Source organism: Enterobacter sp. 302C9 (assembly GCF_034106085.1).
Lineage (GTDB): Bacteria > Pseudomonadota > Gammaproteobacteria > Enterobacterales > Enterobacteriaceae > Enterobacter > Enterobacter asburiae_B.
Map to the genome: position 1 here is coordinate 230,687 of NZ_JAWNBW010000004.1, position 115,343 is coordinate 346,029.

At 56.9% G+C, this 115,343-nt stretch carries 104 protein-coding genes and 1 tRNA gene (2 of these 105 running past the window's edge); 75 read left to right on the plus strand and 30 right to left on the minus strand.

From position 1 onward, the window contains the following. On the plus strand, window positions 1-519 hold the end of the coding sequence (gene fadJ / locus UR289_RS10920) for a fatty acid oxidation complex subunit alpha FadJ (protein ID WP_320710086.1). The gene continues 1,629 nt to the left of window position 1, outside the view; 519 of the gene's 2,148 nt are visible here — the last part of the coding sequence; the start codon falls outside the window, past its left edge; its stop codon occupies window positions 517-519. 209 nt (window positions 520-728) lie between these two features. Then, window positions 729-1,214, plus strand: coding sequence for a phosphohistidine phosphatase SixA (gene sixA / locus UR289_RS10925; RefSeq protein ID WP_032659231.1), 486 nt, complete (start codon window positions 729-731; stop codon window positions 1,212-1,214). A 46-nt stretch (window positions 1,215-1,260) separates the two neighbouring features. On the opposite strand, the gene smrB is transcribed toward sixA, so the two are convergent. Beyond that, entirely contained in the window at window positions 1,261-1,812 is a 552-nt protein-coding gene (gene smrB / locus UR289_RS10930) for an endonuclease SmrB (protein ID WP_033146105.1), read from the minus strand. A gap of 145 nt (window positions 1,813-1,957) precedes the next feature. On the opposite strand from smrB, the gene prmB reads away from it, so the two are divergent. Genes prmB through UR289_RS10960 form a run of 6 tightly spaced genes read left to right on the plus strand, consistent with a single transcriptional unit; the run spans window position 1,958 to window position 6,509 of the window. Continuing rightward, window positions 1,958-2,890 (plus strand): 50S ribosomal protein L3 N(5)-glutamine methyltransferase, encoded by a 933-nt coding sequence (prmB, locus tag UR289_RS10935; RefSeq protein ID WP_008502612.1) that lies wholly within the window; start codon window positions 1,958-1,960, stop codon window positions 2,888-2,890. A gap of 60 nt (window positions 2,891-2,950) precedes the next feature. After that, window positions 2,951-4,036, plus strand: a complete 1,086-nt coding sequence (aroC, locus tag UR289_RS10940) for a chorismate synthase (protein WP_029742149.1) — start codon at window positions 2,951-2,953, stop codon at window positions 4,034-4,036. Between the two features lie 2 nt (window positions 4,037-4,038). Continuing rightward, window positions 4,039-4,863, plus strand: a complete 825-nt coding sequence (mepA, locus tag UR289_RS10945) for a penicillin-insensitive murein endopeptidase (protein WP_047647178.1) — start codon at window positions 4,039-4,041, stop codon at window positions 4,861-4,863. After that, window positions 4,863-5,672, plus strand: coding sequence for a sulfite exporter TauE/SafE family protein (locus UR289_RS10950; protein WP_045354340.1), 810 nt, complete (start codon window positions 4,863-4,865; stop codon window positions 5,670-5,672). The genes mepA and UR289_RS10950 overlap by 1 nt, the downstream gene beginning before the upstream one ends. Next, window positions 5,672-6,217, plus strand: a complete 546-nt coding sequence (locus tag UR289_RS10955; protein ID WP_033146101.1) for an elongation factor P hydroxylase — start codon at window positions 5,672-5,674, stop codon at window positions 6,215-6,217. Before UR289_RS10950 ends, UR289_RS10955 begins: the two co-directional genes overlap by 1 nt. A gap of 13 nt (window positions 6,218-6,230) precedes the next feature. Beyond that, window positions 6,231-6,509, plus strand: coding sequence for a YfcL family protein (locus UR289_RS10960; RefSeq protein WP_023312573.1), 279 nt, complete (start codon window positions 6,231-6,233; stop codon window positions 6,507-6,509). A 58-nt stretch (window positions 6,510-6,567) separates the two neighbouring features. Here the strand turns inward: UR289_RS10960 and mnmC are convergent, their stop codons facing one another. Next, on the minus strand, window positions 6,568-8,565 hold the full coding sequence (mnmC, locus tag UR289_RS10965) for a bifunctional tRNA (5-methylaminomethyl-2-thiouridine)(34)-methyltransferase MnmD/FAD-dependent 5-carboxymethylaminomethyl-2-thiouridine(34) oxidoreductase MnmC (protein ID WP_320710090.1): 1,998 nt from the start codon (window positions 8,563-8,565) through the stop codon (window positions 6,568-6,570). 158 nt (window positions 8,566-8,723) lie between these two features. Between mnmC and fabB the strand changes: the two genes are divergently transcribed. Together fabB and UR289_RS10975 are read left to right on the plus strand one after the other, a co-directional pair. Further along, complete coding sequence (fabB, locus tag UR289_RS10970) at window positions 8,724-9,941, plus strand: beta-ketoacyl-ACP synthase I (RefSeq protein WP_023312571.1); 1,218 nt, start codon at window positions 8,724-8,726, stop codon at window positions 9,939-9,941. A gap of 208 nt (window positions 9,942-10,149) precedes the next feature. Beyond that, entirely contained in the window at window positions 10,150-11,328 is a 1,179-nt protein-coding gene (locus UR289_RS10975) for an MFS transporter (protein WP_087823064.1), read from the plus strand. 90 nt (window positions 11,329-11,418) lie between these two features. Here the strand turns inward: UR289_RS10975 and flk are convergent, their stop codons facing one another. Continuing rightward, complete coding sequence (flk, locus tag UR289_RS10980) at window positions 11,419-12,423, minus strand: flagella biosynthesis regulator Flk (RefSeq protein ID WP_029740201.1); 1,005 nt, start codon at window positions 12,421-12,423, stop codon at window positions 11,419-11,421. Window positions 12,424-12,536: 113 nt separating this feature from the next. Here flk and pdxB point away from each other — a divergent pair, with 113 nt between their 5' ends. From pdxB to hisP, 15 genes are all read left to right on the plus strand, one after another. Continuing rightward, window positions 12,537-13,673 carry a 4-phosphoerythronate dehydrogenase PdxB gene (pdxB, locus tag UR289_RS10985; protein WP_032659211.1) on the plus strand — a complete coding sequence of 379 codons (1,137 nt, stop codon included), beginning with the start codon at window positions 12,537-12,539 and terminating at the stop codon, window positions 13,671-13,673. A gap of 67 nt (window positions 13,674-13,740) precedes the next feature. Continuing rightward, window positions 13,741-14,754: an aspartate-semialdehyde dehydrogenase gene (locus UR289_RS10990; protein WP_320710093.1), complete on the plus strand. Its 1,014-nt coding sequence runs from the start codon at window positions 13,741-13,743 to the stop codon at window positions 14,752-14,754. Then, window positions 14,754-15,566, plus strand: coding sequence for a tRNA pseudouridine(38-40) synthase TruA (truA, locus tag UR289_RS10995; protein ID WP_023312566.1), 813 nt, complete (start codon window positions 14,754-14,756; stop codon window positions 15,564-15,566). Before UR289_RS10990 ends, truA begins: the two co-directional genes overlap by 1 nt. A gap of 28 nt (window positions 15,567-15,594) precedes the next feature. After that, a complete protein-coding gene (locus UR289_RS11000; RefSeq protein ID WP_039263236.1) occupies window positions 15,595-16,254 on the plus strand; it encodes a DedA family protein in 660 nt (219 codons plus the stop codon). Between the two features lie 154 nt (window positions 16,255-16,408). After that, entirely contained in the window at window positions 16,409-17,314 is a 906-nt protein-coding gene (accD, locus tag UR289_RS11005) for an acetyl-CoA carboxylase, carboxyltransferase subunit beta (RefSeq protein ID WP_003861408.1), read from the plus strand. A gap of 70 nt (window positions 17,315-17,384) precedes the next feature. Next, window positions 17,385-18,653 carry a bifunctional tetrahydrofolate synthase/dihydrofolate synthase gene (gene folC / locus UR289_RS11010; RefSeq protein WP_320710095.1) on the plus strand — a complete coding sequence of 423 codons (1,269 nt, stop codon included), beginning with the start codon at window positions 17,385-17,387 and terminating at the stop codon, window positions 18,651-18,653. Then, a complete protein-coding gene (dedD, locus tag UR289_RS11015; protein WP_039263233.1) occupies window positions 18,643-19,329 on the plus strand; it encodes a cell division protein DedD in 687 nt (228 codons plus the stop codon). Before folC ends, dedD begins: the two co-directional genes overlap by 11 nt. Window positions 19,330-19,583: 254 nt before the next feature. Next, the gene (gene cvpA / locus UR289_RS11020) at window positions 19,584-20,072 is read left to right on the plus strand and encodes a colicin V production protein (RefSeq protein WP_000262116.1); all 489 of its coding nucleotides are present in this window, start codon (window positions 19,584-19,586) and stop codon (window positions 20,070-20,072) included. 33 nt (window positions 20,073-20,105) lie between these two features. Continuing rightward, the gene (gene purF / locus UR289_RS11025; protein WP_024908947.1) at window positions 20,106-21,623 is read left to right on the plus strand and encodes an amidophosphoribosyltransferase; all 1,518 of its coding nucleotides are present in this window, start codon (window positions 20,106-20,108) and stop codon (window positions 21,621-21,623) included. Between the two features lie 89 nt (window positions 21,624-21,712). Further along, window positions 21,713-22,282 carry a UbiX family flavin prenyltransferase gene (locus UR289_RS11030; protein WP_029740194.1) on the plus strand — a complete coding sequence of 190 codons (570 nt, stop codon included), beginning with the start codon at window positions 21,713-21,715 and terminating at the stop codon, window positions 22,280-22,282. A gap of 291 nt (window positions 22,283-22,573) precedes the next feature. After that, window positions 22,574-23,356, plus strand: coding sequence for a lysine/arginine/ornithine ABC transporter substrate-binding protein ArgT (gene argT, locus UR289_RS11035; RefSeq protein WP_023312560.1), 783 nt, complete (start codon window positions 22,574-22,576; stop codon window positions 23,354-23,356). Between the two features lie 226 nt (window positions 23,357-23,582). Continuing rightward, on the plus strand, window positions 23,583-24,365 hold the full coding sequence (hisJ, locus tag UR289_RS11040; RefSeq protein WP_023336423.1) for a histidine ABC transporter substrate-binding protein HisJ: 783 nt from the start codon (window positions 23,583-23,585) through the stop codon (window positions 24,363-24,365). 88 nt (window positions 24,366-24,453) lie between these two features. Beyond that, the gene (locus UR289_RS11045) at window positions 24,454-25,140 is read left to right on the plus strand and encodes a histidine ABC transporter permease HisQ (RefSeq protein WP_014832782.1); all 687 of its coding nucleotides are present in this window, start codon (window positions 24,454-24,456) and stop codon (window positions 25,138-25,140) included. Further along, entirely contained in the window at window positions 25,137-25,853 is a 717-nt protein-coding gene (locus tag UR289_RS11050; RefSeq protein ID WP_008502590.1) for an ABC transporter permease, read from the plus strand. The genes UR289_RS11045 and UR289_RS11050 overlap by 4 nt, the downstream gene beginning before the upstream one ends. Before the next feature lie 8 nt (window positions 25,854-25,861). After that, window positions 25,862-26,635 (plus strand): histidine ABC transporter ATP-binding protein HisP, encoded by a 774-nt coding sequence (hisP, locus tag UR289_RS11055; protein ID WP_023312558.1) that lies wholly within the window; start codon window positions 25,862-25,864, stop codon window positions 26,633-26,635. A gap of 161 nt (window positions 26,636-26,796) precedes the next feature. Here hisP and UR289_RS11060 read toward each other — a convergent pair whose 3' ends face one another. The 4 genes from UR289_RS11060 to yfcG form a co-directional block, all read right to left on the minus strand. Further along, entirely contained in the window at window positions 26,797-27,315 is a 519-nt protein-coding gene (locus UR289_RS11060) for a GNAT family N-acetyltransferase (protein WP_320710098.1), read from the minus strand. A gap of 44 nt (window positions 27,316-27,359) precedes the next feature. Beyond that, window positions 27,360-28,253 carry a TIGR01777 family oxidoreductase gene (locus tag UR289_RS11065; RefSeq protein WP_033146089.1) on the minus strand — a complete coding sequence of 298 codons (894 nt, stop codon included), beginning with the start codon at window positions 28,251-28,253 and terminating at the stop codon, window positions 27,360-27,362. A gap of 13 nt (window positions 28,254-28,266) precedes the next feature. Further along, the gene (gene folX / locus UR289_RS11070) at window positions 28,267-28,635 is read right to left on the minus strand and encodes a dihydroneopterin triphosphate 2'-epimerase (protein ID WP_023312555.1); all 369 of its coding nucleotides are present in this window, start codon (window positions 28,633-28,635) and stop codon (window positions 28,267-28,269) included. 75 nt (window positions 28,636-28,710) lie between these two features. After that, on the minus strand, window positions 28,711-29,340 hold the full coding sequence (yfcG, locus tag UR289_RS11075) for a GSH-dependent disulfide bond oxidoreductase (RefSeq protein WP_320710099.1): 630 nt from the start codon (window positions 29,338-29,340) through the stop codon (window positions 28,711-28,713). A gap of 140 nt (window positions 29,341-29,480) precedes the next feature. Here yfcG and yfcF point away from each other — a divergent pair, with 140 nt between their 5' ends. From yfcF to yfcD, 3 genes are read left to right on the plus strand one after another with little or no spacing between them, the layout of a single operon-like run. Beyond that, the gene (gene yfcF / locus UR289_RS11080; protein WP_320710100.1) at window positions 29,481-30,125 is read left to right on the plus strand and encodes a glutathione transferase; all 645 of its coding nucleotides are present in this window, start codon (window positions 29,481-29,483) and stop codon (window positions 30,123-30,125) included. A gap of 56 nt (window positions 30,126-30,181) precedes the next feature. Then, window positions 30,182-30,733, plus strand: a complete 552-nt coding sequence (gene yfcE / locus UR289_RS11085) for a phosphodiesterase (RefSeq protein WP_032659187.1) — start codon at window positions 30,182-30,184, stop codon at window positions 30,731-30,733. A 55-nt stretch (window positions 30,734-30,788) separates the two neighbouring features. Beyond that, complete coding sequence (yfcD, locus tag UR289_RS11090; RefSeq protein ID WP_023312551.1) at window positions 30,789-31,343, plus strand: NUDIX hydrolase YfcD; 555 nt, start codon at window positions 30,789-30,791, stop codon at window positions 31,341-31,343. Between the two features lie 3 nt (window positions 31,344-31,346). On the opposite strand, the gene UR289_RS11095 is transcribed toward yfcD, so the two are convergent. Beyond that, entirely contained in the window at window positions 31,347-32,366 is a 1,020-nt protein-coding gene (locus UR289_RS11095) for a LacI family DNA-binding transcriptional regulator (protein WP_029741925.1), read from the minus strand. A gap of 234 nt (window positions 32,367-32,600) precedes the next feature. On the opposite strand from UR289_RS11095, the gene UR289_RS11100 reads away from it, so the two are divergent. The 5 genes from UR289_RS11100 (at window position 32,601) to UR289_RS11120 (ending at window position 36,583) form a co-directional block, all read left to right on the plus strand. Next, entirely contained in the window at window positions 32,601-33,044 is a 444-nt protein-coding gene (locus UR289_RS11100) for a PTS sugar transporter subunit IIA (RefSeq protein ID WP_320710102.1), read from the plus strand. 80 nt (window positions 33,045-33,124) lie between these two features. Continuing rightward, entirely contained in the window at window positions 33,125-33,397 is a 273-nt protein-coding gene (locus UR289_RS11105) for a PTS sugar transporter subunit IIB (RefSeq protein ID WP_003861447.1), read from the plus strand. A 21-nt stretch (window positions 33,398-33,418) separates the two neighbouring features. Then, complete coding sequence (locus tag UR289_RS11110; RefSeq protein WP_023312548.1) at window positions 33,419-34,810, plus strand: PTS ascorbate transporter subunit IIC; 1,392 nt, start codon at window positions 33,419-33,421, stop codon at window positions 34,808-34,810. Further along, window positions 34,807-35,637: a transketolase gene (locus UR289_RS11115; protein WP_182931014.1), complete on the plus strand. Its 831-nt coding sequence runs from the start codon at window positions 34,807-34,809 to the stop codon at window positions 35,635-35,637. The genes UR289_RS11110 and UR289_RS11115 overlap by 4 nt, the downstream gene beginning before the upstream one ends. After that, the gene (locus UR289_RS11120; RefSeq protein WP_023312546.1) at window positions 35,630-36,583 is read left to right on the plus strand and encodes a transketolase family protein; all 954 of its coding nucleotides are present in this window, start codon (window positions 35,630-35,632) and stop codon (window positions 36,581-36,583) included. The genes UR289_RS11115 and UR289_RS11120 overlap by 8 nt, the downstream gene beginning before the upstream one ends. A 74-nt stretch (window positions 36,584-36,657) precedes the next feature. Here the strand turns inward: UR289_RS11120 and pta are convergent, their stop codons facing one another. Continuing rightward, window positions 36,658-38,799, minus strand: a complete 2,142-nt coding sequence (pta, locus tag UR289_RS11125) for a phosphate acetyltransferase (protein WP_023312545.1) — start codon at window positions 38,797-38,799, stop codon at window positions 36,658-36,660. A gap of 76 nt (window positions 38,800-38,875) precedes the next feature. Beyond that, window positions 38,876-40,078, minus strand: coding sequence for an acetate kinase (ackA, locus tag UR289_RS11130; RefSeq protein WP_033146081.1), 1,203 nt, complete (start codon window positions 40,076-40,078; stop codon window positions 38,876-38,878). 337 nt (window positions 40,079-40,415) lie between these two features. On the opposite strand from ackA, the gene yfbV reads away from it, so the two are divergent. The 4 genes from yfbV (at window position 40,416) to UR289_RS11150 (ending at window position 44,037) form a co-directional block, all read left to right on the plus strand. Then, window positions 40,416-40,871: a terminus macrodomain insulation protein YfbV gene (yfbV, locus tag UR289_RS11135; RefSeq protein WP_023312543.1), complete on the plus strand. Its 456-nt coding sequence runs from the start codon at window positions 40,416-40,418 to the stop codon at window positions 40,869-40,871. Window positions 40,872-40,963: 92 nt separating this feature from the next. Beyond that, window positions 40,964-41,458, plus strand: a complete 495-nt coding sequence (locus UR289_RS11140) for a YfbU family protein (RefSeq protein WP_008502874.1) — start codon at window positions 40,964-40,966, stop codon at window positions 41,456-41,458. An 11-nt stretch (window positions 41,459-41,469) separates the two neighbouring features. After that, window positions 41,470-42,129: a sugar phosphatase gene (locus UR289_RS11145; protein ID WP_320710105.1), complete on the plus strand. Its 660-nt coding sequence runs from the start codon at window positions 41,470-41,472 to the stop codon at window positions 42,127-42,129. 75 nt (window positions 42,130-42,204) lie between these two features. After that, a complete protein-coding gene (locus tag UR289_RS11150) occupies window positions 42,205-44,037 on the plus strand; it encodes an SLC13 family permease (protein WP_033146079.1) in 1,833 nt (610 codons plus the stop codon). Between the two features lie 80 nt (window positions 44,038-44,117). Here the strand turns inward: UR289_RS11150 and yfbR are convergent, their stop codons facing one another. Both yfbR and alaA read right to left on the minus strand, forming a co-directional pair. Continuing rightward, window positions 44,118-44,717 carry a 5'-deoxynucleotidase gene (gene yfbR, locus UR289_RS11155; RefSeq protein WP_023312539.1) on the minus strand — a complete coding sequence of 200 codons (600 nt, stop codon included), beginning with the start codon at window positions 44,715-44,717 and terminating at the stop codon, window positions 44,118-44,120. A 94-nt stretch (window positions 44,718-44,811) separates the two neighbouring features. Further along, window positions 44,812-46,026 (minus strand): alanine transaminase AlaA, encoded by a 1,215-nt coding sequence (gene alaA / locus UR289_RS11160; protein ID WP_008500204.1) that lies wholly within the window; start codon window positions 46,024-46,026, stop codon window positions 44,812-44,814. Window positions 46,027-46,963: 937 nt separating this feature from the next. Between alaA and lrhA the strand changes: the two genes are divergently transcribed. The 14 genes from lrhA to nuoN all read left to right on the plus strand — a co-directional run bounded on the left by lrhA (window position 46,964) and on the right by nuoN (window position 63,474). Then, window positions 46,964-47,902, plus strand: coding sequence for a transcriptional regulator LrhA (lrhA, locus tag UR289_RS11165; RefSeq protein WP_029741933.1), 939 nt, complete (start codon window positions 46,964-46,966; stop codon window positions 47,900-47,902). Window positions 47,903-48,533: 631 nt separating this feature from the next. Next, entirely contained in the window at window positions 48,534-48,974 is a 441-nt protein-coding gene (nuoA, locus tag UR289_RS11170) for an NADH-quinone oxidoreductase subunit NuoA (protein WP_014171000.1), read from the plus strand. A gap of 15 nt (window positions 48,975-48,989) precedes the next feature. Continuing rightward, the gene (gene nuoB, locus UR289_RS11175; RefSeq protein ID WP_003861482.1) at window positions 48,990-49,664 is read left to right on the plus strand and encodes an NADH-quinone oxidoreductase subunit NuoB; all 675 of its coding nucleotides are present in this window, start codon (window positions 48,990-48,992) and stop codon (window positions 49,662-49,664) included. 89 nt (window positions 49,665-49,753) lie between these two features. Beyond that, complete coding sequence (nuoC, locus tag UR289_RS11180; RefSeq protein ID WP_023312537.1) at window positions 49,754-51,556, plus strand: NADH-quinone oxidoreductase subunit C/D; 1,803 nt, start codon at window positions 49,754-49,756, stop codon at window positions 51,554-51,556. A 2-nt stretch (window positions 51,557-51,558) separates the two neighbouring features. Then, window positions 51,559-52,059, plus strand: a complete 501-nt coding sequence (gene nuoE, locus UR289_RS11185; protein ID WP_006176513.1) for an NADH-quinone oxidoreductase subunit NuoE — start codon at window positions 51,559-51,561, stop codon at window positions 52,057-52,059. Continuing rightward, window positions 52,056-53,393, plus strand: a complete 1,338-nt coding sequence (gene nuoF / locus UR289_RS11190; protein WP_023312536.1) for an NADH-quinone oxidoreductase subunit NuoF — start codon at window positions 52,056-52,058, stop codon at window positions 53,391-53,393. Before nuoE ends, nuoF begins: the two co-directional genes overlap by 4 nt. Window positions 53,394-53,448: 55 nt before the next feature. Next, a complete protein-coding gene (nuoG, locus tag UR289_RS11195) occupies window positions 53,449-56,172 on the plus strand; it encodes an NADH-quinone oxidoreductase subunit NuoG (protein WP_320710109.1) in 2,724 nt (907 codons plus the stop codon). After that, the gene (gene nuoH / locus UR289_RS11200) at window positions 56,169-57,146 is read left to right on the plus strand and encodes an NADH-quinone oxidoreductase subunit NuoH (RefSeq protein ID WP_008500211.1); all 978 of its coding nucleotides are present in this window, start codon (window positions 56,169-56,171) and stop codon (window positions 57,144-57,146) included. The genes nuoG and nuoH overlap by 4 nt, the downstream gene beginning before the upstream one ends. Before the next feature lie 13 nt (window positions 57,147-57,159). Continuing rightward, window positions 57,160-57,702 (plus strand): NADH-quinone oxidoreductase subunit NuoI, encoded by a 543-nt coding sequence (nuoI, locus tag UR289_RS11205; protein WP_003861491.1) that lies wholly within the window; start codon window positions 57,160-57,162, stop codon window positions 57,700-57,702. A gap of 10 nt (window positions 57,703-57,712) precedes the next feature. Next, entirely contained in the window at window positions 57,713-58,267 is a 555-nt protein-coding gene (gene nuoJ, locus UR289_RS11210; protein WP_008500212.1) for an NADH-quinone oxidoreductase subunit J, read from the plus strand. Continuing rightward, window positions 58,264-58,566, plus strand: a complete 303-nt coding sequence (gene nuoK, locus UR289_RS11215) for an NADH-quinone oxidoreductase subunit NuoK (protein WP_003861496.1) — start codon at window positions 58,264-58,266, stop codon at window positions 58,564-58,566. Before nuoJ ends, nuoK begins: the two co-directional genes overlap by 4 nt. Beyond that, on the plus strand, window positions 58,563-60,404 hold the full coding sequence (gene nuoL, locus UR289_RS11220) for an NADH-quinone oxidoreductase subunit L (RefSeq protein ID WP_014884634.1): 1,842 nt from the start codon (window positions 58,563-58,565) through the stop codon (window positions 60,402-60,404). The genes nuoK and nuoL overlap by 4 nt, the downstream gene beginning before the upstream one ends. Window positions 60,405-60,480: 76 nt before the next feature. After that, window positions 60,481-62,010: an NADH-quinone oxidoreductase subunit M gene (gene nuoM / locus UR289_RS11225; RefSeq protein ID WP_210867448.1), complete on the plus strand. Its 1,530-nt coding sequence runs from the start codon at window positions 60,481-60,483 to the stop codon at window positions 62,008-62,010. 6 nt (window positions 62,011-62,016) lie between these two features. Further along, window positions 62,017-63,474: an NADH-quinone oxidoreductase subunit NuoN gene (gene nuoN / locus UR289_RS11230; protein WP_029740937.1), complete on the plus strand. Its 1,458-nt coding sequence runs from the start codon at window positions 62,017-62,019 to the stop codon at window positions 63,472-63,474. A gap of 198 nt (window positions 63,475-63,672) precedes the next feature. Here the strand turns inward: nuoN and UR289_RS11235 are convergent, their stop codons facing one another. Both UR289_RS11235 and rbn read right to left on the minus strand, forming a co-directional pair. Then, window positions 63,673-64,677, minus strand: a complete 1,005-nt coding sequence (locus UR289_RS11235) for a chemotaxis protein (RefSeq protein WP_033146077.1) — start codon at window positions 64,675-64,677, stop codon at window positions 63,673-63,675. A gap of 64 nt (window positions 64,678-64,741) precedes the next feature. Continuing rightward, window positions 64,742-65,659, minus strand: coding sequence for a ribonuclease BN (rbn, locus tag UR289_RS11240; protein WP_069303115.1), 918 nt, complete (start codon window positions 65,657-65,659; stop codon window positions 64,742-64,744). 71 nt (window positions 65,660-65,730) lie between these two features. On the opposite strand from rbn, the gene UR289_RS11245 reads away from it, so the two are divergent. The 10 genes from UR289_RS11245 to UR289_RS11290 all read left to right on the plus strand — a co-directional run bounded on the left by UR289_RS11245 (window position 65,731) and on the right by UR289_RS11290 (window position 75,599). Further along, window positions 65,731-66,192 carry a GNAT family N-acetyltransferase gene (locus UR289_RS11245; protein ID WP_033146075.1) on the plus strand — a complete coding sequence of 154 codons (462 nt, stop codon included), beginning with the start codon at window positions 65,731-65,733 and terminating at the stop codon, window positions 66,190-66,192. Window positions 66,193-66,245: 53 nt separating this feature from the next. Next, the gene (gene elaB, locus UR289_RS11250) at window positions 66,246-66,551 is read left to right on the plus strand and encodes a stress response protein ElaB (protein ID WP_008500219.1); all 306 of its coding nucleotides are present in this window, start codon (window positions 66,246-66,248) and stop codon (window positions 66,549-66,551) included. Between the two features lie 86 nt (window positions 66,552-66,637). After that, window positions 66,638-67,933, plus strand: a complete 1,296-nt coding sequence (gene menF, locus UR289_RS11255; RefSeq protein ID WP_167818402.1) for an isochorismate synthase MenF — start codon at window positions 66,638-66,640, stop codon at window positions 67,931-67,933. An 88-nt stretch (window positions 67,934-68,021) separates the two neighbouring features. Beyond that, complete coding sequence (gene menD / locus UR289_RS11260; protein ID WP_048975386.1) at window positions 68,022-69,692, plus strand: 2-succinyl-5-enolpyruvyl-6-hydroxy-3-cyclohexene-1-carboxylic-acid synthase; 1,671 nt, start codon at window positions 68,022-68,024, stop codon at window positions 69,690-69,692. Beyond that, window positions 69,689-70,465, plus strand: coding sequence for a 2-succinyl-6-hydroxy-2,4-cyclohexadiene-1-carboxylate synthase (menH, locus tag UR289_RS11265; protein WP_320710117.1), 777 nt, complete (start codon window positions 69,689-69,691; stop codon window positions 70,463-70,465). The genes menD and menH overlap by 4 nt, the downstream gene beginning before the upstream one ends. After that, window positions 70,462-71,319, plus strand: a complete 858-nt coding sequence (menB, locus tag UR289_RS11270) for a 1,4-dihydroxy-2-naphthoyl-CoA synthase (protein ID WP_023312524.1) — start codon at window positions 70,462-70,464, stop codon at window positions 71,317-71,319. Before menH ends, menB begins: the two co-directional genes overlap by 4 nt. Then, window positions 71,319-72,284 carry an o-succinylbenzoate synthase gene (gene menC / locus UR289_RS11275; protein WP_320710120.1) on the plus strand — a complete coding sequence of 322 codons (966 nt, stop codon included), beginning with the start codon at window positions 71,319-71,321 and terminating at the stop codon, window positions 72,282-72,284. Before menB ends, menC begins: the two co-directional genes overlap by 1 nt. After that, a complete protein-coding gene (gene menE, locus UR289_RS11280; RefSeq protein WP_320710122.1) occupies window positions 72,281-73,642 on the plus strand; it encodes an o-succinylbenzoate--CoA ligase in 1,362 nt (453 codons plus the stop codon). The genes menC and menE overlap by 4 nt, the downstream gene beginning before the upstream one ends. A 124-nt stretch (window positions 73,643-73,766) precedes the next feature. Next, window positions 73,767-74,306: a YfaZ family outer membrane protein gene (locus UR289_RS11285; RefSeq protein WP_167818405.1), complete on the plus strand. Its 540-nt coding sequence runs from the start codon at window positions 73,767-73,769 to the stop codon at window positions 74,304-74,306. A 93-nt stretch (window positions 74,307-74,399) separates the two neighbouring features. Next, a complete protein-coding gene (locus UR289_RS11290; RefSeq protein ID WP_320710124.1) occupies window positions 74,400-75,599 on the plus strand; it encodes a nicotinamide mononucleotide deamidase-related protein YfaY in 1,200 nt (399 codons plus the stop codon). A gap of 33 nt (window positions 75,600-75,632) precedes the next feature. Here UR289_RS11290 and glpC read toward each other — a convergent pair whose 3' ends face one another. Genes glpC through glpA form a run of 3 tightly spaced genes read right to left on the minus strand, consistent with a single transcriptional unit; the run spans window position 75,633 to window position 79,655 of the window. Beyond that, complete coding sequence (gene glpC / locus UR289_RS11295) at window positions 75,633-76,823, minus strand: anaerobic glycerol-3-phosphate dehydrogenase subunit GlpC (protein ID WP_096150800.1); 1,191 nt, start codon at window positions 76,821-76,823, stop codon at window positions 75,633-75,635. Continuing rightward, a complete protein-coding gene (gene glpB / locus UR289_RS11300; protein WP_143346673.1) occupies window positions 76,820-78,037 on the minus strand; it encodes a glycerol-3-phosphate dehydrogenase subunit GlpB in 1,218 nt (405 codons plus the stop codon). Before glpB ends, glpC begins: the two co-directional genes overlap by 4 nt. Further along, a complete protein-coding gene (gene glpA, locus UR289_RS11305; protein WP_167818407.1) occupies window positions 78,027-79,655 on the minus strand; it encodes an anaerobic glycerol-3-phosphate dehydrogenase subunit A in 1,629 nt (542 codons plus the stop codon). The genes glpB and glpA overlap by 11 nt, the downstream gene beginning before the upstream one ends. A 252-nt stretch (window positions 79,656-79,907) precedes the next feature. Here glpA and glpT point away from each other — a divergent pair, with 252 nt between their 5' ends. Further along, window positions 79,908-81,260 carry a glycerol-3-phosphate transporter gene (gene glpT, locus UR289_RS11310; RefSeq protein WP_045888627.1) on the plus strand — a complete coding sequence of 451 codons (1,353 nt, stop codon included), beginning with the start codon at window positions 79,908-79,910 and terminating at the stop codon, window positions 81,258-81,260. Window positions 81,261-81,271: 11 nt separating this feature from the next. After that, the gene (glpQ, locus tag UR289_RS11315) at window positions 81,272-82,330 is read left to right on the plus strand and encodes a glycerophosphodiester phosphodiesterase (RefSeq protein WP_033146064.1); all 1,059 of its coding nucleotides are present in this window, start codon (window positions 81,272-81,274) and stop codon (window positions 82,328-82,330) included. Window positions 82,331-82,435: 105 nt separating this feature from the next. Here glpQ and yfaE read toward each other — a convergent pair whose 3' ends face one another. From yfaE to ubiG, 4 genes are all read right to left on the minus strand, one after another. Next, on the minus strand, window positions 82,436-82,690 hold the full coding sequence (yfaE, locus tag UR289_RS11320; protein ID WP_023294104.1) for a class I ribonucleotide reductase maintenance protein YfaE: 255 nt from the start codon (window positions 82,688-82,690) through the stop codon (window positions 82,436-82,438). Continuing rightward, on the minus strand, window positions 82,690-83,820 hold the full coding sequence (gene nrdB / locus UR289_RS11325) for a class Ia ribonucleoside-diphosphate reductase subunit beta (protein WP_023312514.1): 1,131 nt from the start codon (window positions 83,818-83,820) through the stop codon (window positions 82,690-82,692). Before nrdB ends, yfaE begins: the two co-directional genes overlap by 1 nt. Window positions 83,821-83,869: 49 nt before the next feature. Continuing rightward, window positions 83,870-86,155, minus strand: a complete 2,286-nt coding sequence (gene nrdA / locus UR289_RS11330) for a class 1a ribonucleoside-diphosphate reductase subunit alpha (protein ID WP_023312513.1) — start codon at window positions 86,153-86,155, stop codon at window positions 83,870-83,872. A gap of 347 nt (window positions 86,156-86,502) precedes the next feature. Then, complete coding sequence (gene ubiG, locus UR289_RS11335; protein ID WP_048980024.1) at window positions 86,503-87,231, minus strand: bifunctional 2-polyprenyl-6-hydroxyphenol methylase/3-demethylubiquinol 3-O-methyltransferase UbiG; 729 nt, start codon at window positions 87,229-87,231, stop codon at window positions 86,503-86,505. A gap of 146 nt (window positions 87,232-87,377) precedes the next feature. Between ubiG and gyrA the strand changes: the two genes are divergently transcribed. Then, window positions 87,378-90,014 (plus strand): DNA topoisomerase (ATP-hydrolyzing) subunit A, encoded by a 2,637-nt coding sequence (gene gyrA / locus UR289_RS11340; RefSeq protein WP_039263204.1) that lies wholly within the window; start codon window positions 87,378-87,380, stop codon window positions 90,012-90,014. A gap of 135 nt (window positions 90,015-90,149) precedes the next feature. Continuing rightward, window positions 90,150-92,996, plus strand: a complete 2,847-nt coding sequence (rcsC, locus tag UR289_RS11345; protein ID WP_039263203.1) for a two-component system sensor histidine kinase RcsC — start codon at window positions 90,150-90,152, stop codon at window positions 92,994-92,996. 90 nt (window positions 92,997-93,086) lie between these two features. Here rcsC and rcsB read toward each other — a convergent pair whose 3' ends face one another. Beyond that, window positions 93,087-93,737: a response regulator transcription factor RcsB gene (rcsB, locus tag UR289_RS11350; RefSeq protein ID WP_003859405.1), complete on the minus strand. Its 651-nt coding sequence runs from the start codon at window positions 93,735-93,737 to the stop codon at window positions 93,087-93,089. A 16-nt stretch (window positions 93,738-93,753) separates the two neighbouring features. Then, complete coding sequence (gene rcsD, locus UR289_RS11355) at window positions 93,754-96,426, minus strand: phosphotransferase RcsD (protein ID WP_058841535.1); 2,673 nt, start codon at window positions 96,424-96,426, stop codon at window positions 93,754-93,756. Window positions 96,427-97,169: 743 nt separating this feature from the next. Here rcsD and UR289_RS11360 point away from each other — a divergent pair. The 6 genes from UR289_RS11360 to mgtE all read left to right on the plus strand — a co-directional run bounded on the left by UR289_RS11360 (window position 97,170) and on the right by mgtE (window position 104,537). After that, a complete protein-coding gene (locus UR289_RS11360) occupies window positions 97,170-98,282 on the plus strand; it encodes a porin OmpC (protein ID WP_047060579.1) in 1,113 nt (370 codons plus the stop codon). Window positions 98,283-98,396: 114 nt separating this feature from the next. Further along, window positions 98,397-99,452: an FAD:protein FMN transferase ApbE gene (apbE, locus tag UR289_RS11365; protein ID WP_033146056.1), complete on the plus strand. Its 1,056-nt coding sequence runs from the start codon at window positions 98,397-98,399 to the stop codon at window positions 99,450-99,452. A gap of 72 nt (window positions 99,453-99,524) precedes the next feature. Then, window positions 99,525-100,583: a bifunctional DNA-binding transcriptional regulator/O6-methylguanine-DNA methyltransferase Ada gene (gene ada / locus UR289_RS11370; RefSeq protein ID WP_087823045.1), complete on the plus strand. Its 1,059-nt coding sequence runs from the start codon at window positions 99,525-99,527 to the stop codon at window positions 100,581-100,583. Continuing rightward, on the plus strand, window positions 100,583-101,239 hold the full coding sequence (gene alkB / locus UR289_RS11375; protein ID WP_213729947.1) for a DNA oxidative demethylase AlkB: 657 nt from the start codon (window positions 100,583-100,585) through the stop codon (window positions 101,237-101,239). Before ada ends, alkB begins: the two co-directional genes overlap by 1 nt. Before the next feature lie 69 nt (window positions 101,240-101,308). Then, the gene (locus UR289_RS11380; protein WP_320710131.1) at window positions 101,309-102,952 is read left to right on the plus strand and encodes a multidrug ABC transporter permease/ATP-binding protein; all 1,644 of its coding nucleotides are present in this window, start codon (window positions 101,309-101,311) and stop codon (window positions 102,950-102,952) included. A gap of 148 nt (window positions 102,953-103,100) precedes the next feature. After that, complete coding sequence (gene mgtE, locus UR289_RS11385) at window positions 103,101-104,537, plus strand: magnesium transporter (RefSeq protein ID WP_021241530.1); 1,437 nt, start codon at window positions 103,101-103,103, stop codon at window positions 104,535-104,537. Here mgtE and UR289_RS11390 read toward each other — a convergent pair. Continuing rightward, on the minus strand, window positions 104,500-105,789 hold the full coding sequence (locus tag UR289_RS11390) for a SulP family inorganic anion transporter (RefSeq protein WP_320710133.1): 1,290 nt from the start codon (window positions 105,787-105,789) through the stop codon (window positions 104,500-104,502). The two genes, mgtE and UR289_RS11390, sit on opposite strands and share 38 nt — an antisense overlap. Before the next feature lie 187 nt (window positions 105,790-105,976). Between UR289_RS11390 and mqo the strand changes: the two genes are divergently transcribed. Continuing rightward, window positions 105,977-107,626, plus strand: coding sequence for a malate dehydrogenase (quinone) (mqo, locus tag UR289_RS11395; protein WP_032646585.1), 1,650 nt, complete (start codon window positions 105,977-105,979; stop codon window positions 107,624-107,626). 135 nt (window positions 107,627-107,761) lie between these two features. Here mqo and eco read toward each other — a convergent pair whose 3' ends face one another. Next, entirely contained in the window at window positions 107,762-108,265 is a 504-nt protein-coding gene (gene eco, locus UR289_RS11400; RefSeq protein WP_320710135.1) for a serine protease inhibitor ecotin, read from the minus strand. A gap of 209 nt (window positions 108,266-108,474) precedes the next feature. On the opposite strand from eco, the gene UR289_RS11405 reads away from it, so the two are divergent. Both UR289_RS11405 and UR289_RS11410 read left to right on the plus strand, forming a co-directional pair. Beyond that, window positions 108,475-108,735 carry a DUF2534 family protein gene (locus UR289_RS11405; protein WP_008500962.1) on the plus strand — a complete coding sequence of 87 codons (261 nt, stop codon included), beginning with the start codon at window positions 108,475-108,477 and terminating at the stop codon, window positions 108,733-108,735. A 138-nt stretch (window positions 108,736-108,873) separates the two neighbouring features. After that, window positions 108,874-110,061 (plus strand): MFS transporter, encoded by a 1,188-nt coding sequence (locus tag UR289_RS11410; protein WP_320710136.1) that lies wholly within the window; start codon window positions 108,874-108,876, stop codon window positions 110,059-110,061. 36 nt (window positions 110,062-110,097) lie between these two features. Here UR289_RS11410 and UR289_RS11415 read toward each other — a convergent pair. The 3 genes from UR289_RS11415 to UR289_RS11425 form a co-directional block, all read right to left on the minus strand. Further along, window positions 110,098-110,174: transfer RNA gene (locus tag UR289_RS11415), tRNA-Pro, on the minus strand. 72 nt (window positions 110,175-110,246) lie between these two features. Then, window positions 110,247-112,007 carry an LPS biosynthesis-modulating metalloenzyme YejM gene (yejM, locus tag UR289_RS11420; RefSeq protein ID WP_047060568.1) on the minus strand — a complete coding sequence of 587 codons (1,761 nt, stop codon included), beginning with the start codon at window positions 112,005-112,007 and terminating at the stop codon, window positions 110,247-110,249. Between the two features lie 19 nt (window positions 112,008-112,026). Next, window positions 112,027-112,254: a YejL family protein gene (locus UR289_RS11425; protein ID WP_008500958.1), complete on the minus strand. Its 228-nt coding sequence runs from the start codon at window positions 112,252-112,254 to the stop codon at window positions 112,027-112,029. 134 nt (window positions 112,255-112,388) lie between these two features. On the opposite strand from UR289_RS11425, the gene yejK reads away from it, so the two are divergent. Further along, window positions 112,389-113,396, plus strand: a complete 1,008-nt coding sequence (gene yejK / locus UR289_RS11430; protein WP_008500957.1) for a nucleoid-associated protein YejK — start codon at window positions 112,389-112,391, stop codon at window positions 113,394-113,396. 52 nt (window positions 113,397-113,448) lie between these two features. Here the strand turns inward: yejK and rplY are convergent, their stop codons facing one another. Together rplY and UR289_RS11440 are read right to left on the minus strand one after the other, a co-directional pair. Beyond that, on the minus strand, window positions 113,449-113,733 hold the full coding sequence (gene rplY / locus UR289_RS11435; RefSeq protein WP_029740955.1) for a 50S ribosomal protein L25: 285 nt from the start codon (window positions 113,731-113,733) through the stop codon (window positions 113,449-113,451). Window positions 113,734-113,858: 125 nt separating this feature from the next. After that, a protein-coding gene (locus tag UR289_RS11440) for a DEAD/DEAH box helicase (protein ID WP_320710137.1) crosses the window boundary here: on the minus strand, window positions 113,859-115,343 show its 3' portion. 276 nt of this gene lie beyond the right edge of the window; 1,485 of the gene's 1,761 nt are visible here — the last part of the coding sequence; the start codon falls outside the window, past its right edge; it ends in the stop codon at window positions 113,859-113,861.

Below are 115,343 nucleotides of genomic sequence, written 5' to 3' on the forward strand. Positions count from 1 at the left end.
GGCACTAAAATTATACCAGTGCTGGAAGCTGCATATGGCGATCGTTTTAGCCCACCTGCAAATATTGTTTCTGCGATTTTGAAGGACGATCGCAAAGGCAGAAAAAATGAACGCGGTTTCTATCTTTACGGCGCGAAAGGGCGTAAAAGCAGGAAACAGGTCGACCCTTCGGTATATGGACTCATTTTGACCACAGGTCAGGGAAAACTGTCCGCCGTTCAGTGCGCTGAGCGGTGCGTGATGATGATGCTCAATGAAGCGGCGCGCTGTTTTGATGAGCAGGTGATCAAGAGTGCACGCGATGGTGACATCGGCGCGGTATTTGGCATTGGTTTCCCGCCGTTCCTTGGCGGCCCGTTCCGTTACATGGATACGCTCGGCGCGGGTGAAGTGGTTGCTATCCTGCAACGTCTGGCTTCGCAATATGGTCCACGGTTTACACCGTGTGACCAATTATTGCAGATGGCGGAACGCGGCCAGACATTTTGGCCTGCAAGGGAAACTGTCCTCGTAAGCTGAGGTCAAAGAAGGGTAAATCCTGAAGTGAATGGACCTGTTCTGGCGATTTTGTAAACAGAGATTGACTATACTTACGCCATTGAGGTAAAAAACAGCGTTTCATTCACCGAATGGATCAGGCACAATGCCCGGCCATCGGGTTTTCTACCTCATAGTATTTATCGCGGGTAGTTAACGCCGGTGATTCTGGTTAACAAAAGCGGTGCAATATGCAAGTTTTTATCATGCGTCACGGCGACGCGGCACTCGATGCCGCCAGTGACTCAGTACGTCCTTTGACCGTCTGTGGCTGCGACGAATCTCGTCTGATGGCGACCTGGCTTAACGGTCAAAAAGTGGACATCGAACGCGTTCTGGTGAGTCCGTTCCTGCGTGCAGAACAGACGCTGGATGTGGTAGGGGAGTGTATGAACCTGCCGACCAGTGTGGATGTTCTGCCTGAACTCACCCCGTGTGGCGATGTAGGCCTTGTCAGCGCTTATCTTCAGGCGCTGTGCAATGAAGGTGTCGCTTCCGCGCTGGTCATTTCCCACCTGCCACTGGTTGGCTATCTGGTATCTGAGCTGTGCCCGGGCGAGACCCCGCCGATGTTTACGACATCCGCCATTGCCAATGTTTCTCTCGACGAAACGGGCAAAGGTGTCTTCAACTGGCAAATGAGTCCGTGCAACCTGAAGATGGCAAAAGCTATCTGACGTGACGTGCGATATGGCGGGGTGCAATGTGCTTCCCGCCATTCTGTCAGGGCAACTCTGGCGGCTGCCACTCTTCCACTTCAATCAACACCAGCAACGCGGCATCTCCGCCGTACTCTTTCGGTGCCTGATGAAAAGCCATTACGTGTGGGTGTTGAGCCAGCCACAGCGGCGTTTGTTGCTTGAGGATATGTTTACCGTGGCCGTGCATCACGCAGGCGCAAAAAACATGTTCACGGCGACAGGCGGCGATCAACGCCCCCAGCTCTTGTTTCGCCTGCATCTGCGTTAAACCGTGCAGATCGAGAAACAGCTCCGGCGAATAATCCCCGCGGCGTAATTTTTTCAGCTCAAAATGGCTGACGTCTTCGCGTACGTACTTCACAGCCCCCTGCGTATTGAGCAGCGGCTGAAATTCATCTGAAAAATAGTGGCTGTTATCGGCCTGCTCCTGCAGAAGACGCTTGACCGGTACTTCGCTGATTTTTTTACGCAGCGGGCGATGGACGATGGTGTCCTGCGTGATTTTACGCGTCCCGGTCATCAGCTGACGGAAGAGCGCCTGATCCTCCTCGCTGAGCGATGTTTTCTTTTTCATTCGTCATTCTCATCTCGTATTTCCGACAGTGTACCCGACTAAACGCATTTTTTAACCTCAAGCGAGACGCGTCATTGCTGATTTATCGCCGTCTTCATGGCAAACTAGCCGCCGAAAATTATGCGAGCATGCCCTGGAGGAAAGAGTGGATAAAATTTTTGTCGATGAAGCAGTAAACGAGCTGCATACCATACAGGACATGTTGCGCTGGTCGGTTAGCCGCTTCAGCGCCGCCAATATCTGGTACGGTCACGGTACCGATAACCCGTGGGATGAAGCCGTACAGCTGGTGCTGCCGTCTCTCTACCTGCCGCTGGACATTCCGGAAGACATGCGCACCGCGCGCCTGACTTCCAGCGAAAAACACCGCATCGTTGAGCGCGTGATCCGCCGCGTGAACGAGCGCATTCCGGTCGCCTATCTGACCAACAAAGCCTGGTTCTGCGGCCACGAGTTCTATGTCGATGAACGCGTGCTGGTGCCGCGCTCGCCGATTGGCGAGCTGATCAACAACCACTTTGAAGGCCTGATCGGCCATCAGCCGCAGCACATTCTCGATATGTGTACCGGCAGCGGCTGCATCGCGATTGCCTGCGCGTACGCCTTCCCGGAAGCGGAAGTAGACGCCGTCGATATCTCCACCGACGCGCTGGCCGTGACCGAGCACAACATCGAAGAGCATGGGCTCATCCATCACGTTACGCCAATTCGCTCTGACCTGTTCCGCGATCTGCCGACGCTGCAGTACGATCTGATCGTTACCAACCCGCCGTACGTCGATGCGGAAGACATGTCCGATCTGCCGAACGAATACCGTCACGAGCCGGAGCTGGGTCTGGCGTCAGGCTCTGACGGCCTGAAGCTGACCCGCCGCATTCTGGCCTGCGCGCCGGATTATCTGACCGACGACGGCGTTCTGATTTGTGAAGTGGGCAACAGCATGGTACATCTGATAGAGCAGTACCCGGATGTGCCGTTCACCTGGCTTGAGTTCGACAACGGCGGTGACGGCGTCTTTATGCTGACCAAAGCGCAGCTGCTCGACGCGCGCGAACACTTCAGCATCTATAAAGATTAATCCAGCGGGCTTCGGCCCGTTTCACAACGCTCAAACACAAACAACAACATCGGAGCCGTGATGGCAGGAAACAGTATTGGACAGTTATTCCGCGTGACCACCTTTGGCGAGTCACACGGGCTGGCGCTGGGCTGTATCGTTGATGGCGTACCGCCAGGCATCGAACTGACCGAAGCCGATTTACAGCACGACCTCGACCGTCGTCGCCCGGGCACCTCTCGCTACACCACGCAGCGTCGCGAGCCGGACCAGGTCAAAATTCTCTCCGGCGTCTTTGAAGGCCGCACCACCGGGACCAGCATCGGTTTGCTGATCGAAAACACCGATCAGCGCTCCCAGGACTACGGCGCCATCAAAGACGTCTTCCGTCCGGGCCACGCCGACTACACCTACGAACAAAAGTATGGCTTCCGCGACTATCGCGGCGGCGGACGTTCTTCCGCGCGTGAAACCGCGATGCGCGTGGCGGCAGGGGCGATTGCTAAGAAATACCTGCAGCAGAAATTTGGCATCGTTATCCGCGGCTGTCTGACCCAGATGGGCGACATTCCGCTGGCGATCAAAGACTGGGATCAGGTTGAACAAAACCCGTTCTTCTGCGCCGATGCCGACAAGCTTGAGGCGCTGGACGAACTGATGCGTGGCCTGAAAAAAGAGGGCGACTCCATTGGCGCGAAAGTGACCGTGGTGGCCGACGGCGTCCCGGCTGGCTGGGGCGAGCCGGTATTTGACCGTCTCGACGCCGACATTGCCCACGCGCTGATGAGCATCAACGCGGTGAAGGGCGTAGAGATTGGCGACGGCTTTGACGTGGTTCAGCTTCGCGGCAGCCAAAACCGCGATGAGATTACGAAAGCGGGCTTCCAGAGCAACCATGCGGGCGGCATCCTGGGCGGTATCAGCAGCGGGCAGCAGATTGTTGCCAACATCGCGCTGAAGCCAACTTCCAGCATCACCGTGCCGGGCCACACGATTAACCGCGATGGCGAAGAAGTTGAGATGATCACCAAAGGACGTCACGATCCGTGCGTGGGGATCCGCGCGGTGCCGATCGCAGAAGCGATGCTGGCGATCGTGCTGATGGATCACTTCCTGCGCCAGCGCGCGCAGAATGCGGATGTGACGACCACCATTCCACGCTGGTAAACATGAAAAAAACCGCAATTGCTCTGCTGGCGCTGCTTGCCAGTGGAGCCAGTCTGGCCGCGACGCCATGGCAAAAAATCACCCACCCGGTGGCGGGGAGCGCGCAGTCCATTGGCGCCTTTTCCAACGGCTGTATCGTCGGTGCCCAGGAGCTTCCTCTCCAGTCTGATACCTATCAGGTGATGCGCACCGATCAGCGTCGTTATTTCGGCCACCCGGACCTGGTGCTGTTCATCCAGCGTCTGGGCAATCAGGTGCATAACCTGGGGCTGGGCACGATGCTGATTGGCGATATGGGGATGCCTGCCGGCGGGCGTTTTAACGGTGGACACGCCAGCCACCAGACCGGACTGGATGTTGATATCTTCCTGCAGTTGCCGAAAGCGCGCTGGTCGTCTGCCCAGCTGCTGAAACCGCAGGCGCTCGATCTGGTGGCGAGCGACGGTAAGCGCGTTGTGCCATCACTCTGGACGCGGGATGTTTCCAGCATGATCAAGCTGGCGGCTGAAGATAACGACGTCACGCGGATTTTCGTTAACCCGGCCATCAAGCAGCAGCTCTGCCTGGATGCCGGAACCGATCGTGACTGGCTGCGCAAAGTGCGCCCGTGGTTCCAGCATCGTGCGCACATGCACGTTCGTCTGCGCTGCCCGGCGAATAGCCTGGAATGTGAAGATCAGCCGCTACCTCCGCCAGGCGATGGCTGCGGTGCGGAACTGCAAAGCTGGTTTGAGCCGGCAAAACCTGGAACCTCTAAGCCTGAGAAGAAGACACCGCCTCCGTTGCCGCCTTCCTGCCAGGCGCTACTGGATGAGCATGTACTTTAATGGATAATTTCGTCGATCTGTTTATGGTGTCACCGCTGCTGCTGGTGGTGCTGTTCTTTGTGGCCATGCTGGCCGGTTTTATCGACGCGCTCGCGGGCGGCGGCGGGTTGTTAACCGTGCCCGCTCTGCTGGCGGCGGGCATGAGCCCGGCGCAGGCGCTTGCCACCAATAAGCTTCAGGCCTGCGGCGGCTCGCTCTCGGCGTCGCTCTATTTTATCCGCCGTAAGGTGGTGAGCCTGGCCGATCAGAAGCTCAATATCCTGATGACCTTTATCGGCTCCACGTCGGGCGCGCTGCTGGTTCAGCACGTGCAGTCCGATATTTTGCGCCAGATCCTGCCGATTCTGGTCATCTGCATCGGGCTTTACTTCCTGCTGATGCCAAAGCTCGGTGAAGAAGACCGCCAGCGTCGCCTGTACGGCCTGCCGTTTGCCCTGGTTGCCGGGGGCAGCGTGGGTTTTTACGACGGTTTCTTCGGGCCGGGGGCGGGTTCATTTTATGCGCTGGCGTTCGTGACGCTGGCCGGGTTTAACCTCGCCAAATCCACCGCCCATGCCAAAGTGCTCAACGCGACCTCAAACGTCGGCGGCCTGCTGCTGTTTATCATCGGCGGTAAGGTTATCTGGGCAACCGGATTTGTGATGATGGCAGGGCAGTTCCTGGGCGCGCGCGCGGGCTCGCGTCTGGTATTAAGCAAAGGGCAAAAACTTATTCGCCCGATGATCGTCATCGTCTCGGCCGTAATGAGCGCCAAACTTCTTTATGACAGCCATGGACAGGAGATCCTCACCTGGTTGGGGATGCACTAATGAACAGTACGCATAAATACGAACAGCTGATTGAGATTTTCGACGGCTGTTTTGCCGACGATTTTAATACCCGTCTGATTAAAGGCGACGACGAACCGATCTATCTTCCTGCTGATGCGGAGGTTCCGTATAACCGCATTGTCTTTGCCCACGGCTTTTATGCCAGCGGCTTGCACGAGATTTCGCACTGGTGCATTGCGGGTAAAGCGCGGCGCGAGCTGGTGGACTTCGGTTACTGGTACTGCCCGGACGGACGTGATGCCGCCACTCAGGGCCAGTTTGAAGATGTGGAAGTGAAGCCGCAGGCGCTGGAATGGCTATTCTGCGTCGCGGCGGGTTTCCCGTTCAACGTCAGCTGTGACAACCTCGAAGGCGACTTCGAGCCAGACCGTATCGTCTTCCAGCGCCGCGTTCACGCGCAGGTGATGGAATATCTTGAGAAAGGCATCCCGGAACGTCCGGCACGCCTGATCGAGGCCTTACAGAATTATTACCACACGCCGGTTATCACGGCGGAATGCTTCCCTTGGCCGGAAGATCTTTAACAGAGGAAAGAAGATGATCGCAGAATTTGAATCACGCATTCTGGCGTTAATTGATGACATGGTGGAACACGCCAGTGATGATGAGCTGTTCGCCAGCGGTTATCTGCGTGGTCACCTGACGCTCGCGGTAGCCGAGCTGGAAGCGGGGGACGATCACTCTGCCGACGCCGTTCACGCCGAAGTGGCCCGCAGTCTGGAGAAAGCCATTCAGGCCGGAGAGCTCTCGCCGCGCGATCAGTCTCTGGTGTTAGGCATGTGGGACACTTTGTTCCAGCAGGCGAAAGCGAAGTAAGTGTTTCACCTCCCTCTCCCTGTGGGAGAGGGACGGGGTGAGGGCACCAGACCGCACCCTACTTAACCTTCTTCCCCTTCAGCAGTTTCCGTACCCACAATCGATTCGGATTCAGCCCCGCAAGCGTAACCCTGTCCAGCGGAATCGGCTCGCCGCTCATTTGCGCGGCTAACACTTCCGCCAGCAGCGGCGCGGAACAGAGCCCGCGAGACCCTAATCCACCCAGCATAAACAGCTCCGGATACACCGGCGAGGTCACCGCCGTTTCCTTGCGTTCAGCAAGATCCTGATAGGCCTCAAGCGTCGCGTCGTAGTCCGCCACATTTCCCGCCATCGGCAAATGGTCGCGAGTGGCGCAGCGCACGCCGCAGCGCGCGTCACCCTCGCTGACGTCAACCTCTCTCGCCCACGCCGCATCCGGGAAACAGTCAATCAGGCGCTGGCGGTTCTGGGCCTGATCCGCTTCGCTGTAGCGCATATCCGCTTCGCCACGATGGTAGCTGGCCCCGATGCAGTGGTGGCCGTTAGACGGATTTTGCGGCGTCAGATAGCCGTCATAGCACAGCACCTGACGCAGTTTGCTCAGTTCGGGCGCGGAAGGAATATGGCTTACCTGGCCGCCGACCGGATAAACCGGCAATGATTCTGTCTGGATAAACTGGCTGATGTGATGCCCGTTTGCCAGCACAACGCTGGCATGACTCGCCTCTTTGCCATCGGCAAAACGCAGATTCCAGCGTTCTGTCCGGCTCAACGATTCAACCTTGTGAGCATAATGCGCCGTCAGCCCGCGCGACTGCACCAGGGCAATGACCGCCGCGGTCAGTTCAGCCGGGCACAGCCAGCCGCCGAGTGGATACTGAATGCCCCCACACCCGGTTTCCACGCCAGCGGTCTCTGCCACCTCTTGCGCACTTACCGCACGGGCAATCTCGTCAGGCAGACCCAGCGACAGCATCTGCGTGATTTTTTGCTGGCTCTTTTCATCCCAGCCGAGCTGCGTCACGCCGCACCAGTCATGGTCAAACGCCACCGGCAGGATATCGTACAGGCGACGAGCGAAGGTAAATGCCGCCGGGAAAAACCGGAACAGGGCCGGGTCGTGCGCGCTTAAAAGCGGATAGAGCGCCCCCTGGCGGTTGCCGGACGCACCGCTTGCTGGCGCGTCGTCAGCACAGTAGAGCGTGACCTGCCAGCCGCGGTGGAGAAGCGCGAGAGACAGCAGAGCGCTGGCGATCCCCCCGCCGACTATCGCCACCTCACGGGATGCGCTGGCGCCGCGTGCAAACCAGGGGGCACTTGCGGGGATGTCCAGCGTCTGCTCCATTCTGCCGACCAGCATGTCGCGCTTGCGGCCAAAACCTTTGGTTTTCTGCATGGTAAAGCCCGCCTCCTGCAGTCCGCGGCGGACAAAGCCTGCCGAGGTGAAGGTGGCAAGCGTTGCGTCCGGGCGCGCCAGCCGCGCCATCGCGCTAAACAGATGCTGGCTCCACATGTCCGGGTTTTTGGCGGGGGCAAAGCCGTCAAGGAACCAGGCGTCCACCGTCTGATTCATCGAATCATCGAGCGTATCGGTCAGGTCATTGATGTCGCCAAGCCATAAATCCAGCGTCACGCGTCCGCCGTCCAGAATCAGACGGTGACAGCCGCCAATGTGGGGTGGCCACTGCGCCTGAAGCTGCTCCGCCCAGGCTGCAAGCTCTGGCCAGCGCTGATGAGCGAGCCGCAGATCGTGCGCGGTGAGCGGGAATTTTTCGAAACTGATGAAATGTAATCTTTGTAGCGTAGCCTCAGGGTGGGCAGCGTGAAACTGGTCAAACGCCTGCCAAAGGGTCAGAAAATTGAGCCCGGTACCGAATCCGCTTTCCGCGACCACAAACAGGCTCCGCGGATGCTCCGGGAAGCGGGTGCTGAGCTGGTTTCCGTCGAGGAAAACATAGCGAGTTTCTTCGAGTCCGTTATCATTAGAAAAATAGACGTCATCAAAATCTCGGGAAACAGGTGTACCCTCAGCGTTGAATTCGAGGTTGGCGGGTTGTATAGCGTTTTGTTTCACGTAAGTTACTCGTCTGACAGGCAGTGGCACGATCTTAACGATGTGAGTCCATCGGTGCAAATTTCCGCAGAAAATGTCTGATCGGACTTGTTCGGCGTACAAGTGTACGCTATTGTGCGACTCGAAACTTACTATAGTGCGACTTACAGAGGTATTGAATGAAACGTGCAGTGATTACTGGCCTGGGCATTGTTTCCAGCATCGGTAATAACCAGCAGGAAGTCCTGGCATCTCTGCGTGAAGGACGCTCCGGGATCACTTTCTCTGAAGAGTTTAAAGATTCAGGTATGCGTAGCCACGTATGGGGTAACGTCAAACTGGACACCACCGGTTTGATTGACCGCAAAGTGGTTCGTTTCATGAACGATGCCTCTATTTATGCTTATCTCTCCATGCAGGAAGCGATCAAAGATTCCGGCCTGAGCGAAGAGGTTTATCAGAACAACCCGCGCGTGGGTCTGATCGCCGGTTCTGGCGGCTCATCAAAAGCGCAGGTATTCGGCGCTGACGCAATGCGTAGCCCGCGTGGTCTGAAAGCTGTAGGTCCGTACGTGGTCACCAAAGCCATGGGTTCTGCGGTTTCCGCGTGCCTGGCGACCCCATTCAAAATCCACGGTGTGAACTACTCCATCAGCTCCGCGTGTGCGACTTCCGCACACTGTATCGGTAATGCTGTTGAGCAGATCCAGCTGGGTAAACAGGACATCGTATTTGCTGGCGGCGGCGAAGAGCTGGGCTGGGAAATGGCCTGTGAATTCGACGCGATGGGCGCACTGTCCACCAAGTACAATGAAACCCCGGATAAAGCCTCCCGTACCTATGATGCGCACCGTGACGGTTTCGTTATCGCGGGCGGCGGCGGTATGGTTGTGGTTGAAGAGCTGGAGCATGCCCTGGCACGTGGCGCGCACATCTACGCTGAAATCGTGGGCTACGGTGCAACGTCTGACGGCGCCGACATGGTTGCGCCATCCGGCGAAGGCGCGGTGCGCTGCATGAAGATGGCGATGCACGGCGTTGACACCCCAATCGACTACCTGAACTCCCACGGTACCTCTACTCCGGTAGGCGACGTGAAAGAGCTGGGTGCGATCCGTGAAGTCTTCGGCGACAACAGCCCGGCAATCTCTGCGACCAAAGCCATGACCGGTCACTCTCTGGGTGCGGCTGGCGTGCAGGAAGCGATCTACTCTCTGCTGATGCTGGAAAACGGCTTTATCGCGCCGAGCATCAACATCGATGAGATGGACGAGCAGGCTGCTGGCCTGAACATCGTGACCAAACCAATGGACGCGACGCTGACCACCGTCATGTCAAACAGCTTCGGCTTCGGTGGCACCAACGCCACGCTGGTTATGCGTAAGCTGAAAGCATAAGTTTTACGTTTGATTCCGGAAGGGAGCCATAAGGCTCCCTTTTTTTATGCATTGACAAGCGGCTGATCTCACAGGCAAACTTCACCCCTCAACATTATCCTCACGATAATGCGTAAGCGTTTAACGTCAACCAACGCACCTTAATCCTGATAATCAGGTAGAGGGGGCGTGGCATTTCCCCGCCTTACTCTTCATTTCGGAGTAAAGCATGACTGCAGTAACTCAAACAGAAACAACCCCTTCAGCGAACGTCTCGCTGTTCCGTATCGCTTTCGCGGTATTTCTGACCTATATGACCGTCGGCCTGCCGCTGCCGGTGATCCCGCTGTTCGTTCATCAGGAGCTGGGCTATGGCAACACCATGGTCGGCATTGCCGTGGGCATTCAGTTTTTAGCCACGGTATTGACCCGCGGTTACGCCGGACGGCTGGCGGATCAGCACGGTGCAAAACGCTCGGCGCTACAGGGGATGTTTGCCTGTGGGCTGGCGGGCGGCGCATGGCTGCTGGCTTCTCTCCTGCCGGTAGACGCCGCGTATAAGTTTGCGCTGCTGGTGCTGGGCCGCTTAATCCTGGGCTTTGGTGAAAGCCAGCTGCTGACCGGCACCCTGACCTGGGGAATGGGTCTGGTGGGGCCGGCACGCTCCGGCAAGGTGATGTCCTGGAACGGCATGGCCATCTATGGCGCGCTGGCCGCAGGCGCACCGCTTGGGCTGCTGATCAATAGCCAGTTTGGGTTTGCGGCGCTGGCTGCCACCACCATGGCTTTACCCCTGCTGGCGTGGGCGTTTAACGGCTCGGTGCGTAAGGTGCCTGCGCACAAAGGCGAGCGTCCTTCCCTGTGGAGCGTGGTCGGCCAGATCTGGCAGCCGGGTCTTGGCCTGGCGCTGCAGGGCGTGGGTTTTGCGGTGATCGGTACCTTCGTCTCGCTCTATTTTATGAGCCGCGGCTGGGCGATGGCCGGTTTTACGCTCACCGCGTTTGGCGGCGCGTTTGTGCTGATGCGCGTTTTCTTCGGCTGGATGCCGGATCGCTTTGGCGGCGTGAAGGTAGCGGTGGCGTCGCTGGTGATTGAAACCATCGGTCTGCTGCTGCTGTGGAATGCACCCGTTGCATCCGTTGCGCTGCTTGGTGCGGCGCTGACTGGGTGCGGCTGTTCACTGATCTTCCCGGCGCTGGGCGTTGAAGTGGTGAAGCGCGTGGCCCCGCAGGTGCGCGGTACGGCGCTGGGCGGCTATGCGGCCTTTCAGGATATCTCATACGGGGTAACCGGACCGCTGGCCGGGGTGTTAGCCACCTCGTTTGGTTATCCGTCCGTCTTTCTGGCCGGTGCGGTTTCCGCAGTGGTGGGGATCGTGGTGACGCTGGTGGCGTTTCGCAGGACTTGAGCCGTTATTGCCGGGTGGCGGCTGTGCCTTACCCGGCCTACGGTTCGAGCCGCTTTAGGCCCGGTAAGCGCAGCGCCACCGGGCAAAATATCAGGCAACCAGCCAGAAAATCGCCAGCGCAATCAGTAGCGCAATAAACATCAACCCCGGACGCGCAGAGAGCGTTCTGAACGTCTCGACGACCGGCGCAAACAGCGGGCTGTAGATCGGCTGAATGTTTCTCACCTCCGGCACGCCGCCTTCGCGCTCGGCGCGGCGAACGAAGATTTGATTGAGCAGATCCTGCACCTGCGCGGTGGTCAGAACCGTTTGCGGCGTGGCCTGCCAGTTTTGCTGGGCGTAATCCCGGATGACTTCAAACTCGTGCGGCTCAAGCGGCTGCTTCAGTGCCGCCTGGACGGTATGCAGGGTAGGGGCATTCTGGGTGCTGAGCGTCTGGCGCGCCTGGAGCCAGGTCACCAGATGCGTAAACTGTTTGGCCGGGATCAGCTCACCCGCCTTCACGCCGGACAGCTCCAGCATGGATTGCCAGATAAGCTTCGTCGGTTCGCCGGTGGCCGCAGCCAGCTTCGTCACCATCTGCTTGAGCGTGTTGTGCTCGGCAGGCAGCAGCGGACGCTCGGTCGCCGGGCGCACCTGAGGCTGCGGGATAGACAGCTCGTTGTTCTGCAGCAGGGTCAGCACGGTTTTGAGCTGGTCGGGCGTCAGCTGGCCCAGCGCGGTCTGACCATACTGCTGGCGAATAAAATCGCTCACCGCCTGCCGGTTATTACCCTGGCCCAGCAGCTCTGTCAGCTGAGCGACAATCTGGCGCGTGGTGTGGTTCTGCTGCGCGGTATTAATACGCTGGTTCAGGTTTTGCTCGGCCGCAGGGAAATGGCGCGACTGCAGCGGTGCGTCGTTCCTCACGCCTAAATCATGCTTTACCCCGGCCCAGACTTCCGCGTTTTGCTGTGAAGTCAGCGCAATCAGGCGCGTGATCAGTCGCTCCAGCACGGTGCGCTGTTGCGTGGATAGCGGTTGTTCACCGGCAACGTTTGGCGTGACGGGGCCTTCACCCGGAGGGCGTGGCGGCGTACCTGAAATGGGCTGCATCGTCAAAAATCCTTAAAGTCAAAACTCAGCGTAAACCAGGCATACATATATGCCTGGCGGCGAGATTATGGCACACTTGGCAGGTTTTCTTCCTCTCAAACAGGTACTCAGACGTGAAAATCCTCGTTGATGAAAATATGCCTTACGCCCGTGAGCTGTTTAGCCGCCTGGGTAACGTTAAGGCTGTCCCTGGTCGCCCGATCCCGGTCAACGAACTGGATGACGCAGACGCGCTGATGGTGCGCTCGGTGACTAAAGTAAATGAGGCGTTGCTTGCCGGTAAAGCGATTAAGTTTGTCGGAACCGCAACGGCAGGGACCGATCATGTGGATGATAAATGGCTGAAGCAGGCCGGAATCGGTTTTTCCGCCGCGCCGGGCTGTAACGCCATTGCCGTTGTGGAATACGTTTTCTCCTCCCTGCTGATGCTGGCCGAGCGCGACGGGTTTGCGCTGAAGGACCGCACCGTGGGGATTGTCGGCGTGGGTAACGTCGGCGGGCGCCTGCAAAAGCGCCTTGAAGCGTTAGGGATCCGCACGCTGCTGTGCGATCCGCCGCGTAAAGATAACGGCGATGACGGGGATTTCCGCTCGCTGGATGAGCTGGTTGAACAGTGTGACGTGCTGACGTTCCACACGCCGCTGTTTAAAGAGGGGCCGTATAAGTCGCTGCATCTTGCTGACGAGGCGCTGATCCGTCGTCTGAAGGCTGGCACTATTCTGATAAATGCCTGCCGTGGTCCGGTGGTAGATAACGCCGCGCTGCTGACATGCCTGAACGAAGGACAAGACCTCAGCGTGGTGCTGGACGTCTGGGAGCCGGAGCCGGATCTCAACGTTGAGCTGCTTAACAAGGTGGATGTGGGCACGGCGCATATCGCCGGTTATACCCTGGAAGGCAAAGCCCGCGGTACCACGCAGGTCTTCGAAGCCTACAGCGCCTTTATCGGCCATCCGCAGCAGGTGGCGCTGGATACCTTACTCCCCGCGCCTGAATTTGGCCGCATTACCCTGCATGGTCCGCTCGATCAGGCAACGCTGAAAAGGCTGGTGCATTTGGTGTATGATGTGCGCCGCGATGATGCGCTGCTGCGTAAAGTGGCGGGGATCCCGGGTGAGTTTGATAAGCTGCGCAAGAACTACGTTGAGCGCCGCGAGTGGTCTTCCCTGTATGTAATATGCGACGACGCCCCGGCGGCGACGCTGCTGCATAAGCTGGGATTTAACGCCGTTCATCACCCGGCGCATTAATGTCTTCTTAATGCTCCCTGTCGGATACTCCGGCAGGGACGCTTTTTTATTTCTGGAGTAAACCACCATGTCTGAAGGCTGGAACATTGCCATTTTAGGTGCCACGGGTGCCGTGGGCGAAGCCCTGCTCGAAACCCTTGCTGAGCGTCAGTTCCCGGTGGGCGATATCTATGCGCTGGCCCGTACCGACAGCGCAGGTGAGCATCTGCGTTTTAACGGTAAATCCGTCATGGTTCAGGACGCGGCCGCGTTCGACTGGACGCAGGCGCAGCTGGCGTTTTTCGCCGCGGGCGCTGAAGCGACGGCTGCGTACGTTGAAGAGGCGACTAACGCTGGCTGCCTGGTGATCGACCTGAGCGGTCTGTTCTCAATGGAGCCGGATGTGCCGCTGGTGGTGCCGGACGTGAACCCGTTTGTGCTGGCTGACTACCGCAACCGTAACGTCATTTCGGTCCCGAACGGCCTCACCAGCCAGCTGCTGACCGCCCTGAAACCGCTGATCGACGACGGCGGCCTGTCGCGCATTACCGTCACCAGCCTGCTGTCCGCGTCCGCGAACGGCAAAAAGGCCGTTGACGCGCTGGCCGGGCAGAGCGCGAAACTGCTGAACGGTATCCCGATTGACGAAGACGATTTCTTTGGCCGCCAGCTGGCGTTCAATATGCTGCCGCTGCTGCCGGACCGCGAGGGCTCCGTGCGCGAAGAGCGCCGTATCGTCGATGAAGTGCGTAAAATTCTGCAGGACGATGGCCTGATGATTTCCGCGAACGTCGTGCAGTCCCCGGTCTTCTACGGTCACGCGCAGATGGTCGGTTTTGAAGCGCTGCGTCCGCTGGCGGCAGAAGAGGCGCGCGACGCGTTTGGCCGCGGTGAAGACATCGTGCTCTCTGAAGAGAGCGAGTTCCCGACCCAGGTTGGCGATGCCACCGGCAGCGCGCATCTTTCCGTTGGCTGCGTGCGTAACGATTACGGCATGCCGGAGCAGGTTCAGTTCTGGTCCGTTGCCGACAACGTTCGCTTTGGCGGCGCGCTGATGGCGGTCAAAATCGCTGAAAAACTGGTGCAGGAGTACCTGTACTGATGTCAGACGTGGAACAAAAGCCGGTCCATAGAATTGCCCTCGGAATTGAGTACGACGGCAGTAAATATTATGGCTGGCAGCGTCAGAACGAGGTGCGCAGCGTCCAGGAGAAGCTGGAGAAAGCGCTCTCTCAGGTGGCAAACGAGCCGATTAACGTCCTGTGCGCGGGACGTACGGACGCGGGAGTTCACGGCACGGGGCAGGTGGTGCACTTTGAAACCACCGCCGTGCGTAAGGATGCCGCCTGGACGCTGGGTGTAAATGCGAATTTGCCTGGTGACATTGCGGTGCGTTGGGTAAAAGCTGTGCCGGATGATTTTCACGCGCGCTTCAGCGCCACGGCGCGTCGCTACCGTTATGTCATCTACAACCAGCGCCTGCGTCCGGCGGTGTTAAGCCAGGGCGTGACGCATTTTTATGAACCGCTTGATGCGGAACGTATGCATCGCGCGGCGCAGTGTCTGATTGGTGAAAATGACTTTACGTCGTTTCGTGCGGTGCAGTGTCAGTCCCGCACGCCGTGGCGCAACGTCATGCACATAAACGTCAGCCGTTTTGGCGCGTATGTGGTGGTGGATATTAAAGCCAATGCCTTTGTACATCATATGGTTAGGAATATTGTGGGCAGCCTGATGGAAGTGGGTGCCGGACACCAGCCGGAGAGCTGGATTGCAGACCTGCTGGCAGCGAAGGACAGAACGCTTGCGGCAGCCACGGCGAAAGCGGAAGGATTGTATCTGGTCTCAGTAGACTATCCGGATCGATTTGACCTGCCGAAACCGCCAATGGGCCCGCTGTTTTTAGCGGACTAAACAAAGGTGCAATTAGGGCTTAGACAATATGGATGTAATACGTTTTCTGATTGATTTCATTCTGCATATTGATGTTCACCTGGCAGAGCTGGTCGCGCAGTATGGCGTCTGGGTTTACGCCATTCTGTTCCTCATTCTGTTTTGTGAAACCGGTCTGGTCGTTACCCCATTCCTGCCAGGGGATTCACTGCTGTTCGTTGCCGGGGCGCTATCGGCGTTACCCACTAACGATCTGAACGTGCATCTTATGGTTGTGCTGATGGTGATTGCCGCCATTGTCGGTGATGCGGTCAACTATACGATTGGACGGGTGTTCGGTGAGCGGCTTTTCAGCAATCCTGATTCGAAAATTTTCCGTCGCAGCTATTTAGACAAAACCCATGCGTTTTATGAACGCCATGGCGGGAAAACCATTATCCTTGCGCGTTTTGTGCCTATTGTGCGCACATTTGCACCGTTTGTGGCGGGAATGGGGCATATGTCCTATCGTCATTTTGCTGCATACAACGTGGTTGGCGCGCTGCTGTGGGTACTGCTGTTTACCTACGCAGGCTATCTTTTTGGCGATCTCCCGGTGGTGCAGGAAAACCTTAAGTTACTGATTGTAGCGATTATTGTGCTTTCCGTACTGCCTGGCGTTATCGAAATCATTCGTCACAAACGTGCGGCGGCAAAACAAGCGAAGTAAATGCACGCTGGCGGTTCGACCACTTTTTTATCCAAAGTTTCGGGCTGTTATGTTTTAATGTGCAACATTCATGGTCTGTTGGAGGCAAAAATGGCATTATTCGCCTCTTATAGCAAAACTGGCATACGACCAGGTTCAGGCAGAAAGGTTATCAATGAGCTGGATTGAACGAATTAAAAGCAACATTACCCCAACGCGCAAAGCGAGCATTCCTGAAGGGGTATGGACGAAGTGTGATAGCTGCGGTCAGGTTCTGTATCGCGCAGAGCTGGAGCGCAACCTTGAGGTGTGTCCGAAGTGTGACCACCATATGCGTATGTCGGCGCGCAACCGCCTGCATAGCCTGCTGGACGAAGGCTCTCTGGTAGAGCTGGGTAGCGAACTTGAGCCAAAAGACGTGCTGAAGTTCCGCGATTCCAAAAAATACAAAGATCGTCTGGCCTCTGCACAGAAAGAGACCGGCGAGAAAGACGCGCTGATCGTCATGAAAGGCACCCTGCATGAGATGCCGGTTGTCGCCGCTGCCTTTGAGTTCTCCTTTATGGGCGGCTCAATGGGCTCCGTGGTCGGTGCGCGCTTCGTGCGTGCCGTTGAGCAGGCGCTGGAAGACAACTGTCCGCTGATTTGCTTCTCTGCCTCCGGCGGTGCGCGTATGCAGGAAGCGCTGATGTCGCTGATGCAGATGGCGAAAACCTCTGCTGCGCTGGCGAAAATGCAGGAGCGCGGTCTACCGTACATCTCTGTGCTGACCGACCCAACCATGGGCGGCGTCTCCGCGAGCTTCGCGATGCTGGGCGACCTGAACATCGCTGAGCCAAAAGCGCTGATCGGCTTTGCGGGTCCTCGCGTTATCGAGCAAACCGTTCGTGAAAAACTGCCGCCGGGCTTCCAGCGCAGTGAGTTCCTCATTGAGAAAGGCGCTATCGATATGATCGTCCGCCGTCCGGAAATGCGCCTGAAGCTGGCGAGCATTCTGGCGAAGCTGATGAATCTGCCAGCGCCGAACCCGGATGAGCCGCGCGAAGGCGTGGTGGTACCGGATCAGGAACCCGAGGCCTGATAACTGAAAAGGGCAGGGCCGGTTGGCGCTGCCCTTTTGCTTTCTAATCTGTTAATGACAACCGGGCATTATGGAAAATAAAAGCATTCCTCAAGCCACGTCGCCCCTGGCCGCGTGGCTTTCTTATCTGGAAAACCTGCACAGTAAAACCATCGATATGGGGCTTGAGCGCGTAAGCCAGGCCGCCGCGCGTCTTGATGTGCTCAAACCGGCACCTTTTGTGTTCACCGTCGCGGGTACCAACGGTAAAGGCACCACCTGCCGCACGCTGGAATCTGTCCTGATGGCCGCGGGTTACAGGGTAGGCGTTTACAGCTCTCCACACCTGGTCCGCTACACCGAGCGGGTTCGCGTGCAGAACAGCGAGCTGCCGGAGTCGGCGCATACGGCGTCGTTCGCGGAAATTGAAGCCGCGCGCGGTGAGATCTCATTAACCTATTTTGAATACGGCACCCTGTCGGCTCTGTGGCTGTTCAAACAGGCGCAGCTGGATGTGGTGATTCTTGAGGTTGGCCTCGGCGGACGTCTTGATGCGACCAATATGGTGGATGCGGACGTGGCGGTGGTCACCAGCATCGCGCTGGACCATATCGACTGGCTGGGACCGGATCGTGAAAGCATTGGCCGCGAGAAGGCCGGTATTTTCCGGGCGAATAAACCCGCCGTGGTCGGCGAGCTGGACATGCCGCACACCATTGCTGACGTGGCAAATGAGAAGGGCGCGCGTCTGCTGCGCCGCGGCGTTGACTGGCAGTATGAGGTTCAGGATAACGGCTGGCGCTTTAGCGATGCCCAGGGCGCGCTGGACAACCTGCCGCTGCCGCAGGTGCCGCAGCCGAACGCGGCCACCGCGCTGGCGGCACTGCGCGCCAGCGGATTAGCGGTCAGCGAGCAGGCAATTCGCGACGGCATTCAGAGCGCAATTCTGCCCGGGCGCTTCCAGATTGTCAGCGAGTCACCGCGCCTGATTCTGGACGTGGCGCATAACCCGCATGCGGCGGCGTATCTCGCGGGACGTCTCAAATCGTTACCAAAAACCGGGCGCGTGCTGGCGGTTATCGGTATGCTTCATGATAAAGATATCGGCGGGACGCTGGCCTGCATGGAGACTGTGGTCGATAGCTGGTATTGTGCTCCTCTGGAGGGGCCGCGCGGCGCGACGGCTGAGCAGTTGATGGAACATCTCGGCAAAGGCGCAATCTATAGTAGCGTGGCTCAGGCCTGGCATGCCGCGATGGCGGATGCTAAACCAGAAGATACCGTGCTGGTGTGTGGTTCATTCCACACGGTGGCACATGTCATGGAAGTGATGGACGCGGGGAGAACCGGTGGCGAGTAAGTTTCAGAACCGTTTAACAGGAACCATTGTGCTGGTCGCGCTCGGGGTGATTATTCTCCCGGGTCTGCTCGACGGGCAGAAAAAGCATTATCAGGACGAGTTTGCCGCTATTCCGCTGGTGCCGAAACCGGGTGACCGCGATGAGCCGGATATGCTGCCAGCGGCGACGCAGGCGCTGCCTGCTCAGCCGCCGGAAGGCGCGGCGGAAGAGGTGCGTGCAGGCGATGCCGCCGCACCGTCGCTCGATCCGTCTCGTCTGGCGGCAGCGAGCAGCAGCGATATCGATCCGGTGCCGGTAGAGCAGCCTAAACCCGTTGAAAAACCGAAGCCGGTTGAGAAGCCGCAGCCGAAACCGCAGCGGGATAAAGCCGCAGAGCAGCTGGCTGCCGCATCAGAAACCCCACCGCCGGCAAAACAAGACGCGGCACCGACCGGAAAAGCGTACGTTGTGCAGCTCGGCGCGCTGAAAAACGCCGATAAGGTCAACGAGGTCGTGAGCAAACTGCGCAGTGCGGGATATCGTGTTTACACTTCACCTTCCACGCCGGTGCAGGGTAAAATTACCCGTATCCTCGTGGGGCCAGAAGCGTCCAAAGATAAGCTTAAGGGTTCGCTGGGCGAGCTGAAGCAGATCTCCGGCCTGAGCGGCGTGGTGATGGGCTACAGCGCGAACTGATAAGATCTACCCCTCACCCTAACCCTCTCCCCAGAGGGGCGAGGGGATGGTTTGCTCCCTCTCCCTTGAGGGAGAGGGCTGGGGTGAGGGGGAATGGCAGACGTCCAAAGAGACGTAATGAGCCAACGGCGTTGAACATTTTTTCAGCGCCTTTTTTATTTACGCGCGGGAAGGAAATCCCTACGCAAACGTTTTCTTTTTCTGTTAGAATTCGCCCCGAACTGGATGACAGGGCGTTAAATCGTGGGACACATATGGTCTGGATTGATTACGCCATCATTGCGGTGATTGGTTTTTCCTGTCTGGTTAGCCTGATCCGTGGCTTTGTTCGTGAAGCGTTATCGCTGGTAACCTGGGGTTGTGCTTTCTTTGTTGCCAGTCATTACTACACTTACCTGTCTGTCTGGTTCACGGGCTTTGAAGATGAACTGGTCCGAAACGGAATTGCCATCGCGGTGCTGTTTATCGCAACGCTGATTGTCGGCGCTATCGTGAATTACGTGATAGGTCAGCTGGTCGAGAAAACCGGTCTGTCAGGAACGGACAGGGTGCTCGGGATCTGTTTCGGGGCGTTACGAGGCGTGCTGATTGTGGCCGCGATCCTGTTCTTCCTGGATACCTTCACCGGGTTCTCCAAAAGCGAAGACTGGCAGAAATCGCAGCTCATTCCAGAGTTCAGCTTCATCATCAGATGGTTCTTTGACTATCTGCAAAGCTCGTCGAGTTTTTTGCCCAGGGCATAAACCCTGAGATGTGGCTTAACGAGGAAAAGACGAATGTGCGGTATTGTCGGTATCGCCGGTTTCATGCCGGTAAACCAGTCGATTTATGACGCGTTAACGGTGCTTCAGCACCGTGGGCAGGATGCTGCGGGTATCATCACCATTGATGCAAACAACTGCTTCCGTTTACGCAAGGCGAATGGCCTGGTAAACGATGTGTTTGAAGCCCGCCATATGCAGCGTCTGCAAGGTAATATGGGGATCGGTCACGTTCGTTATCCTACTGCTGGCAGTTCCAGCGCCTCCGAGGCACAGCCTTTCTACGTCAACTCACCGTATGGCATCACCCTTGCTCATAACGGCAACCTGACCAACGCGCATGAGCTGCGTAAAAAGCTGTTCGAAGAGAAACGTCGCCACATTAACACCACCTCTGATTCTGAAATCCTGCTCAATGTGTTCGCCAGCGAGCTGGATAACTTCCGTCACTACCCGCTGGAAGCAGACAACATCTTTGCTGCGATTGCCGCGACCAACCGCCAGATCCGCGGCGCGTACGCCTGCGTAGCGATGATTATCGGTCACGGCATGGTGGCCTTCCGCGATCCAAACGGCATTCGTCCCCTGGTGCTCGGCAAGCGCGACCTTGGCGATGGCCGTACCGAATATATGGTTGCCTCTGAGAGCGTGGCGCTGGATACCCTGGGCTTTGAGTTCCTGCGTGACGTTGCGCCGGGCGAAGCGGTCTATATCACCGAGAAGGGCCAGCTGTTTACCCGCCAGTGTGCCGATAACCCGGTCAGCAACCCGTGCCTGTTTGAATACGTTTACTTTGCCCGCCCGGATTCCTTCATCGACAAGATTTCCGTCTACAGCGCGCGCGTCAACATGGGCACCAAGCTGGGCGAGAAGATTGCCCGCGAGTGGGACGATCTCGACATCGACGTGGTTATTCCTATCCCGGAAACCTCCTGCGATATCGCGCTGGAGATCGCCCGCATCCTGGACAAGCCATACCGTCAGGGCTTCGTGAAGAACCGCTACGTTGGCCGCACCTTTATCATGCCGGGCCAGCACCTGCGCCGTAAGTCCGTGCGCCGCAAGCTGAACGCCAACCGCGCGGAATTCCGCGACAAGAACGTTCTGCTGGTGGATGACTCCATCGTTCGCGGCACCACCTCTGAGCAGATTATCGAGATGGCGCGCGAAGCGGGTGCGAAGAAAGTTTACCTGGCCTCTGCAGCGCCGGAGATTCGCTTCCCGAACGTGTACGGCATCGATATGCCAACCGCCAACGAGCTGATCGCTCACGGCCGTGAAGTGGATGAAATTCGCCAGATCATCGGTGCCGACGGCCTGATTTTCCAGGATCTAAACGATCTCATCGACGCGGTGCGTGCCGAGAACCCGGAAATCCAGCAGTTTGAATGTTCCGTGTTCAACGGTATTTACGTGACCAAAGACGTTGACCAGCAGTACCTCGACTATCTTGATTCTCTGCGCAACGACGATGCGAAAGCCGTTCAGATGCAGAACGATCTTGAAAGCTTAGAGATGCACAACGAAGGTTGATGCTCCGGCAGGTGAGGGCGAATGCCCTCACTTGCAACTCCCCGCAAAATCCTGCACAGTCTGCCCTGAAATCAGTAAGGGCGAAAATCATGAAACGACTCATTGTTGGGCTCAGCGGCGCCAGCGGCGCGATTTACGGCGTACGTCTGTTACAGGTTCTGCGTAACGTGGCGGAAGTCGAGACCCATCTGGTGATGAGCCAGGCGGCGCGGCAGACCCTCTCTCTGGAAACCGATCTCTCCCTGCGCGATGTTCAGGCACTGGCGGACGTGGTTCACGATGCCCGTGATATTGCCGCCAGCATCTCCTCAGGCTCGTTTAAAACGGCCGGCATGGTTATCCTGCCCTGTTCGATTAAAACGCTCTCCGGCATTGTGAACAGCTATACCGACACCCTGGTGACGCGCGCGGCGGATGTGGTGCTGAAGGAGCGTCGTCCTCTGGTGCTCTGCGTGCGGGAAACGCCGCTGCATCTCGGCCATCTGCGTTTAATGACCCAGGCCGCCGAGCTTGGGGCCATCATCATGCCGCCGGTTCCGGCGTTTTATCATCGCCCGACCTCGCTGGACGACGTGATTAATCAGACCGTTAACCGCGTGCTGGATCAGTTTGACATCGACCTGCCTGAAGATCTCTTCACCCGCTGGCAAGGGGCCTGATTCTGTGCACAAACAGAGTGCATGAAAAGAGACGTTGCCCTGTTTCAGGGCAATTATGCAACGGCGATCATATCCTCGACATTTAATTCGTTTTTTCCCTTTTTCTCTTTCCGGTTCGTTCGGCAGACCTGCTATCTTTCACCATTAAGGCAATATCGCAACGTTTTATTAACATATTTAACGTCGAAGTTTTGACCAGACGGCAATGTGGCATAAGACCTGCAAGATGAAGCCTGCAACACAACACACAACACAATACATAATAAAATCACGGTACTTGAGGGTAAATGTATGAAGAAGACGGTTCTGGCTCTGTCTTTGCTCGTGGGGTTAAGTGCGGCAGCAGGTAGCTACGCAGCGCTTCCACAGACGGTTCGTATCGGTACAGACGCAACCTATGCGCCATTCTCTTCCAAGGATGCGAAAGGCGATTTCGTGGGGTTTGATATCGATCTGGGAAATGAAATGTGCAAACGCATTGCGGTGAAATGCACATGGGTGGGCAGCGACTTTGACGCGTTAATCCCGTCGCTGAAAGCCAAGAAAATCGACGCCATTATCTCTTCTCTTTCCATCACCGAAAAACGCCAGCAGGAGATTGCCTTCTCTGACAAGCTCTACGCCGCGGATTCTCGCCTGATTGCGCCGAAAGGCTCCCCGATTAAGCCAACCATCGACTCGCTGAAAGGCAAGCATGTTGGCGTGCTTCAGGGGTCGACGCAGGAAGGTTATGCCAATGCGACCTGGCGTGAGAAGGGCGTAGACGTGGTGGCTTACCAGAACCAGGATCTGATTTACTCTGACCTGGCCGCAGGCCGTCTGGATGCGGCATTCCAGGATGAAGTCGCCGCGAGCGAAGGCTTCCTGAAACAGCCTGCGGGTAAAGACTATGCGTTTGCGGGCCCGTCGGTAAAAGACAAAAAATACTTTGGTGACGGCACCGGTATTGGCCTGCGTAAGGATGATACCGAGCTGAAAGCCGCCTTCGACAAAGCCTTTGCAGAGCTGCGTAAAGACGGTACTTACGACAAACTGGCGAAGAAATACTTCGACTTCAACGTATACGGTGAATAATGCCTGACGCTAACGCACCGCAAAGGTGCGTTGCGGGAGCGGTTGACCCAATGCGGTGCATTTGTTGCACCGTATTGGATCGCTTTGTGCATACTTACGCATTTATAATGCAAAAATTCCCGCCTGAAGGGCATTAGTCTTTGCCTGAAAGAGGGGATTAATGGCACATTAGCACCACCCCGTCGTCGTAAAAATCCCGTATGAAGACAGTTTGTTGAGGACAAATATGAAAAAACTCGTGTTGTCACTATCTCTGGTGCTGGCCTTTTCCAGCGCCACCGCGGCATTCGCAGCCATTCCGCAGAAAATTCGGATTGGTACCGATCCAACCTATGCGCCGTTCGAATCGAAGAATTCAAAGGGTGAACTGGTCGGTTTTGACATCGATCTGGCCAATGAGCTGTGCAAACGCATCAAAGCACAGTGTACCTACGTTGAGAACCCGCTGGATGCGCTGATCCCGTCCCTGAAAGCGAAAAAAATCGACGTAATCATGTCCTCGCTCTCCATCACCGAAAAACGCCAGCAGGAGATTGCCTTCACCGACAAACTCTACGCGGCCGATTCTCGTCTGGTGGTGGCTAAAGCTTCTGACATTCAGCCAACGCTGGAGTCCCTGAAAGGCAAACGCGTCGGCGTGCTGCAGGGCACCACGCAGGAAACCTACGGCAACGAACACTGGGCGCCGAAGGGGATTGAAATCGTCTCCTATCAGGGCCAGGAAAATATCTACGCTGACCTGACGGCAGGTCGAATTGATGCGGCATTCCAGGATGAAGTCGCGGCAAGCGAAGGCTTCCTGAAAACGCCGGTGGGTAAAGATTACAAGTTTGGCGGCCCGTCCATTAAGGACGTGAAGTTGTTTGGTGTGGGCACCGGCATGGGCCTGCGCAAAGAAGACAATGAGCTGCGTGAGGCGCTGAACAAAGCGTTTGCTGAAATGCGCGCTGACGGCACCTACGACAAGCTGGCGAAAAAGTATTTTGATTTTAATGTTTACGGCGGCTAATCGCCCCGTCAAATAACGTGCGGCCCCTCCCGGTGCGGGAGGGGAAAAGACACGGTTCCACCACTCACGATACGACAGGGCTCGCGGTATGCTGTACGGATTTTCTGGCGTTATTTTACAGGGCGCGCTTGTCACCCTTGAGCTGGCTATCAGCTCCGTGGTGCTGGCGGTGCTGATAGGTCTGGCGGGCGCAGGGGCGAAGCTTTCGGCTAATAAACCGCTGGCGCTCATATTTGAAGGCTACACCACGCTTATTCGCGGCGTTCCCGATCTGGTGCTGATGCTGCTTATCTTTTACGGTCTGCAGATTGCGCTTAACAGCGTAACGGACGCGATGGGCATGGGACAAATTGATATCGACCCGATGGTGGCCGGTATTATTACCCTCGGTTTTATCTACGGTGCCTACTTCACTGAAACCTTCCGCGGCGCTTACATGGCCGTGCCGAAAGGCCACATTGAGGCGGCAACCGCATTTGGTTTTACCTCTTCACAAACGTTTCGTCGGATTATGTTCCCGGCCATGATGCGCTATGCGCTGCCGGGCATCGGCAACAACTGGCAGGTTATCCTCAAAGCCACCGCGCTGGTCTCGCTGCTCGGTCTGGAAGACGTCGTGAAAGCGACTCAGCTGGCGGGCAAGAGCACCTGGGAGCCGTTCTACTTTGCGGTGGTCTGTGGCGTGATTTATCTGGTCTTTACGACCGTCTCCAATGGTGTGCTGCTTCTGCTCGAGCGTCGCTACTCCGTGGGTGTGAAGAGGGCTGACCTGTGATTGAGATTATTCAGGAATACTGGAAATCGCTGCTGTGGACGGATGGCTACCGCTTTACCGGCGTGGCGATTACGCTCTGGCTGCTGATCTCCTCCGTGGTGATGGGCGGCATTCTGGCGGTGTTTCTTGCTATTGGCCGCGTGTCGAACAATAAATTTATCCAGTTCCCGATCTGGTTGTTTACCTACGTGTTTCGCGGTACGCCGCTGTACGTGCAGCTGCTGGTGTTCTATTCGGGAATGTATACGCTTGAGATCGTAAAAGGCACTGAGATGCTGAATGCGTTCTTCCGCAGCGGCCTGAACTGTACGGTGCTGGCGTTGACGCTCAACACCTGCGCCTACACCACCGAGATTTTCGCCGGGGCAATTCGCTCTGTCCCTTACGGTGAGATTGAAGCGGCGCGCGCGTACGGCTTTTCCTCGGTGAAACTTTATCGCTGCATTATTCTGCCGTCGGCGCTGCGTATCGCGTTACCGGCGTACAGTAACGAAGTGATTTTGATGCTGCACTCCACCGCGCTCGCCTTTACCGCGACGGTGCCGGATCTGCTCAAAATCGCGCGCGATATTAACTCCGCGACCTATCAGCCGTTTACCGCGTTTGGCATTGCGGCGGTGCTCTATTTAATTATCTCTTATGTTCTGATTAGCCTGTTCCGTAAGGCTGAAAAACGCTGGTTGCAGCATATAAAACCTTCTTCGACGCACTGAGAAAGATGATGGCTGAGAACAAATTAAACGTTATTGATTTGCACAAACGCTACGGCGAACATGAAGTGCTGAAAGGGGTGTCGCTGCAGGCGAATGCGGGCGACGTGATCAGTATTATCGGCTCATCCGGCTCGGGTAAAAGTACCTTCCTGCGCTGCATTAACTTCCTCGAAAAACCGAGCGAAGGCTCGATTGTGGTGAGCGGGCAGAATATTAACCTGGTCCGTGACAAAGACGGCCAGCTGAAGGTCGCGGATAAGCACCAGCTGCGCCTGCTGCGTACGCGCCTGACGATGGTGTTCCAGCACTTCAACCTCTGGAGCCACATGACGGTGCTGGAGAACGTGATGGAAGCACCGATTCAGGTGCTGGGCCTGAGCAAGCAGGAAGCCCGCGAGCGCGCGGTGAAATACCTGGCGAAAGTGGGTATCGACGAGCGCCAGCAGATGAAATACCCGGTGCATCTCTCCGGCGGTCAGCAGCAGCGCGTCTCCATCGCCCGCGCGCTGGCGATGGAACCGGAGGTGCTGCTGTTCGACGAACCGACCTCCGCGCTGGACCCGGAACTCGTTGGCGAAGTGCTGCGCATCATGCAGAAGCTGGCCGAAGAGGGCAAAACGATGGTGGTGGTGACGCACGAGATGGGCTTCGCCCGTAACGTCTCGAACCACGTTATCTTCCTGCATCAGGGGAAAATTGAAGAGCAGGGCCACCCGGACGAGGTGCTGGCGAACCCGCAAAGCCCGCGTTTGCAGCAGTTCCTCAAAGGATCTCTGAAGTAAAGAGGGCATCAGACCGCAGTGCAGCCCAATCGCCCGGTGGCGCTTCGCTTACCGGGCCTACGGACTGGGTGTTCTCCCTCTCCCTGTGGGAGAGGGTTGGGGTGAGGGCATCAGCCCGCAGTGCAGCCAATCGCCCGGTGGCGCTTCGCTTACCGGGCCAACTAATTCCGATGCCGGCCGGCATACTCCAGCCGATACACCCAGTCGTCATAGCGCACGCCGTCAATTTCATACGCCTTTTCCAGCACCTGCGTACGCACAAACCCGGCTTTCTCCAGCACGCGCACCGAACCGCCGTTGTCCGCCAGCACATATGCGTTAATCGCTTTTACGCTGGTCTTGTTAAACGCGTAATCGCACACCGCGCGCAGCGCCTCGCTGGCAATCCCTTTTCCCTGCGCGGCAGGCACAACCGTGTAGCCGATATCGGCCTCTTCACGATTCTCAGGGCTGATTTGCAGGCCGATATCGCCCAGCGGCGTATCGTCCTCCAGAGAGCGGATCACAAAGACATGCTCCGCCATCAGGCGCGCGGCAAACACGCGGCGGGTCTCTTTTTCCGGCGCGATGGCGGCCATGTAGCGCATGATGCGGCGATCTTCACGCAGCGAGCGGAAGAAGGCCCAGTCAGTGGGTTCGAAAGGAGTGAGGTGAAGCCGGGGTGTGGTGATGGTTGCCATTGTTACGCCATTTCTTCGGAACATGGCCTGTCACTGTAACATATTCACCGCACCACATCCCCCAGCGCCTCTTCTAATTCATACCAGCGGAACGCAAAGCCGGCCGCTTCCAGCCGTTTTGGCAGCGCCCGCTGTCCGCCTAGTACAAGCACGGACGCTTCACCCATCATCAGGCGAATGACCGTGGCAGGCACGCGCAAAATCGCCGGGCGGTGCAGGGCATGACCCAGCGCGTGGGCGAACTGTTCGTTACGCACCGGATACGGCGCAACCATGTTAAACGGCCCGCGCAGATCGTTATCCAGCAGCCAGAGAATACCGTTGACCATATCGTCGATATGGATCCAGGCCAGATACTGACGGCCATTACCGATCGGCCCACCGAGTCCAAGCCGGAAAGGGGGAAGCATCTTCGCCAGAATGCCGCCCTTCGGCGCAAGCACGACGCCGGTCCGCAACAGGCAGACGCGGGTGCGATCGCTCTGCGCCGCGCAGGCGATACGCTCCCACTGGGCGCAGAGCTTATGGGTAAACTCGTTATGCGGCGGCTCTTCCTCGGTCACCACCACCTCGCCGAGATCGCCGTAATAGCCCACGGCTGAACCCGAAATCAGCACCGAAGGCGGCGTGTGGCTATTGCGGATCAGCTCGACCAGCTTTTCGGTGATGTTCCACCGACTGCTGCATAACAGCTGTTTTTGCTCTTCCGTCCAGCGCTTATCGGCGATGGGTTCCCCCGCGAGGTTAATGACGGCGTCGAAGCCGTCCAGATTTTGCTGCTCGGCCAGATTTTTCCAGATATCGATACCCGCCCCGAGCACCTGGCGCGCTTTCTCCGGGCTGCGCGTGACCACGGTAATGTCGTGATGCAAGGCCTGCAGACGTGCAATGAGGTGACGACCAATAAGGCCCGTGCCGCCGGTCAGCAAAATCTTCATACAACCTCCAGGGTTACGCCTGGCGTCGCCAGCTTAGCGTCATGGAGACGGAATCGGCGTAGCGCAGGGCGTGAAGTTTATCGATCTCAACTTCAGCATAAGTGACCCAGTGATGTTCGCGTGCGATATCGAGCACATCCTGAGTTAATTTTTCCAGCAGAGAGAAGCGGTTATTCTCCACGTACTGAATGATGTTTTTGGTTATTGTGCGGTAGTTCAGCGCGTCGTTGATGTCTTCGCTGGCCCGCGCTTTGTCTGCGGGATAGTGAATTACCACGTTAATGACAATATCCTGACGGTTGGCGATCTCTTCCTCTTTGATGCCGATGAAGGTGCGCAAGCGTAAATTTTTTATGCGAATAATAGCGTCTGGCTGTGACATTGCAGGTCTTCTCCGTGTCAGTATTTCCTGCTCATCATACATGAGAGGCTCGCGGGCACCCAGCCTCATAGAGGGTTAAATCTGCTGGATTTTTTGCATCGCTCGCTCGGTGGCCGGGCGGGTTCGGATGCGCTCAAACCAGTTGTTCACCGCCGGGTAAGCGGCAAGGTCAATTCGGTGTTTTTCATGCGTATTCACCCACGGCCAGCAGGCGATGTCGGCAATACTGTAATGATCGCCCCCGAGCCACGGCGTTTTCTCCAGCCGACGGTTCAGAACGTCATACAGCCGTTGAGTCTCAACCTGATAGCGTTCTATTGCATAAGGAATGGGCTGCGGGGCGTAAGCGGTAAAATGATGATTTTGCCCCAGCATGGGCCCCAGCCCGCTCGCCTGCCAGAAGAGCCATTGCAGGGTATGGTGACGCTCGCGCAGTTCGCCGCTCAGCAGTTTGCCGGTTTTCTCCGCCAGGTAGAGCAAAATCTCACCGGACTCAAACAGGCTCAGCGGCCTGCCTCCGTCCGCCGGGTGGTTATCAATAATGGCCGGGATTTTATTATTCGGCGAGATAGCCAGAAAGAGAGGGCTGAACTGATCGCCTTTGCTGATATCCACGCGAATGATCCTGTAATCCAGCTCGGTTTCTTCAAGAAAAAGGGTGATCTTATGGCCGTTTGGGGTAGGGGCGTAATAAAGGTCGATCATTCTCAACTCCTGTCCATGCGAATAGTCGTGCCATGAGAAATGAGTATAGGTGGTTGTTGTAAATCGTGAGTTTTCATCAAGTGACAGCGGGGCAAAGAGATTATATGTTGAGTAAAAACCGATCAGCCTATGAGGATGTTATGAACCAGTCCGTCATCACGTTGTGGTCCGATGCGAATTTCTTTTCTCCCTATGTTATGAGCGTATACGTTGCGCTGGCCGAAAAAGGGCTCACTTTTACGCTGAAGACCGTCGATCTTGACGGCGGTGAACATCTCAAGCCGCAGTGGCAGGGCTACGACCTGACCCGACGCGTGCCGGTGCTGGAGATCGACGGTTTTGCCCTGAGCGAATCGTCGGCGATTGATGAATATCTGGAAGATCGGTTCGCGCCGCCTGAGTGGGAGCGCATTTATCCTCACGATCTGCAAAAACGCGCGCGGGCGCGGCAGATCCAGGCGTGGCTGCGGAGCGATCTGGTGCCAATTCGCGTGGAACGCTCAACGGACGTCGTGTTTGCCGGGGTCAAAAAGCCAGCGCTCAGCGCAGAAGGCCGTGAAAGCGCGCAAAAACTGATTGAAACCGCCACCTCGCTCCTCGCACACGGCAACCCGAACCTGTTCGGCGAGTGGTGCATCGCCGACGCCGATCTGGCGTTGATGCTAAACCGCCTGATCCTCAACGGCGATGAGGTGCCGCAGCTGCTGGTGGATTATGCCGCGTTTCAGTGGCAACGCGCCTCCGTGCAGCGCTATGTGGCACTATCTGCCAGGCGCGCGGGCTGATAAGCCCTGACGCTTCAGGTATGATGGGGGCAGTCTGTTTTCCCGAGGAGTGACTGATGAAACTGATGTTTGCGTCGGATATCCATGGATCGCTGCCCGCTACCGAGCGTGTCCTTTCCCTGTTTGCACAAAGCGGCGCGCAGTGGCTGATTATTCTGGGGGATGTCCTCAACCACGGCCCGCGCAACGCGCTGCCGGAGGGCTACGCCCCGGCGCAGGTCGCGGAAAAGCTCAACCCGTACGCCTCGCGCATCATTGCCGTTCGCGGCAACTGCGACAGCGAGGTGGACCAGATGCTGCTGCATTTTCCCCTTACCGCGCCATGGCAACAGGTGCTGCTGGAACAAAGCCGCCTGTTCCTGACGCACGGGCATCTTTTTAGCCCTGATAATCTCCCGGCGCTCGCGGCTGGCGATGTCCTGGTTTACGGTCATACTCATATTCCGGTTGCTGAAAAACGCGGTGAGATTTATCACTTCAATCCGGGTTCGGTCAGCATACCGAAAGGCGGTTATCCTGCGAGCTATGGCATGCTGGATGGAAATACCCTGAGCGTTATCGCACTTAATGATCAGCAAGTTATTGCGCAGGTAGCGATTAATCCGTAAGTTACACCTCAACTGCAAACGCGCCGAAAGAGCGCTTAGAAGAGAAGGTTTCCCGATGGTGGAGCAGAGTCATTTGGCAAGTACAGAGTGGGTTGACATTGTCAGCGAAGAGAATGAAGTGATCGCGCAGGCCAGCCGCGAACAAATGCGTGCGGAGCGTCTGCGCCACCGCGCAACATACATCGTTGTGCACGACGGTATGGGCAAAATTCTGGTCCAGCGCCGCACGGACACCAAAGATTTTCTCCCGGGTATGCTGGATGCCACCGCTGGCGGTGTTGTTCAGGCAGATGAAGTGCTGCTGGATTCCGCACGTCGCGAAGCAGAAGAAGAGTTAGGCATCGCCGGTGTGCCGTTTGCCGAGCACGGTCAGTTCTATTTCGAAGACGAAAACTGCCGCGTCTGGGGCGGGCTGTTTAGCTGCGTCTCCCACGGCCCGTTCGCTCTGCAGGAAGAAGAGGTGAGTGAAGTCAGCTGGATGACGCCGGAAGAGATCACCGCGCGCTGCGACGAGTTCACGCCGGATTCGTTAAAAGCGCTGGCGCTGTGGATGACCCGCAACGCCAAAAACGAATCGACCAAATCAGAGAAAGAGGAAGAGGCTGAGTAAGCGTCAGCAACTCTCTCTCAGACACAGACTGGACGCGATGGGCTTTTGATCGCGCCAGTCCCCGTCATTCAGACGCTCCAGTAGCGCTTTCCCGGCTTCAATTCCAATCTTACGATGCGGCACCGCCATCGTCGTCAGCGGCGGCTGACAGACGCGGCTCACGTCGCTATCGCCAAAGCCGACCACCGCCAGATCGTCCGGCACCTTGATTCGCCTGCGCTGACACTCGTACAGCGCCCCGCAGGCCAGCTCGTCTGAGACGCATACCAGCGCATCCAGCTCCGGCCACGCCAGCAGGAATTCTGGCAGCTGTGCCGCGCCGGTCGAGAAGCTCGGCGGCATCGCCGCGTTAATCACCCGGTTCGGCGACATATGGTGGCGAAGCATGGCTTTGTACCAGCCCTGCAAATGCTGCTGGAAAATCCACTGCTCCTGGTTGGCGCAAAGCAGGCCAATATTTTGGTAGCCGCGCTTAATCACCATTTCCGTAAGTTCATACATGGCCGCTACGTTATCAATCCCGATATTCATATCAATCGGGTCGGCGCGCATGGCACCCATTTCCATCACCGGAATAGAGGCGTTTTTCAGCCAGTGGCGAACGGTATCGGTATGTTCAACGCTGAGCAGGATAGCGGCGGCAATATTCGACGCCAGCAGCGTCTCTAGCAATTTCTCCTCCTGCTCAAGACGATGCTGGGATTCAGCCAGCATGATCTGATACCCGGCAGGCTGTAGCACCTGCTGTAGTCCGGCGAACATCTCCGAGCATCCGGCTTCGGAGAGGTTAGGCACCACCATGGCTATCGTCCATGACGATGCCGAGGCCAGCGCGCTGGCGGCAAGATTAGGCATATAACCCAGCTCCTGCACGGCAGCTTCAATTTTTTCTCGTAGTTTATCGGAAACCTGTTCGGGCGTGCGGAGTGCACGGGACACGGTCATCGTGCCCACACCGGCAAGCTGTGCGACATCGGCGAGTGTCACTTTACCGGTACTGCGCCGTTTTCGGGTTAGAGACATACACCTTCCTGCTGACCAGACGCGTTCTTCATTTCCTTCGCTTCACGTGACAGGCAGTATACCCCTTAAATCCCTTTTTTTGCTGTGATTTAGCGCCGTGATTGCAATTTGATAGCGCTATCACATTTCTGCATGTAAACGATTGGTAGCGCTATCTTTGTGATCGCGATCGCAGTCATTCAGCGATGTGTTGAATAAAGTTTGCTCATCTTTAGCGTGTAGCGGGAGTGAAAAGTGCTCAAAAAATGGATATATGATACAACCATCACGCTGCAGGATAGCGTGGAAAACTGGCCGCAGGCGCTGGAGCTGTGCGCGACGCCGCTTCTGGATATGCAGGTGATTGAGCCTGAATACGTCACGGCCATCATCCAGCAGCACCACACGTTAGGACCCTATTATGTGCTGGCACCAGGGCTGGCGATGCCGCATGCGCGGCCGGAGGAAGGCGCCAAAGGACTGGGGTTGTCTTTATTAAAACTAAAACAGGGCGTCTCGTTTGGTGCCGGTGAGTTTGACCCTGTCGATGTCATTATTATGCTCGCGGCACCGGATAAACATAGCCATATCGAAATGATATCCGCACTCGCAGAATTATTTTCCAGCGACGAGGATATGGAGAAACTGCATCAGGCGAATACCCTGGAGGAAATTAAAACGGTTATTGACCGCTTCTGATTTAATTCTTTAATCCGATTATTCACAACATTACGCGACAGCGTGATGGGGCGTGCTCTACTCAAAATAAGGGGACAACAATGAAAATCATGGCTATTTGCGGCTCCGGCCTGGGCAGCAGTTTTATGGTCGAAATGAATATTAAAAAGGTGCTTAAAAAACTGGAGATTGAGGCTGAGGTTGAACATTCCGATCTCTCCTCGGCCACGCCGGGCGCAGCCGATCTGTTCGTGATGGCAAAAGACATTGCGGCCAGCGCCAGCGTGCCGGAAAGCCAGCTGGTGGTGATTAACAACATCATCGACATCAACGAACTTGAAGCGCAGCTGCGCGCCTGGTTCGAAAGACAATAACCCTGATAAGGCGAGGTGGATATGTTTATCCTTGAAACGCTGAATTTCGTTGTTGATATTTTAAAAGTCCCTTCGGTGCTGGTCGGTTTAATTGCGCTAATTGGTCTGGTTGCGCAGAAAAAAGCGTTTTCGGACGTGGTGAAAGGGACGATTAAAACCATTCTCGGCTTTATTGTGCTGGGCGGCGGCGCCACGGTGCTGGTGGGGTCATTAAATCCTTTGGGCGGTATGTTTGAGCACGCCTTTACGATTCAGGGCATTATTCCAAACAATGAAGCGATTGTGTCAATTGCGCTGGAAAAATACGGTGCAGCGACCGCGCTTATTATGGCCTTCGGCATGGTGGCGAATATTATCGTCGCGCGCTTTACCCGCCTGAAGTACATCTTCCTGACCGGACACCACACGTTTTACATGGCGTGCATGATTGGCGTGATCCTGACGGTGGCAGGCTTTGAGGGCGTGGGTCTGGTCTTTACCGGCTCGCTGATCCTCGGCCTGATCATGGCCTTCTTCCCGGCGATTGCGCAGCGCTACATGAAGCGCATTACCGGCAACGATGAGATTGCATTCGGCCACTTTGGCACGCTGGGCTACGTGCTGTCCGGCTGGATTGGCAGCAAGGTCGGTAAAGGCTCTCGCTCAACCGAAGAGATGAACCTGCCGAAGAACCTGAGCTTCCTGCGCGACAGCTCGATCTCCATCTCCCTGACCATGATGATTATCTACCTGATCATGGCGGTGAGCGCCGGACGTGAGTATGTCGAGGCCACCTTCAGCGGCGGTCAGAACTACCTGGTCTACGCCATCATCATGGCGATCACCTTCGCGGCGGGCGTGTTCATCATCCTGCAGGGCGTACGCCTGATTCTGGCGGAAATCGTTCCGGCCTTTACCGGCTTCTCGGAAAAGCTGGTGCCGAACGCGCGTCCTGCGCTGGACTGCCCGGTGGTGTATCCCTATGCGCCAAACGCGGTGCTGATTGGCTTCCTGTTCAGCTTCCTCGGCGGGATTGTGGGGTTGTTCATCTGCGGTCAGTTTAGCTGGGTGCTGATCCTCCCGGGCGTCGTGCCGCACTTCTTCACCGGCGCAACGGCGGGCGTGTTTGGTAACGCCACCGGCGGACGCCGCGGGGCAATGATTGGCGCCTTTGCTAACGGCCTGCTGATCACCTTCCTGCCGGTTCTGCTGCTGCCGGTGCTGGGCGCCATTGGCTTTGCCAACACTACCTTCTCGGACGCCGACTTCGGCGCGGTCGGGATTGTCCTCGGCAACCTGGCGCGCTTCCTGTCGCCGCTTGCCATCACCGGACTGGTTGTGGCGTTGTTCGCGCTGCTGGTGGCGTACAACGTCTTCGCGAAAAACAAACCTGCGGGCGGTAACGCGCAGGAAAACACCGGAGCCAAATCATGAATGAGAAAGAGATAACCGAACTCGCGCGTCAGATCCGCCTTGAGACGCTGAAATCCCTGACGCAGCTGGGCTTTGGACACTATGGCGGCAGTATGTCAGTGGTTGAAACCCTGTCCGTACTGTACGGCGCGGTGATGAAAATCGACCCGGCGGATCCGGACTGGCCGGAGCGAGACTATTTTGTCCTGTCGAAAGGCCATGCGGGCCCGGCGCTCTACAGCACGCTGGCGATCAAGGGCTACTTCCCGGTGGAAGAGCTGAGCACCCTGAACCAGAACGGCACGCGCCTGCCAAGCCACCCGGACCGTCTGAAAACGCGCGGCGTGGACGCCACCACCGGTTCGCTGGGGCAGGGGATCTCCATCGCTGGCGGTATGGCGCTCTCACACAGGCTGGCGGGGCGACCGAATCGGGTCTTCTGCATTGTCGGTGACGGCGAGCTGAACGAGGGGCAGTGCTGGGAAGCCTTCCAGTTTATCGCTCATCATCGCCTTAACAACCTGACGGTGTTCGTGGACTGGAACAAACAGCAGCTCGACGGCGAGCTGGACGAAATCATCAGCGCGTTTGACCTGGAGGGGAAATTCCGCGCCTTTGGCTTTGACGTGGCGACGGTGAAGGGCGACGACATCCCGGGACTGCTGGCGGTGACGTCGCGGGTCCCGGCTGCCGACGCGCGTCCGATAGTCGTCATCCTCGACAGCATCAAAGGGCAGGGGGTGCCGTACCTGGAACAGCTCAGCAACTCGCACCACCTGCGGTTGACCGCGGAGAGCAAAGCGGCCCTCAACGAGACGATTCGCCAACTGGAGGCTTCACATGATTAAGGTTGCACCGGCAGGAGAGAAAGACGCCGTTGAGATGCGTAAGGTCTACGCGGGCTTTGTGGCAAAGCAGATTGAGGCAGGAAGCGAGATTATCGCCCTGGAAGCGGATCTGATGAGCTCGATGGCGATGGACGGCGTGGCGCGCGATTATCCGCAGCACGTGATTAACTGCGGCATTATGGAGGCCAACGTCATCGGCACCGCGGCGGGGCTGTCGCTTACCGGGCGTAAACCGTTCGTTCATACCTTCACCGCGTTTGCCAGCCGTCGCTGCTTCGACCAGCTGTTTATGTCCCTGGACTATCAGCGCAACAACGTGAAGGTGATTGCCTCGGATGCGGGCGTGACGGCCTGCCACAACGGCGGAACGCATATGTCGTTTGAGGATATGGGCATCGTACGCGGTCTGGCGCATTCGGTGGTGCTGGAGGTGACCGACGCGGTGATGTTTGAGGACGTGCTGCGCCAGCTTATCGACCTCGAAGGCTTCTACTGGGTACGCACCATCCGTAAGCAGGCGCCGAGCGTGTATGCCCCGGGGTCAACCTTCACCATTGGTAAAGGCAACGTGCTGCGCGAAGGAACCGATATAACCCTGATTGCCAACGGCATCATGGTGGCGGAAGCGCTGGAAGCGGCGCGCCAGCTTGAGCAGGAGGGGGTCAGCGCGGCGGTCATCGACATGTTTACCCTGAAGCCCATCGACCGGATGCTGGTGAAAAACTACGCCGAGAAAACCGGTCGCATCGTCACCTGTGAAAACCACAGTATTCACAACGGCCTGGGATCGGCGGTGGCGGAGGTGCTGGTGGAAACCTGCCCGGTACCGATGCGGCGGGTGGGCGTCAAGGAGCGTTACGGCCAGGTGGGGACACAGGATTTCCTGCAGAAGGAGTATGGCCTGACGGCACATGACATTGTATCGGCGGCGCGAGAGCTGCTGTAAATAAAAAAGGCGACCCGTTAAGTGGTCGCCTTTTTGTTGCCCGGTAAGCGCTGGCGCCACCGGGCTTTTTAACATTACTGCTGCTGCGAAGACTGGATCGCGGTCAGCGCGATGGTGTAGACGATATCGTCAACCAGCGCGCCACGAGACAGGTCGTTCACAGGTTTGCGCATGCCCTGCAGCATTGGCCCGATGGAGATCAGGTCTGCTGAACGCTGCACCGCTTTATAGGTGGTGTTACCGGTGTTCAGATCCGGGAAGATGAACACGGTAGCGCGACCTGCAACCGGCGAGTTCGGCGCTTTGGATTTCGCAACGTCGGCCATCACGGCGGCGTCGTACTGCAGCGGGCCGTCGATCATCAGGTCAGGACGTTTTTCCTGCGCCAGACGGGTCGCTTCACGTACTTTCTCTACGTCGCTACCAGCACCAGAGGTACCGGTGGAGTAGGAGAGCATTGCTACGCGCGGTTCGATACCGAAGGCAATCGCGGAGTCCGCGGACTGGATAGCGATTTCTGCCAGCTGTTCTGCGGTTGGATCCGGGTTGATCGCGCAGTCGCCGTAAACGTAAACCTGTTCAGGCAGCAGCATGAAGAACACGGAAGAAACCAGAGAGCTGCCTGGCGCGGTTTTGATCAGCTGCAGCGGTGGACGGATGGTGTTCGCCGTGGTGTGAACCGCACCGGAAACCAGACCGTCAACTTCGTCCTGCTCAAGCATCAGCGTGCCCAGCACCACGTTGTCTTCCAGCTGTTCGCGCGCAACGGCTTCGGTCATGCCCTTGCTCTTACGCAGCTCAACCAGACGAGCAACGTAGCTCTCGCGAACCACTTCAGGGTCAACGATTTCGATGCCAGCGCCCAGCTCAACGCCCTGAGACGCCGCAACGCGGGTGATCTCATCCGGGTTACCCAGCAGCACACAGGTCGCGATGCCGCGCTCTGCACAGATAGCAGCCGCTTTAACGGTACGTGGTTCGTCGCCTTCTGGCAGAACAACGCGTTTGCCCGCTTTACGCGCCAGCTCGGTCAGCTGATAACGGAATGCTGGAGGAGACAGGCGGCGGCTGCGCTCGGAGGTTGCAGTCAGGGATTCGATCCAGTCTGCGTTGATGTAGCCCGCAACGTATTCCTGAACTTTCTCGATACGCTCGTGGTCATCAACCGGCACTTCCAGGTTAAAGCTCTGCAGGCTCAGGGAGGTCTGCCAGGTGTTGGTGTTCACCATGAAGACCGGCAGGCCGGTCGCAAACGCGCGTTCGCACAGCTTGCTGACGCGTGGGTCCATCTCGTAGGCACCGGTCAGCAGGATCGCACCGATTTCCACGCCGTTCATCGCGGCCAGGCAGGCGGCAACCAGCACGTCAGGACGGTCTGCGGAGGTTACCAGCAGGGAACCTGCGCGGAAGTGTTCCAGCATGTGCGGAATGCTGCGCGCACAGAAGGTTACGGACTTCACGCGGCGGGTGTTGATGTCGCCTTCGTTAACGATGGTAGCGTTCAGGTGACGCGCCATATCGATTGCACGGGTTGCAATCAGATCGAAGCTCCATGGCACCGCGCCCAGTACTGGCAGAGGGCTGGATTCCTGCAGCTTAGCCGGGTCAACTTTGATGACTTTCGCTTTGGAAGAGTCGTCGAAAATCTCGGACAGGTCAGGGCGAGTACGTCCCTGCTCATCCACCGGTGCGTTCAGCTTGTTCACGATCACGCCGGTGATGTTGGTATTTTTCGCGCCGCCGAAGCTGCTGCGCGTCAGTTCGATACGCTCGTTCAGCTGCTCTGGGGTGTCGGTGCCCTGAGACATCACGAAAACGATCTCTGCGTTCAGGGTTTTCGCGATTTCAAAGTTCAGAGACTGGGCAAACTGGTGTTTGCGCGTCGGGACCAGACCTTCAACCAGCACCACTTCCGCGTCTTGCGCGTTAGCATGGTAGTTGGCGATGATCTCTTCCATCAGCACGTCTTTCTGGTTGCTGGACAGCAGAGACTCAACGTGGCTCATCTTCAGCGGTTCAGCCGCTGGCAGATTGGAGTTCTTGCGAACGATGGTGGTGGTCTGGTCTGGCGCATCGCCACCGGCACGTGGCTGGGCGATTGGCTTAAAGACGCTCAGACGAACGCCTTTGCGTTCCATAGCACGGATAACGCCAAGGCTGACGCTGGTCAGGCCGACGCTGGTTCCGGTAGGGATCAGCATAATAGTACGGGACACGGTTTATCCTCTTTCGTTACCGCCGCAATTGGGCGGGTTACAAAACAGCACCGCCAGCATTGCTGGCGGTGTGGAATCAGGCAGTCAGGCGGTGCGCGTCTTGCGCAATGACCAGTTCTTCGTTAGTTGGGATAACGAGAGCAGGGCGGGTGCCTTCTTTGTTGATGAAGCCAGACTTGCCGAAGCGGGCAGCCAGGTTACGCTCGTGATCAACGTCGAAGCCCAGAACGCCCAGTTTGCCCAGGGACAGTTCACGAACCATTGCCGCGTTCTCACCGATACCACCGGTGAAGATAACCGCGTCCAGACGACCGTCCATCAGCGCAGTGTAAGAGCCGATGTACTTCGCCAGACGGTGGCAGTAAACGTCCATTGCACGTTTAGCGTCTTCTTTCTCTGCGTAGTTGTCTTCAACGTAACGGCAGTCGCTGGTGACTTCGGTCAGACCCAGCAGGCCAGACTCTTTGGTCAGCATTTTGTTGATCTGGTCAACGCTCATGCCCAGGGTGTCGTGCAGGTGGAAGATGATCGCCGGGTCGATGTCACCGGAACGGGTACCCATCACCAGACCTTCCAGCGGGGTCAGACCCATGGAAGTATCAACACATTTACCGTTGCGGATAGCAGAAACAGAACCACCGTTGCCCAGGTGGCAGGTGATGATGTTCAGTTCTTCAACCGGCTTGTTCAGAACTTTTGCGGCTTCCTGAGTTACATAGAAGTGGCTGGTGCCGTGCGCGCCGTAGCGACGTACGCCGTGTTCTTTGTACAGGCTGTATGGCAGGGCATAGAGGTAAGACTCTTCCGGCATGGTCTGATGGAACGCGGTGTCGAATACGGCCACGTTTTTGTCTTTCAGATTCGGGAAGGATTTCAGCGCTTCAGCGATACCGATCAGGTGAGCCGGGTTGTGCAGCGGTGCGAAGGACGCAGAGTCCTTGATGCCCTGGATCACAGATTCGTCGATCACGACGGAGCTGGTGTATTTTTCGCCGCCGTGGACGATACGGTGACCAATCGCAGTCAGCTGAGCAGACAGTTCTGGTTTTTGTGCCAGAATAGTGTTAACGATAAAGTTCAGCGCTTCACTGTGAGCGGCGCCTGCACCTAAAGCCGCTTCTTGTTTGCTGCCGTCCATCTTCCACTTGATACGTGCTTCAGGCAGATGGAAACATTCGGCCAAACCAGAGAGGTATTCGTCACCGTTGAGCGCATCGATGATGGCGAATTTCAGTGAGGAGCTACCGCAGTTCAGAACCAGTACTAACTTACTCGACATGGAAGTACCTATTATTGATACGTGGCTAAAAAAACGTCAGTGAGTCTAACAGCGTAACGCATGAGGACTCAGACATTTATGATTAACATCATGCCAAACGAACATTGTGGCATGATGGAAGAAATAACTATGATTTTATGCCATTTTGCACAATTTTCAGCCAATGGCATAATGTGCAATAATTTGACGAGTTAATGATTCTCGTCTAGGGCCCTATCAGGCTGGCACAGGATACCCGATACGGGGTAGAGATGACAAAATATTTTGAACGTTGTCATAGCTTGTTGTGGTTTTGCACGAAAATTTTAATTTTTATATGTGAAGTTGAGGTACAGCCATGTCGACACCAGAGAACCCGTCCGTAAATTTCTTTAGTCTGTTTCGTCGGGGACAGCATTACGCAAAGACGTGGCCGATGGAAAAGCGCCTTGCGCCAATGTTCATTGAGAATCGCACCATCCGCGCTACGCGCTATGCGATTCGCTTTATGCCGCCTGTCGCTGTCTTTACGCTGTGCTGGCAGATTGCGTTGGGCGGGCAGCTTGGTCCTGCAGTCGCGACGGCGCTCTTCGCCTTAAGCCTGCCGATGCAGGGCCTGTGGTGGTTAGGTAAACGGTCCATCACTCCGCTTCCCCCTTCTATTTTACACTGGTTTTATGAAGTGCGCGGAAAACTGGAGGAGGCCGGACAGGCGCTCGCCCCGGTCGAAGGCAAGCCGGACTACCAGGCGCTGGCGGACACGTTAAAGCGCGCTTTTAAGCAACTGGATAAAACATTCCTCGATGATTTGTGATTGATCATCGAAACGACGACGAAAAGAAGGCACAGTAACAATCAGTTACCGTGTCTTTTTTTTAAAGTGCAATGCGCTACAGGAGTCGAAAGATGGAAATGACCCATGCTCAACGTCTGATTTTGTCCAACCAGTACAAGATGATGACTATGCTTGATCCCGATAACGCTGCGCGCTACAGCCGCCTGCAAACCATCGTTGAACGCGGTTTTGGTTTGCAAATGCGCGAACTGGACCGCGAGTTTGGCGAGCTGAAAGAAGAAACCTGTCGCATCGTGATCGACATTATGGAGATGTATCACGCCCTGCACGTGTCCTGGACGAATCTCAAAGATCAGCAGTCCATCGACGAGCGCCGCGTGACCTTCTTAGGCTTTGATGCCGCAACGGAAGCGCGTTATCTGAGCTATGTTCGCTTTATGGTGAATACAGAAGGGCGCTACACCCACTTTGACGCGGGCACCCACGGCTTCAACGCGCAGACCCCTATGTGGGATAAATATCAGCGAATGCTAAGCGCGTGGCACGCCTGCCCGCGCCAGTACCATTTAAGCAGCAACGAAATTCAACAAATCATTAATGCCTGACGGAGGTGCGTGTGCAGTGTAGAGGTTTTCTGTTTGATCTGGACGGTACGCTGGTGGATTCGCTGCCGGTTGTGGAGCGTTCCTGGTGCCATTGGGCTGACAGACATGGCATCGACCATCAGGACGTGCTGAATTTTATCCATGGCAAACAGGCCATCACCTCGCTACGGCACTTCCTGGCGGGACGCTCTGAGGACGAAATTCAGGCGGAGTTCAAATACCTGGAACATATTGAAGCCACGGATACGGACGGCATCACCGCCTTACCGGGCGCGCTCGAGCTGCTTGAGCATCTGAACGAGGCGCAGATTCCGTGGGCTATCGTTACCTCAGGCTCCATTCCCGTCGCCCACGCCCGTCACAAGGCGGCTGGTCTGCCGACGCCAGAAGTGTTTATCACGGCGGAGCGCGTAAAGCGCGGTAAACCGGAGCCAGACGCTTTTTTACTGGGCGCTGAACTGCTGGGCCTCGCCCCTGAAGAGTGCGTGGTGGTGGAAGACGCGGCCGCTGGCGTACTGGCCGGTCTGAACGCCGGAAGCCACGTTATCGCGGTGAATGTTCCGGCGGGATCTCCCCGCCTGGAGGAGGCAGACTTTGTGCTGGATTCACTGACGGCGCTGGCTGTTTCGAAAGCCTCTGACGGGGTTGTAACCGTCTCGCTAAAAATGTAATCACATGATATAGCCCCACATTGCTGGGGCTTTTTTATGGCAAAATTCCTCATCTCCCACTGACAAGGACATGTTGTGAACGGTGAACTGATTTGGGTCCTGAGCCTGCTTTTAATCGCCATCCTTCTTTTTGCAACGGGCAAGGTACGCATGGACGCCGTCGCCTTGTTTGTCATCGTCGCGTTTGTGCTGAGCGGTACGCTCACGCTGCCGGAAGCCTTCTCCGGGTTTAGCGATCCCAACGTTATCCTGATTGCCGCCCTGTTTATTATTGGTGATGGGCTGGTGCGTACCGGCGTGGCGACCATCATGGGGTCGTGGCTGGTGAAGGTGGCGGGCAGCAGCGAAACCAAAATGCTGATCTACCTGATGGTGACCGTCGCCGGGCTGGGAGCGTTTATGAGCTCAACGGGCGTGGTCGCCATCTTTATCCCGGTGGTGCTGAGCGTCTCCATGCGGATGCAGATCTCGCCGTCGCGCCTGATGATGCCCCTGAGTTTTGCCGGTTTGATTAGCGGCATGATGACGCTGGTGGCAACGCCGCCGAACCTGGTCGTCAACAGCGAGCTGATCCGGGAAGGATTCCAGGGCTTCAGTTTTTTCAGCGTCACCCCGCTTGGGCTGGTCATTCTGGTGATGGGCGTGGTCTACATGCTGCTGACCCGGTTTGCCCTGAAAGGTGAAAAACAGGACAAAAATAAAGAAGGGTGGAAGCGACGCACCTTCCGCGATCTGATTAAGGAGTACCGCCTTACCGGGCGCGCGCGCCGTCTGGCTATTCGCCCCGGTTCGCCGATGGTGGGACAGCGTCTTGACGACCTGAAGCTGCGTGAGCGCTATGGCGCGAACGTGATCGGCGTTGAGCGCTGGCGTCGTTTTCGCCGGGTGATTGTCAACGTTAACGGGGTGTCGGAGTTCCGCGCGCGGGACGTCCTGCTGATTGATATGTCGACCGCGGACGTGGATCTGCGCGAGTTTTGCAGCGAGCAGCTGCTGGAACCGATGGTGCTGCGCGGGGAGTATTTCTCCGATCAGGCACTGGATGTCGGCATGGCCGAAGTATCGCTGATCCCGGAATCGGAACTGCTGGGCAAAACCGTGCGGGAAATGGGGTTCCGAACCCGCTATGGCCTGAATGTCGTGGGGCTGAAGCGCGATGGCGTAGCGATGGAAGGGGCGGTGGTGGATGAGCCGATCCTGCTGGGCGATATCTTCCTCGTTGTTGGTAACTGGAAGCTAATTAGCCAGCTTGGGCAAAAAGGGCGCGATTTTGTGGTGCTCAACATGCCTGTCGAGGAGAGCGACGCCTCCCCGGCTCACAGCCAGGCGCCCCACGCGATTTTTTGTCTGGTGCTGATGGTGGCGCTGATGCTGACCGATGAAATTCCCAATCCGGTCGCGGCTATTATCGCCTGCCTTCTGATGGGCAAATTCCGCTGCATTGACGCCGAAAGCGCCTATAAAGCCATTCACTGGCCGAGCATTATCCTCATTGTCGGGATGATGCCTTTTGCCCTGGCGCTGCAAAAAACCGGCGGGGTGGATCTGATTGTTAAAGGCTTAATGGACGTTGGCGGCGGGTATGGGCCGTACATGATGCTGGTCTGTCTGTTCATCATGTGCGCCACCATCGGTCTGTTTATCTCCAATACCGCGACGGCGGTACTGATGGCGCCGATTGCGCTGGCGATGGCCAAATCCATGGGCGTGTCGCCGTATCCCTTTGCGATGATGGTCGCAATGGCGGCCTCCGCGGCATTTATGACGCCGGTCTCTTCACCGGTGAATACGCTGGTGCTGGGGCCCGGGAATTATAAGTTCAGTGATTTCGTGAAGCTGGGCGTGCCGTTCACCGTGCTGGTAATGGTAGTGTGCGTGGTGTTGATACCGGTCCTGTTCCCGTTCTGATAATTTTGCCGGGTGGCGGCTGCGCCTTACCCGGCCTGTAACCCGCAGGCCCCGCAAACGCAGCGCTGCTGGGCAACAGATTACAAAGGTGAATCCTGGCTAATCTCATCCAGCGACAGATGGAAGCTCGGCACAAACACCTGCATAAAATAGTCCATCTCTTCGCTGCGGCGAGATTCCAGCGTTTTTTCCAGACGCGTTTTCGCCAGTAAAAATTCGTTATTCCCCGCAGACAGCTCTTCCAGACACTTCAGATAGGCGCAGAGCGCGTCGGCCTGCTTGACCAGCGACTTTTCATCTTCCGTGTACTGATGCTCATCGATGAGCGGCTCAAAAATGTCGCGCAACTCATCCGGCACCATGTCAATCAGCTTCTGCTGGGCAATTTTCTCGATGGCCTTATATTCCTGCGCAATTTGCGAGTTGAAATATTTCACCGGCGTGGGCAGGTCGCCGGTCAGCACTTCTGACGCATCGTGGTACATCGCCAGCAGGGCGATGCGCTCTGGATTGACCTGACCGTTGAATTTGCGGTTTTTAATGGCGGCCAGCGCGTGAGCGACCATCGCAACCTGCAGACTGTGCTCTGAGACATTTTCCGTGCGGACATTACGCATCAGCGGCCAGCGGTTGATGAGTTTCAGGCGGGAGAGGTGGGCGAAGAAATGACTCTGACTCATAGGTTACCTTTTGTCTTCACTGCGACAGGCGTTCATTGTGCGGGGAGGGGAGGGAAGATGCAAATCAGGCTACCGAAGTAGCCTGCCTTTAAGATTACTGATGGTATCCGGAGAGGAAGCGCCCGAAGCGGCTGATGGCCATTTCGAGGTCATCTTCGCGCGGCAGCGTCACGATGCGCACGTGATCCGGCCACGGCCAGTTAAACGCCGTCCCCTGAACCAGCAGCACTTTTTCCTGAAGCAGGAAATCCAGCACCATTTTCTGATCGTCATGAATATTGAAGCGCTTCGCGTCAATTTTCGGGAACATATACAGCGCGCCATTCGGCTTCACGCAGGAGACGCCCGGGATATCGTTGATCAGCTCCCACGCGCGGTTGCGCTGTTCATACAGGCGACCACCGGGAACGATGAACTCGCTAATGCTCTGATAACCACCCAGCGCCGTCTGGATTGCGTGCTGCGCCGGCACGTTGGCGCATAAACGCATCGAGGCCAGCATCTCCAGCCCTTCGATATAGCCTTTGGCGTGCTTTTTCGGGCCGTTCAGTACCATCCAGCCCTGACGGAAACCGGCCACGCGGTAGGTTTTAGACAGGCCGTTAAAGGTGACGGTCAGCAGATCCGGTGCCAGCGCAGCGATTGAGTGGTGCTGTGCCGCGTCGTACAGGATCTTGTCGTAAATTTCGTCGGCAAAGATGATCAGGTTGTGCTGGCGGGCGAGCTCGACGATCTCCATCAGCAGCTCTTTTGAGTACACTGCACCCGTCGGGTTGTTCGGGTTAATGATCACGATGCCGCGCGTGCGGGGCGTGATTTTTGCGCGAATATCATCGAGGTCCGGGAACCAGTCGGAGGACTCGTCGCACAGATAGTGCACGGCTTTCCCGCTCGACAGTGATACGGCAGCCGTCCACAGCGGATAGTCCGGCGCGGGCACCAGCATTTCGTCCCCGCTGTTCAGCAGCGCCTGCATCGCCTGCACGATCAGTTCGGAAACGCCGTTGCCGATATAGATATCTTCAACGGTAACATCGCGCATACCGCGTGCCTGGTAGTGCTGCATGATGGCTTTACGTGCGGAGTAAAGTCCTTTTGAATCGCAATAGCCTTGTGCAGTTGGAAGGTTGCGGATCACATCAACCAGAATTTCATCCGGCGCTTCAAAACCAAATGGCGCAGGGTTACCAATGTTGAGTTTCAGAACCTTGTTGCCTTCCTCTTCAAGGCGTTTTGCCTCTTTCAGAACCGGGCCGCGGATGTCATAACAGACGTTATCTAGCTTGCTGGATTTTTCGATAGGGGACATGAACCTTTAACCTTTTCGCTATTATTGCCGCTCCCTGCCGTGGAAGTCAGCACGGAATAATGTACTCCCCCCTCGCTTCGTTTTGAAGGGTGTGCAGTAGAAGATTTTGTGCCGGGAGCAAAATTTTGATAAATCTTTTTCGCTGTGCGTTAGCTTTTTTACTGTATTAAAGTTGTGCGCATGGCACGATGATAGGTTAAATGTGCTATTCATTTGTCAGAATTCTGTATATTGTGCTGGTAAAAATAAGTGGTGAACCTGACAAGGGTAGCAATCACCCTGCGTGACTTTTCGTAAAACCTGAATGCTTGATACATGTTCCTGTAAAAGCATAATGTGGCTAAAAGTTACTCATGTGAAATTAATGTTAAGTGCCATTAATGAATGGTCTTAATCTAAATTAAAATTTATTTATTATTAACCTATAAAATGCAACTTTAGTTAATTTTAATAAAATTAGTTTAGAAGCTTAACATTCTTCTTTAATCCTCAATATTGCAATAAGACTTATAAATAAAGTGGATTTGGGTTAAGATGTCTTTCAGGAAAGCAGAGGACAGATGCAAAAATTTTGTATATCTGGCACTGACTTTTCGAATTAATTGATTGTTATTGTTGGAGTTATCTCTGGCTGGAATGTGTCGCACATCTCCTGCTACGTTGACAGCGCTGCGATAAAGATGGCAGAAAAGGTGTTATACCTTTAATGTAATTTACATAAACCTGCGAACATCTAAATATCCTGAACGTTTAAGAGAATAAAAATAACGTCATGAAACGTGCTTTCTGACTGTTGATATAAAGCAGCACAATAACTATCTGTCAGGCAGTCTGCCGGGCCGGGATGCGAGGGAAAACCTTCAGAGGGAATTGCTTAACTGTTACACACAGCTTCAACCCGGGCAGCTCCGCACGAGCAACCTGAAAGTGAATAGATATGATAAATGCAAATCGTCCGATAATGAATCTCGACCTCGATCTGCTGAGAACGTTTGTTGCGGTCGCCGATCTCAACACTTTTGCAGCAGCTGCTGCCGCCGTTTGCCGAACTCAGTCCGCCGTTAGCCAGCAAATGCAGCGGCTGGAGCAACTGGTTGGTAAAGAGCTTTTTGCACGTCACGGGCGTAATAAGCTCTTAACGGAACACGGTATTCAGCTACTGGGTTATGCCAGGAAAATTCTTCGCTTTAATGATGAAGCATGTATGTCATTAATGTTTAGCAACCTTCAAGGGGTGCTAACGTTAGGCGCATCTGATGAGTCAGCGGATACTATATTGCCGTTTCTTCTCAACCGTATTAGTTCGGTTTATCCGAAGCTTGCGCTGGACGTTAGCGTAAAACGTAATGCCTTTATGGTTGAGATGTTAAATGAGCACAAAGTCGACCTTGTGGTGACGACGCATCGTCCCGGGCAGTTTGATTGCCTGACGCTGCGCACATCACCTACACACTGGTATTGCGCAGCCGAGTACGTGCTGCAAAAAGGGGAGCCGGTTCCGCTGGTCTTGCTGGATGACCCGAGCCCGTTCCGCGATATGGTGCTCACGGCGCTGAATGAGGCCAATATTCCGTGGCGTCTGGCGTATGTGGCTTCCACGCTGCCAGCGGTTCGTGCCGCCGTGAAGGCCGGGCTGGGCGTAACGGCCCGTCCGGTAGAGATGATGAGCCCCGATCTGCGCGTTCTGGGGAAATCCGACGGTCTTCCTGCGCTGCCGGATACGGAGTATCTGCTCTGCCACAATTCGTCCAGCCATAACGAGTTGGCCAAAGTGGTGTTCGAGGCGATGGAAAACTACCATAACCCGTGGCAATTCGAGCGCGTTACCTCCGAAGGAGGGGATGACTCCCTGATCGTCGAAGGGGATTTTGAGTGATCGATAGCTCAATATTCTGGTAACAAAATGTAAGTGTAAAAAACAGCCACTCGTGTGATTTTCACATGCAGTGGCTTTTTTTACGCAATAATACCCGCTTATGGCGCAAGGGTTTTCAGGATACTCTCTTATTTATCAATAAGCTGAATACTTTTGCTTAAAACTTGTCCGTTTTCCGTTCTGACTTCGCCCATATCCCTCTCATGTTAAAAAAACAGGAAATATGTTGCCGTTTTCCATGTTGAATTAACAAAAGCGTGTCGCAGATCAAGAAAATACTCCTATTTGGGGGGAGGAATCGTTGGCAAATCCTGTCAAAATAGGAGGGTTATTTTTTTTACTTCCGAAACGGACACGATTCAACAACATACATTTGACGGAAAGTCATGCACCCACCAGGGTTAAAGGGCACCAAATGTTAATGAGAATCGCTCGATGTAATTTAATGTGAAGAAACCTTTGTTAAAGTTGACAATAGGTTATAGAAAGGAGTAAAAAACCCCATCATTTTGCTGTCTACGTCTCATTTCTGACAGTTAGTGTAAGGTTATTTGTTCCTCCCCATGAATCGATGTGATGCCCATCTGCCAGCAAGAGCAGTGTCGTTGGTATCACTTTTGATGAGTAAGCAATGAGTATGTCAACATCCACAGAAGTCATCGCTCATCACTGGGCATTCGCAATCTTTCTTATTGTAGCCATTGGCCTGTGCTGCCTGATGTTAGTCGGCGGCTGGTTCCTGGGCGGTCGCGCCCGTGCAAGGCACAAAAACACACCTTTCGAATCAGGTATTGATTCAGTAGGTTCCGCTCGCTTACGCCTGTCTGCCAAGTTCTATCTGGTAGCCATGTTCTTCGTCATCTTCGACGTGGAAGCGCTTTACCTTTTCGCATGGTCAACGTCCATCCGCGAAAGTGGTTGGGTGGGCTTTGTCGAGGCCGCAATTTTCATTTTAGTGCTACTGGCCGGTCTGGTTTATCTGGTGCGTATTGGCGCGCTTGACTGGACGCCTGCGCGTTCACGTCGTGAACACATCAACCCGGAAAACAGTATCTCTAATCGTCAGCAGTAACAGCGAGGCAATAAGATGGATTATACGCTCACCCGCATAGATCCTAACGGTGAGAATGACCGTTACCCCCTGCAAAAACAGGAGATCGTAACCGACCCCCTGGAGCAAGAAGTCAATAAAAGCGTGTACATGGGCAAGCTCGAACATGCCATGCACGATATGGTCAACTGGGGTCGTAAGAACTCCATCTGGCCTTACAACTTTGGTCTTTCTTGCTGCTACGTTGAAATGGTGACGTCATTCACTGCGGTGCATGACGTTGCGCGTTTTGGGGCCGAGGTACTCCGTGCTTCCCCGCGTCAGGCTGACCTGATGGTGGTTGCCGGTACGTGCTTTACCAAGATGGCACCTGTTATTCAGCGTCTGTATGACCAGATGCTGGAGCCAAAATGGGTTATCTCCATGGGCGCATGTGCAAACTCTGGCGGTATGTACGACATTTATTCCGTCGTGCAGGGCGTAGATAAATTTATCCCAGTGGATGTGTACATCCCGGGTTGTCCGCCACGTCCGGAAGCCTACATGCAGGCGCTGATGCTGCTGCAGGAATCTATTGGTAAAGAACGTCGCCCACTGTCGTGGGTTGTTGGCGATCAGGGTGTGTATCGCGCGAACATGCAGTCTGAGCGCGAGCGTAAACGTGGTGAACGTATTGCCGTCACCAATCTGCGTACGCCTGACGAAATTTAATTTGCGCCTGTAGGCCTGGAGAACACCTTCGCATATCACTACTCAAATAGCGCGAAGCCAGGCTCAACAGTCACCACGGACCATTTGCAATGGTGAACAATATGACCGACTTAACCGCGCAAGAAGCCGCCTGGCAGACCCGGGATCATCTGGATGACCCAGTCATTGGCGAACTGCGCAACCGTTTTGGGCCGGATGCCTTTACTGTTCAGGCTACCCGCACCGGGGTACCCGTTGTTTGGGTGAAGCGTGAGCAATTGCTGGAAGTTGTCGATTTCCTCAAGAAATTGCCAAAACCGTACGTCATGCTGTTTGACTTACACGGCATGGATGAACGTCTGCGTACCCACCGCCAGGGTCTCCCTGCTGCGGATTTTTCCGTTTTCTACCACCTGATCTCAATAGACCGTAATACGGATATCATGCTCAAGGTGGCATTGTCTGAAAACGACATGCATCTGCCGACGATCACCAAACTTTTCCCGAACGCGAACTGGTATGAGCGTGAAACCTGGGAAATGTTCGGCATGACCTTCGACGGCCACCCGCATCTGACGCGCATCATGATGCCGCAGACCTGGACCGGCCACCCGCTGCGTAAAGACTACCCTGCGCGTGCAACCGAATTCGACCCGTTTGAGCTGACCAAAGCCAAACAGGACCTGGAAATGGAAGCGCTGACCTTCAAGCCGGAAGACTGGGGCATGAAGCGCGGTACCGACAACGAGGACTTCATGTTCCTCAACCTCGGTCCAAACCACCCGTCTGCGCACGGTGCATTCCGTATTATCCTTCAGCTTGATGGCGAAGAGATTGTCGACTGTGTTCCGGACATCGGCTACCACCACCGTGGTGCTGAGAAGATGGGCGAGCGTCAGTCCTGGCACAGCTACATTCCGTATACCGATCGTATCGAGTACCTCGGCGGCTGCGTCAACGAAATGCCATACGTGCTGGCCGTTGAGAAACTGGCGGGTATCGTTACGCCGGATCGCGTTAACGTGATTCGCGTTATGCTGTCAGAACTGTTCCGTATCAACAGCCACCTGCTGTACATCTCCACGTTCATTCAGGACGTCGGCGCGATGACCCCGGTCTTCTTCGCCTTTACCGACCGTCAGAAAATCTACGATCTGGTGGAAGCGATTACCGGTTTCCGTATGCACCCGGCCTGGTTCCGTATCGGCGGCGTGGCACACGATCTGCCGCGCGGCTGGGACCGTCTGCTGCGTGAATTCCTCGACTGGATGCCAAAACGTCTGGCGTCTTATGAGAAAGCCGCGCTGCGTAACACCATCCTGAAAGGCCGTTCCCAGGGCGTTGCTGCCTACGGCGCGAAAGAAGCGCTGGAGTGGGGTACGACAGGTGCAGGTCTGCGTGCGACCGGTATTGATTTCGACGTGCGTAAAGCCCGTCCTTACTCTGGCTACGAGAACTTCGACTTTGAAGTCCCGGTGGGCGGCGGTGTTTCCGACTGCTACACCCGCGTGATGCTGAAAGTGGAAGAGCTACGCCAGAGTCTGCGCATCCTTGAGCAGTGCCTCAACAACATGCCGGAAGGCCCGTTCAAGGCGGATCACCCGCTGACGACGCCGCCACCGAAAGAGCGCACGCTGCAGCATATCGAAACCCTGATCACCCACTTCCTGCAGGTTTCCTGGGGTCCGGTCATGCCGGCGCAAGAATCCTTCCAGATGATTGAAGCGACCAAGGGTATTAACAGTTACTACCTGACCAGTGACGGCAGCACCATGAGCTACCGTACCCGCGTGCGTACGCCGAGCTTTGCGCACCTGCAGCAGATCCCGTCCGCCATCCGCGGCAGTCTGGTCTCTGACCTGATTGTGTATCTGGGTAGTATCGATTTTGTTATGTCAGATGTGGACCGCTAATTATGCACGAGAATCAACAACCACAAACCGAGGCTTTTGAGCTGAGTGAAGCAGAACGTGCCGCGATTGAGCACGAGATGCACCACTACGAAGACCCGCGTGCGGCGTCCATTGAAGCGCTGAAAATCGTACAGAAACAGCGTGGTTGGGTGCCGGATGGGGCGATCTATGAGATCGCGAAAGTGCTGGGTATTCCGGCAAGTGACGTAGAGGGCGTAGCCACGTTCTACAGCCAGATCTTCCGTCAGCCGGTCGGCCGCCATGTGATCCGCTACTGTGACAGCGTTGTCTGCCACATTACCGGTTATCAGGGTATTCAGGCTGCGATTGAGAAAAAACTCAATATCAAGCCGGGCCAGACCACGTTCGATGGGCGCTTTACCCTGCTGCCAACCTGCTGCCTGGGTAACTGCGACAAGGGGCCGACCATGATGATTGATGAGGACACTCATAGCCATCTGACGCCGGAAGCGATTCCTGACCTGCTGGAGCAGTACAAATGAAAACTGTAATTCGTACTGCTGAGACGCATCCGCTGACCTGGCGTCTGCGCGATGACAAACAGCCGGTATGGCTCGACGAATACCAGAGCAAAAACGGCTATGCCGGCGCGCGTAAAGCCCTTGGCGGCATGGCGCCGGACGACATCGTTAATGCGGTGAAAGACTCCGGCCTGAAAGGGCGCGGCGGTGCGGGCTTCTCCACCGGTTTGAAGTGGAGCCTGATGCCGAAAGACGAATCCATGAACATCCGTTACCTGCTGTGTAACGCCGATGAAATGGAGCCGGGTACCTATAAAGACCGCCTGCTGATGGAACAGCTGCCGCACCTGCTGGTGGAAGGCATGCTGATCTCCGCGTTTGCGCTGAAAGCCTACCGTGGCTACATCTTCCTGCGCGGTGAGTACATCGAAGCAGCGGAAAACCTGCGTCGCGCGATTGCCGAAGCCACCGAAGCGGGCCTGCTGGGTAAAAACATCCTTGGCACCGGGTTTGACTTTGAACTGTTCGTGCACACCGGCGCAGGGCGTTATATCTGCGGTGAAGAAACCGCGCTGATTAACTCCCTGGAAGGCCGCCGCGCGAACCCGCGTTCCAAGCCACCGTTCCCGGCAAGTTCCGGCGTATGGGGTAAACCGACCTGCGTAAACAACGTTGAAACCCTGTGTAACGTTCCGGCTATCCTCGCCAACGGCGTGGAGTGGTATCAGGGCATCTCCTCAAGCAAAGATGCCGGTACCAAGCTGATGGGCTTCTCTGGTCGCGTTAAAAATCCTGGCGTCTGGGAACTGCCGTTCGGTACCACCGCACGTGAAATTCTTGAAGACTACGCTGGCGGCATGCGCGATGGCCTGAAATTCAAAGCCTGGCAGCCGGGTGGGGCAGGGACAGACTTCCTGACCGAAGCCCACCTTGACCTGCCAATGGAATTCGAAAGCATTGGTAAAGCAGGCAGCCGTCTGGGTACGGCGCTGGCGATGGCCGTCGACCACGAGATCGGCATGGTCTCGCTGGTGCGTAACCTGGAAGAGTTCTTCGCCCGCGAGTCCTGCGGCTGGTGTACACCGTGCCGTGATGGTCTGCCGTGGAGCGTGAAGATCCTGCGTGCAATCGAACGTGGCGAAGGCCAGCCTGGGGATATCGAGACGCTTGAGCAACTGTGTCGATTCTTAGGCCCGGGTAAAACCTTCTGTGCCCACGCACCGGGTGCCGTCGAACCTCTGCAGAGCGCGATCAAATATTTCCGCGACGAGTTCGAAGCAGGCATCAAGCAGCCGTTCAGCAATACCCATGCTATTAATGGGATTCAGCCGAACCTGCTTAAAGCGCGCTGGTAACGACAAGAATTTTGATTAACGCTCGGTTTCGACCGAGCCAACTGGAAGCATGCTAATGGCTACGATTCATGTAGACGGCAAAGAATACGAAGTCAACGGGGCGGACAACCTGCTGGAAGCTTGTCTGTCTCTTGGCCTCGATATTCCGTACTTTTGCTGGCATCCGGCGCTGGGCAGCGTCGGTGCTTGCCGCCAGTGTGCGGTGAAGCAATATCAAAACGCGGAAGACACGCGTGGTCGCCTGGTGATGTCCTGTATGACGCCAGCCACCGAAGGCACTTTTATTTCGATTGATGACGAAGAAGCGAAACAGTTCCGCGAAAGCGTTGTGGAATGGTTGATGACCAACCACCCGCACGACTGTCCGGTCTGTGAAGAGGGCGGTAACTGCCACCTTCAGGATATGACCGTGATGACCGGCCACAGCTTCCGTCGCTATCGCTTTACCAAGCGTACCCACCGTAATCAGGACCTGGGGCCGTTCATCTCTCACGAAATGAACCGCTGCATCGCCTGCTACCGCTGCGTGCGTTACTACAAAGATTACGCAGACGGTCAGGATCTGGGCGTGTATGGCGCGCACGATAACGTCTACTTCGGTCGTCCGGAAGACGGCGTGCTGGAAAGCGAATTCTCCGGTAACCTGGTAGAAATCTGCCCGACAGGCGTATTCACCGATAAAACCCACTCCGAGCGTTACAACCGTAAATGGGACATGCAGTTTGCGCCAAGCATCTGCCAGCAGTGTTCCCTCGGCTGTAACACCAGCCCGGGTGAGCGTTACGGCGAACTGCGTCGTATCGAAAACCGTTACAACGGCACCGTTAACCACTACTTCCTGTGCGACCGCGGTCGTTTCGGCTATGGCTATGTGAACCTGAAGGACCGTCCGCGTCAGCCGGTTCAGCGCCGTGGCGACGACTTCATTACCCTGAACGCTGAGCAGGCGATGCAGGGCGCGGCAGATATTCTGCGCCAGTCGAAGAAAGTGATCGGTATCGGCTCCCCGCGCGCCAGCATCGAAAGCAACTTTGCGCTGCGCGAGCTGGTTGGCGCGGAAAACTTCTATACCGGTATCGCTCAGGGCGAGCAGGAACGTCTTCAGCTGGTACTGAAAGTGCTGCGTGAAGGCGGTATTCATACCCCAGCGCTGCGCGAAATCGAATCTTATGATGCGGTCCTGGTGCTGGGTGAAGACCTGACGCAGACGGGCGCACGCGCGGCTCTGGCGGTTCGTCAGGCGGTGAAGGGTAAAGCACGTGAAATGGCAGCGGCGCAGAAAGTGGCTGACTGGCAGATTGCGGCGATCCTCAACATCGGCCAGCGCGCGAAGCATCCTCTGTTTGTGACGAACGTTGACAACACCCGTCTGGACGATATCGCGGCGTGGACCTACTGCGCGCCGGTTGAAGATCAGGCGCGCCTCGGCTTTGCCATTGCCCACGCGCTGGACAGCAGCTCACCGGCCGTTGAACTGGATCGCGACCTGCAGAACAAGGTTGACGTGATTGTTCAGGCCCTGGCGGGTTCGAAAAAACCGCTGATTATTTCCGGTACCAACGCCGGTAGCGCGGAGATCATTCAGGCGGCAGCCAACGTTGCCAAAGCCCTGAAAGGCCGCGGTGCTGATGTCGGCGTGACCATGATTGCCCGTGCGGTGAACAGCATTGGTCTGGGCATGATCGGCGGCGGCTCGCTGGAAGCAGCGTTAAGCGAACTGGAGTCCGGTGCCGCTGACGCCGTTGTGGTGCTGGAAAACGACCTGCATCGCCACGCCTCTGCCGCTCGCGTTGACGCCGCGCTCTCCAAAGCGCCGCTGGTAATGGTCATTGACCATCAGCGCACCGCGATCATGGACAAAGCGCACCTGGTGCTCTCTGCGGCAAGCTTCGCAGAAAGCGACGGTACCGTTATCAACAACGAAGGTCGCGCCCAGCGTTTCTTCCAGGTTTACGATCCGGCGTACTACGACAGCAACACCGTGATGCTGGAAAGCTGGCGCTGGCTGCACTCCCTGCACAGCACCGTACAGAGCCGTGAAGTGGACTGGACGCAGCTCGACCACGTTATCGACGCGGTAGTGGAAAAACTGCCTCAGCTGGCAGGCATTAAAGATGCCGCACCTGAAGCCAGCTTCCGCATTCGCGGCCAGAAACTGGCGCGTGAACCGCACCGTTACAGCGGCCGTACCGCGATGCGCGCCAATATCAGCGTGCACGAACCGCGCCAGCCGCAGGATAAAGACACCATGTTCGCCTTCTCTATGGAAGGGAACAACCAGCCGTCTGCGCCGCGTTCGCAAATCCCATTCGCATGGGCGCCGGGCTGGAACTCCCCGCAGGCATGGAACAAGTTCCAGGCTGAAGTGGGTGGCTCCCTGCGTCACGGCGATCCGGGCGTGCGTCTGATTGAAGCCTCCGAAACCGGTCTGGACTTCTTCACCTCCGTACCGGCGAGCTTCCAGGCGCAGGAAGGTAACTGGCGTATCGCGCCGTACTACCATCTGTTCGGTAGCGACGAGCTGTCACAGCGTTCACCGGTCTTCCAGACCCGCATGCCGCAGCCTTACATCAAGCTTAACCCGGCGGATGCCGCGAAGCTTGGCGTAAACGCGGGCGCAAACATTGCCTTTAGCTATGACGGCCAGACAATCAGCCTGCCGCTGATTATCTCCGAAGGTCTGACAGCAGGGCAGGTGGGTCTGCCGATGGGTATGCCTGGCATTGCGCCGGTTCTGGCGGGTGCGCGTCTTGATAATCTGCAGGAGGCAAAAGCATGAGTTGGTTAACGCCGGATCTTATCGACATCCTGCTGAGCATTCTGAAAGCGATTGTTATCCTGCTGGTGGTGGTCACCTGCGGCGCGTTCATGAGCTTTGGTGAACGTCGTCTGCTCGGTCTGTTCCAGAACCGTTACGGACCGAACCGCGTGGGCTGGGGTGGTTCACTCCAGCTGGTCGCGGACATGATCAAGATGTTCTTTAAAGAGGACTGGATCCCGCGCTTCTCGGACCGCGTGATCTTTACTCTGGCACCGATGATCGCCTTCACCTCGCTGCTGCTGGCGTTTGCTATCGTTCCGGTCAGCCCGACCTGGGTGGTCGCTGACCTGAACATCGGCATTCTGTTCTTCCTGATGATGGCAGGCCTCGCGGTTTACGCGGTGCTGTTCGCAGGCTGGTCCAGTAACAACAAATACTCGCTGCTGGGTGCGATGCGTGCTTCCGCGCAGACCCTGAGCTACGAAGTGTTCCTGGGGCTCTCCCTGATGGGCGTGGTGGCGCAGGCCGGTTCATTTAACATGACCGACATCGTCAATAACCAGGCCGACATCTGGAACGTTATCCCGCAGTTCTTTGGGTTTATTACCTTTGCTATCGCGGGCGTGGCGGTGTGTCACCGTCACCCGTTTGACCAGCCAGAAGCCGAACAGGAACTGGCCGACGGTTACCACATCGAATATTCCGGTATGAAATTCGGTCTGTTCTTCGTGGGCGAGTACATCGGTATCGTCACCATTTCCGCGTTGATGGTAACGCTGTTCTTCGGTGGCTGGCATGGCCCGTTCTTACCGCCGTTCATCTGGTTCGCGCTGAAAACCGCGTTCTTCATGATGATGTTCATTTTGATTCGCGCAGCGTTACCGCGTCCGCGTTATGACCAGGTAATGTCCTTCGGCTGGAAAGTGTGCCTGCCGCTGACGCTCGTCAACTTGTTGGTAACGGCGGCTGTCATTCTCTGGCAGCAGCCATAAGGGGCTATAGACCATGACCTTAAAAGAATTACTGGTAGGCTTTGGTACCCAGGTACGCAGTATCTGGATGATCGGCCTGCACGCGTTTGCCAAACGCGAAACCCGGATGTACCCGGAAGAGCCGGTATATCTGCCGCCGCGCTACCGTGGCCGTATCGTGCTGACGCGCGACCCGGATGGTTCCGAGCGCTGCGTTGCCTGTAACCTGTGTGCGGTAGCGTGTCCGGTAGGCTGTATCTCTCTGCAGAAAGCAGAGACGGTAGACGGCCGCTGGTACCCTGAGTTCTTCCGCATCAACTTCTCACGCTGCATTTTCTGCGGTCTGTGTGAAGAAGCGTGCCCAACCACGGCGATTCAGCTGACTCCAGACTTCGAGCTGGGTGAGTACAAGCGTCAGGACCTGGTGTACGAGAAAGAGGATCTGCTGATTTCCGGTCCGGGCAAATACCCGGAATATAACTTCTACCGGATGGCGGGTATGGCAATCGACGGCAAAGATAAGGGCGAAGCAGAGAACGAAGCTAAGCCTATCGACGTCAAGAGCCTGTTACCGTAAGGAGAGGGCAATGGAATTCGCTTTTTATATCTGTGGCCTTATCGCCATCCTGGCTACGCTGCGAGTGATTACGCACACCAATCCGGTGCATGCGCTGCTGTACTTAATCATCTCGCTGCTGGCCATTTCCGGGGTGTTCTTCGCACTGGGCGCGCACTTCGCCGGTGCGCTGGAAATCATCGTCTACGCCGGGGCCATCATGGTGCTGTTCGTGTTTGTGGTGATGATGCTGAACCTGGGCGGCTCTGAGATTGAGCAGGAACGTCAGTGGTTAAAACCGCAAGTGTGGATTGGCCCGGCAATTTTGTCGGCCATCATGCTGGTGGTGATTGTTTACGCCATCCTGGGCGTCAACGATCAGGGCATCGACGGCACGCCGATTGGCGCTAAAGAGGTCGGTATTACCCTCTTTGGCCCATACGTTCTGGCGGTTGAACTGGCCTCAATGCTGCTGCTGGCAGGTCTGGTTGTTGCTTTCCACGTTGGCCGCGAAGAGCGTGCTGGCGAGGTGCTGAGCAACCGCACTGACGACCGCGCGAAAAGAAAAACGGAGGAGCGCGCATGATCCCCTTAACACATGGACTGATCCTCGCTGCGATTTTATTCGTTCTGGGTCTGACCGGTCTGGTTATCCGCCGCAATCTGCTGTTTATGCTGATCGGTCTGGAAATCATGATTAACGCCTCCGCGCTGGCCTTCGTGGTCGCAGGAAGCTACTGGGGCCAGACCGATGGTCAGGTGATGTACATTCTCGCCATCAGCCTTGCGGCTGCCGAAGCGAGTATTGGCCTGGCGCTGTTGCTGCAGCTCCATCGTCGCCGCCAGAACCTGAACATCGATTCAGTAAGTGAGTTGCGTGGATGAACATGCTTGCCTTAACCATTATTTTTCCGCTGATTGGCTTCGTGCTGCTGGCGTTTTCTCGCGGCCGCTGGTCTGAGAATCTGTCTGCGACCGTGGGCATTGGCTCCATCGGTCTGGCTGCGCTGGTGACGGCGTATGCGGGTATCGACTTCTTTAACAACGGGCGTCAGCCTTTCAGCGTGCCGCTGTGGACCTGGATGTCGGTCGGTGATTTCAACATCGGCTTCAACCTGGTGCTGGACGGCCTCTCGCTGACCATGCTCTCCGTGGTCACCGGCGTGGGCTTCCTGATCCACATGTTCGCCTCCTGGTATATGCGCGGTGAAGAGGGGTACTCCCGCTTCTTCGCCTACACCAACCTGTTTATCGCCAGCATGGTGGTTCTGGTGCTGGCCGATAACCTGCTGCTGATGTATCTGGGCTGGGAAGGCGTAGGTCTGTGTTCTTACCTGCTGATCGGTTTCTACTACACCGATCCGAAGAATGGCGCAGCGGCCATGAAAGCGTTCGTCGTGACCCGCGTGGGTGACGTCTTCCTCGCTTTCGCGCTGTTCATTCTTTACAACGAACTGGGCACGCTGAACTTCCGCGAAATGGTGGAACTGGCGCCGGCTCACTTCGCTGCAGGCAACAACATGCTGTGGTGGGCAACGCTGATGCTGCTGGGTGGCGCCGTGGGTAAATCCGCGCAGCTGCCGTTGCAGACCTGGCTGGCCGACGCGATGGCGGGTCCAACCCCTGTCTCCGCGCTGATCCACGCCGCGACCATGGTAACCGCCGGTGTCTACCTGATTGCGCGTACCCATGGCCTGTTCCTGATGACCCCGGAAATTCTGCATCTGGTGGGTATCGTCGGTGCGGTCACGCTGGTGCTGGCAGGCTTTGCCGCGCTGGTGCAGACCGACATCAAACGCGTTCTCGCGTATTCCACAATGAGCCAGATTGGTTACATGTTCCTGGCGCTGGGCGTTCAGGCGTGGGACGCAGCCATTTTCCACCTGATGACGCACGCGTTCTTTAAAGCGCTGCTGTTCCTCTCATCCGGTTCCGTGATCCTGGCCTGCCATCACGAGCAGAACATCTTCAAGATGGGCGGACTGCGTAAGTCCATTCCGCTGGTGTATGTCTGCTTCCTGGTGGGCGGCGCGGCGCTGGCGGCACTGCCGCTGATCACCGCGGGCTTCTTCAGTAAGGACGAAATCCTTGCGGGTGCCATGGCGAATGGTCATATCAATCTGATGGTTGCGGGTCTGGTCGGTGCGTTCATGACCTCCCTGTATACCTTCCGTATGATTTTCATCGTATTCCACGGTAAAGAACAAATTCACGCTCACGCAGGGAAGGGGATCACCCACCACCTGCCGCTGATTGTGCTGCTGGTACTGTCCACCTTCGTTGGCGCGATGATTGTGCCACCGCTGCAGGGCGTACTGCCAGACACCACCGAGCTTGAGCACGGTCGCGTTCTGACGCTTGAAATCACCTCCGGTGTGGTCGCTATCGCGGGCATCCTGATTGCAGCATGGCTGTGGCTGGGCAAACGTACGCTGGTGACTGCCGTTGCCAACAGTGCGCCGGGCCGTCTGCTGGGCACCTGGTGGTACAACGCGTGGGGCTTCGACTGGCTGTACGACATGATCTTCGTTAAGCCGTTCCTGGGCATTGCGTGGCTGCTGAAGCGCGACCCACTGAACAGCCTGATGAATATCCCGGCGATCCTTTCCCGCTTTGCAGGTAAAGGCCTGCTGTACAGCGAGAACGGTTACCTGCGCTGGTATGTGGCGTCCATGAGCATCGGTGCGGTTGTCGTGCTGGCGCTGCTGATGGTGTTGCGTTGATCGTTAAGTGAATTTTATTCGAATTCGTTGAAAATCAGGCCCCTGCTGGGGGCCTTTAAAAGGAATGTAAATCGCCATGTTACTACCCTGGCTAATATTAATTCCCTTCATCGGCGGCTTCCTGTGCTGGCAGACTGAACGCTTTGGCGTGAAGATGCCGCGCTGGATCGCGCTGATCACCATGGGATTGACGCTCGCGCTTGGCCTGCAACTGTGGTTGCAGGGCGGTTACTCACTGACCCAGTCTGCAGGCATTCCGCAGTGGCAGTCTGAGTTCATCCTGCCGTGGATCCCGCGTTTCGGCATTACGATCCACCTGGCGATTGACGGTCTGTCGCTGCTGATGGTGGTGCTGACTGGTCTGCTCGGCGTTCTGGCGGTACTTTGCTCCTGGCGAGAAATCGAAAAATACCAGGGCTTCTTCCACCTGAATCTGATGTGGATCCTGGGCGGCGTGATCGGCGTGTTCCTTGCCATCGACATGTTCCTGTTCTTCTTCTTCTGGGAGATGATGCTGGTGCCGATGTACTTCCTGATCGCGCTGTGGGGCCACAAGGCGTCCGACGGTAAAACGCGTATCACGGCGGCAACCAAGTTCTTCATCTATACCCAGGCGAGTGGTCTGGTGATGTTGATTGCTATTCTGGCGCTGGTGTTTGTTCACCACAACGCGACCGGAACCTGGACCTTCAACTACGAAGATCTGCTGAAAACGCCAATGTCCCACGGCGTTGAATACCTGCTGATGCTGGGCTTCTTCATCGCGTTCGCGGTGAAAATGCCGGTCGTTCCGCTGCACGGCTGGCTGCCAGACGCGCACTCTCAGGCACCAACGGCGGGTTCCGTTGACCTGGCGGGTATCTTGCTGAAAACGGCGGCCTACGGTCTGCTGCGTTTCGCACTGCCGCTGTTCCCGAATGCCTCCGCAGAGTTCGCACCGATTGCCATGTGGCTGGGTGTGATCGGTATCTTCTACGGTGCCTGGATGGCCTTCACGCAGTACGACATCAAGCGTCTGATTGCCTACACATCCGTTTCCCACATGGGCTTCGTGCTGATTGCTATCTACACCGGCAGCCAGCTGGCGTACCAGGGCGCGGTGATCCAGATGATTGCGCACGGTCTGTCCGCAGCCGGCCTCTTCATTCTGTGCGGTCAGCTGTACGAACGTCTGCATACCCGCGACATGCGCATGATGGGCGGCCTGTGGAGCAAAATTAAATGGCTGCCAGCGCTGTCCATGTTCTTTGCGGTGGCTACCCTGGGGATGCCGGGTACCGGTAACTTCGTCGGCGAATTTATGATTCTGTTCGGCAGCTTCAAAGTGGTACCGTTGATTACCGTGATCTCCACCTTTGGTCTGGTGTTCGCTTCCGTGTACTCGCTGGCGATGCTGCACCGCGCTTACTTCGGTAAAGCGAAGAGCGAAATTGCTGCACAAGAACTGCCGGGGATGTCGCTGCGTGAGCTGTTCATCATCCTGCTGCTGGTCGTACTGCTGGTGCTGCTGGGCTTCTTCCCGCAGCCGATTCTGGATACCTCGCATAGCGCGATGGGTAACATCCAGCAGTGGTTTGTTAATTCTGCTTCTACTACAAGGCCGTAATTCGCCATGACAATAACTCCACAACAACTGATCGCGCTGCTACCGCTGCTGATCGTCGGATTGACGGTGGTGGTTGTGATGCTCTCCATTGCGTGGCGACGCAATCACTTCCTGAATGCCACGCTGTCGGTCATCGGCCTGAACGCCGCGTTAGTCTCTCTCTGGTTTGTTGGCCAGGGTGGGGCGATGGACGTCACCCCGCTGATGCGCGTTGACGGTTACGCCATGCTGTATACCGGTTTGGTGCTGCTGGCGAGCCTGGCAACCTGTACCTTTGCGTACCCGTGGCTCGAAGGCTACAACGACAACAAAGAAGAGTTTTACCTGCTGGTTCTGATTGCCGCGCTGGGCGGCATTCTGCTGGCGAATGCGAACCACCTGGCCGCGCTGTTCCTCGGTATTGAGCTGATCTCTCTGCCGCTGTTCGGCCTGATTGGTTACGCCTTCCGTCAGAAGCGTTCCCTGGAAGCAAGCATCAAGTACACCATTCTGTCTGCTGCTGCGTCCTCGTTCCTGCTGTTTGGTATTGCGCTGCTGTACGCACAGTCCGGTAACCTCTCTTTCATGGCGCTCGGCAAGAGCCTCGGTGACGGCATGCTGCATGAGCCGCTGCTGCTGGCGGGTCTGGGCATGATGATCGTTGGCCTCGGCTTCAAACTCTCTCTGGTGCCGTTCCACCTGTGGACGCCAGACGTATACCAGGGCGCTCCGGCTCCGGTGTCGACCTTCCTGGCGACGGCGAGCAAGATCGCTATCTTCGGTGTGGTCATGCGTCTGTTCCTGTACGCGCCTGTGGGTGACAGCGAAGCGGTTCGCGTGGTGCTGGGCATTATCGCGTTCGTCTCCATCATCTTCGGTAACCTGATGGCGCTGAGCCAGACCAACATCAAGCGTCTGCTGGGCTACTCGTCTATCTCTCATCTGGGCTACCTGATGGTGGCGCTGATTGCGCTGCAGAGCGGTGAGATGTCGATGGAAGCCGTGGGCGTGTATCTGGCCGGTTACCTGTTCAGCAGCCTCGGCGCCTTCGGCGTGGTGAGCCTGATGTCCAGCCCGTACCGTGGCCCGGATGCCGATTCACTGTTCTCCTACCGTGGTCTGTTCTGGCACCGTCCGATCCTGTCCGCGGTAATGACCGTGATGATGCTCTCTCTGGCAGGTATCCCGATGACGCTCGGCTTTATCGGTAAGTTCTACGTGCTGGCCGTCGGTGTGCAGGCGCACCTGTGGTGGCTGACCGCGGGCGTGGTTATCGGCTCCGCGATTGGCCTCTACTACTACCTGCGTGTTGCCGTGAGCCTGTACCTGAGCGCGCCTCAGCAGCTCAACCGTGATGCCCCAACCAACTGGCAGTACAGCGCCGGTGGTATCGTAGTGCTTATCTCCGCACTGCTGGTGCTGATCTTCGGTATCTATCCGCAGCCGCTGATTGATATCGTGCAGCGAGCGATGCCGCTGATGTAAGGTGAAAGCAAAAAGGCAACGAAAGTTGCCTTTTTTAATGTTTGCGCCCTCTCCCGGTGGGAGAGGGACGGGGTGAGGGCACCAGCCCGCACGTAACGAAAAAACCCGCCTCGGCGGGTTTTTTTATGGTTTGCCCAGCGGCGCTACGCTTGCAGGGCCTACGGGTTTTGTAGGTCGGGTAAGCGTAGCGCCACCCGACTAAGCCAGCTGCTTCCTGCTAATCAACGGCCCGTCAATCTTCTTCATCGAGCGGTCCAGCACTTCCTCAATCACCGACGACAGTTCGTTCAGCTCAAACTTCGCCACATACCCGTCCGCCTTCACCTTGCGAATATGGTCTTCGTTGGCGTTGCCGGAAAGGGAAGAGTGGATCACGACCGGAATGTCCTTCAATATCGGGTCGGTTTTGATTTTGCGCGTCAGCGTAAAACCGTCCATCTCCGGCATTTCGAGGTCGGTCAGCACCAGAGCGATCTTATCGGTGATGGGAACCCCCTCAGCCTGGGCCTGTGCCGCCAGCACGCCGATTTTTTCCCACGCGTCTTTGCCGGTGATATGCAGCTGTGCCGGGATCTCCATGGCCTGCAGACCTTTCTCCAGCATCGAGCGCGCCACTTTGGAGTCTTCCGCGACGATGGCGACAGCGCCCGGTTTGATATGGAATTTGGTGGTCTTCAGGTTCGTGGCGTGCAGATCGTGATTGGCCGGGGTGATGTCATACAGGATCTGCTCAACGTCCAGCACCATCGCCAGATCGTTGGTATCGGTCTTCTCGTCAAGACACGCAATGCTGGTGATGTAGCGACCGCTGACAGCGGTTTCCGCCGCATGCACCTGCTTCCAGTCCAGACGCATGATGTTCTCAACCGATTCCACGGCAAACGCCTGCACGCTGCGCGCATATTCTGTGATCAGCAGGATGTTCAGCCCGGTGGTGGGCTTACAGCCCGCCACGGCGGCCAGGTCAATCACCGGGATCACCTGATCGCGAATATTCACCATTCCCATCAGCGGTGACTTCATCCCGGCGGGTTTTGTGAACTCCGGCATCGGCACAATTTCACGCAGCTTAAAGACGTTAATGCCAAACAGCTCGGATTTATTTTCGTTCAGAGAGGTGCCAAGACGGAACAGCAACAGTTCAAAACGGTTCGACAGGGTCAGATTCGCCCTGTCATCAATATCTTTCTGGAAATTATCCATTCTACCCTCGAGAGAAATGCTGACCTTTTAATCGTTATCGGCATCCTGAGGGAAAAATGAAGGACTAAACGCTAACCTGAGCGAAATCTTCGGCCAGCTCACATTCCGGGAACAGCGCGTGACACTCTGCCAGCAGCTTTTCGCAGCCCCGCGCGTCGTAGCGCGAGCTGACGTGGGTGACGATGAGCCGCCCGACGCCCGCGTCGCGGGCAAGCTGTGCCGCCTGACGCGTGGAGCTATGGCCCCGGCTGTTGGCTTTCTCTTCCATCGCCGTTTCAAGCGTCGCTTCATGCACCATGACGTCCACGCCCTGGGCCAGCGTGAGCGCCGCCGGGCACGGGGCCGTATCGCCAAAAATCGCCAGTTTTTTGCCGGGCTGCGGTGCGGCGAGATAATCCTGGCCGTTAATGACGCGTCCGTCCTCCAGCGTGACGGTCTCTCCGTGCTTCAGACGCTGGAACAGCGGCCCGGGTTTTACGCCGTCGGCCATCAGAGCGGCGGCATCCAGCGCGCCGGGTTTGTCATGCGCCTCAATGCGGTAGCCATAGCACTCCACAGGATGATTGAGCGGTTGAGCGGTAACCCGATAATCCCCGTCATCAAAAACCAGGCCTTCGGTAATCTCAACGACCTCCAGCGGATAATCTGTCCATGACCCGCTCAGGCGCAGCGTAGTTTCGACAAATTCACGAATACCCGCTGGCCCGTAAATCGTCAGCGGGTTGGCGTTACCGGCCATCGAGCGGCTGCACAGAAGGCCGGGAAGGCCAAACAGGTGGTCGCCATGCAGATGGGTGATAAAAATTTTATCCAGCTTGCCGGGGTGGTAAGCGGTGTGTAACAGCTGATGCTGCGTCCCTTCACCGCAGTCAAACAGCCACAGCCCGCCGCGGGTGGGATGCTTAAGATCCAGCAGGATCGCCGTCACGTTTCGTGAGCGGGTTGGCACGCCAGCGGACGTACCCAGAAAAATCAGTTCCATAACGCAATCAGCCCTTTGCCGAACGGGGAGGGGTTTAGTATAACGTGATGAACCCCAGGAAGGAGACTGACATGATCCAGTGGCAAGATTTACATCATAGCGACCTCACCGTTCATTCACTTTACGCCCTGCTGAAGCTGCGCTGTGAAGTGTTTGTTGTGGAACAGACCTGCCCGTATCAGGACATCGATGGTGATGACCTTGTCGGTGAGAACCGCCATATCCTCGGCTGGCGGGATAACGAGCTGGTGGCGTATGCGAGGATTCTGAAAAGCGAAGACGATTTTGAGCCCGTCGTCATTGGCCGCGTCATCATTAGCGGCAAAGCGCGAGGGGAAAAACTGGGCTATCAGCTGATGGAAAAAACGCTGGAGGCGTGCCGGAAACAGTGGCCGGACAAGGCGTTATACCTCGGCGCGCAGGCGCATCTTCAATCCTTTTACGGGCACTTTGGCTTTGCGCCAGTGACGGAGGTATACGATGAAGATGGCATTCCGCACGTCGGCATGGCGCGAGAAGTGAAACAGGCGTAATGGCATCTCGTTGGCTATAGTTAGCGGACTGGTGTACTAACATGGAGAAAAATATGTCATTTCAATCCTGGGATACCCGTATCGACGACGACCTGGCCTTGTTGAGCGAAACGCTGGAAGAGGTGTTACGTTCCTCCGGCGACCCTGCCGATCAGAAATATATTGAGCTAAAAGCCCGTGCCGAGCAGGCGCTGCATGAAGTGAAAAACCGCGTCAGCCATGCGTCAGATACTTACTACTACCGTGCCAAAAAAGCGGTGTATCGTGCCGATGACTACGTGCATGAAAAACCGTGGCAGGGTATTGGGGTGGGTGCTGCCGTTGGGCTGGTGCTGGGGCTGCTGTTAGCCCGTCGTTAAGCCGCTTAACCACTCCCTATACGTGGGTACTGCTATTTATGGTCAGTACCCCGTATAATACGAGGTTTTAACAGGGAGAGGTTCGCGTGAATTCGATTTTCCTCGCGCTGGAGCAACTGCGTACCCAGCTATCGCAAGCGTTACCCGCAGCACCCGGCATACGTCATTTCGACGTCTCTTTCCCGTTAAACGACGCCTTCGATCCCCTCGCCTGGCTGGGCGAGCAGCAGTGTTATCCGCAGTTTTACTGGCAGCAGCGTAACGGCGATGAAGAGCTGGCCGCGCTGGGGGCGGTCAACCAATTTTCCTCTCTGGCATTAGCCTCGCAGTTTTTGCGCGAGCAAAATGCGGCGCAAGATACCCGCATCTGCGGCCTGAACGCCTTTAATCCCGAACAGGGGAGCCTCTTTTTACCGCGACTGCTATGGCGACGTACCGCCGGCAACGCCACGCTGCGCCTGCAGCTCTGGAGCGACCGCTCGCTTGTGGAGGATGCCCGCGTCGCGCAGGATTTTTTACAGCGGCTTCGTCCTGCCAAATCTATCCGTCCGCTCTCCGTGCAGGTTGAGCACGAAACCCATCAGCCGCAGCAGGCCGAATGGCTGAAACTTATCCGCAGGGCGACGGAGACCATCGCGCGCGGTGAGTTTGAAAAAGTGGTGCTCGCCAGGGCAACCGATCTGCAGTTCACGCAGCGTGTTAACCCTGTCGCGCTGATGGCCGCCAGCCGCGCCCTGAATTTACATTGCTATCATTTCTGCATGGTATTCGACGCCAGCAACGCGTTTCTCGGCTCTACGCCCGAGCGTCTCTGGCGGCGGCGCGGCAAGCTGCTGCGCACGGAAGCGCTCGCTGGCACCGTCGCCAGCCATACCGATGATAGCCAGGCGCAGCGTCTCGGCGAGTGGCTGCTGAACGATGATAAAAACCAGCGCGAAAATATGCTGGTGGTGGAAGATATCTGCCAGCGTCTTCAGCACTCTACGCAGACGCTTGAGGTACTGCCCCCCCAGGTGGTACGCCTGCGTAAGGTGCAGCATTTGCGCCGCTGTATCTGGACCGAGCTCAAACAGGCCGACGACGAGCAGTGTCTGCTCATGTTACAGCCGACCGCGGCCGTTGCCGGATTACCCCGACAGCCCGCGCGCGAGTTCATCCAGAAGGTTGAACCCTTTAACCGCGAGTGGTATGCCGGTTCGGCCGGGTACTTATCCCCCGAACAGAGTGAGTTCTGCGTGGCGCTGCGCTCCGCGCGCGTTCAGGAGGACTCCCTGCGGCTCTACGCCGGCGCCGGTATTGTCAGCGGGTCTGACCCGGAGCAGGAGTGGCAGGAGATTGAAAACAAAGCCGCCGGATTGCGCTCTCTGCTCCTAAGGGATTAATACAGATTCGCGCAATCCCGATTCATATCAAAATTCCAATTTTTTCTATTATTTATACTGTGTCGCATTCTTGATACCGGACAATCTCATGTCAGTAAGTTCTTTTAACCGACGCTGGGCGGCGGTGATCCTTGAAGCCCTGACGCGCCATGGCGTCAGGCACGTGTGTATTGCACCGGGTTCTCGCTCAACGCCGCTGACGCTAGCGGCCGCAGAAAACCGGGCGTTGATTCACCACACCCACTTTGATGAACGCGGCCTCGGCCATCTGGCGCTGGGTCTGGCGAAAGTCAGCAAAGAACCTGTGGCGGTGATCGTCACCTCCGGTACCGCCGTGGCGAACCTCTACCCGGCCCTGATAGAAGCCGGGTTAACGGGTGAAAGACTGATCTTACTGACGGCCGATCGTCCCCCTGAGCTTATCGACTGCGGCGCCAATCAGGCCATTCGCCAGCCGGGGCTCTTTTCTTCGCATCCTTCGCAGACGATTTCGTTACCGCGTCCCACCCAGGATATTCCGGCAAGCTGGCTGGTCTCCACTGTCGATCACGCCATGGAGACGTTGCGCAGCGGGGCGCTGCATATCAACTGCCCGTTTGCCGAGCCGCTCTACGGCGAGCTGGACGACACCGGTCTTGACTGGCAGCAGTCCCTCGGCGACTGGTGGCAGAGTGAAAAACCGTGGCTGCGCGAGCAGACGCATCTTGAGAGCGCGAAGCAGCGCGACTGGTTCTTCTGGCGGCAGAAGCGCGGCGTGGTGATTGCCGGGCGCATGAGCGCCGCCGAAGGCAAGTTGGTTGCCGAATGGGCGCAAACCCTTGGCTGGCCGCTGATTGGCGACGTGCTTTCGCAGACCGGTCAGCCGCTGCCGTGCGCCGATCTCTGGCTGGGTAACGCGAAAGCGGTCACCGAGCTTGCGCAGGCGCAGATTGTGGTCCAGCTTGGATCGAGTTTGACCGGCAAACGGTTACTGCAGTGGCAGGCCACCTGCACGCCGGAAGAGTACTGGCTGGTGGATTCGCTGGAAGGGCGGCTTGACCCGGCGCACCACCGCGGCCGTCGTCTGGTCAGCAGTATCGACGCCTGGCTGACGCTTCATCCGGCTGAGAAACGCAAGCCCTGGGCGGTGGCTATACCGGACCTTTCGCGCCAGGCGTGGGAACTGACCAAAGCGCACTGCGAAGCGTTTAGCGAAGCCGGGCTGGCGCACCGCATTCGCCAGTACCTGCCTGAACAGGGGCAGCTGTTTGTCGGCAACAGCCTCGTCGTGCGGCTGATTGACGCTTTCTCGAAGCTGCCCGCGGGCTACCCGGTGTACAGCAACCGCGGTGCCAGCGGCATCGACGGGCTGATCTCCACGGCGGCGGGCGTGCAGCGCGCCAGCGCGAAATCGACGCTGGCGATCGTGGGCGATCTCTCCGCGCTCTACGATCTCAACGCGCTGGCGCTGCTGCGTCAGGCGTCAGCCCCGTTTGTGCTGATTGTGGTCAACAACAACGGCGGGCAGATTTTCTCCCTGCTGCCAACGCCGCAGAGCGAGCGCGAGCGCTTCTATCTGATGCCGCAGAACGTGCAGTTCGAACACGCCGCGGCGATGTTTAGCCTGAAATACCATCGCCCGGAAAGCTGGGAACAGCTGGACGCGGCGTTAAGCAGCGCCTGGAAACAGCCGGGCGCGACGCTGATTGAGCTGGTGGTGAACGAGGCTGACGGTGCGCAGGCCCTGCAAAGCCTGCTGGCGCAGGTGAGCCAGCTGTGATCCTCTCTGGCATGCAGCAGGCTGGCAAACCGGGCTATCCCTGGCTGGTCTTTTTGCACGGTTTTTCCGGCGACTGCCGCGAGTGGCAGAGGGTCGGTGAAGGGCTCAGCGATTATCCCCGGCTGTATCTGGATCTGCCGGGGCACGGCGGATCCCGGAATCTGGGCGTGACGGGGTTTGACGAGATGAGCACGTTGCTCACCCGAACCCTTCTTAGTTACAACATACTTAAATTCTGGCTCATCGGGTACTCCCTCGGCGGCCGCATTGCGATGTTCCATGCCTGCCAGCAGCCGAAGGGGCTGCTCGGGGTGATTGTTGAAGGTGGACACCCGGGCCTGCAGGATGCCGATGCGCGAAGTGCGCGGCTGGCGTCCGACCGCCGCTGGGCAACGCGTTTTCGCACCGAACCGCTGGAGAAGGTGTTCGCTGACTGGTACCAACAGCCCGTGTTCGCCTCCCTCACGGACGCCCAGCGCGATGCGCTTATTACCCTGCGAAGCCAGAACAACGGCGCGACGCTGGCGATGATGCTTGAGACGACCTCGCTGGCCGTGCAGCCGGATTTGCGTGCCGCGCTTAGCGCACGCGATTTCTCTTTTGACTATCTCTATGGCGAACGGGATGAGAAGTTCGCGGCCCTTGCCGCGGAAGTGAGCGCCGTTCGCCATGCCATTCCAGACGCCGGACACAACGCCCACCGGGAAAACCCCGATGCGGTTATCGCGAGTCTGGCTCAGATACTGCGTTATCGAATAAAGGACACTCTATGATCTACCCTGATGAAAACATGCTTTACGCCCCGGTTGAATGGCAGGACTGCTCCGAAGGCTACACCGACATTCGCTACCACAAATCCACCGACGGCATTGCCAAAATCACCATCAACCGTCCGCAGGTGCGTAACGCCTTCCGTCCGCTGACCGTGAAAGAGATGATTCAGGCTCTGGCGGATGCGCGCTACGACGATAACATCGGCGTGATTGTCCTGACCGGCGAAGGCGATAAAGCGTTCTGCTCCGGCGGCGATCAGAAAGTGCGCGGCGACTACGGCGGATACCAGGACGATGCGGGTACCCACCACCTGAATGTCCTCGATTTCCAGCGTCAGATCCGCACCTGTCCGAAACCGGTAGTGGCGATGGTAGCGGGCTACTCCATCGGCGGCGGTCACGTGCTGCACATGATGTGCGATCTGACCATCGCCGCAGAAAATGCCATCTTCGGCCAGACCGGTCCGAAAGTGGGATCCTTCGACGGCGGCTGGGGCGCCTCGTACATGGCGCGCATCGTCGGGCAGAAAAAAGCCCGTGAAATCTGGTTCCTGTGCCGTCAGTACAACGCTCAGGAAGCGCTGGATATGGGCCTGGTGAATACCGTGGTTCCGATTGCCGATCTCGAAAAAGAGACCGTTCGCTGGTGCCGCGAAATGCTGCAAAACAGCCCGATGGCGCTGCGCTGCCTCAAAGCCGCTCTCAACGCCGACTGTGACGGTCAGGCGGGTCTGCAGGAGCTGGCGGGCAATGCCACCATGCTGTTCTACATGACCGAAGAGGGTCAGGAAGGGCGCAACGCGTTTAACGAAAAACGCCAGCCGGACTTCAGCAAATACAAACGGAACCCGTAATGCGTCGCGCGCAGGTTTACCGCTGGCAGATACCGATGGACGCGGGCGTGGTGCTGCGTGAACGGCGGTTAAAAACCCGTGACGGCTTCTTCGTGCATCTGCAGCAGGACGAGCGGGAAGGCTGGGGCGAGATTTCACCGCTGCCGGGCTTTAGCCTGGAGTCGCTGGATGACGCGCAGTCTGTATTGCTGGCGTGGGCAGACGCGTGGCGTGAGGGCGCGGATCCGGCGTTGCCGGACGTGCCTTCCGCGGCTTTTGGCATCAGCTGCGCGCTGGCGGAGCTCGACGGCAGCCTGCCTGAAGAGGCTAACTACCGCGCGGCACCGCTCTGTACGGGCGATCCTGACGAGCTGTTCGCGCTGCTCTCCGCCATGCCGGGCGAGAAAGTGGCGAAAATTAAAGTCGGTCTTTACGAAGCGGTGCGCGACGGCATGGTCGCCAACCTGCTGCTGGAGGCGATCCCCGACCTTCATCTGCGTCTTGACGCTAACCGCGCCTGGACGCCGCTCAAGGCGCAGCAGTTTGCAAAGTACGTCAACCCGGCGTACCGCAGCCGCATTGCCTTCCTCGAAGAACCGTGCAAAACCCGCGACGATTCGCGCGCGTTCGCCCGCGAAACGGGGATTGCCATCGCCTGGGATGAAAGCCTGCGCGAGGACGATTTTGAATTTGTCGCCGAGCCCGGCGTCAGCGCGGTGGTGATTAAACCAACGCTGACCGGCAGCCTGGCGAAGGTGCGAGAGCAGGTCGCGGCAGCGCACACCTCAGGGCTGACGGCGGTCATTAGCTCGTCGATTGAGTCCAGCCTTGGGCTGACCCAGCTGGCGCGCATTGCCGCCTGGCTAACGCCGGATACGATCCCTGGTCTCGATACGCTGAACCTGATGCAGGCTCAGCTTATCCGCAGGTGGCCGGACAGCGCGCTGCCGTGCCTCAACGTCGCGGCGCTGGAGCCGTTGTTATGAGTTTTACCGACTGGCCGTGGCGGCACTGGCGCGCGCAGTTTGCTGATAAACCGGCCCTCAGGCTGAACGACGAGGTGCTCAGCTGGCAACAGCTGTGCGCCCGCGTCGACCGCCTTGCGGCAGAGTTTCACCTGCAGGGCGTGGAGGAGGGCAACGGCGTGCTGCTGCTGGCCCATAATCATCCGCAAACCCTGCTGGCGTGGCTGGCGCTGCTCCAGTGCGGGGCGCGCATTCTTCCCGTCAATCCGCAGCTGCCTCGCCCGCTGCTGGACGTGTTGCTCCCGCAGATGACGCTGCGCTTTGCGCTGGCGCTGGACGGTACCTGTGATGGTCTTCCTGCCCTGAGCATGCGCGAGCGCGCCGGGGAATATCGCGTTGCGTGGCAGCCGGCGCGGCTGGCGTCCATGACGCTGACCTCCGGCTCTACCGGGCTGCCGAAAGCAGCGGTGCATACCTGCGACGCCCATCTCGCCAGCGCGCGCGGCGTGCTGGCGCTGATGCCCTACGGCGAAGACGACGACTGGCTGCTTTCGCTGCCGCTGTTTCACGTTTCCGGCCAGGGGATTTTATGGCGCTGGCTGCAGGCCGGCGCGCGGTTAACCGTGCGCGAGAAACAGCCGCTGGCGCAGGCTTTGCGCGGCTGTACGCACGCTTCGCTGGTGCCGACCCAGCTCTGGCGTCTGCTTAATGCCCACCAGCCTGTCGCACTGAAAGCGGTGCTGCTGGGCGGTGCCGCCATCCCTGTGGAATTGACGCAGCAGGCGCGCGAGCAGGGGATTCGCACCTTCTGCGGCTACGGCCTGACCGAGTTTGCCTCTACCGTCTGCGCGAAAGCGGCGGACGGCGAGCCGGACGTAGGCTATGCGCTGCCGGGCAGAGAGGTGCAGGTGGTTGACGGTGAAGTCTGGATCCGGGCAGAGAGTATGGCCTCAGGCTACTGGCGGGACGGCGAATTGGTTCCGCTGACCAACGCGCAGGGATGGTTCGCTACCCGCGATCGCGGGGAATGGCATGACGGCCGCCTGACGATCCTGGGCCGCATGGACAACCTCTTTTTTAGCGGCGGAGAAGGGATCCAGCCGGAAAGCCTTGAGCGCGTTATCGCCCGCCATCCGCATATTAACCAGGTGTTTATCGTCCCGCTGGACGACGCCGAGTTTGGACAGCGTCCGGTGGCGGTGGTGGAGTGCGAGCCGGGAACGGATATCACCTGTTTACCTGACTGGGTCAGGGATAAGGTGGCGCGTTTTGAACAACCCGTCCGCTGGCTGCTGTTGCCGACCGAACTCAAAAATGGCGGCATTAAAGTCTCACGCCGCGCGTTGCAGCAGTGGGTGAACGCCTCGCTGAAGGGATAATAGCCGTTTCAAATAATTACAATCTACTGACCTGCCGCACGCAGAGTGCTTGATCCCCGGAAGACTCCGGTTAAAATCTCGCGGTTTTGGGACTTCTTTATAATAATTGTGTGGGATCACGACAATGAAAAAAGTGGCATTCGTGGGCTTCGGCCTGATGGTTGTATCTGCGGCGGCTAACGCCATCAGCATTAACGGATCGGCGGGTCAGGATTATACCCACCTGGGCTTTGGCATGGGTACCGAGACTTCCGGTCTGGCGATGACCGGCGGCTGGACGCATAACGATGACGACGGCGACGCGGCGAGCCTCGGCCTGGGTCTGAACGTTCCTCTTGGCCCGTTTCTGGCCACCGTCGGCGGTAAAGGTATCTACACCAACCCAAATGACGGTGACGAAGGGTACGCGGCGGCAGTGGGCGGCGGCCTGCAGTGGAAAATTGGCGACAGCTTCGGCCTGTTTGGTGAGTACTACTATTCGCCGGACTCCCTCTCAAGCGGTATCGAAAGCTATGAAGAGGCCAACGCCGGCGCGCGCTGGACCATCATGCGTCCGATTACCATCGAAGCGGGCTATCGCTATCTGAACCTGGCCGGCAAAGACGGCAACCGCGACAACGCGCTGGCCGACGGCCCGTACGTGGGCATCAGCGCAGGCTTCTAATCACTCCGGCGCGGCGTTCTGTCGCGCCAGTTTCTCTCTTCTCCACCCCGCGTTTGCGCTATAGTGTTTTGACCAAATAAGCGGGAGAACATAATGATTAACGTGGAGATGTTATCCACCGGCGACGAAGTGCTGCATGGACAAATTATTGATACCAATGCTGCCTGGCTTGCCGATCTTTTCTTTGAGCAAGGATTACCGTTAACGCGCCGCAATACGGTGGGCGACAATCTTGAGTCGCTGGTCGCTATTCTGCGCGAGCGCAGCGAACACTGTGACGTGCTGATTGTGAATGGCGGACTCGGCCCCACCGGTGACGATCTCAGCGCGCTGGCCGCCGCGACCGCAAAAGGCGAAGGGCTGGTGCTGCACGAGGCGTGGCTTTCGCAGATGGAGCGCTTTTTCACCGAACGTGGCCGCGTCATGGCCCCCAGCAACCGCAAACAGGCTGAAATTCCCGCCAGCGCCGAGCTGGTCGATAACCCGGTGGGTACCGCGTGCGGGTTTGCCATGCAGCTGAACCGCTGCCTGATGTTCTTCACGCCGGGCGTGCCCTCAGAATTTAAAGTGATGGTCGAGCAGCAGATCCTGCCGCGCCTTCGCGATCGTTTTACCCTGCCTGAACCGCCGCTGTGTCTGCGTCTGACCACCTTTGGCCGCTCGGAAAGCGATCTGGCCCAGAGCCTTGACCCTCTCCCGCTGCCGCCGGGCGTCTCCATGGGCTACCGCTCCTCCATGCCGATCATTGAGCTCAAGCTGACAGGTCCGGCCGAACAGAAAGAGGCGATGCTGGCCCTGTGGCCCGAGGTGCAGCGCGTGGCGGGCGAAAGCCTGATCTTTGAAGGGACGGAAGGGCTGCCCGCGCAGATTGCGACGCATCTGCAGTCGCGTCAGCTGAGCGTGACCTTAAGCGAGCAGTTCACCGGTGGCCTGCTGGCGCTGCAGCTGTCGCGCGTCAACGCGCCGCTGCTGGCCAGCGAAGTGGTGCCGTTCCAGCAGGAGACCCTGGCGCAAACCGCCCGCTGGGCTTCCGAGAGAAGGGTGAAGCATTTTGCCGGTCTGGCGCTGTTTGTCGGGGGGCTGGACGAGGAACACCTTAACTTCGCGCTGGCGACGCCGGAAGGCACCTGGGCCCTGCGGGTAAAAATGAGCATTACCCGCCACAGCCTGACGGTGCGTCAGGAGGTTTGCGCCATGATGGCGTTGAACATGCTGCGCCGCTGGCTGAATGGCAAAGAGGTTGCCAGCGAGCACGGCTGGATTAACGTTGTCGAGTCGCTGTTCATCGAGTAAAACCTGTGCCGGGGCCTTTCGCCCCGGCACTGTTTAGCCCAGCGCCTTCGCCAGCAGGGTGACTGGATGTTCGCAGCGCTTGCTGGTGGACATCTCAATCTGCCACTTGCAGGTTTCGCAGTCCGTTACCACGATATCCGCGCCGCTCTCTTCAATCTGGCGGAACAGCGGGGCGCCAATCGCCTGTGACGTTTCGTAGTTTTCACGCTTAAAGCCGTAGGTTCCCGCAATCCCGCAGCAGCGCGAATCCAGCACCGTCAGCTCCAGGCCCGGAATTAACCGCAGCAGCTCAAGCGTATAGAGCGACCAGCCCATTTTCTCCATATGACACGGCGTGTGATACACCACTTTCAGGGGCAATTTCCCCAGCGGCAACGTCTGCCCGCTATCGAGCTTGCGCCACAGGAAGCGTGTCGCCAGCTCGATGTGCTCGCGCAGGCCGGTATTATCCACGTCCAGCAGATGCGGGTACTCATCGCGCAGGGTGAAGGTACAGGTGGACGAGGTCGCCAGCACCGGAATACCTTTATCGACAATCGCTTCGCGCAGTGACGTGACATTGCTCTGAGCCTGCCTGCGCGCTTTATCGGTAAACCCGTTGGCGATCAGCGGTACGCCGCAGCACTTCTCTTTGTTCAGCAGCTGAACGCCCGTTCCCATGGCGTTAAGCACCTTCAGCAGATCTTTGCCCAGCTGCGGGTGGTTGTAGTTCACATAGCAGCCGTGGAAAAAAGCCACCTGGTCGGCGTACTGCGCCTGCTCCGCCGCGACGGATTTGTACCAGCGGCGGAAGGTGCCGTGAGAATATTTCGGCAGGCTGCGGTGATGGTCTATCTTCAGCGTGGCATCCAGCAGCTGACGCACCGGTTTGAGGGAGGTCGCGGCATTCACCAGCGGGGCAAACGGCGTCGAGACGCTGCCCATCAGATCGGTATGGCTCAGAATAGCGTCCCGCAGCGTCGGCTTTTGCGTGCTGTAGCGCGCCCGGGCGCGCTGAATAATATCGCCGATTTTAACGTCCGACGGGCAGGCGACTTCGCAGCGTTTGCAGTTGATGCAGTATTTCAGCGCCTCGTCGTACAGCTTGCCGTCCTTCAGGCGCAGACGCTCGCCGTCCGGTCCGGCCTGCTTTGGTCCGGGATAGCGTGGGTTCACGCCGCTCACCGGGCAGACGGTGGTACACACCGTGCATTTAATGCAGCTTTCAAAACGGGTGTCGTTCATTGTTCAGCCTCCGTGCGCTGGCTAATCTGCTCTGCCACATACAGCGCCGTGACGGCGCAGACCCCGCCACCGCATCCCTGGGCAATGGGATCGTACCCGCCCAGCAGCGAGCCGATGGCAAAAAGATTACTGACGGGCTTACCGGAAAGTTGCGGATGTAGCTGGTTATCGACAATCACGCCGAACTGCTGCCAGGGCTGCGGAGAGAAGAAATCACTTTGATACCAGTCCGCACGGGAGGCACGCTGGCGAACATCCAGCCCCATAATGGCTTCCCGGATGCCCTCCCGGCTGCTCAGCAGCCCGTTGCTGAAGAAGCTGCCGCTTGCCAGAACCGTAAAGCGCGCGCGAAGCGGAATATCGTCGTGGTTGCGCGTCCAGATTTCGCTGACCGCGCCGTCGGTCAGGGTGATTTTTTTCACCTCATCACCCGCCATCCACACGCCGCCCTGCGCGACAAACTGGCGCTGGAGCTGGGTATGCAGGCGAATGCCGGGGACGGAAGGGGGCAGGGTTGGCAGCAGGCCAAGCGAGCAGGGCAGACGATCCGAGAGCCAGCGCCAGAGCCGGTTGTCGCGTAAACCAAAGCAGGCGGGCATCAGCAGGGCGTCACAGCTGTCGCTGAGCGGTCTGAGTGCGTCATACAGCAGCGGCCATTTGTCCTCGTTATCCAGAAAACGGGCGATATTCACCGCGCGAAATTCGCTCGGGTTGTCGCGCAGGACATCAAGCTCAGGCAGCTCTATCTCTGCCGTTTCGGCATTGACGCCCTGGCGACAGAGCGACGCCGCCGCGAGATGGGGCTGAAAATCCAGAAAGCCGCTAATGCCCACGACCCGCACGCGCGCGGCGTTGAAGGGAGCAACGGGCACTTCTTCCGGGCTGAGCCAGGCAGAGCGCAGGGTGCCGAGCGGCGTGACGCGCTGGTGATTGAGCCGGGCGCTTCCCTTCAGACGCGCGCCGCAGTCTGCCAGCAGCGCTTCGGTTTCCAGCGCAAAGCGGTCAATATGCTGGGCGCCAATCAGGTGATACGGGTGCTCCGGCGGCAGCTTATCGCGGTACGCGTCGTCCACCAGATCCAGCGAGCCCGACGAGAAGTGCAGGGCGCTCTGGCCCCGGGTGATAATGGCGCAGCGCAGCCCCTGCTTCGTGAGCTTGATGCCGCAGAGCAGGCCTGCCAGCCCGCCGCCGACGATTACGGTATCAAATTTCATCGCGTTGCTCCTTCTCAAGACCGCAAAGCCCCTGGTAGACCCAGCGGGTAAATTCGCTTTCGCGCAGGGCATCGCCCCAGGCGACAGGCTGAATGCCTTTCCAGCGCTCGTTTAAAAACGCGCTGAGCTGATCGAGCGACTGGGTGGCGGTAGTGGTGTGAAAACGCTGCAGCAGCCCGGCGGCACGACAGGCGCACAGCTCGCCCTGACAGGTACCCATTCCCACGCGGGTGCGGCGACGAAGATCGAGCAGGCTTGTGACCGTCAGGCTCTCCACCGCGTACTGCACCTCACCGGCGGTGACGGCTTCACACTCGCACACCAGGCTGCGGCTCAGGCGTCCTTCACCGAGCCACTGCGGCGTTCTGTCGCCGTGGCGGTAGATAGCGGATCCGCGCAGCGGCGCGGGCAGGGAGATAATTTTTTGCAGCGTTTTTTCGGTGGACTGACGCGAGCCGGGCAGGGCTTGTTCTGCCGTCACGCACCGTTCGGTATTGCCCAGCTTGCGGCAGACGGCATCGGTCGTCCACTCGGCCATCAGGCGGTAGGTCATCAGCTTGCCGCCGGTGATGGTGATAAACCCGTCCATGCCGTCGCGCTCGGCGTGATCGAGCAGCACGATGCCCCGGCTGACGTTACGTCCGCTCGGGTCGTTGTCGCTGGCGACCAGCGGACGCACGCCCGCGTAGGCGCGCAGAATACGCGTCTGCGCCATCACCGGGGCCAGTTTTTCCCCTTCGCGCAGCAGGACGTCGACCTCTTCGGCGGTCACGCGGTTGTAGTCAATCTCGCTGTAGTCGACGTGGGTTGAGGTGGTACCGATTAACGAAATGGTGTCGCCCGGGACGAGGATATCGGCGTCGGACGGTTTGCGGCAGCGGTTGATCACGTGGTTATTGATACGGTGGTCGAGGATCAGCAGCGAGCCTTTCGCCGGGAACATGCGCACCGACAGGTCCGCGTATTCCGCGATGCGCTGCCCCCAGATCCCCGCCGCGTTAACCACCACGGCGGCATACAGCTCGCTGTGTTCGTTATATTGCGTATCAAGGATCCGCACGCCGCAGATACGATGACCTTCACGGATAAGCCCGGTCACTTCGTGCCCGGTCAGGATTTGCGCGCCATGCTCGCGGGCGTCCAGCATATTGGCGGCGGTCAGGCGGAAGGGGTCAACGGTGCCGTCAGGCACTTTCACCGCGCCGATAAGCGCCGGGTTAACCGACGGTTCCAGCCGCCGCGCCAGCGCCGGGTCCATGGCCTCAGCCTGAATGCCCGCCGCAGTGCAGGCGGTAATAAAGGTGTCCTGAAAGGCGAGGTCATCTTCGGGAAGAGTAATAAAGAGGCCGTCGGTCGGCTCAATGCAGTGGCGGGCGATACGCTTGAGGATCTGGTTTTCAGCAATACATTCGCGTGCGGATTCACCGTCGGTAACCGCATACCGCGCGCCGCTGTGCAGCAGGCCATGGTTACGCCCGGTTGCGCCCGTGGCGATATCGTGGCGCTCCAGCAGCGTGACGCTTAAGCCGCGAAGGGCGCAGTCGCGTGCGATCCCGGCGCCGGTTGCGCCACCGCCAATGATTATCACATCGCTGTAGCGAGGATCGTGAATGGTCATTGTTTACCCTCTATGTTCGTTTTTTTATCATTTAGCCATATCAATAGTGTGGTTTGTTTGATTTCGAACATAAACGCGCGAAATTCGAAACTGGAGCGTGATTTCATGCGCTTTTTTGCGCATTCTGTCATATTTCTGTAACAATCTGTGCGTTGATTCACAGTAACAATCACCGTGATTTCTTAACATCCCCGCCTCTGGAATTCAGGTGCGAGCCACCTGCCCATTCAATTCAAGGCCACGGAGGCTGTTATGCTCAGTATCTTCAAACCTGCGCCGCACAGGGCGCGTCTGCCAGAGGCAGAAATTGATCCGCTATACCGCCGTCTGCGCTGGCAAATTTTCCTGGGGATCTTCTTCGGGTACGCGGCGTACTACCTTGTACGTAAAAACTTCGCGCTCGCCATGCCGTATCTGGTGGAGCAGGGCTTCTCCCGCGGCGATCTGGGGTTCGCGCTGTCGGGGATCTCAATCGCCTACGGTTTTTCCAAATTCATCATGGGGTCGGTATCGGATCGCTCGAATCCGCGCGTGTTCCTGCCCGCCGGTCTGATCCTGGCGGCCGCGGTCATGCTGTTCATGGGCTTTGTGCCGTGGGCAACCTCCAGCATCGCCGTCATGTTCGTGCTGCTGTTCCTCTGCGGCTGGTTCCAGGGGATGGGATGGCCGCCGTGCGGACGCACCATGGTGCACTGGTGGTCGCAGAAGGAACGCGGCGGCATCGTGTCGGTGTGGAACTGCGCGCATAACGTGGGTGGCGGTATTCCGCCGCTGCTGTTCCTGCTGGGGATGGCCTGGTTCAACGACTGGCACGCTGCGCTCTATATGCCTGCCTTTGGCGCCATTGTCGTGGCGATTATCGCTTTCGCGCTGATGCGCGATACGCCTCAGTCCTGCGGCCTGCCGCCGATTGAAGAGTACAAAAACGACTATCCGGATGATTACAGCAAGGAGCACGAAGAAGAGCTGACCGCAAAACAGATCTTCATGAAGTACGTCCTGCCAAACAAGCTGCTGTGGTACATCGCGGTGGCGAACGTGTTCGTTTACCTGTTGCGCTACGGCATTCTGGACTGGTCCCCGACCTACCTGAAAGAGGTGAAGCACTTCGCGCTGGATAAGTCCTCCTGGGCCTATTTCCTGTATGAATATGCCGGGATCCCGGGCACGCTGCTTTGCGGCTGGATGTCGGACAAGGTGTTTAAAGGCAACCGCGGCGCGACGGGCGTGTTCTTTATGACCCTGGTCACCATCGCGACCGTTGTTTACTGGCTCAACCCGCCGGGCAACCCATCAGTAGACATGGCCTGCATGATCGTCATCGGCTTCCTGATTTACGGTCCGGTGATGCTGATCGGTCTGCACGCGCTGGAGCTGGCGCCGAAAAAAGCGGCAGGCACGGCGGCAGGCTTTACCGGTCTGTTCGGCTACCTGGGCGGTTCGGTCGCGGCGAGCGCCATCGTGGGCTACACCGTTGACTTCTTCGGCTGGGACGGCGGCTTTATGGTGATGATCGGCGGCAGCGTGCTGGCGGTATTGCTGCTCATTGTGGTCATGATCGGTGAGAAACGTCACCACGCGGAAGTGCTGGCGCGTCGTCAATAAGGAGCATTGCGATGAAATTGTCTTACGTAACAACCGGCCTGCTGCTGGCGGGCCTGATGACAGGCTCCGCGCTGGCGGCGGATAAAATCGTTATTGCCCACCGCGGCGCCAGCGGCTATCTGCCGGAGCATACGCTCCCGGCGAAGGCGATGGCTTATGCCCAGGGCGCGGATTATCTGGAGCAGGATCTGGTAATGACCAAGGACGACCAGCTGGTCGTCCTGCATGACCACTATCTGGACCGCGTGACGGACGTGGCGGAGCGTTTCCCGGACCGCGCGCGCAAAGATGGTCGCTACTACGCCATTGATTTCACGCTGGCGGAGATCCGTTCCCTGAAGTTTACCGAAGGCTTTGAGATTGAAAACGGCAAGAAGGTGCAGGTCTATCCGGGACGTTTCCCGATGGGCAAATCTGACTTCCGGATCCATACCTTCCAGGAAGAGATTGAGTTTGTTCAGGGGCTGAACCACTCAACCGGTAAAAATATCGGCATCTACCCGGAGATCAAAGCGCCGTGGTTCCACCATCAGGAAGGCAAAGACATTGCCGCGAAGACGCTGGAGGTGCTGAAACAGTACGGCTACACCAGCAAGAAGGACAAAGTTTACCTGCAGTGTTTTGACGCCGCCGAGCTGAAGCGCATCAAAACCGAGCTGGAGCCGAAGATGGGGATGAACCTCAATCTGGTGCAGCTGATTGCCTATACCGACTGGAATGAAACCCAGGAGAAGCAGCCGGACGGCAGGTGGGTGAACTACAGCTACGACTGGATGTTTAAGCCGGGCGCGATGAAGCAGATTGCGCAGTACGCCGACGGCATCGGACCGGATTACCACATGCTGGTGGCGGAAGGCTCAGCGCCGGGCCACGTGAAGCTGACGGCGATGGTGAAAGAGGCGCACGCCAGCAGGATGCAGGTGCATCCGTATACCGTGCGTGCAGACCAGCTGCCGCCGTATGCCACGGACGTGAATCAGCTTTATGAGGTGTTGTATAACCAGGCGGGCGTGGACGGACTGTTTACGGATTTCCCGGATAAAGCGGTCGAATTCATTCACCGGAAGTAGGTTTGGCAGGTCGGGTAAGGCGAAGCCGCCACCCGACAATCAGGCTCTGCGGCCTGATACCCTCACCCTAACCCTCTCCCACCGGGAGAGGGGATAAGGACAACATCACATCTCGATCTCTATATCGCCTTTTGCCCGGCAGCAGCAGGGCAAAATTTCCCCTTCGTTGATAAAGGCCAGTGGCTCGGTCAGCCAGTCCACCTGGCCGGCGACCAGACGGCAGCGGCAGGAGCCGCAGTAGCCGGAACGACACTGGTACTCTACTTCTACCTGATGCGCCTCAAGCGCCACCAGCAGAGAAGGGTGCTCCTCCCGACACAGTACCTCAGTGCCGGAAAGACGTAGCGTGACGCGTGACATCAGAGCTGGAAGTTGCTCAGGTCGTCGGTGTTGACTTCAGAATCAATCTGACCGACCAGATAAGAGCTGACTTCCACTTCCTGCGGCGCAACCTGCACGTTATCGGACACCAGCCAGGTGTTGATCCACGGGATTGGGTTAGAGCGCGTCTGGAACGGCAGGTCAAGACCGACAGCCTGCATGCGGATGTTGGTGATGTACTCAACGTACTGGCACAGGATGTCTTTGTTCAGGCCAATCATGGAGCCGTCGCGGAACAGGTAGTCTGCCCACTCTTTCTCCTGCTGAGCCGCCAGCACGAACAGGTCGTAGCACTCCTGCTTGCACTCTTCGGCAATTTCCGCCATCTCCGGATCGTCCGTACCGCTGCGCAGCAGGTTCAGCATGTGCTGGGTACCGGTCAGGTGCAGGGCTTCATCGCGGGCGATCAGACGAATGATTTTGGCGTTGCCTTCCATCAGCTTGCGCTCGGCAAAGGCGAAGGAGCAGGCGAAGCTCACGTAGAAGCGGATCGCTTCCAGCGCGTTGACGCTCATCAGGCACAGGTACAGCTGTTTTTTCAGCGCGCGCAGGTTAACGGTGATGGTTTTACCGTTCACGTTGTGCGTACCTTCGCCCAGCAAATGCCAATAGCTGGTCATCTCGATCAGCTCGTCGTAGTAATGGGCAATGCCTTCCGCGCGCTTCTGGATCTGCTCGTTGGTGACGATATCGTCAAACACCACCGCCGGATCGTTCACGATGTTGCGGATGATGTGGGTGTAAGAGCGGGAGTGGATCGTCTCGGAGAACGCCCAGGTTTCCACCCAGGTTTCCAGCTCCGGAATGGAGATCAGCGGCAGCAGCGCCACGTTCGGGCTTCGACCCTGAATGGAGTCCAGCAGCGTCTGGTACTTCAGGTTGCTGATGAAGATATGTTTTTCGTGATCCGGCAGCGACTGGTAGTCAATACGGTCGCGGGAGACGTCCACTTCTTCCGGGCGCCAGAAGAAGGAGAGTTGCTTTTCAATCAGCTTTTCGAAGATGTCATATTTTTGCTGATCGTAGCGTGCCACGTTGACCGGCTGGCCGAAGAACATCGGCTCTTTGAGCTGGTCGTTTTTCGTCTGTGAAAAGGTGGTATATGCCATGAGTGTGTCCTGTCTTACGAAATAAAGGCGGGGATATCCCCGCCCTTCATTAGATCTTACATGCGCCGCTTTCGCAGCCATCGTCCTGAATTGACGGTACCATGTCGTCCTGCGCGTCTTCCGCACCGTCACGGGTGTTGTGATAGTACAGCGTTTTCACGCCAAATTTGTAGGCGGTGAGCAGGTCTTTCAGCAGCTGCTGCATCGGTACCTTGCCGGACGGGAAGCGCGTCGGGTCATAGTTGGTATTGGCAGAGATCGACTGGTCGATAAACTTCTGCATGATACCCACCAGCTGCAGGTAGCCGTCGTTGTTCGGCATTTCCCACAGCAGCTCGTAGTTATTACCCAGCGTTTCGTAATCCGGTACCACCTGACGCAGCACGCCGTCTTTCGACGCTTTGATGCTGACGTGGCCGCGCGGCGGTTCAATACCGTTGGTGGCGTTAGAGATCTGCGAAGAGGTCTCGGACGGCATCAGGGCAGAGAGCGTGGAGTTACGCAGGCCGTGGGTCTTGATGGACTCGCGCAGGCCTTCCCAGTCGAGGTGCAGCGGCTCGCTGACGATCGCATCCAGGTCTTTCTTGTAGGTGTCGATTGGCAGAATGCCTTTCGCGTAGGTGGTTTCGTTGAACCACGGGCACGCGCCTTGCTCTTTCGCCAGCTCGTTAGAGGCTTTCATCAGGTAGTACTGAATCGCTTCGAACGTCTGGTGCGTCAGGTTGTTAGCGCTGCCGTCGGAGTAACGCTTGCCGTTTTTCGCCAGCCAGTAGGCGAAGTTGATCACGCCGATACCCAGGGTACGGCGGCCCATTGCACCGCGTTTAGCGGCCGGGATTGGGTAATCCTGGTAGTCCAGCAGGGCGTCGAGCGCGCGAACCGCCAGCACTGCCAGCTCTTCCAGCTCGTCCAGGCTCTTAATTGCGCCCAGGTTGAACGCGGAAAGCGTACACAGCGCGATTTCGCCGTTTTCGTCGTTCACGTCTTCCAGCGGTTTGGTCGGCAGGGCGATCTCCAGGCACAGGTTAGACTGGCGCACTGGCGCAACTACTGGATCAAACGGGCTGTGGGTGTTGCAGTGGTCCACGTTCTGGATGTAGATACGGCCGGTAGAGGCACGTTCCTGCATCATCAGGGAGAACAGGTCTACCGCCTTCACGCGCTGCTTGCGGATGCTGTCGTCTTTTTCGTATTTGGTGTACAGACGCTCGAACTCGTCCTGATCGGCAAAGAACGCGTCATACAGGCCCGGAACGTCGGACGGGCTGAACAGGGTGATGTCTTCGCCTTTCAGCAGACGGGTGTACATCAGCTTGTTGATCTGCACGCCGTAGTCCATATGGCGCACGCGGTTGCCTTCCACGCCGCGGTTGTTTTTCAGAACCAGCAGGCTTTCCACTTCCAGGTGCCACATTGGGTAGAACAGGGTCGCAGCACCGCCGCGCACGCCGCCCTGAGAGCAGGATTTTACTGCCGTCTGGAAGTGTTTATAGAACGGGATACAGCCGGTGTGGAACGCTTCACCGCCGCGAATCGGGCTGCCCAGCGCACGGATGCGACCGGCGTTGATACCGATACCGGCACGCTGGGAGACGTATTTCACGATGGCGCTGGAGGTGGCGTTGATGGAATCCAGGCTGTCACCACACTCGATCAGTACGCAGGAGCTGAACTGACGGGTTGGGGTACGCACGCCAGACATGATTGGCGTCGGCAGAGAAATCTTGAACGTGGATACCGCATCGTAGAAACGCTTCACGTATTCCAGACGGGTGTCACGCGGGTAGTTAGAGAACAGGCAGGCGGCCACCAGAATATAGAGGAACTGGGCGCTTTCGTAGATCTCACCGGTTACACGGTTCTGAACCAGGTATTTGCCTTCGAGCTGCTTCACCGCCGCGTAGGAGAAGTTCATGTCGCGCCAGTGATCGATAAACCCGTTCATCTGCTCGAACTCTTCTTCCGTATAGTCTTCCAGCAGATGCGTGTCGTATTTGCCCAGTTCAACCATTTTCACGACGTGATCGTAAAGCTTCGGCGGCTCAAACTGACCGTAGGCTTTTTTACGCAGGTGGAAAATCGCCAGACGTGCAGCGAGGTACTGATAATCCGGTGCTTCGCGGGAAATGAGGTCTGCCGCTGCTTTAATGATTGTTTCGTGGATATCAGACGTTTTGATGCCGTCGTAGAACTGAATGTGGGAACGCAGTTCAACCTGGGAGATAGATACGTTGTTCAGTCCTTCTGCTGCCCAGTCGAGAACTCGATGGATTTTGTCCAGATTGATACGCTCGGTAGTACCGTCGCGCTTTGTCACCAGCAGACTCTGATTCATGTGGGTTTTACCTGTCCGTGAAATAAAAAATATCCCCCGTTTATCCACAGATCCGTCTTGTGACTAACTCTGTGGATAAATACTACATGTAGGGGGTTTGCGATAAGAAAAACGCTATATGGTGAGTATTCTAGTATCGAATCTTTTCAGCACAAGGGTTGATTTTGGCGTTAAATTGAGGTTGTGAAAGGGTAAAAAAGGCTAAGTCCTCGTACCGTAAGGCCTGGAAGACATGTCAATAATTAAGAAAAAAAATTCAAAATTTGATCGAGTGCTGATTTCTTCAACGGGAGGTCAGAATTGCGCAACATGATGTCGCGCAATCTTTATAAGAATAACGAATGACGTTAGTCGTTTTTGGCGGTGGTATGCAACATATAGTTAACATCTACGCCCGGTGCGAGCTTGAATTTATCGGTCAGCGGATTGTAGTGCAGGCCGGTGATGTGCTGCTCTTTGAGCCACGTCTGGTCAACCCAGCCTAACAGTTCCGCAGGCTTGATGAATTTCTTCACGTCGTGCGTCCCTTTCGGCACCATGCGCAGCACATACTCCGCGCCGACAACGGCCATCAGCCAGGCTTTACCGTTACGGTTGATGGTTGAGAAGAAGACCTGGCCGCCCGGTTTCACCAGTTTTGCACAGGCGTGCACCACCGACTGCGGATCGGGAACGTGCTCCAGCATCTCCATGCAGGTCACCACATCGTACTGATGGGCGTGTTTTGCCGCGTGCTCTTCCACGGTTTCCTGCACGTATTCCACTTGTATGCCGGACTCCAGCGCGTGAAGGCGGGCCACCTGGAGCGGTTCAAAGCCCATATCCAGGCCCGTAACATTCGCCCCTTCGCGCGCCATGCTCTCAGCCAGGATGCCGCCGCCGCAGCCGACGTCGAGCACTTTCTTACCGAACAGACCGCCGGAACGCTCCGCGATATAGCCCAGACGCAGCGGGTTAATGCGATGCAGCGGTTTGAACTCACCTTCGAGATCCCACCAGCGGGACGCCACCGCTTCAAATTTGGCAATCTCTTCGTGGTCAACGTTGTGAACCACCGGGGATTTTTCGGCATTCATGGGCGCTTTTACTCCTTATTTAGCAAGACAAAGGAGTATATCAGGCAATCCCCGTGAATAAAGCGTATAGGTTTACCTCAATCACCTCGGCTGTGTTATAATTTGCGACCTTTGAATCCGGGATACAGTAGAGGGATAGCGGTTAGATGAGCGACCTTGCGAGAGAAATTACACCGGTTAACATCGAGGAAGAGCTGAAGAGCTCCTATCTGGACTATGCGATGTCGGTCATTGTTGGCCGTGCGCTGCCGGACGTCCGCGATGGCCTTAAGCCGGTACACCGTCGCGTACTATACGCCATGAACGTATTGGGCAATGACTGGAATAAAGCCTATAAAAAATCTGCCCGCGTCGTCGGTGACGTCATCGGTAAATATCACCCGCATGGTGATACCGCCGTGTATGACACCATCGTTCGTATGGCGCAGCCATTCTCCTTGCGTTACATGCTGGTAGATGGTCAGGGTAACTTTGGTTCAGTCGACGGCGACTCCGCTGCGGCGATGCGTTATACGGAAATCCGTATGTCGAAAATCGCTCATGAGCTGATGGCCGACCTGGAAAAAGAGACCGTTGATTTCGTCGATAACTACGACGGCACCGAGCGCATCCCTGATGTGATGCCAACCAAGATCCCGAACCTGCTGGTTAACGGTTCCTCCGGTATCGCGGTCGGTATGGCAACCAACATTCCGCCGCACAATATCACCGAAGTGATCAACGGCTGCCTGGCCTATATCGACGATGAAGACATCAGCATTGAAGGGCTGATGGAACACATCCCGGGTCCGGACTTCCCAACGGCGGCGATTATCAACGGTCGTCGCGGTATTGAAGAAGCGTACCGCACCGGCCGCGGCAAGATTTACATCCGTGCCCGCGCCGAAGTGGAAGCGGACGCTAAAACCGGCCGTGAAACCATCATTGTTCACGAGATCCCGTATCAGGTGAACAAAGCGCGTCTGATTGAAAAAATCGCCGAGCTGGTAAAAGAAAAACGCGTTGAAGGCATCAGCGCGCTGCGTGACGAGTCTGACAAAGACGGTATGCGCATCGTGATTGAAATCAAACGCGACGCGGTGGGTGAGGTTGTGCTGAACAACCTGTACTCCCAGACTCAGCTTCAGGTTTCCTTCGGTATCAACATGGTTGCGCTGCACCATGGTCAGCCGAAGATCATGAACCTGAAAGAGATCCTGAGCGCGTTCGTGCGTCACCGCCGTGAAGTGGTGACCCGTCGTACCATCTTCGAACTGCGCAAAGCGCGCGACCGTGCGCACATTCTTGAAGCGCTGGCGGTTGCGCTGGCCAACATCGACCCGATCATCGAACTGATCCGTCGTGCGCCAACCCCGGCGGAGGCGAAAGCCGCCCTGATTTCCCGTCCGTGGGATCTGGGTAACGTCGCCGCGATGCTGGAACGTGCGGGCGATGACGCAGCGCGTCCTGAGTGGCTGGAACCTGAATTCGGCGTGCGTGACGGTCAGTATTACCTGACTGAACAGCAGGCTCAGGCGATTCTGGATCTGCGTCTGCAGAAACTGACCGGCCTTGAGCACGAAAAACTGCTCGACGAATACAAAGAGCTGCTGGAACAGATTGCTGAGCTGCTGCACATTCTGGGCAGCGCAGAGCGTCTGATGGAAGTGATCCGTGAAGAGCTGGAGCTGGTCCGCGATCAGTTCGGCGATGCGCGCCGCACCGAAATCACCGCGAACAGCTCTGATATCAACATTGAAGATCTGATCAACCGCGAAGACGTGGTGGTCACCCTGTCTCACCAGGGCTATGTGAAGTATCAGCCGCTGACCGACTACGAAGCACAGCGTCGTGGCGGTAAAGGTAAATCTGCGGCACGCATTAAAGAAGAAGACTTTATTGACCGCCTGCTGGTGGCGAACACCCATGACACGATCCTCTGCTTCTCCAGCCGCGGTCGTCTGTACTGGATGAAAGTCTATCAGCTGCCGGAAGCGAGCCGTGGCGCGCGTGGCCGTCCAATCGTTAACCTGCTGCCGCTGGAAGCGAACGAACGTATCACCGCCATCCTGCCGGTACGCGAGTACGAAGAGGGCGTGAACGTCTTTATGGCGACCGCCAGCGGTACCGTGAAGAAAACCGCGCTGACCGAGTTCAGCCGCCCACGTTCCGCCGGGATCATCGCGGTGAACCTGAACGAAGGCGACGAGCTGATCGGTGTGGATCTGACCTCCGGTTCTGATGAAGTGATGCTGTTCTCTGCGGCCGGTAAAGTGGTGCGCTTTAAAGAGAACGCCGTTCGTGCAATGGGTCGTACCGCTACGGGCGTTCGTGGTATCAAACTGGCTGGCGAAGACAGCGTTGTTTCTCTGATTATTCCGCGCGGTGAAGGGGCTATCCTGACCGTGACGCAGAATGGTTACGGTAAACGTACGGCGGAAGGGGAATACCCAACCAAGTCTCGCGGCACGCAGGGCGTTATCTCTATCAAAGTGACCGAGCGCAACGGTTCCGTTGTGGGCGCGGTGCAGGTAGACGATGCCGACCAGATCATGATGATCACCGATGCCGGTACGCTGGTGCGTACCCGCGTCTCTGAGATCAGCGTGGTGGGGCGTAACACCCAGGGCGTGATCCTCATCCGTACAGCGGAAGATGAAAACGTGGTGGGTCTGCAGCGCGTTGCTGAGCCGGTGGATGACGAAGAGCTCGATTCCATCGACGGTAGCGTTGCGGAAGGCGATGATGATATCGCGCCGGAAGCCGACACCGACGATGACGTAGCGGATGACGCTGACGAGTAATGTCTCCTGATGCAAAAAAGGGCCGGATTCCGGCCCTTTTCTTTTGCACAAGCAGATAAGTCAACGTTGCGACCTGGAGCGTTTACCGCTACCTTAACCACATTCTTTTGACCCCGACGGCGGAGCCTCGCCCCCTTGAAATACCTCGTCTCCTTTCGTACTACGCTGAAAGTTTCTCGCTATCTGTTTCGGGCGCTGGCGCTCTTGCTTTGGCTGCTGGTGGCCTTGTTCTCGGTGTTTTACATCGTTAACGCGCTACACCAGAAAGAAGCGGAGATCCGCCAGGAGTTTAACTTAAGCTCCGACCAGGCCCAGCGCTACATTCAGCGAACGTCTGACGTGATGAAGGAGCTGAAGTATATTGCCGAAAATCGTCTGACGGCGGAAAACGGCATTCTTGCGCTTCGCGGGCGTAACGACAAAACCGAAGTCCCGGACTTCCAGCCGCTGTTCCCGGATTCCGATTGCTCCACCATGAGCAATACCTGGCGCGGGTCGCTGGAATCCCTTGCCTGGTTTATGCGCTACTGGCGCGACAATTTCTCCGCCGCCTATGACCTGAACCGCGTATTCCTGATTGGTAGTGAAAATCTCTGCATGGCTGACTTTGGCCTGCGCGACGTGCCCGTTGAGCGTGACGATGCGCTGAAAAGCCTGCATGAACGTATTGTGAAATACCGCAATGCGCCGCAGGACGAGCGCGGGAATAACATCTTCTGGGTTAGCCAGGGCCCGCGACCGGGCGTGGGCTATTTCTACGCCCTGACGCCGGTGTATCTGGGCAATCGCCTGCAGGCGCTGTTGGGGATTGAGCAGACCATTCGTATGGAAAACTTTTTCACTCCGGGCAGCCTGCCTATGGGGGTGACCATTCTGGATGAAAACGGTCATCAGCTGATCTCACTCGCCGGGCCGGATAACCGGTTAAACGTTGAACCTCACTGGATGCAGGAGCGGTCGTGGTTTGGCTATACCTCTGGCTTCCGCGAGCTGGTGCTGAAGAAGAGCCTGCCGCCTTCGTCGCTGAGTATTGTCTATTCGCTGCCGGTAGATATGGTGCTTGAGCGGATACGTATTCTCATCATGAATGCGATTCTGCTGAACCTGATCGCGGGCGGGGCGCTGTTTACCCTGGCGCGCATGTATGAGCGGAAAATCTTTATTCCGGCCGAAAGCGACGCCCAGCGGCTGGAGGAACACGAGCAGTTTAACCGGAAGATTGTCGCGTCGGCGCCGGTGGGGATCTGCATTCTGCGTACCCAGGACGGAACCAACATCCTGAGTAACGAGCTGGCGCATAACTACCTGAACATGCTGACGCACGAAGATCGACAGAGGCTGACGCAAATTATCTGCGGTCAGCAGGTTAACTTTGTCGACGTGCTCACCAGCACGCACACCAACCTGCAGATCAGCTTTGTGCATTCCCGCTATCGCAATGAAAACGTGGCGATTTGCGTGCTGGTGGATGTCTCCGCGCGCGTGAAGATGGAAGAGTCGTTGCAGGAGATGGCGCAGGCCGCGGAGCAGGCCAGCCAGTCGAAATCCATGTTCCTTGCCACCGTCAGCCACGAGCTGCGAACGCCGCTGTACGGGATCATCGGTAACCTCGACCTGCTGCAGACCAAAGAGCTGCCGAAAGGGGTCGACAGGCTGGTGACGGCAATGAACAACTCCTCCAGCCTGCTGCTGAAAATCATCAGCGATATTCTCGACTTCTCTAAAATTGAGTCTGAGCAGCTGAAAATCGAACCGCGGGAGTTCTCGCCGCGCGAGGTGATGAACCACATCAGCGCCAACTATCTGCCGCTGGTGGTGCGTAAACAGCTGGGGCTCTACTGCTTTATTGAACCTGACGTGCCGCTGACGCTGCACGGCGATCCGATGCGCCTGCAGCAGGTCATTTCTAACCTGCTCAGCAACGCCATCAAATTCACCGACGTTGGCTGTATCGTGTTGCACGTCTGCCGGGCGGGGGATTACCTGAGCATTCGCGTGCGCGACACGGGCGTCGGCATCCCGGCGAAGGAAGTGGTCCGCCTGTTCGACCCGTTCTTCCAGGTCGGGACCGGCGTGCAGCGTAACTTCCAGGGCACCGGACTGGGGCTGGCGATTTGTGAGAAGCTCGTCAGCATGATGGACGGCGATATCTCTGTGGATACCGAGCCCGGCATGGGCAGCCAGTTCACCATCCGTATTCCGCTCTATTCGGCGCAGTATCCGGCAAAAGCGACGGTGGACGGGCTGAGCGACAAGCGCTGCTGGCTGGCGGTGCATAACGCCTCGCTGAATGACTACCTGACGGCGCTGCTTGCCCACAGTGGAGTCAGGGTGTGTCTCTATGAAGGTCAAACACCGGATGTGGACGATGTGCTGATCGCCGACGAGATGCCGGAGCAGCCGTGGCAGGGGAGAGGGTCGGTGCTCTTCTGCCGTCGCCACATCGGCATTCCTGTCGAGCGGGCGCCCGGGGAATGGGTACACAGTGTTGCAACGCCGCACGAGCTGTTGAGCCTGCTGGCGCGTATCTACAAAGTGGAGCTGGAAGAGCGCGACGGCGCGGGCGGATTGCCGTCACCGGAGTCTCTGGCGTCGGTGAATGACGATATGATGATTCTGGTGGTGGATGACCATCCGATTAACCGTCGCCTGCTGGCTGACCAGCTTGGATCGCTGGGCTACCAGTGCAAAACCGCCAATGACGGCGTGGATGCGCTGAATGTGCTGAGTAAAAATCATATTGATATCGTGCTTAGCGACGTCAACATGCCAAACATGGACGGCTACCGTCTGACGCAGCGCATCCGACAGCTTGGCCTGACGCTGCCGGTAGTGGGCGTAACGGCGAACGCGCTGGCGGAAGAGAAACAGCGTTGTCTGGAGTCAGGCATGGACAGCTGTCTGTCGAAACCGGTGACGCTGGACGTGCTGAAGCAGACGTTGTCGATTTACGCGGATCGCGTGAGAAAAACCAGAATATAAAAAAGGCCCGCAAGGGCCTTTTCGTTTTTTCACCCCCTCCCCGTGGGAGAGGGACGGGGTGAGGGCATCAGGCCACACACCCGTCCGGGATCAATCCTTGTCCGTTGCGCTCAGCGTAACGGAGGAGAGATAGTTCAGCAGAGCAATATCGTTGTCCACGCCCAGCTTCATCATCGCTGATTTCTTCTGGCTGCTGATGGTTTTAATGCTGCGGTTCAGCTTCTTGGCAATCTCGGTTACCAGGAAACCTTCTGCGAACAGGCGCAGAACTTCACTCTCTTTCGGGGACAGGCGTTTGTCACCGTAGCCACCCGCGCTGATTTTTTCCAGCAGACGAGAGACGCTCTCAGGCGTGAACTTCTTGCCTTTCTGCAGCGCAGCGAGCGCTTTTGGCAGATCGGTCGGGGCGCCCTGTTTCAGCACAATCCCTTCGATGTCCAGATCCAACACCGCGCTCAGGATCGCCGGGTTGTTGTTCATGGTCAGAACAATGATCGAGATATCCGGGAAGTGACGCTTAATGTATTTGATGAGCGTGATCCCATCACCGTATTTGTCCCCAGGCATGGAGAGATCGGTAATGAGCACGTGCGCATCAAGCTTTGGGAGGTTATTGATCAGTGCTGTAGAGTCTTCAAATTCACCGACTACATTCACCCACTCGATCTGTTCAAGTGATTTGCGAATACCGAACAGTACAATCGGATGGTCATCGGCAATAATTACGTTCATATTGTTCATGTATAAGGCTACCTTGCTACAGCAAGCTTTTGACGTAGGCGTCAATGTCGCTGATGTATTTTTCAATGCCAGAGGCATCTTTCTCACGAATTAGATGTTCCAGCGTTTCACATAACTGCTTGCCGGGAACCAGATTAAGCATGGCAAACACCCCTTTAAGCCGGTGTGCTGTCTGTGCCAGGGCTGCAAAATCATTCGCAGCGGACTCAGTATACAACCGCTTAACATCATCTGGTACTGTATCAACAAAGAGTGAATAGTATCCGCTGGCGTGAAGCTCGGCATTTTCATTGCCGCCTAACGGTGACTCCGTTATCTCTTCCTGCGCCAGCTGCTCTTCTATTAGTTGTAGTACAGCTTCCTGCATCGCATTGCTTATATTAAAGTTGACACGCAGCTGGCCAGGGCCGATTTTCCGCACGCCTGACTCATCATCGCTTAAAAGCAAGCCGGAGGCAGTAAGATTAGACGGATTATCAGTTAAAAACAGATCAAATTCTTGACTTGCAAGTCTTTCATCCGGCGTGATGCAGGCCGCTCCCCAGTTTTCTAACTGACGAACGACAATATTGCGGATCTCGTTCGAGGTCACGTCGACCATCACCACGACATCATCCAGCAGACGTTCCTCATCTTCTTCCTGCGGATTGGCCGCCATTTTCACGTGCAGAGAATAGCGGGTGCCGAGGGATTCACGGGCTTTGATATTCAGGTGGCCGCCGAGCTTACGCGCCAGCTGATCGCACAGCCAGAAGGTCAGGGCATTGGCCTTGCCGTAGCGATCGCTCTGCGTGTCATTCAGGAACGGGAAGTGCAGATTATCAATTTCACTCGTTGTGACGCCTTCCCCGGTGTCCAGGATGCGGAACGTCAGACGGTCCTCTGCCGACTCCTCGGTGCTGACTTCAAGGGTGATTTTGCCGATCTGCGTGGTGGTCACGGCGTACTGAATAATCATCAGCAGAATGCGGCGCAGCGCTTCGCGATCGCCGTGGCGTTCGTCATTCGCAGGGAGATTGTTATTGATCAGCAGCTGCAGCCCTTTGCGCTTGATGACGGGCAGTACTTCAGGCACCACTTCATCGATCAGATCCTGAATGGAGAAGAGGGCTGGCGTTCCCTTCCAGAAATCATTCTCCAGCATGTTCGCCAGCTGGATCTCATCAACCATTCTGACCAGCGAATCGGCCTGGCAGGCAAGCTGGTGGCTTTCAGAGGTGTTTAACGCCGCCGCCTGGGTCGCCAGCGTTTTTAACGGCTGCTTGAAGGCATCGCCAATGTTCTGCATAAATGCGGCGCGCCCCTGCTGGTTTTTCTCATACAGCCTTTGCGCCTGCTTGAGCTTCTTATTGACCAGCACTTCGCGATCCTGGTCGCGAATAATGAAGATTTGCGTGCGGGGAGCCACCTGGCTGCGGAACTGACGGATCTCGTACAGTTCATTGTTGATGGTTGCCTGAATCACCCCCTGGTGTTGATCCGCCATGGTGGTGATGTTCTGCAGGTTAAGGTGCGGCAGCAGATGGTCGGCAATTTTATTGCTCATCACCGTACGATTCGCTTCCTGGTCGTGAACCAGGACCCCAAGCGGCAGCACGGAAACAATCTCTTCATTCAGTGCACGCAATACGCGCAGCTCGTTGCTGGTGCCGGCCGGAACCGCAGAGGCGTCGCTCTGACGACCCGTCTGGAAACGGAAGGTGCTGTAGCCAAACAGGGCCAGCGCCAGCAGACCGATATTCAGCAGCAGAGGCAGCAGGATATTTTGCAGGGTGTCGAGCAACAGCGTGCCAAACGGTACCTGCCACACCAGGCGCATACCGGTCGAGTTCAGCGATGAGGCAATTTCGATTTTCGAGCCGTTAAAGGAGATCGATACGCTCTCTGCGGCCTCTTTGTCAGACGCCGCACGCATGTTCTGGGTGCTGCTGTCTGGCTCCAGGCGGAAGCTGTCGAGCGGCATGTCCGGCGGGATTAAATCATTAATCGGTAAATCGAAGGCCACTACCGTCGCCAGATGTCCGGGCTGGTTGAACGTGGTGCGCAGGGTAAAATAATGGCCGTTTTGCCAGGCCAGACGACGCAGGGAAGAGAAACTCTCACGTTCATCAAGGGCGTTCGCCTGCTGCAGCATCTCTGCCCGGCGGGAATCGACGATGCTGCCCACGGTTGTCTCTTTAAAGCCGGACGAGAGATCTTTTAACGGCAGCGTTGAGATCAGGATCATGCTGTTATCCTGACCGTTCAGATAATACATCGACCACGGTACCGTTTCGGCACCCCAGAGGGTATCCAGATAGGTCGAAATACGCTGCGTCATCTCAAGCGTCGCGCTGTCGTGAGAGCCAAAGATAAGGGCCTCGGTCTTACGCTGCGGTTTTTCGAGATAATAGACATCCTGCTTAAGCCGCGTTTCCTGAAGTCCATCCCCGGATGAGGAGGTCGGGGCAGCCGCGATATTGTCGTAAATCTGCCAGGTGGCGTAGCGCCAGGTGTCTATGCGCTTGTGCACGGCGTGGGTGATATCCACGACCTGATAGCTCTTATCCTTCAGCCAGGCGTTAACCGCGCTTTGTACCATCACCCCCATGGTGACTAACAGCACAACGATCAAAAGAAGAAAGAAACGGGTGATGCTCCCTGGGAGGAGGGAGAATTTGCTCGGGGCGGTAGTTTCAGTCTGACTCATTGATATCTTTAACCCGTTATGGTCGTGCTCTGTGGCGATAGGGCAGTATAAAGGGTAATAACTGAATTTCCAGCGCGACTGTCCGGGAAGAGGCGACTTTTTCTCCGGACAATATCGGCGGCGGGGAGTGCAGAAAACATGTACAAACTCGCCATGCGCGTACAAATAATCGACCCACGCCGTCAATAAATAGCACGAATTAACAAGAAATTAAGTTTTGCACCAATTTATGGACTTCGGAGAATACCCGACGAGAATTTAGTTAATAGTCGTTACAATTACGGTGCGGTAGCACAAAAAAAGAGAAGTTACGTAAAGAAAGGTAAAAAAAAACCGAATGCGAAGCATCCGGTTCAATTAGGGATAAACAGACATTCAAAACTGAATGACGGTAATAAATAAAGTTAATGATGATAGCGAGAGTTATTTTAGAGATTAGCTGCGATCTTGTTTTGTCATTCAGTGCTGTAACGCATTTTATTGCAACTTACTGATATTTATGGGGTGATTTTTTCGTTTGATTATAAATGCTAATTTTCTAAGCTATTTGTGCTTTGTAAAAGTTCCTTGATATTTACATTTTGAAACATGTTGATAGATGAATGAAACATCTTCAAAGTTTTCGTATCATATTCGCATTGGATTATTCTGTAATTTTGAGGAGAATGAAATTGCCGACTGGTTAATGAGGGTTAACCAGTAAGCAGTGGCAATTATAAGGCATATAACAGAGGGTTAATAAAATGAAAGTTAAAGTACTGTCCCTCCTGGTACCAGCACTCCTGGTGGCAGGCGCAGCAAATGCGGCCGAAATTTATAACAAAGATGGCAACAAATTAGATCTGTACGGCAAAGTCGATGGTCTGCACTATTTCTCTGACGACAAGGGTGCCGACGGCGACCAGACCTACATGCGTCTTGGCTTCAAAGGCGAAACTCAGGTTAACGATCAGCTGACCGGTTACGGCCAGTGGGAATACCAGATCCAGGGCAACACCTCCGAAAGCGAAAACGATGCCTGGACGCGTGTGGCGTTCGCGGGTCTGAAATTCGGTGACGCGGGTTCTTTCGATTACGGTCGTAACTACGGCGTAATCTACGACGTAACCTCCTGGACTGACGTTCTGCCAGAATTTGGCGGCGATACCTACGGCGCAGACAACTTCCTGCAGTCCCGTGCTAACGGCGTAGCGACCTACCGTAACCAGGACTTCTTCGGTCTGGTGGATGGTCTGAACTTTGCCCTGCAGTATCAGGGTAAAAACGGCAGCGTAAGCGGTGAAAACGTAGGTGGCCGTAGCCTGCTGAAACAGAACGGCGACGGCTACGGTGCATCCGTGACCTATAACCTGGGCGAAGGTTTCAGCGTGGGCGGCGCAATGTCCTCCTCCAAACGTACCGCCGATCAGAACGGCGCAAGCGTTTACGGTCATGGCGATAACGCAGAAGTCTATTCTGGCGGCCTGAAATACGATGCCAACAACATCTATCTGGCAGCGCAGTACTCCCAGACCTACAACGCAACCCGTTTCGGTACCTCTAACGGCAGCAGCCCGACTACCGCTTACGGCTTCGCTAACAAAGCGCAGAACTTCGAAGTGGTTGCTCAGTACCAGTTCGACTTCGGCCTGCGTCCATCCGTGGCTTACCTGCAGTCTAAAGGGAAAGACATCGAAGGTTACGGCGATCAGGATCTGCTGAAATATGTTGATGTTGGTGCGACTTACTACTTCAACAAAAACATGTCCACCTACGTGGATTACAAAATCAACCTGGTTGATGAAAATGAATTCACCCGTCAGGCGGGTATCGGTACTGACGATATCGTAGCGCTGGGCCTGGTTTACCAGTTCTAATCGCTTCACCGTGTGACGTAAGGGGCCTGATGGCCCCTTTTTTGTGCTTCCCGGATTCTCACAACTCACCCGTTTTGGTGTACTCTTGCCGCCCTGGCATGAGGATAATAATGAATGGACATGACTTTTTTACGCGCCAGCTTTCTGGCTATGCTTTTTTTCCTGACCGCGTGTAACGATCCCACACCCGTGGCGAAAACCGACGCACCCGCCGCGACGGTGCTCGAAGGCAAAACGATGGGCACCTTCTGGCGCGTCAGCGTGATGAACCTCGATAAAACGCGTACAGATGAACTTCGCGGCAAAATCCAGTCTCAGCTGGATGCCGACGATCAGCTGCTCTCAACCTATAAAAATGATTCGGCGCTGATGCGCTTTAATCTCTCCACCAGTACCTCCCTGTGGCCGGTGAGCGAAGCGATGGCCGATATCGTGACCGAATCCATACGCGTGGGTTACAAAACCAACGGGGCGATGGATGTGACCGTCGGACCTCTGGTGAACCTCTGGGGATTTGGCCCTAACAAACAGCCGATGACAACGCCTGAACAGGCGGCCATTGATGACGCCCGCGCCCGGACAGGGCTGCAGCATCTGACGGTGATCAATCAGTACGGGCAACAGTACCTGCAAAAAGATATCCCCGATCTGTTTGTCGATCTGTCGACGGTTGGGGAAGGGTATGCGGCGGATCATCTTGCTGCGCTGATGGCCCAGGAAGGCATTTCCCGCTATCTGGTCTCCGTGGGCGGCGCGTTAGTCAGCCGGGGGATGAACGCCAGCGATAAGCCGTGGCGCGTAGCGATTCAAAAACCGACCGATCGGCAAAATGCCGTGCAGGCGATAGTGGATATCAACGGTCACGGCATCAGTACTTCCGGAAGCTACCGTAACTATTACGAGCTTGACGGGAAGCGTATTTCGCATGTTATCGATCCGCAGACCGGCCGTCCCATCACGCATAATCTGGTCTCGGTGACGGTCATTGCCCCCACCGCGCTGGAAGCGGATGCCTGGGATACCGGATTAATGGTTCTCGGCCCGGAAAAAGCCAAAGAGGTGGTTCGCCAGGAAGGACTGGCGGTTTATATGATCACCAAAGAGGGCGACGGGTTCAAGACCTGGAGCTCGCCGCAGTTCAAGAGTTTCCTGGTGCACGACAAAAATTAAAAAGCAAGGTTGCGGGTTTTTTATCACTGGCGCTCAGGCACGCTCTATGTATGCTTACATGAGGAGTCGATAATGAGAAACCCGACCTTTATTACCGATGAGGATCGCTGGCAGGCCGTGCTGGCCCGCGATCCGCGCGCTGACGAGCGGTTTGTCTTCGCCGTACAGACTACGGGAATTTTCTGCCGCCCGTCATGCCGTGCCCGCCACGCGCTGCGTAAAAACGTCCGCTTTTATCCCGATGCCCACCATGCCGTACAGGCAGGATTTCGCCCGTGCAAGCGCTGCATGCCGGACAAACGCGATCCGCAGGAGCAGAAGCTGGCAAAAGTGGAACACGCCTGCCGTCTTCTGGAGCAGGATCCCACGCTAACCCTTGAAGGGCTGGCGCAGCAGGTGGCCATGAGCCCTTTCCATTTCCACCGTCTGTTTAAGTCCGTGACCGGCATGACGCCAAAAGCCTGGCAGCAGGCGGCGCGAGGCCAGCGCCTGCGCACCGCGCTTGCACAGGGAGACAAAATTACCGACGCCGTGCTGGCAGCGGGGTTTCCCGACAGCAGCAGCTATTATCGTAAAGCCAACGATGCGCTGGGCATGACGGCGAAGCAGTACCGCAAAGGGGATGTGGCGGTGCGTTATGCCATCAGCGACTGTTCGTTAGGACGCTGTCTGGTGGCAGAAAGCGAGCGGGGGATCTGCGCGATCCTGCTGGGTGACAGCGATGAAGAATTAGCCGAAGAGCTTGCCGCGCAATTTCCAAAAGCAGCACATGCGCCGCTGGAAGAGGATTTCGCGCAGCGGGTCCAGCAGGTGATTGCCAGTATTGATAACCGCGACGTACCGCTTGCGCTGCCGCTGGATATTCGCGGAACCGCTTTCCAGCAGCGCGTCTGGCAGGCCCTTCGCAACATTCCCTGCGGCGAAACGGCAAGTTACCAGCAGGTGGCGCAGGCGATTGGCCAGCCCAGTGCGGTACGCGCCGTTGCCGGCGCCTGTGCGGCAAACACGCTGGCGATTGTGATCCCCTGTCATCGCGTGGTTCGTAACGACGGCGCGCTGTCGGGTTACCGTTGGGGGACGGCGCGAAAAGCGCTATTACTGAAACGTGAGGCGAAACGCCAGGAGGGATAATGCTCGATCTTTTTGCGGATGCTGAACCCTGGCAGGAGCCGCTTGCGCCGGGGGCGGTGATCCTGCGCCGCTTTGCGCTCTCCCGTGCGGCGGCGCTGCTGGCCGGTATCGACGAGGTGACGGCGGTTTCGCCGTTTCGCCATATGGTGACGCCGGGCGGCTACACCATGTCGGTAGCCATGGCCAACTGCGGGGAACTGGGCTGGGCGACGAACGAGCGGGGCTATCTGTATGCCCCGAACGATCCCGCTACCGGCCAGCCGTGGCCCCCGATGCCTGCGGTTTTTCAGGCTCTCTGCCACGAGGCCGCCGTAGCAGCGCAGTATCCTGACTTTCGGCCGGATGCCTGCCTGATCAACCGCTACGCCGTTGGCGCGAAGCTCTCGCTGCATCAGGACAAGGATGAACCCGATCTGCGCGCGCCTATCGTTTCGGTATCGTTAGGTTTGCCTGCCGTCTTCCAGTTTGGGGGATTACGCCGCAACGACCCGCTCAAGCGCATCATGCTGGAACATGGCGATGTGGTGGTGTGGGGCAGGGAGTCGCGGCTGTATTATCACGGCATTCAGCCGCTGAAGCCCGGGGTTCACCCGCTCACGGGCGAGTACCGTTATAACCTGACCTTTCGTCAGGCGGGGTACAGTAAACTAAAATAAGAATTATTCTTGATGTACACGCAGGGCAGTTTACACTGCTGGCTGATTTTTATTGTCCGGATTGCCTGCATGCAACTACTTCTCCTCGTCTGGCGTCAGTATCGCTGGCTCTTCATTGCAGTAATGGCGTTAAGCCTCGCCAGCGCCGCGCTGGGTATTGGCCTGATCGCGTTTATTAACGTGCGGTTGATTGAAATGGTCGACACCTCGCTCTCCGTTCTGCCGGAGTTTCTCGGCCTGCTGCTCCTGTTGATGGCGGTTACGCTCGGTTCCCAGCTGGCGCTGACCGCGCTCGGGCACCATTTCGTTTTCCGTTTGCGCAGTGAGTTTATCAAGCGGATCCTCGATACCCAGGTTGAGCGCGTTGAGCAGCTCGGCAGCGCATCCCTGCTGGCGGGGCTGACCAGCGACGTGCGCGCCATCACCATCGCGTTCGTTCGGCTGCCGGAGCTGGTGCAGGGGATCGTTCTGACCTTTGGCTCGGCTGCCTATCTCGCCTGGCTCTCCAGCAAAATGCTGGCGGTGACCGCCCTGTGGATTGCCATTACAATCTGGGGCGGCTTTATGCTGGTGTCGCGCGTCTATAAACACATGGCGGTGCTGCGCGAAACCGAAGATAAGCTTTATAACGATTACCAGACGGTGCTGGAAGGGCGCAAAGAGCTCACCCTGAACCGCGAACGCGCCGAGCATATCTTTAATCATCTCTATATCCCGGACGCGCGCGAATACCGTCATCATATTATTCGCGCCGACACCTTCCACCTGAGCGCGGTGAACTGGTCAAACATCATGATGCTGGGTGCCATTGGCCTGGTATTCTGGATGGCGAACGGCCTGGGCTGGGCGGACACCAATGTAGCGGCAACCTACTCGCTGACGCTGCTGTTTTTACGCACGCCGCTGCTCTCGGCGGTTGGTGCGCTACCCACCCTGCTGAGTGCGCAGGTGGCCTTTAATAAGCTCAAAAAATTCGATCTCGCGCCGTTTAAAGCCGAATTCCCGCGCCCGCAGACCTTCCCGAACTGGCAGACGCTGGAGCTGCGTAACGTCACGTTCCGCTATCAGGACAGCGCCTTCTCCGTGGGGCCGGTCAACCTGACGATCCGCCGCGGTGAACTGCTGTTCCTCATCGGCGGCAACGGCAGCGGTAAATCTACGCTGGCGATGTTGCTGACTGGACTCTATCAGCCGCAGTCGGGCGAGATTTTGCTGGATGGCAGGGCGCTGAGCGCGGAGAAGCCCGAGGATTACCGCAAGCTTTTCTCGGCGGTGTTCACCGACGTCTGGCTGTTCGATCGGCTGCTGGGGCCGGAAGGGCAACCGGCCAATCCTGCGCTGGTGGAAAAATGGCTGGCGCAGCTGCAGATGTCGCACAAGCTGGAGTTACAGGACGGGAAGATCCTCAACCTGAAGCTTTCCAAAGGGCAGAAAAAGCGCGTGGCGCTGCTGCTGGCGCTGGCGGAAGAGCGTGACATCATCCTGCTGGACGAGTGGGCGGCCGATCAGGACCCGCATTTCCGCCGCGAGTTTTATCAGGTGCTGCTGCCGCTGATGCAGGAGATGGGCAAAACCATTTTCGCCATCAGCCACGACGATCACTACTTCATTCATGCTGACCGCCTGCTGGAGATGCGTGACGGCAAGCTGAGCGAGCTGACCGGTGAAGAGCGCGATGCGGCATCGCGTGACGCGGTAGCGCGCACGGCCTGATGCCCTTACCCTGGCCCTCTCCCACTGGGAGAGGGGATAAATCGTGGCCGCGATGCCGCTTTTTTCTCCATCCCGTCCCATTGTTTATTCTTATTTACATATCCCCACGCTATGCTTAACCCCAACTCATTTAATGGATTTATGATTGATGTCGGTATTAAAGAAAAACAGCGCCAGACAGCGTGACCAGGAGCGCGCGCGACTCATCTGGCTTCTCACGACCGATAAAGCGGTCACTTCTACGCTTTTAGGCAAACTCACCCTGGCTGAGCAATATGATGTCGGCACCCTGGCCGACGATATTGCTGAGGTAGGTGCGCTGGTTGCTCATTTACCCCCACCGGATCTGGCGGATACCCTTGAAGCGCTTCCCTCGGAAGAACGTCACGCCCTGTGGCGTCTGGTGCAGGATCACGAGCGCGGGCAGGTGCTGCTTGAGGCCTCCGAAAACGTCTGGGACGACCTGATCGACGAGATGAGCGACCGGGATATTCTCGACGCTCTGCAAACCCTGGATATCGACGAGCAGATTTACCTCGTTCAGCATCTGCCGCGAAACCTGACCGGTCGCCTGCTGGCGTCGCTGCCTGCCGATGAACGCGCGCGCGTCCGTCAGGTGATGCACTACGAGAAAAACAGCGTCGGCGCGATCATGGAGTTCGGCGTTATCACGGTGCGACCGGACGTCACGCTCGGTACCGTGCAGCGCTATCTGCGTCGCCTGGGCAAAATGCCGGACAACACCGATAAACTCTTTGTTACCTCCCGGGATAAAACCCTGCTTGGCGAGCTGGAGCTGAAAACCATCCTGCTCAACAGCACCCAGCGGAAGGTGAGCGAGGTGATGGAAAACGAGCCGATGGTCTTCTCCCCGGAAGACGACGCGGAGAAAGCGGCGCGTACCTTCGAGCGTGACGACCTGGTGAGTGCCGCCGTCGTGGATTCCGTCGGCAAACTGATGGGGCGTCTGACCATCGATGAGATCGTTGATGTGGTCTATGAAGAAACCGACAACGACCTGCGCGCGCTCGGAGGGATCAGCGCCGAAGATGACGTCCATGCCTCCGTCGGCAAGGCGGTGAAAACGCGCTGGGCGTGGCTGGCCATTAACCTGTGTACCGCGTTTATCGCCTCCCGCGTGATCGACGGTTTTGAACACACCATTTCGCAGCTGGTGGCGCTGGCCTCGCTGATGCCGATTGTGGCCGGAATTGGCGGCAACACCGGAAACCAGACCATCACCATGATCGTCCGCGCGTTGGCGCTGGAAAACATTCAGCCCGGTAACTTTGCCTTTCTGATCTTCAGGGAGATGGGCGTGGCGCTGATCAACGGCCTGGTGTGGGGCGGGATTATGGGCGGCATAACCTGGTGGCTGTACGACGATATGGCCCTGGGCGGCGTGATGATGCTGGCGATGGTGCTGAACCTGCTGGTGGCATCAATGATGGGGGTCATTATCCCGCTGACGATGACCAAACTGGGGCGCGACCCCGCGGTGGGGTCGAGCGTGATGATCACCGCCATCACCGATACCGGCGGTTTCTTTATTTTTCTTGGGCTGGCGACGATTTTTCTTCTGTAGCCCGACGCTTAATGCGGGCGGGGAAGAGTGCCATGACGATAATCCCGCCCAGCACGCCAATCGCCAGATTGCCGGTTGATACCGTGGCGGCAACGGTGACCAGCATGACGACCGTTTCTGCTATCGGGGCCGTTTTCACCGTGGCTGGCTGAAGGCCGTGCCAGCTGAAGGTTTTGACGGCGACAATCGCCATAATACCCGCCAGCACCGCCATCGGGATGTTGGCCATCACGTCGCTGAGCACCGTCACCAGGATCAGCAGCACAATGCCCGCCGCAAAGGTTGAAATGCGGCTTCGACCTTTCCCCATCTCCACGTTGACGATGGTTTGTCCGATCATCGCGCAGCCTGCAATCCCGCCATAAAATCCGGCCAGAATATTGCCGACGCCTAGTCCAATGCTTTCGCGGCGTTTACCTGACGGTGTCGCGGTCAGCTCATCCACCAGCTTTGCCGTCAGCAGGGATTCCAGCAGGCCGACAAACGCGATGCTCAGCGCGCACGGCCAGATAATGCTCAGCGTCTGCACATTGAGCGGGACCAGCTGCTCGGTAAGACCCGGCAAACCGCCGCTCATGGAGCCTTCATCGCTCACGGTCGGCAGGGTTTGACCGGTTGAAACGGTGAACAAGGTAAGCACAACAATCGCAATCAGCGGGGAAGGGATGCTTTTGATATAGCGCGGCACCCACAGCACGATCAGCAGCGTCAGGACGAACAGGCCCACAATCAGCGGGCTTCGGCTCCAGAAATGCGGCACCTGAGCGAAGAAGATCAAAATGCCCAGTGCGTTAACAAATCCGGTCATGACCGACTGGGGTATAAAGCGCATCAGCCTTGCCATGCCCAGCACGCCAAACAGAATCTGAATCACGCCCGCCATCAGCACGGCGGGAAGAATGTACTGTACGCCGTGCTGATGCACCATCGGGCCAATGACCAGCGCCACGGACCCGGCCGCTGCCGTGACCATCGCCGGACGGCCCCCGAGTACAGACAGGGCAAGACACAGCACCACGGAGGCGATCAGGCTGACCTTAGGGTCAACGCCCGCCACCACCGAAAATGAGATAACCTCGGGGATCAGCGCCAGGGCGGTAATCACGCCTGCCAGCGTTTCACGCGTCAGCCGCTTTGGGGAACGCAACACGTTGGCTACGCGGTCTTCGGGGGATACAGCAGAATGGGGTAGGGACATAACAGTTCGCTGGTTAGGGCAGGCTTCCGTGCGCGCGATCGCAAAACGCAACATACTATCCAGTAAAACCGCGCTTTACCAGACGCATCGATAATTCCTCACAAACAATCCATCATTAAATTTCACAATTACAATAATTTCGTAACCTTTAAACAATATTTAAAAGTTGTTACCGTGCCCCCGCAGCTTTTTTCACCTGCAATTTCCACGCATCAAGCACTTTTACACTAAGGCATAAATTATGAAAAAAATGACTGCCATGCTCTTTTCTCTGGCCGTGGGGCTTAACACCGTCTCCATGGCGGCGAAAGCTGACGCACCAAAAGAGCAGGAAACGGACGTCCTTTTAATTGGTGGCGGTATCATGAGCGCCACGCTGGGAACCTATCTGCAAGAACTGCAGCCGGACTGGTCTATGACCATGGTCGAGCGCCTTGATGGCGTGGCGCAGGAGAGTTCGAACGGATGGAATAACGCCGGTACCGGACATTCGGCACTCATGGAACTGAACTATACGCCGCAGAAAAAGGACGGTTCCATTAGTATCGAGAAGGCGGTAGAGATCAACGAAGCATTCCAGGTTTCTCGCCAGTTCTGGTCTCATCAGGTCAACAGCGGCGTGATGCACGACCCGCACTCCTTCATCAACACCGTGCCGCACATGAGCTTTGTGTGGGGCGAACAGAACGTTAACTTCCTGCGCGCGCGCTACGCCGCTCTGCAGCAGAGCACGCTGTTCCGCGGGATGAAATACTCTGAAGACCACGCGCAGATTAAAGAGTGGGCTCCGCTGGTCATGGAAGGTCGTGACCCGAACCAGAAAGTGGCGGCGACCCGTACCGAAATTGGTACCGACGTTAACTACGGTGAAATTACCCGTCAGCTGGTGACGTCTCTGAAGAAAAAAGAGAACTTCAACCTGCAGCTCAGCACCGAAGTACGCGGTTTCAAGCGCAACGCGGATAACAGCTGGAGCGTGACCGTCGCCGATCTGAAAAACAACGAAGCCGAGCACGTCATCAAGGCGAAGTTTGTCTTTATCGGTGCGGGCGGAGCGGCGCTGAAGCTGCTGCAGGAGTCCGGTATTCCTGAAGCGGACGACTACGCGGGCTTCCCGGTGGGCGGCCAGTTCCTGGTGTCCGATAACCCGGAAGTGGTGAATCGTCATCTGGCAAAAGTGTACGGCCAGGCTTCCGTTGGCGCACCGCCGATGTCTGTTCCGCATATCGACACCCGTATGCTTGACGGCAAACGCGTGGTGCTGTTTGGGCCGTTCGCGACCTTCTCCACCAAGTTCCTGAAAAATGGCTCCCTGTGGGATCTGCTCAGCGCCACGACCACCTCTAACGTCAAGCCGATGATGGACGTGGGTCTGGATAACTTCGACCTGGTGAAATACCTGATCAGCCAGGTGATGCTCTCTGACGACGACCGCTTCGAGGCGCTGAAAGAGTACTATCCGCAGGCGAAGAAAGAAGACTGGCGTCTGTGGCAGGCGGGTCAGCGCGTACAGATCATCAAGCGCGATCCGAAAGAAGGTGGCGTGCTGCGTCTGGGTACCGAAGTGGTAAGCGATAAGGATGGCACCATTGCCGCGCTGCTGGGTGCGTCGCCGGGCGCGTCTACCGCTGCGCCAATCATGCTGCACCTGATGGAAAAAGTGTTTAAAGACAAAGTCGCCAGCCCGGAATGGCAGGCGAAGCTGAAAACCATTATTCCATCCTACGGCACGAAGCTGAACGGCAACGTGAGCGCGACGGAGCAGGAGCTGGAATACACCAGCCGCGTACTGCAGCTGCAGTACATCAAGCCACAGGCTGCGGATGCGGCGCCAAAAGCGGAGCTGAAGCCTCAGCCGGAAAACAAACCGGTTGCGGATATCGCGCTGTAAGATAAAAGCAAAACGGTAACATCCGTTACCGTTTTTAGTGTTTTCTCCCTCTCCCGGTGGGAGAGGGGTGGGGTGAGGGTACCAGAGCGCACCCTTTCCGGGTCGGGTAAGGCGAAGCCGCCACCCGACTTATTTTTAACGTACTACGGCTTGTCCGATGTTCTCATCAGCCTTCCAGATGCGATACTTCACTTCCACGTTTTCAGGCGTATAGACCACGATCGGCAGCTTGCTGTTGTAGCGCAACAGACTGTTGTCGCCCAGATACGCCGTTACAAATTTCTTCTCTTTCTTGCCGTCCGGGCAGGCCATCATGGTGGAAACCGGAGAGGTCACTTTGTCAAAGACGTAATAGTCGTAACCCCAGCCTTCCAGGGTTTTGCTTTCCAGCTGACCGCCCAGACGGTGCTGGTTGCAGTCCACTTCCAGCGTCTTGCCAATTAATAGTTCCACTTTAAAGTTCGCTTCATCCTGCTGAACCGGCAGCTGAATCACCTGACGCTTCATCCCTTTGTCCGCCTGCGGGTACGGAGCCACTTTTTCCAGCGGCTGCTTTTTTGGGGTTTCGCTGGCGAAAGCGCTGCTGCTGACGCACGCGGCGGCGATGAGGGCGATGGCAAATTTAGGTGCGTTTTTCATTGTCATTCCTTTATGTCAAAACGATCCTGCGCAGGTTAACATAACAACGATGAATGATTGGTGTTATTTACTTACATTTTCACTATGGGTAGCGTTATGCGCTTTTAATTTACCTGTTTAGTGGTTGTTTATGCTGGTGTGGAGTCAGGTGCCAGTTCGTGTTATTTTAGACCCTATATATTGTTATTCATCTGTAAAAGGGAAGAGAGATGGTTCGTGCAAAACTGAAAACGCCTGAAGGCCGCAAGTTCCTCCTGGCGCTGCTGGTCGTATTTATGATTGCCGCCGCGTGCGTGGGGCGGGCAACCATTGTTGGCGTTATCGAACAGTACAATATTCCCCTCTCAGCCTGGACAACCAGCATGTATGTCCTGCAGTCGGCGATGATCTTCGTCTACAGCCTGGTGTTCACCGTTCTGCTGGCCATCCCGCTGGGCATTTTCTTCCTGGGCGGACGTGAGAAGCATTAAGCGTCGACCTGCGATAACTAAGCCATCCTGCCGGATGGCTTTTTTTATGGTCTCATCCCACTCTCCTCAGGTTTTTTTAATCCGCGATATCCTATCCTGTAAGCATTCAGGCAACTGTTTTTAAAGCAGGAGCGGTAGATGCGTTCCAGATTTCCAGTGCTCAGCCAGATCCCCAAAGGCGTCTGGGTTGTGGGAGGCGTCAGTATGTTGATGGATATCTCGTCAGAGAGTATTCACAGCCTGCTGCCACTTTTTATGATGACCACCCTCGGTACGAGCGTGCTGTTTATCGGCCTGATTGAAGGGCTGGCGGAGGCCACTGCGCTTTTTATTAAGGTCTTTTCGGGGGCGATAAGCGACTACCTGGGTCAACGTAAGGGGCTGGCCCTGTTAGGGTATGGCCTGGGGGCGTTAAGCAAACCCCTTTTCGCATTAGCGTCCTCTTCCGGGATGGTTTTAGCCGCACGTCTGATAGACCGTACGGGGAAGGGGATACGGGGCGCACCGCGGGATGCGCTGGTTGCAGACGTCACGCCGCCGGAAATGCGTGGTGCGGCATATGGTCTGCGTCAGTCAATGGATACCACAGGCGCATTTCTTGGCCCATTACTGGCCGTAAGCTTAATGCTATTGCTGGACAACGACTTTCGCACTGTTTTCTGGATAGCCCTTATCCCCGGTCTGCTTTCAGTTGCCTTGCTCTATTTTGGCCTTCAGGAGCCGAAAACTCCCCTCGAACATAAACGTACTAATCCCATTAAACGAGAGAATTTAAGGCGGCTGGGTAAAGCGTGCTGGTGGGTGATTGGCCTTGGTGCAGTGTTCACGCTTGCCCGGTTTAGCGAGGCTTTTCTCGTCCTTCGTGCGCAGCAGTCGGGCGTTCCTCTGGCCCTTATTCCGCTGGTGATGGTGGTCATGAACGTACTCTATTCCCTTTCCGCTTACCCTTTTGGCAAACTTTCTGATGGCATGAGCCACACCCGGCTTCTGCAGTGGGGGCTAATGGTGCTGATTGTTGCAGATGTTGTTCTGGCCCTGAGCAGCCACTGGATGGGGGTCATTTTAGGCGTCGCGCTTTGGGGAATACATATGGGTATGACCCAGGGACTACTGGCGGCAATGATCGCTAAAACCGCACCGCCCGATCTGCGCGGTACGGCTTTCGGTATTTTTAGTCTGGTCAGCGGCGTAGGATTGTTAATCGCCAGCGTGGGAGCCGGCGCGATATGGGAAACGTTTGGCGCGGAATATACGTTTTATGCCGGAGCGGTGATTTGTCTGACTACGCTTGTGTATCTGCGCAAAACGCCGGACGAGGCGAAATAAAAAAACCAGCCATCAGGCTGGTTTTCAGTGTGTTTTTGGTCGGCACGAGAGGATTTGAACCTCCGACCCCCGACACCCCATGACGGTGCGCTACCAGGCTGCGCTACGTGCCGACGCATAAAAAGAATACTACTCGATTCCGTTTTGAATGCAAGGGAATCTGTCGCTAACTGGTTTATTATTAATCAGTTAGCGATGAAGCGCTTCTCATCCGTCAGGACCTGCAGCAGCAGGCTCAGCTGCGGTTTCTGGTCTTTCAACCGTTCGCCCTGCAGATTATACGTCTGATAATTCCCGTTGCTGTTCAGCACCAGCGTCAGCTTCGGCGTGGTCACCACCAGCGTATTATTCCCCGCCGCCGTCACCCAGCTGTGGCGGCGCGCGGCGCTGAAGAGATCCTGCCCCTGCGAATACTCGTTTGCTGGCGTGCTGACGTGCAGCAGGCGTTGCATCAGGGTGGTCATCACATCTTTATGCTCGGTGAGCATATTGATGCGCTGCGCCGGGGTGCCTGGCCAGTGGATCACCAGCGGAACCTGCAGATTCGGGCGAGACCAGCTCATACTCTTCGTCTCGTCACCTAGCGGGATGCCATGGCCCGCGGTCACGATCACCACGGTATTGTCCAGCTTGCCCGACTCGCGAAGCGCGTCAAGCACGCGGCCTATCTGCGCATCAACATCGCCAGCTGCGCGGCCGTAGCGGCGCGCAAAGTCACTTTTATTGCTGTTGGCAAGCGTTGTACCGTTAAAGGCAACCCATGAGAACCAGCGGTTATCTTCCTGGGCGTAGCGCTGCAGCCAGTTTATCCACTGGCTGGCGGTCTGCGCATCGGACTGATTTTGCGCCGTCGGCAGTGAGAAATCTGACAGCAGCGCCTGACGGTAAAGCGGGCTGTTAAAGCCATCGGAGGAGAACAACCCTAGCTGATAGCCTTGCTGATTCAGCCCGGTGATCAGCGCCGCAGGCGTGCGGGTAGACAGTACGCCGTCCATATAGCCGGCTGAAATGCCATAGAAGAGGCCAAAGATGCCCGCATCGGTTGTGTTACCGGAGCTCATATGCTGAGTAAACGAGACGTTTTGACTCGCGAAAGCGGCCAGCGCAGGCATCTGCTTCTCGAAACGGGAATAGTTCAGGCCATCGACGGTGATCAGCAGGACGTTTTGCCCGCGCCCCATATCGCGGTAGTTCAGGTCGCTCAGAGGATACTGAACGCTGACGGCTTCCGGATTACCCTGCTCGATAAGACGGCGCTGGTACTCTTGCGCATCAAGCAGACCGTGTTTCTCGAGGAAGCGACGGGCCGTCATCGGGTACGAGAGCGGCAGGTTAGCGCGCTGCATGGTAATAGGGCGATAGAAGTTCGCATCCGCCCAGATATACATGATGTGCGAACTGATAAAGGAGACGAAAAAGAGCGCGGCGACGGGCTTCGCATAATGGCGTCGCCGGGTCAGACTGCGGAGCTTTTGCCAGCTCCAGGTGGCGAACAGCATCTCAATCAGCAGGATCACCGGGACGCTGATAAACATCAGCTGCCAGTCACGGGCCGTTTCGTTCTGGTCGGGGTTAATCACCAGTTCCCAGACGATGGGGTTGAGGTGCAGGTGGAAGCGGGTGAACACTTCACTGTCGATAAGCAGCAGCGTCATCCCCACCGTCGCAAGGATGGCGGACAAGAACCGCATCAGACGCTGCGACATGACGATAAACGTCAGGGGGAACAGGATCAGCAGATAGGTGGCGAAAACCAAAAAGCTAAAGTGACCGACAACGCTTATCCAGGAGTAGATACGCCCGGTTAGCGTTGTTGGCCAGTCTGCGACAAACAGATAACGACAGCCAATGACCGTCGCCAGCAGAATGTTGAACAGGGCAAACCAGTGCCCCCAGCTGACCATCTGGGAGACTTTTTCACGGTAGCGCTGACGATTCGTCACCATAAACTGTTGTTCGTATCTCTTAATGGGCCGGGTCGTTGCTGACGGACGACTGTAAAGCCTGGGCAAACGATTTTGCGATCGCCTGACGCTGAGCCGGAGCAACGCTGGTGTTAATCAGGTTGGTGACCATATTTCCCAAAACCATCAGGGAGAGATCGGTCGGCGTTTTATGTTTTTCCAGTACGTTGACCAGCTCACTGAGCAGTTGTTCAACGTGTTCATCACTGTAGCGGGAATGTTGTGGCATAAATCAAAATCAGTTTGTTGATGAAAGGGCAACATATTACCGTAGCAACAGCTTTTTTTCCCCTTTTTTATCTGTTGTTGCACACATGTCCTGGTGGTGGTTGAATACCGCCCGGTCTAAAAGGAGAGTTTATCATGAGTCTGGAAATCAACCAGATTGCCTTGCACCAGCTTATCAAGCGTGATGAGCAAACCCTTGAAGTGGTGCTGCGCGATTCGTTACTGGAACCCACGGCGACCGTGGTGGAGATGATGGCAGAACTGCATCGCGTCTACAGTGCCAAAAATAAAGCCTATGGCCTGTTCAGCGAAGAGAGTGAACTGGCCGATAGCCTGCGCCTGCAGCGTCAGGGCGAAGAGGATTTCCTGGCGTTTAGCCGCGCCGCCACCGGGCGTCTGCGCGACGAGCTGGCGAAATATCCGTTCGCCGACGGCGGGATCGTGCTGTTCTGCCACTATCGCTACCTGGCGGTCGAGTATCTGCTGGTTACCGTGCTGAATAACTTAAGCAGCATGCGCGTGAACGAGCAGCTGGATATCAGCTCAACGCATTATCTGGATATCAACCATGCGGATATCGTGGCGCGTATTGATTTGACCGAATGGGAAACCAACCCGGAGTCGACCCGCTACCTGACTTTCCTGAAAGGGCGCGTGGGCCGCAAAGTGGCGGATTTCTTTATGGATTTCCTCGGTGCCAGCGAAGGTCTTAACGCCAAAGCGCAGAACAAAGGGCTGCTCCAGGCGGTTGACGACTTCACGGCTGAAGCGCAGCTCGATAAATCTGAGCGCCAGACCGTGCGCCAGCAGGTTTACAGCTACTGCAACGAACAGCTGCAGGCAGGGGAGGAGATCGAGCTGGAGTCCCTGTCAAAAGAGCTGGCGGGCGTCAGCGAAGTCAGCTTCCAGGAATTCACCGCGGAAAAAGGCTATGAGCTTGAAGAGAGCTTCCCGGCGGATCGCAGTACGCTGCGTCAGTTAACCAAGTTTGCCGGCAGCGGCGGTGGGTTAACCATCAACTTTGACGCGATGTTGCTGGGTGAACGCATCTTCTGGGATCCGGCCACCGATACGCTGACCATTAAAGGTACGCCGCCGAACCTGCGCGATCAGCTTCAGCGCCGCACCTCGGGCGGGAAATAACAGCCATAAAAAAACCCCGCAGAAGCGGGGTTTTTTTTCGACGTGTTTGCGATTACGCGCGAACGAAGTCGATGTGAGACAGTTTTGGCTTGAACGGGTGACGCTGAACAGCCTGAACTTTCACTTTTTCTTCTTTACCGCCAACAACGATGGTCAGAACTTCGCTGTAGAATTCAGCTTTGGTCTGCAGGTTCCACAGTTTGTCGTGATCCAGTTCGATTGCAACTGGAGCAGCTTCGCCACCGTAAACGATAGCCGGGAACTTGTTAGCGTTACGCAGGCGGCGGCTCGCACCCTTACCCTGCACGTTACGTACTTCTGCTTCGATAGTGAACATTGATTTCTCTCTGTATTTAAAACCCTGCTACAGGCGACCCAGCAGCAGGCGAGTGTTCTGCCTCACGGATGTGAAGCGGGCGGCATTTTATACTCAAATGCCCCTCACATCAATGAAAAGTCCCGCTAACCGCGCAATTCGTTGGCGCGACGGAAGCGACCTTCATAGTCAAAGAGCTTCTCGCGCACCTGCCAGAACTGGCCTTTCTTACGGGCGACGACAAAATCCGGATGGCGCAATAACACCTGCTGGCGCACGATATCGGCCACGGTTATCCAGCGCAGGGGCACGCCCGGCGTGCGGGTATGCGGGCGGATAAACAGCTGCTCGAAGGCCATTCGCTGGGCAGGCGTCTGAACCCGGAAACGCTCGCTGACGTCCGCCCCGTCTTCGTCGTAATAGGTGATTTTCAGCCACTCGCCTTTTTCATCGGCGCCGGGCTGCAGCGCCATGCCGGAACAGCGCAGCACCAGGGCATCTTTCAGCTTTAGCGCCGCTTTCAGCATGTCGTCCGGGTCAACCAGCACCGTGTCGCATTCCCGGCAGCGGCGGGCGGCAATGTCGTTTTCGGCGTTGCACTGCGGGCAGTTTTTGAACCGGAAGCGGAAATCGCACTGCTCGCGATGCCCGTCATCATCTTCAAACCAGCCCTGACAGCGGCGGCCAAAGTGTTCGATCAGCGTACCGTCGGCGGTGGTTTTTCCCCAGAAGGTGTTGGCAAACCCGCAGGCAGGGCAAAAGACCTGCACGGGCACGTTGTCGCTTTTCCCTTTTGGCGCGCCGATCTCAGGCGTATAGAGATCGTGCGGGTTACCGGCATAATCCAGAATCAGGCAGTCGGTTTTTCCCGGGGCCAGGCGCAGGCCGCGGCCAACAATTTGCTGATACAGACTGACCGATTCGGTCGGGCGCAAAATGGCGATCAGGTCGACGTGCGGGGCGTCAAAGCCGGTGGTCAATACCGACACGTTTACCAGATAGCGGAACCGCTGGGCTTTAAAGGCGTCAATCAGGCCGTCGCGCTCCGGACCGGGGGTCTCGCCGGTGATTAGCGCCGCGTCGCCGGCGGGCAGTAATCCGGTGATTTCACGCGCGTGCTCAACGGTGGCGGCAAAGATCATTACCCCCTTGCGCGTCGCGGCGAACTCCTCAATCTGGCTGATAATATGCGGCGTAATACGCTTCTGCTTTTTCAGCTCCTGATTGAGATCCGCTTCGCTGAATAAGCCGTTGCTCTGCGCCTGCAAACGGCTGAAATCGTACTGCACCACCGGCATATCCAGCCGTTCAGGCGGCGTCAGGTAGCCGTGTTTAATCATGTAGCGCAGCGGAAGTTCGTAAATGCAGTCGCTAAACAGGGCCTTGTCATCACCGCGCACCATGCCGTGATAATGATAGCGATAGATCCAGCCTTTCCCCAGGCGAAACGGGGTCGCCGTCAGGCCCAGCAGGCGCAGGTGAGGGTTCACCGCTTTCAGGTGAGCCAGGATTTGCTGATACTGGCTGTCGTCGTCATCGCTGATGCGGTGACACTCGTCAACAATCAGCAGCGAAAATTCGCTGCGAAACAGCTCCAGATTGCGCGCCACCGACTGCACGCTGCCGAAGAC

Excerpts from the sequence above, each read along its gene's own strand:
- sixA (WP_032659231.1), top strand. The coding sequence starts at position 729 with ATGCAAGTTTTTATCATGCGTCACGGCGACGCGGCACTCGATGCCGCC.
- smrB (WP_033146105.1), bottom strand. The coding sequence starts at position 1,812 with ATGAAAAAGAAAACATCGCTCAGCGAGGAGGATCAGGCGCTCTTCCGT.
- aroC (WP_029742149.1), top strand. The coding sequence starts at position 2,951 with ATGGCAGGAAACAGTATTGGACAGTTATTCCGCGTGACCACCTTTGGC.
- mepA (WP_047647178.1), top strand. The coding sequence starts at position 4,039 with ATGAAAAAAACCGCAATTGCTCTGCTGGCGCTGCTTGCCAGTGGAGCC.
- UR289_RS10950 (WP_045354340.1), top strand. The coding sequence starts at position 4,863 with ATGGATAATTTCGTCGATCTGTTTATGGTGTCACCGCTGCTGCTGGTG.
- UR289_RS10955 (WP_033146101.1), top strand. The coding sequence starts at position 5,672 with ATGAACAGTACGCATAAATACGAACAGCTGATTGAGATTTTCGACGGC.
- UR289_RS10960 (WP_023312573.1), top strand. The coding sequence starts at position 6,231 with ATGATCGCAGAATTTGAATCACGCATTCTGGCGTTAATTGATGACATG.
- fabB (WP_023312571.1), top strand. The coding sequence starts at position 8,724 with ATGAAACGTGCAGTGATTACTGGCCTGGGCATTGTTTCCAGCATCGGT.
- UR289_RS10975 (WP_087823064.1), top strand. The coding sequence starts at position 10,150 with ATGACTGCAGTAACTCAAACAGAAACAACCCCTTCAGCGAACGTCTCG.
- flk (WP_029740201.1), bottom strand. The coding sequence starts at position 12,423 with ATGCAGCCCATTTCAGGTACGCCGCCACGCCCTCCGGGTGAAGGCCCC.
- UR289_RS10990 (WP_320710093.1), top strand. The coding sequence starts at position 13,741 with ATGTCTGAAGGCTGGAACATTGCCATTTTAGGTGCCACGGGTGCCGTG.
- truA (WP_023312566.1), top strand. The coding sequence starts at position 14,754 with ATGTCAGACGTGGAACAAAAGCCGGTCCATAGAATTGCCCTCGGAATT.
- UR289_RS11000 (WP_039263236.1), top strand. The coding sequence starts at position 15,595 with ATGGATGTAATACGTTTTCTGATTGATTTCATTCTGCATATTGATGTT.
- accD (WP_003861408.1), top strand. The coding sequence starts at position 16,409 with ATGAGCTGGATTGAACGAATTAAAAGCAACATTACCCCAACGCGCAAA.
- folC (WP_320710095.1), top strand. The coding sequence starts at position 17,385 with ATGGAAAATAAAAGCATTCCTCAAGCCACGTCGCCCCTGGCCGCGTGG.
- cvpA (WP_000262116.1), top strand. The coding sequence starts at position 19,584 with ATGGTCTGGATTGATTACGCCATCATTGCGGTGATTGGTTTTTCCTGT.
- purF (WP_024908947.1), top strand. The coding sequence starts at position 20,106 with ATGTGCGGTATTGTCGGTATCGCCGGTTTCATGCCGGTAAACCAGTCG.
- UR289_RS11030 (WP_029740194.1), top strand. The coding sequence starts at position 21,713 with ATGAAACGACTCATTGTTGGGCTCAGCGGCGCCAGCGGCGCGATTTAC.
- argT (WP_023312560.1), top strand. The coding sequence starts at position 22,574 with ATGAAGAAGACGGTTCTGGCTCTGTCTTTGCTCGTGGGGTTAAGTGCG.
- hisJ (WP_023336423.1), top strand. The coding sequence starts at position 23,583 with ATGAAAAAACTCGTGTTGTCACTATCTCTGGTGCTGGCCTTTTCCAGC.
- UR289_RS11045 (WP_014832782.1), top strand. The coding sequence starts at position 24,454 with ATGCTGTACGGATTTTCTGGCGTTATTTTACAGGGCGCGCTTGTCACC.
- hisP (WP_023312558.1), top strand. The coding sequence starts at position 25,862 with ATGGCTGAGAACAAATTAAACGTTATTGATTTGCACAAACGCTACGGC.
- UR289_RS11060 (WP_320710098.1), bottom strand. The coding sequence starts at position 27,315 with ATGGCAACCATCACCACACCCCGGCTTCACCTCACTCCTTTCGAACCC.
- UR289_RS11065 (WP_033146089.1), bottom strand. The coding sequence starts at position 28,253 with ATGAAGATTTTGCTGACCGGCGGCACGGGCCTTATTGGTCGTCACCTC.
- folX (WP_023312555.1), bottom strand. The coding sequence starts at position 28,635 with ATGTCACAGCCAGACGCTATTATTCGCATAAAAAATTTACGCTTGCGC.
- yfcG (WP_320710099.1), bottom strand. The coding sequence starts at position 29,340 with ATGATCGACCTTTATTACGCCCCTACCCCAAACGGCCATAAGATCACC.
- yfcF (WP_320710100.1), top strand. The coding sequence starts at position 29,481 with ATGAACCAGTCCGTCATCACGTTGTGGTCCGATGCGAATTTCTTTTCT.
- yfcE (WP_032659187.1), top strand. The coding sequence starts at position 30,182 with ATGAAACTGATGTTTGCGTCGGATATCCATGGATCGCTGCCCGCTACC.
- yfcD (WP_023312551.1), top strand. The coding sequence starts at position 30,789 with ATGGTGGAGCAGAGTCATTTGGCAAGTACAGAGTGGGTTGACATTGTC.
- UR289_RS11095 (WP_029741925.1), bottom strand. The coding sequence starts at position 32,366 with ATGTCTCTAACCCGAAAACGGCGCAGTACCGGTAAAGTGACACTCGCC.
- UR289_RS11105 (WP_003861447.1), top strand. The coding sequence starts at position 33,125 with ATGAAAATCATGGCTATTTGCGGCTCCGGCCTGGGCAGCAGTTTTATG.
- UR289_RS11110 (WP_023312548.1), top strand. The coding sequence starts at position 33,419 with ATGTTTATCCTTGAAACGCTGAATTTCGTTGTTGATATTTTAAAAGTC.
- UR289_RS11115 (WP_182931014.1), top strand. The coding sequence starts at position 34,807 with ATGAATGAGAAAGAGATAACCGAACTCGCGCGTCAGATCCGCCTTGAG.
- UR289_RS11120 (WP_023312546.1), top strand. The coding sequence starts at position 35,630 with ATGATTAAGGTTGCACCGGCAGGAGAGAAAGACGCCGTTGAGATGCGT.
- ackA (WP_033146081.1), bottom strand. The coding sequence starts at position 40,078 with ATGTCGAGTAAGTTAGTACTGGTTCTGAACTGCGGTAGCTCCTCACTG.
- yfbV (WP_023312543.1), top strand. The coding sequence starts at position 40,416 with ATGTCGACACCAGAGAACCCGTCCGTAAATTTCTTTAGTCTGTTTCGT.
- UR289_RS11140 (WP_008502874.1), top strand. The coding sequence starts at position 40,964 with ATGGAAATGACCCATGCTCAACGTCTGATTTTGTCCAACCAGTACAAG.
- yfbR (WP_023312539.1), bottom strand. The coding sequence starts at position 44,717 with ATGAGTCAGAGTCATTTCTTCGCCCACCTCTCCCGCCTGAAACTCATC.
- alaA (WP_008500204.1), bottom strand. The coding sequence starts at position 46,026 with ATGTCCCCTATCGAAAAATCCAGCAAGCTAGATAACGTCTGTTATGAC.
- lrhA (WP_029741933.1), top strand. The coding sequence starts at position 46,964 with ATGATAAATGCAAATCGTCCGATAATGAATCTCGACCTCGATCTGCTG.
- nuoA (WP_014171000.1), top strand. The coding sequence starts at position 48,534 with ATGAGTATGTCAACATCCACAGAAGTCATCGCTCATCACTGGGCATTC.
- nuoB (WP_003861482.1), top strand. The coding sequence starts at position 48,990 with ATGGATTATACGCTCACCCGCATAGATCCTAACGGTGAGAATGACCGT.
- nuoC (WP_023312537.1), top strand. The coding sequence starts at position 49,754 with ATGGTGAACAATATGACCGACTTAACCGCGCAAGAAGCCGCCTGGCAG.
- nuoE (WP_006176513.1), top strand. The coding sequence starts at position 51,559 with ATGCACGAGAATCAACAACCACAAACCGAGGCTTTTGAGCTGAGTGAA.
- nuoF (WP_023312536.1), top strand. The coding sequence starts at position 52,056 with ATGAAAACTGTAATTCGTACTGCTGAGACGCATCCGCTGACCTGGCGT.
- nuoG (WP_320710109.1), top strand. The coding sequence starts at position 53,449 with ATGGCTACGATTCATGTAGACGGCAAAGAATACGAAGTCAACGGGGCG.
- nuoH (WP_008500211.1), top strand. The coding sequence starts at position 56,169 with ATGAGTTGGTTAACGCCGGATCTTATCGACATCCTGCTGAGCATTCTG.
- nuoI (WP_003861491.1), top strand. The coding sequence starts at position 57,160 with ATGACCTTAAAAGAATTACTGGTAGGCTTTGGTACCCAGGTACGCAGT.
- nuoJ (WP_008500212.1), top strand. The coding sequence starts at position 57,713 with ATGGAATTCGCTTTTTATATCTGTGGCCTTATCGCCATCCTGGCTACG.
- nuoK (WP_003861496.1), top strand. The coding sequence starts at position 58,264 with ATGATCCCCTTAACACATGGACTGATCCTCGCTGCGATTTTATTCGTT.
- nuoL (WP_014884634.1), top strand. The coding sequence starts at position 58,563 with ATGAACATGCTTGCCTTAACCATTATTTTTCCGCTGATTGGCTTCGTG.
- nuoM (WP_210867448.1), top strand. The coding sequence starts at position 60,481 with ATGTTACTACCCTGGCTAATATTAATTCCCTTCATCGGCGGCTTCCTG.
- nuoN (WP_029740937.1), top strand. The coding sequence starts at position 62,017 with ATGACAATAACTCCACAACAACTGATCGCGCTGCTACCGCTGCTGATC.
- UR289_RS11235 (WP_033146077.1), bottom strand. The coding sequence starts at position 64,677 with ATGGATAATTTCCAGAAAGATATTGATGACAGGGCGAATCTGACCCTG.
- rbn (WP_069303115.1), bottom strand. The coding sequence starts at position 65,659 with ATGGAACTGATTTTTCTGGGTACGTCCGCTGGCGTGCCAACCCGCTCA.
- UR289_RS11245 (WP_033146075.1), top strand. The coding sequence starts at position 65,731 with ATGATCCAGTGGCAAGATTTACATCATAGCGACCTCACCGTTCATTCA.
- elaB (WP_008500219.1), top strand. The coding sequence starts at position 66,246 with ATGTCATTTCAATCCTGGGATACCCGTATCGACGACGACCTGGCCTTG.
- menD (WP_048975386.1), top strand. The coding sequence starts at position 68,022 with ATGTCAGTAAGTTCTTTTAACCGACGCTGGGCGGCGGTGATCCTTGAA.
- menB (WP_023312524.1), top strand. The coding sequence starts at position 70,462 with ATGATCTACCCTGATGAAAACATGCTTTACGCCCCGGTTGAATGGCAG.
- menC (WP_320710120.1), top strand. The coding sequence starts at position 71,319 with ATGCGTCGCGCGCAGGTTTACCGCTGGCAGATACCGATGGACGCGGGC.
- menE (WP_320710122.1), top strand. The coding sequence starts at position 72,281 with ATGAGTTTTACCGACTGGCCGTGGCGGCACTGGCGCGCGCAGTTTGCT.
- UR289_RS11285 (WP_167818405.1), top strand. The coding sequence starts at position 73,767 with ATGAAAAAAGTGGCATTCGTGGGCTTCGGCCTGATGGTTGTATCTGCG.
- UR289_RS11290 (WP_320710124.1), top strand. The coding sequence starts at position 74,400 with ATGATTAACGTGGAGATGTTATCCACCGGCGACGAAGTGCTGCATGGA.
- glpC (WP_096150800.1), bottom strand. The coding sequence starts at position 76,823 with ATGAACGACACCCGTTTTGAAAGCTGCATTAAATGCACGGTGTGTACC.
- glpB (WP_143346673.1), bottom strand. The coding sequence starts at position 78,037 with ATGAAATTTGATACCGTAATCGTCGGCGGCGGGCTGGCAGGCCTGCTC.
- glpA (WP_167818407.1), bottom strand. The coding sequence starts at position 79,655 with ATGACCATTCACGATCCTCGCTACAGCGATGTGATAATCATTGGCGGT.
- glpT (WP_045888627.1), top strand. The coding sequence starts at position 79,908 with ATGCTCAGTATCTTCAAACCTGCGCCGCACAGGGCGCGTCTGCCAGAG.
- glpQ (WP_033146064.1), top strand. The coding sequence starts at position 81,272 with ATGAAATTGTCTTACGTAACAACCGGCCTGCTGCTGGCGGGCCTGATG.
- yfaE (WP_023294104.1), bottom strand. The coding sequence starts at position 82,690 with ATGTCACGCGTCACGCTACGTCTTTCCGGCACTGAGGTACTGTGTCGG.
- nrdB (WP_023312514.1), bottom strand. The coding sequence starts at position 83,820 with ATGGCATATACCACCTTTTCACAGACGAAAAACGACCAGCTCAAAGAG.
- nrdA (WP_023312513.1), bottom strand. The coding sequence starts at position 86,155 with ATGAATCAGAGTCTGCTGGTGACAAAGCGCGACGGTACTACCGAGCGT.
- ubiG (WP_048980024.1), bottom strand. The coding sequence starts at position 87,231 with ATGAATGCCGAAAAATCCCCGGTGGTTCACAACGTTGACCACGAAGAG.
- gyrA (WP_039263204.1), top strand. The coding sequence starts at position 87,378 with ATGAGCGACCTTGCGAGAGAAATTACACCGGTTAACATCGAGGAAGAG.
- rcsB (WP_003859405.1), bottom strand. The coding sequence starts at position 93,737 with ATGAACAATATGAACGTAATTATTGCCGATGACCATCCGATTGTACTG.
- rcsD (WP_058841535.1), bottom strand. The coding sequence starts at position 96,426 with ATGAGTCAGACTGAAACTACCGCCCCGAGCAAATTCTCCCTCCTCCCA.
- UR289_RS11360 (WP_047060579.1), top strand. The coding sequence starts at position 97,170 with ATGAAAGTTAAAGTACTGTCCCTCCTGGTACCAGCACTCCTGGTGGCA.
- apbE (WP_033146056.1), top strand. The coding sequence starts at position 98,397 with ATGGACATGACTTTTTTACGCGCCAGCTTTCTGGCTATGCTTTTTTTC.
- ada (WP_087823045.1), top strand. The coding sequence starts at position 99,525 with ATGAGAAACCCGACCTTTATTACCGATGAGGATCGCTGGCAGGCCGTG.
- alkB (WP_213729947.1), top strand. The coding sequence starts at position 100,583 with ATGCTCGATCTTTTTGCGGATGCTGAACCCTGGCAGGAGCCGCTTGCG.
- UR289_RS11380 (WP_320710131.1), top strand. The coding sequence starts at position 101,309 with ATGCAACTACTTCTCCTCGTCTGGCGTCAGTATCGCTGGCTCTTCATT.
- mgtE (WP_021241530.1), top strand. The coding sequence starts at position 103,101 with ATGTCGGTATTAAAGAAAAACAGCGCCAGACAGCGTGACCAGGAGCGC.
- UR289_RS11390 (WP_320710133.1), bottom strand. The coding sequence starts at position 105,789 with ATGTTGCGTTTTGCGATCGCGCGCACGGAAGCCTGCCCTAACCAGCGA.
- mqo (WP_032646585.1), top strand. The coding sequence starts at position 105,977 with ATGAAAAAAATGACTGCCATGCTCTTTTCTCTGGCCGTGGGGCTTAAC.
- eco (WP_320710135.1), bottom strand. The coding sequence starts at position 108,265 with ATGAAAAACGCACCTAAATTTGCCATCGCCCTCATCGCCGCCGCGTGC.
- UR289_RS11405 (WP_008500962.1), top strand. The coding sequence starts at position 108,475 with ATGGTTCGTGCAAAACTGAAAACGCCTGAAGGCCGCAAGTTCCTCCTG.
- UR289_RS11410 (WP_320710136.1), top strand. The coding sequence starts at position 108,874 with ATGCGTTCCAGATTTCCAGTGCTCAGCCAGATCCCCAAAGGCGTCTGG.
- yejM (WP_047060568.1), bottom strand. The coding sequence starts at position 112,007 with ATGGTGACGAATCGTCAGCGCTACCGTGAAAAAGTCTCCCAGATGGTC.
- UR289_RS11425 (WP_008500958.1), bottom strand. The coding sequence starts at position 112,254 with ATGCCACAACATTCCCGCTACAGTGATGAACACGTTGAACAACTGCTC.
- yejK (WP_008500957.1), top strand. The coding sequence starts at position 112,389 with ATGAGTCTGGAAATCAACCAGATTGCCTTGCACCAGCTTATCAAGCGT.
- rplY (WP_029740955.1), bottom strand. The coding sequence starts at position 113,733 with ATGTTCACTATCGAAGCAGAAGTACGTAACGTGCAGGGTAAGGGTGCG.